Here is a 115,343-nt window from a genome sequence, read left to right as displayed (position 1 = left end):
TCGTGCTCATCTCTCTGTTCTTTTTTAAACGATTTCAGTTTCGAAACACGTTCGACAGCTGGTTGAAGAAAAATCTGTTAGTACTGATTCTTGCGACAGGTGCCGACTACTGGATCATCCATAATGCCATCACCTATGAGGGATTTCAATTCGACTTATCGATTACCTTGATTGTCATCGCCTTCATTTATGGAGGTATTAGTAGCGGCTTCATCACGACCCTCGTCTTCGCTTTCCTTCAAACGTTCGTTTTTGATTCCGCTCATGCCTATTGGCTGATCGGTACGTATCTGATCGTCAGCATCGTTGTCTTGTACTTACAAAATGAAGCACCGGATCGATTCATCTCGTTTCCAATCATCTTCACGATTGCACTCATTCTCTGTTTACCATACGTTCAACATGTTCAACCGAATGATATGACAGCAATGACTGTCTTTCTCATCGGGAATGGTTGCGCCGGTCTCCTCTTGCACAGCATCTTGCATCAAGTCCGCTGGCACTTCACTCAAGTCCGGATGCATCGGCGTCTCGCCTTGACGGATACGTTGACAGGTCTCGATAATCGACGTCGCCTAGAAGAGACCGTCCAACGATACAAATCCCAACAGACAGACTTTTCAATCATGATCATCGATGTCGATCATTTCAAACAGGTCAATGATACTTACGGTCATGACCGCGGTGATCATATCTTACGACAAATCAGCTCTTTGCTTGCATCGTATTGTCCCCCAACTTGTGTGCTCGGACGATTCGGCGGTGAAGAGTTCATGATGCTGTTGCCGGAGCATTCGTTGCCGAAGACGCGTCGACTCGCGGAACAAATCTGTGAAGCCAGTGCTAAGCGGTCGTATGAGTTATCAGCGACGGAACCGCTGCAAGTGACGTTATCGATTGGGGTGTCCCGCCAAACTCATCAACCGTCTGAGACCCATAATTTTCTGCAGACGATCCAGCAGGCAGACGCTGCCCTCTATCAAGCGAAGAAGAGTGGTCGGAATTGTGTCTTTCATCATGACCCGTTACGTTAAAGAAAAAAGTGCCCCCTCGCGTGACGTGGAGGGGGCACTGCTATCTGAAATGGAGGAACGAACGTGGAAATCACGAATGTCTTACGCTTTACCGATCGCGATGGCTTTCGACAGTGGCTGACGAACCACGCAGATCACGCGACCTTCTGTTGGGTGATTCTCAGTCGAAAACAAGGCGGAGATGGGTTACTTTATCTCGATGCCGTCGAAGAGGCACTTTGCTTCGGCTGGATTGATGGAATTGCAAAGAAGACCGATGACGGTGAACTGGCGCAACGATTCACCCCGCGTCGAAAAAACAGTAACTGGACCGAACTGAACAAGGAACGGGTCCGTCGCTTAGAGCGCCTCGGCTTGATGCAATCGTCCGGACGACAGGTTCTACCAGACATGCGTCCTGATGCGTTCGTCATCGATGACACGATCCAAGCGCGTCTTCAAGAAGACCCGATCGTCTATGAACAGTTTAATGACTTCCCGGAACTCTATCGACGCATCCGAATTGATACGATTCAAAGTGTCCGCAAGGATCCTGTTCTCTACGAAAAACGTCTGCAAACGTTGATTGAAAAAACGAAACTGAATCAGATGTACGGTCAGTGGAATGATGGTGGTCGTCTTTTACTCGAAGATGTTCCGGAGACGGAATCAATAGCTGATCGGTCAGACCGCTAAGAAGATCTCTTCTAACGATTGGCGTTCGATCTGTACCTCGTAGACTTTGACGTCTTGTTTTGCAAGCATGACGAGTAACTCTGGAATATCTTCTTCCGTCGTTAGAGTTAGCTGTGTATACTCATCGGTTTGTGACAAAAGTCGAGCGTATGCTGGCAGATGCGATGGCTCTACTCGCGGAACAGTCCGAATACGGATTTGAATCTCCTGCCTCATTGCTTCTTGTAAGGACGCAACGGTTCCGCAGCGGACGATTCGCCGCTCCGCCATGATGGCGACACGGTCACACATCTTTTCGATCTCATTCAAGTTATGTGAGGTCAAGAAAATCGTTTTCCCCTCCGCTTTTAATGCAAGCAACAATCGCTGGATCTCGATCGCCGACTCTGGATCAAGACCGGACGTCGGTTCATCTAAAAAGAGTAATTCCGGATTTCCAGTGAGCGCTTGCGCGATACTGATCTTTTTCTTCATCCCAAACGAGAAGCTCCCGATCTTTTGTCGCTCCGTCCCGCTTAATCCGACCTGTTCGAGCAAACTTCCAACTTCTTGCTTACTGATGCGAACTCCTGATAATCCTGCCATGTATTCGAGGAACGCACGTGCCGTCATATCATGATACAGATTCGATGTATCCGGCATGACCCCGATTCGTTGTTTGACGGCATCCAGTCGATCAACGGGTTCACCGAGGAGCGAGACGGTTCCGCCTGTTGCTTGCGTAATCCCGGTCATGATTTGAATGAATGTTGATTTTCCGGCACCATTACGACCTAAAAACCCAAAGATTTCTCCAGGCTCGACCGTCAAATCCACCTCTCGTAAGACTTCTTTCGCACCGAACGATTTCTTCAACCCTCTTACTTCAATCGCATACATATTACAAATCCTTTCGTTTTAGCTTTAAGTAAGCAATCGTCAAGAACACCCCACTCCACAAAACAGGTAACACTAACAACGTTCCAGACATAATGACGGCATGATACGGCAAGATGTATTGAAACGGTAGCAGATACCATTTTTCTGAGAACGCTGACCAGAGACCGATGATCGGTACGACAATCCCGAGAAAAATACCGAGGAACATCGCCAAACCAGGCTTCGCAATCATCGTAGACAAAAAGATGTTGAAACTGGTGATGTAGATGATGACAATCAGAACCGTCAGATAATCCATCCAGAACCATTGCTGTGCGTAGAGTGAGACAATCAGGAAATTGATCGTAAGCGTCGCGCACCAGAACAACAATGATCCGAGAAACTTCTCCAAAACGATTCGCAGACGCGACGTCTTCGTGACCAGTAAACGAATCGTCCGCGTCTCGATTTCACGATTGATGATGTCGTGTGATAACGCAGCCACGAACAGAAAACCGAAGAACAGGATGAAGAACTTAATGCTTGAAGTATAGGCAGACGGTTGATTAACGCCAGCAAGCAGTTCCGGATGCCTCGTCAAATACGATGCTGTGAAGACGGACGTGATCGTCAGAAAAAGAATCAATAGAATCGCTTTGATGCTTTTGAAGCTGCTCGTGAATTCTTGTTTTAAGATTGGAAACATGACGGACTCCTTTGGACATATTTTTGATTAACGCAAGCGTTCTTTTACTTTCGTGACAAGGACACCGAGTCCATATAAGGTAACGGCTGTTAAGAGCATCGTGATGATGGTTTCCATGTGAATTCTCCTCTATGTAAATGACGTGTTATCTTACTCTACGCTACTCTTTGAAGAAAGTTTCCTTATTTTTCAATTCCCAACATTCTCCTCATGGTACAGTAAAAGAAAAAAGGAGACGGCAAATGAAACGTTATACGATCACCTGTCAGCAACAATCCGTCCACATTACGGAATGGGGAACCAAACAGCTTCCGACGATTGTCTGCTTTCATGGACTCGGCAGTACGAGTCTCAGCTTCATCGAAATCGCCGAAGCGCTCGCGGACGAATTCCGTCTGATTGCGATTGATTTACCCGGTCACGGCAAAACACCAGCTTTCTTAGATCCCCTACACTATCGCATGAAACCCTTTACGGACTGGATCGACGAAGTCTTACACATCCTTGATGTCAAGCGGTTCTATGCCTTGTCGCACTCGTGGGGAAGTGTTCTCTCGCTCTATTATTTGATTGAACATGCGGACCGTGTGCTCGGCACGATTCTGATTGACGGCGGCTATCACAGCAAACGGCTTTACGGTCGTTCCGTAGAGGAAGAAGTCGCCTTTTATGAACAAGATTTCGAGGATTCCGTTTCGACATGGAAAGAATTTTTGGATATTGCCGTTTATGCCCCAAACGCCCGTCGCTCCCCCTCCCTTGATCTAGCCGGAGCCGATCTCCTTCGGATGGAGGAAGGACGATTCCACTGGCATGCGCGAGGAGAGACGGCTGCTGCGATCGTACGCGCGCTTCACCACGAGGATGTTCTTGATTTCCTCCCGGACGTTCCACCAGCGAACATTCAGTTGTACGTCGCAACGTTACCGACAGATCAAGCATCGATCCGTCAGCAGGCAACGAACCTATTACATGAGATGACGCAAGCGACGGTCCATTTCGTCCCGGAGACAGGACATCTATTACACTGGGATCGTCCAGACGTCATCATCGAAGCGATTCGTCACTACTGGACGTCCGGAAAAAGATTGTCTTTCATTTGAAAAATGATTTATCAAAATTAGGCGAGAATACTCCCACTTCTAAACGTTGAGGGCGAAACCCTAGTGAAAGTGGGAGATGAATCGCCAACTATCCTTTAGGGTATGCTCCCTTCAAGGAGGTGAAAAATCATGTTAAAACATAAGGCTTACAAATTCAGAATATATCCGACAAAAGAGTAGGAAATCCTGATCGCCAAGACGATTGGTTGTTCACGATTCATCTTCAACCACTTCTTGGCGAAGTGGGATGAAACCTATAAGGCGACAGGAAAAGGACTATCCTACGGCTCTTGTTCGAAAGAAATCCCTTTGTTGAAGCAGGAGTTCGACTGGTTAAAAGAAGTTGATAGTACGTCTATGCAGACCAGTGTCAAGCATCTAGCCGATGCCTACGACCGCTTTTTCAAAAAGCAGAACGAACGACCTCGCTTCAAATCGAAGCGTAACCCTGTCCAATCCTATAAGACAAACATCCAGGGGAAGTCCCAACTACCTGAAGTCTCGATTGTCGAGAATAACCTCAAACTCCCGAAGCTGAAGTGGGTTCGTTTCGCCAAGTCGAAACAGGTCGAGGGTCGCATCTTGAACGCCACGATCCGACGAAAGGCTTCTGGCAAATACTTCGTCTCCCTGCTCGTCGAGCAGGAGGTCAACGAACTGCCCAAGACCGGCTCATCCATCGGTGTCGACGTCGGGCTGAAGCACTTTGCCATCCTGTCGGACGGCACGGTGTACAAAAACGACCGCTACTTCCGCATGCTAGAGAAGAAGCTAGCGCGAGAACAGCGGAAGCTGTCCCGACGTCAGCTCATCGCCCTGAACAAGAAGATCAAACTCTCCGAGGCGAAGAACTACCAGAAGCAGAAGCGGAAGGTCGCCCACATCCACGAAAAGATCGCCAACAAGCGGACCGACTTCCTTCACAAGGTATCGACCGAGATCGTCAAAAACCACGACGTCATCGGGATCGAGACCTTGCAGGTAAAGAACATGCAGAAGAACCGCAGGTTGAGCAAGTCCATCTCCGAGGTCAGCTGGTCGGAGTTCTTCCGCATGCTCGAGTATAAGGCCGCCTGGTACGGCAAGACCGTCGTGAAGGTCGGGAAGACCTTTGCCTCGAGCCAGCTCTGTTCGAGTTGCGGCCATCAACACAAAGACGTGAAACATCTTGCTCTACGTGAATGGACATGCCCGAGTTGCGGGGTCCATCACGACCGCGATGTGAACGCAGGACTGAACCTCAAACAAGAAGCCGAACGAATCTTGGTCTCTTCAACCGTCGGAACGACGGGGTTAGCCTGATAACGTTTCGACCGTTAGGTCGAATAACTCAGGAATCCTCCACCTCTAAGCAAAGCGTAGGTGGAGGTAGTTCAATATGGAATTAGAGTAAAAAGGAGGGGTTCCTATGCTAAAACGAGTAACGTTCGTTTGTGTAACCTTATGCGTCGCGATCGTCGCCGTGCTCGTCGCAGCACGCCATTCAACAGGCAATACCATCTCGTTAGAGGAGCCGTTATCGGTCTACATGGCGATTGGTCTAATTGTCTTCTTATTCCTACCACCACTCATCCTATCGTTTTTCGAAAACCCTGTACTGAAGATTGTCAATGTCATTTATCAATCACTAATCGTCTTTAGCTTCGTCGGATTAATTCCGGTCGGCTTCTTGATTCCGAATGGTTCTTCGACAATTATCGTCGCCGTCCTCGGAACGGTCGCTAGTCTTGCGAGTGTCATCGTGACAATACGAAGTTACTCGATTTTATCTAACTATTCTTCTGACGTTCGTTAATCCACTTTTTTAGGCTACTTTCGACGCGATAGTCGGAAGTAGTTTTAATTTTCTTCTATAAATTTATTTATCAATAAGCTCATTTTTATTATTTTTTTTGATTCATGCGGGCGTATTCTAATCACGTAGCCAATCGGCAAACGAAAAAGGAGGAACATATCATGAGTAAACACATCTTAATGGTTGTCACGAACGCAAAGGAAATGAAGGAAGGTCACGCAACTGGACTTTGGTTGTCTGAGTTCGCAGAAGCATACATTGAGTTCAAGAACGCAGGATATACAGTCACAGTCGCAAGTCCGAATGGCGGCGAATCACCAATCGACGCACGGAGCCTTGCAGACGAAGTCCCAGCTGAGATCCAAGCGACAGCTCCACTCTTTAAAGAGACACTTGATTTGAAATCAATCCAGGACTTCTCAGCATTCGATGCAATCTTCATGCCAGGCGGACACGGAACGATGTTCGACTTACCACAAAGCGATGCCTTGAACAACGCCCTTCGGACATTGTTTGAAGCGAATAAAACAGTCGCTGCAGTCTGCCACGGACCAGCTGGACTCGTTAGTGCGACACTTTCAGACGGAACACCACTCGTCGCTGGAAAAACGATCGCAACGTTCACGGATGAAGAAGAACGCGCGACAGGTCTTGACGTCTACATGCCATTCTTGCTTGAGACACGTCTTCGTGAACTCGGTGCGAACATCATCACGGCTGACAACTTTACGGAAAACGTCCAAGTCGACGGAAACCTCGTCACGGGTCAAAATCCACAATCAACGATCGCAGTCGCGAAAGCTGTCATTAATACACTCAACTAATCGAAACAAGAGATCCTTTGGATGAAGGGTCTCTTTTCATAGGAGGTTATTCGATGATTCAACTGATTGCCCGGATCGAAGCGCATCCGAATCAAGGCGAACAGCTCGCTTCTATCATCGAAGGTGTGATCGCACCTTCTCGTGCCGAGGCAGGCTGCCTGATGTATCAGGCACACCGCGCTATCGACAAACCGAACGTCTTCTTTTTTTACGAACAATGGCATGATCAAGATGCTTTCGATCAGCATGTCGCCTCACCGCACTATCAAGCCTATCGAGCAGATAGTGCGAGTCTCGTCGCTGATCGTGCGTTGACATTCTTAGATGACGTATCGAAGTAATGTATATTTCATAAAAAAAAGTCCAATCCTCTCAGCATTTTTGCTTGTGGATTGGACTTTTTTCATACGATTCAACCTAACGCTTTAATCACCTGCTGCAAAACCGGATCATGACGAGATTCCGTTCGATAGGCGACGTATAACTGATTCGTCGCGAATCGTTCCGGTGCAATCCGCTGGACCCGTCCAGCACTGACCGCTACCTCGACGAGATAATCGGGGAGGACGCTGATCCCGTGCCCCGCTTCGATGGCTTTTAGAATCGCGTCGACGTTCGGTAAAATCATTTCCGGACGGATCCCAGGTCGTTCCCCGAACTGCGTCTGATAGTACCGACGAATGATCGGCAGCTCGAGTCCGTAACTGATCCAGCGCTGACGGGCCATCCATTCCTTTAGATCCACTTCCGGAACTTCGTAGCCAATCGGGGCGATCAAATGAAAGCGTTCGTCAGCGATCGGGACGTACTGGACGCCTGGCTCATCAATCCGTTTCGTTGCGATGATGAAATCGAGCTCATTCGAGAGCAGCCGTTGCAATAAGGGAACCGTCAAATCAAAGATGGCCGTGAATTGGGCGATGTCGAGCGGCAATTTTGGCACGATCCCATGCGTGACGAATTCTGTCGGTCCACCGAACTTCAAGACTGGACGAGGTTGTTCCCCTGCTTCGTACTTCATCTCGAGCGATAACTCTTCAAGCCGATCAATCAACCCGACGACTTGTGTATAGAGGGCTGTTCCGGCGTCTGTCGGAATCATTTGCCGAGGTGCACGGATGAACAAAGACGTCTCAAGCTCTGCCTCGAGCGCCGCGATATGCTGACTGACCGCTGGCTGCGTCAAAAAACGAATTCGGGCAGCTGCCGAGACGGAACGTTGTTGGTAGACATGGATGAAACTGCGATACCATTCAAAATCAATCATGTAATGTTCTCCTTTAAGTTTACTCTCTCCCTGATTATAGAAAGACTAAATACATAAGACAAACAATGATTTATCTAGAGTATCATAAAAATATTTATGAATGATTTGAATAAGATTTTTTAAATTTTATAATTGAACATTGTATTAAGACTGTATGCCGTTCAACAGATGAGATAGTCTTGATACAACATGATACTATGTACACATACTTACTTGAAAGGTCGATGAACCATGAAAAAATTTCGCGGTAAACGCCGTTATTTTAAAAATCTAGAACTTGAATTCAAAAGTTATTCTTCTCCCTCCTATATTGATTCAGACGACTGGCATGTGCACCCTGACTTTTATGGTCATGGCAATACGAGTCTGCGCCTTCGTAAAGCACATCTTCGGATCGCGTTGAGCGCTTTGCAGGACATGCGCCAAAAACTCGAGGAAAAACAGATCGAGCATCAGATTTATATGACAATCGCCCGCGAGGATGCTTCGCAGGACGCACTACATGTTCACACGCAAAATCCGGTTGGAACACCGTTTCCACTTGAACAGATTCAGTCGCTCTCCCTTTCTGCAGATGTTCCAGAATGGATAACGGATCTCTTTTCGACCCATGCGTATACGATTTATCAATCACAAGAGGAATTCACGGATTTTACGGAAGACGAACCTATCACATCGACCGTCACGCTTTTTTACATCATACCTAGCCCTTAAATCGACACGAAAACGAGCTACCCTTTCTTTAACTGGAAGAGGTTAGCTCGTTTTGTTCGTTTTCTCTTATGGTAGCAAGACGACTTTGCCAAATTTGCCAGCTTGTTTGAAGTACGCTTGGGCTTCTCGCGCTTCAGCGAGCGGGAACATCCGGTCGATGACCGGCTGAATCGTCTGCGTCCGAACTGCCTCAAGCAGCTTCTCGTAATCATGACGATTGCCAAGGACGGATCCTTGCAGACGGATATGCTTTAAGTAAAGCGTTCGAAAATCAAGCGACGTCACCTGTCCCCCGGACGATCCGGAAATGCAGTACGTTCCGCCGCGCTTTAGCAGCTCAAGACCTTTTTTAAACACGGCATCGCCGACGACATCGAGAATCGCATCGACCGGACCGACTTCTTGCATGACTTGTTGATCCCAGTCCGGCTCACGGTAGGAGACGACCAGGTCCGCCCCGAGTTCGTGCAATTGATCCGTTAGCTTCAAGTCACCAACGAGTGCGACGACACGCGCGCCGAAGACACGCTTCGCAATCTGGACGTTAAGTGAACCGACACCGCCACTGGCGCCTGTTACGAGAACGGTCTGCCCTTGTTGTAAGTCGAGTTGCTCGACCATATGCCACGCCGTCAAGCCACTGACCGAGAAGACGGCACTGTCCGTATAGGAGGCAAGCGGCATGTCGTAACAGAGCTTAAGCGGCCAACGAACGTATTCAGCGTACCCGCCGTCATACTCGGAACCGATGAACGATAAGTTCTCGGCACTCTGTTCGTCTTTGATTTCTCCACTTGCTGTGAACGGAAACAAGACAACGTCACGACCGATCTCCGATTCTGCGACACCGTCTCCGACCGCGACGATCCGTCCGCTGATGTCTGAACCGGGGATTCGTGGGAATTGCACACCTTCTGCTTTCCAGCCTGATTCACTCTCCACACCATAGGCGCCTTCCCGCATCCAGATTTCTGTATTGTTCAAGGCACAGGCTTTGATTTCAATCAGCACCTCGCCTTGTTTCGGTTGTGGTGTTTCCATATCAATGTACTTCAGTTGATCGAGTCCACCATGTCCTATGACCGTGACTGCCTTCATGTTTTTGCCTCACTTTCTTTTCGTTTAGATATAGCATCTCTTATCCTTTACCCTTTTGTTTTTACATACACACCACGTCAAATAAATGATCAAACTCACCAAAAATTAAAAACTGAATATCTTTTCATTTAAAAGCTTTTCTATTTGATTTTTTCTTTTGGTAAAATAAAGAAAATACCAAGGAGGTGCCTCATGAAACGTGGTTTAACGTTAGCCGTTCTACTTATTCTAGTCGTGTGCATCATCGTTTTTGAACCGTTCCGGGGTGCACCGCCGAAACCTGAAGTTAAGGCGAACGGAAAGGATGTTCCGACCGTTCAAGGCTCTTATTGTTGGGATAGCTTACTTCGCAGTCAATGTGTCGATAAGATATATCGCAACGGACTTGATATGACAAAAGAGCAAAAACCGGTCAATGTCTCTGCCGGGGCACCTGTCCGTATCGAGTTAACCGGGGACCTCGAAAGCGTGAAACTATCGCAGTGGAATGATCAAAAAGAGGATGCCACTGTCACTTTGAAAAATGATCAGTTCAACGCACCCACAGAACCCGGTGTCTATGCCTATGAATTGAACTCCCGCTGGAAACAAGGCGACGGACAATTTGGATTCTCGTTAAAAGTTCAGTAAACACAATAACCCCTCTGTCGTCTCTAGGCGTCAGAGGGGTTTGCTATCATCCGGTTTGACGGTACAGTTGCAAGATTCCGAAGACGGTCAAGATGAGATAGCCGGTTCCGATGAACAAAAAGACCGGGCGAATCAATTGATCCTTCGGTTGTCGCGTAATGCCTTCGAAGAAACAACTGACAACGAAACCGAGAACGAGGATTCCACCATACATGAAGAGGAAGGTTACGAGAAGACCAACGAGACTCGGATTCGATAACGAAGGTGCTAACCATATGAGACCACTGACTAATGAGCCAAGCACAACTATCCCCATTACGATCCCGATAAGTGGATGGATCTTGTTCAGTCGTCGCATCATATCATGGCGTTTGACGAGACGCTCCACTAAGGTCATCGCTGACAGACAGGTCAGTAAAAATAAGATTAAGAAATAGATCGCTTGCTCGACTGGACGAAACGTCGTGAAAAAGACAGCTCCGGTAAGAACTAGGAGTGGAGATATGAAAAAAATCAAACGCTTCATTTCTTTTCCTCCTTTCGAACGACTTTCTTGATGGTGAACGCGTGACCATGACAATGTATCATACAACCTGTTACATCTTTTACCATTTTGATTATTTTTCCAATTCTGATACCTATGTATCATTTTCAATAATTGTAAAAAAATTGATAAAATTCTTTACTGTTTCATTCTGCATATGCTAGGATGAGACAAATCACATGAATCAAACGCGTCGAAGAGAACAGTACGTCATCTCGGCTTTTCCTAGAGAGCTCCGATTGGTGGGAAGGAGCATCAGCCATTGACCGAACCAAGCCTCTGAGCAGCACGGTGGAACCGAATCGGGGATATCGTGACGGGTGCTCCCGTTATCGAGCTCAGGTATTTGCCGTTTAAAAGCGGTCGTACCGATGAAGGCGGTACCGGTGACGGTCTCGCGAACAGGGGTGGCACCACGACACGCACAGTCTCGTCCCCAAGACCAACGTCTTGGAGGTGGGATTTTTTTATTGGCTTAAAACACAATAAAAAGGAGTGTGTCGGATGTCGAATTGGAAATACCCTGGATTGCTATTACTTGGTGTCGGTGTCTCGAACATCGGCGCTTGGGTCTACTTCATCGCCTTGAATTTAATTGTCCTTGAACGAACGGGATCAGCGTTCGCCGTCTCCGTTCTCTATATTCTGTTGCCGATCTCCGCGCTGTTGACGAGTCTTTGGTCCGGTAGTGTCGTCGATCGGATCAATCAACGTCGCTTGCTCGTGTTGCTTGACGTCGGGCGTGCCGGGCTCGTCTTTTCACTGACACTGATCGATTCACTGTATGTCCTTTATGCGCTCGTCTTTATCCTGAACATCGGCAACACGCTGTTTGAGACATCGTCGTTGATCTACATGACGAAGCTCGTCCCGGAGAACAGCCGCCAACGGTTCAATGCGTTAAAGAACTTTATTCAATCGGCCGGCTTCATTCTCGGACCGTCGATTGCCGGCTTCTTGTTTTTGATCGGTTCCCCGGAGACGGCGATCATAATGAATGCGGGAGCACTAATGTTTTCTGCTATTCTCCTGTCCTTCTTACCGAACGTTCACATTAAATCGAAAGAAAAAACAACATTCTCAATTCGAGTGATTCTCACGGACTGGAAAGAGACCCTTCAGTTTGCACGGACGCGGCGCTACATCACGCTCGTCTACGCCTTCTATGCGTTGATGATTGTCCTTATGAGCGGACTTGATTCACTCGAAGCCTCGTTTGCGACGATTGTCCTGCAGATGGATGAGAGCACGTACGGGTTTCTCGTCAGTATCGCCGGAATCGGTATCATCTGTGGTTCTGCGGTCAATGCGACCTTCACGCATCGCTTGTCGCTCCGCTTCTTGATTCAATTCGGAGCACTGGTGACACCGATCGGTTATTTGATTTTTGCCACAGCGACGTCATTCTTGACGGCAGCGATTGGCTTTTTCTTGCTGACGTTCGCCCTTGCGTTTGCGAACACCGGCTTCATGACGTTTGCTCAAACGCATATTCCGGTCGACTTGATGGGACGATTCCTCAGTAGTATCCATGTCGTCCAGTCAGCTGGTGTCATTCTCTTGACGGCGTTGATAGGTATCTATGCCGAGACCTCGATTCGCTTGGCGTATACCGTCTCTGCAGTCAGCTTCCTGTTCGTCGGTGGATTGATCGTCTTCATCGTCCAAAATCGAACGAAGCGTCATTATTTTACGACGGAAACGGATGAAACAATCAAGCTTTCGTCATGAGAAAGGAAGGTATTCATGGACCTGACCGCAGAACGAATTTTCCTACGCCCGCTTAACGTGACGGATGCACACGTCTTATTCGAACAAATCCAGGATGAGACATTACGTTACCTGACTGGTACGACGGCGACGTTTTCGCTCGAACAGATCGAACGACACATTCTTTCGATCCAAGCTGATCCGACGCGCTTTGACTTCGCTATCTGTTTGAACTCCGGTGAAATAATTGGCGAGTGTTCGATTTTAGACATCGATGTAAAGTTGAAACAAGCGGGCTTTCGCATTTCGATGCGCGCCCTCCCCTGGACCGGTCTAGGATACGGGTCAGAAGCGATCGCGTGTATCATCCGCTTTTGTTTCGAGGAACTCCGGCTCCATCGACTCGAACTTGAAGTGTTTTCCCATAATGAGCGAGCCATCGCTGCGTATAAAAAAGTTGGCTTTCACATCGTAGAATCGATTCCTGACGCTTTACTGTACAATGGCGTTTCGTTTGACGAGATCATCATGCGGAAATGCAATCCATTCCTTACTTTAAAGAATCAATCCTGATGTAGCACCTCCTTCGTGAGGTGCTTTTTCTAATCTAATAAAAACTAACATACCTAATTAACAGCTTTTTTAGTCAATTCACTTTTATTTGTATATAATGGAAAAACAAAAAGAAATATATGGATAAAAGAATATCTTATTGAAAGGAATTTTATGCAATGACCAATTAATCAAATCGAAATGAGGTGGAGAACTTGCTGAGATTCATCTGGAACTCCTGGTGGCGCAATAAGGAGCGGTTCATTCTGCTCCTCGTCGGCGTCCTGATCGTCAGTACCGGACTCAGTTACTTGATCGGTACGACGCAAGCGAACAACGGAACGGTCGTCGATGAACTGCAAAAACGTTGGGGATCGTCTTACGATATCGTCGTTCGACCGGAAGGCAGCCGGAGCGTGACGGAAGATTTGAAGTTGCTTGAACCAAACTATACAAGTGGTCTTGACGGCGGCATCACGCGTAAACAATATGAGACAATCAAAAAAATTACAGACGTCGAAGTCGCTGCCCCGATTGCGATGATCGGAAATAGTTATATCGATGCGAACGTCGGTACCCACACGATCACCGATCCCGGCATCTATAAACTGACGATCACCGATTCCCAAAATACCGGTCTGAAGATGGAAAAAGATACGACGACTTCCTTCCTTGCTGCCGGTTGGGAACCTCCAAGCGGGACACGTGTGAAAGGCGTGTCTTTATTAGAACTCGGAGAACAACCATTATTCGCTTATGGTAGTGCGACGATGCTCGCTGGAATTGATCCGGAAGCCGAGGCGAAAATGGTCGGACTGGATCAATCGACTAAATCCGCTACATACAGCCGCTATTTTAAAACGGATGACAGTCCCGTTGACATGGGGAGTGACGTCTATCAAATTCCGATCTTATTAAATCAGCGCGAGTACGTTGATGCCTTCCGGACATATAAATATGAAAAAGTTGATCTCCCCTTACAGAATAATTCGATCAATACGACGATGGAGCAAGTTATTCAAAAAGGTGGCTACAAGTACCTAAATACGTTACCTTTATCGGATAAAAAAACATATAAAGTCACGACTTCGGATACGCAGAAGACATTAGTGAATGACATTCTAAAAAATACGGTTCCAGAAGAGCCTCCCGGAAGCTTTAATTGGCTAGCACTCAAACCATCACCGATTTCCTATCAGAGTGTCGCTAGCCCCTACCCATCCCGGTGGCCATTCAGCTACCAGGTCAAACCATATGAAGTCACAAACGATAGCCTACTAGCCAAACGAACGATGTACCGTGAAGCACGTCTATTTGGAACAGACATTAATAACATGCCTAAAATGCGTTTTAATTACATTGGCGTCTTTGATCCGAAAAAGCTAGACATTTCAAAAGATCCGTTAACGGAACTACCAATGGAGACCTACTTCCCAGCGAAGGCTCAGTGGGTCATGGATAAGAAGGATCGTCCAGTTAATCCACCACGTGATGTCAAACCGACGAATGATGCCTATGACTTCCTGACAAAACCGCCTTCGATGCTGACAACACTGGATGCTGCCTTCAAGTTACGAGGCAAAAAAGCAATCTCTGTCATTCGCGTCAATGTCAAAGGGGTCGAGACGATGAATGCAGAGAGCGAAAAGAAACTCCACGCGGTCGCGCAAGAAATCGAAGATAAGACAGGACTGATCACAGACGTGACGCTCGGTTCCTCTCCGCAACTCGCTTTAACCTACTTACCTGGTCTAAAAGGAGAATCGGCACTCGGCTGGGTGCAACAGCCGTGGATCAAGCTTGGCTCCTCGATGGCTATTTTCCAAGAAGCCAAGGTCGGGATGAGTGGGGTCATCTTAAGCGTCATCGCGGTTGCTTTAGTGTATGTCTTTAGTTCAAACATCATTTTGCTGTTTGCTCGGAAAAAGGAATTCGCGATTTTACTGTCGCTCGGTTGGCGCCCGCGTCAACTATCGAAGTTATTATTCTTTGAAGCGACCCTCTTAGGAAGCTTCGTCACCTTGATTTCTTGGGCGATTCTCGGCTCATTCTGGTTGACGACGAGCCATGCGACTTCAGTCGGACGTATCATCCTGATTGGTCTCGTGGGTCTTCTCATCTACTGGGGCGGCACACTTGTTCCGATGGCACTCATTCGGAAAATTCGTCCTTATGAGAGCATGAAGTCGGGGGAAGTTTCAAAAGGACGCCGGATTGTCCGTGCTCGGGGTATCGTCGGCATGAGCATCAACCAGCTCGCGACCTATTGGCAACGCACTCTTCTTTCAATCGTTGCGATTGCCTTACCTACAAGCCTGTTCATCTTCTTCCTATTCGTCACGTTCCGCTTAAAAGGTGTCTTATATGCGACGTGGCTCGGTGAATTCGTCGCCCTAGAAGTCGGAACGATGCATTATGTCGCGATGGGCGTCGCACTCATGATTGCCATTCTAACGACGACAGAAATCATGTGGCAGAACGTCAATGAACGAAAAACACAACTTGCCGTCTTAAAAGCCACCGGTTGGCGAGATGGGTACATCCGCTCGCTCGTCCTGATTGAAGGGGTGATGACCGGACTCTTTGCCGGCATACTCGGTCTTCTCGTCGCTCTCGGGATGATTGGCTTTGTCTACAATCAGTTCCCGGTCAGCGAACTCGGCTTCTTAAGTACGATGTTATTGATCCCGATGTTAACTGGTGTCCTCGGTGCATTGCTCCCTGCACAACGCGCCGTACGAATTACACCAAATGCTGCTATTGGGAGTGTGGTCATCAACTCGAAAGCGACAGAGCGTCGCTTTAAAATCGCCCTTGGAACGACGGGTGGCGTCTTACTCGCTGCTGTCGTCACCCTCTTCTTCTTCGCATCGTCTGAGAATACTGATACATCGACGACTCCGGTCACGTCAAAAGTACCGACTGTCCAAACGACGGGAAGTAAGTTACGCGATATGAAAAATGATTCAAAGCCAACTGAAAAAGCACCGTCTAAGTCAACTGCGACGACCATCGACAAGCTGATGGAACAAGGCTTAGTTCAAACCTATCCAGGTGATCCGCTCCATAAACAGAGTACTTTCCATGTGGATCGGTTAATTCAGACACCACCCGCGTCGCTCGATTTACCGACACTCAAGCATGAACGTTATGTGACGGTACCAGTCATCCTACATGAAAAGGGAGAGAGTGACATCGGCTATGCGGTCTACAGACCGAATACTTTCACGCTTCAAGATGCGAAAGGACATTCTTATGAACCCATTGATTACGTCAATCACAATGAAAAAGCATGGGTCAATGCTTTTCAGTATTATCCTCCGTATCGCTCTCAAGTAGATTTGGTCTATCGCGTGCCAGATAAAAAAGCGACCTATGTACTGTTAGCGGACGGGGCTGCAGTCGGTAAAAAAATCACAGTAAAGATCGCTTTATAGAAGCGTACGAATTAAACCTGTTTTCTACGTATGAGCAACATCATCTCGATGTTGCTCTTTTAATTCCTACGAACGCCACTTCAGCAATCCGAATACCACACTTCTCTGATACACTGAGTCATGGAAGTTACATTACGACATATTTAGAACGGAGTCGAACCATGACATATTTCATGTATCTATTTTGTTTGATCGTCTGGGGACTGAACTTCATTGCTGTCAAAATCCAAGGAACACCTTTCGCCTTGGAAGTATCCCTGACCTATCGATTAGCAATGACCGCTGTTCTCTTCATCCTATTCGCGTTATTTGTTAAACGAATGATCAAACCTACCGCGACGGACATGCCTTTCATCGTCGTATTCGGAGTCTGTAACTTCGCTCTGAGTTACTTATGTCTCTATTACGCGACGATGTTAAGCTCTGCCGCCATCGTGACGTTGATTTTCTCACTCAAGGTCATTCTGACACCAATCGCTCTGCGCTTGTTTTTAAAAGAGACCCTCCATGCGCGCGTTTGGATTGGCGGATGTTTTGGTATCATCGGCGTCGGTGTCCTGATTGTTCCGAGTCTAAGCAGCATCCATGGACTGACCGATTTAAAAGGTGTCTTGATTGCCTTGGTCGGCACGCTATTAACAGCAGTGGGTGACGCCAGTTCAGCGCGGAACGCCAAGCAACGAATCAACCCGGTCCACGCCAACGCGATTGGATTCACTGTCGCGAGTCTACTGATGGGCGCAATCGTCATGATTCAAGGAACACCGCTTACGCTCCCGACAACCGTTACCTATCTTTCTGCCTTACTGTATTTAACCGTGATCGCATCGTTTCTTGCCTGGCTGTTTTATTTGAAACTCGTCGAACGGATCGGTGGTGCGAAGAGCGGCTATATGGTAGCACTATTCCCGTTGATCGGCGGTGTTGCTTCAGTATTGATCGGTGAATCGACGCTGTCTCTTCCTTTAATCATCGGGTGTCTATTTAGTTGCATCGGGGCTTCGATTGCTCTAGGGATTCGTCCGTTTCGGCAACGAAATAAAGTATTCAGCTAATGTCAATTCATGAACCGGAGTGATGAACATGTCTTCTCAAATCAGATGTACGTATGATTTTTTAAATTCACCGAACGCTATTTCAAATGCTTCAGCAAGGGACATTCCCACCATTCTGTCGATTGAAGCGAATGTCAAAATCATCATTGATCATGCACTATATCTCGAAACATCGTTATCCATCTTCGAGTTTTATAAATCGTTGTATCGGTGGAAAAGACAGGTGACGCCTTCATTCATTCCTGCCTTTTCTTATTATTCGGTGGAGTTTGACCATGATGAAGAAGAGGCAATCGTATCGATGGTCCCTTCCACGGATCAAGGTCGCATTCAATCGATTTGGGGCGATGAACGGATGAACACTGTTTTTCCTCTCGACACCTTAGTGATGTGCTTATCTGATTTAGAAAGGCAACTTCGATTCGATCTTGAAGCGTACTTCGACATTCAGCTGGATGCCTTCATCCGTCACATTCCCTATTCGTCATCAAAACTTTAATAGAATGAGGAGACTTCTATATGCTTGATTTATCTCGGTTCCAGATCGAGCTTGATATCAGGAAGCCAACACCCTATTTTCAGTCAACACCAGAACGCCGTATCCGCTTTTTAATGGAAGACCTAACTGCCTCGCAGTTGAAAGAAATTCTTCAGACGATTTTTCAAGAAGACAGATCCATCCACCTTCTATTCGTCGCTGCGTACATTCATCGTCATCGGCGTTATTCAGCAAAGGCACGAGTAGGATCATCGATCATGATTCGAAACTGGAAAGAGTATATCGTGGAAGATGAAGGAGCTCATACGGGTGTCGTATATGCACATGTGAAACATATAAAGCTAGATGAAATCATCTCCTACTGCTTAAACGTCTATCGAGGGCACACACCAGCTTACATCGTCTTCTTTGACTCGGATTTCCTTTTGTATGTGTCGACTGATGTAGTGGATGTCATCGGAACAGACGTGAATGCGATTAGGTCACTCAAGGAAACATACGCGCAAATTTACGATAGCTTTCACGACAAGTACGTCAAGTAATATTCATAATAAACCTAGATATGTAAACATAAGTATTAATAATTAATTTTTTTGATTATTAAGGTTCATATATTGAATAAATGGAACACTTAATTATGTTTTTAGCAGTAATTATCATATATCAAGTATTTGAAAGATAATTAGGGTATTATATAACTAATATAAGTATTTTATTTACCACTTTCCAACATCAGTGATGCCTCGTTCATCTAAGAGAGGAAAGGAATTTTCCCATGATTTTCATTACGGACTTTTCTTCACCGATCGGGCAGCTCGTCAGCCAACGTATGCGCACGGAAGAACAGCCTTTTTGCATCGGGGTATCCGATCCACAAGCTGCTTCCGAATTATACGGAGAGCATTTTGACTTTCGTCGATTCGATGTCCAGGATGCCTCGACGTTCGTAGAGGCACTCGCAGGATGCGATCAAATCTTTCTCGAATTTCCTGCAAACGCGGACTTGGAGACATTCGAATATTTTATTCATTATCTCAGACAGACTGCCCTGCAACACATCGTCTACCTCTCAGCCAAAGACGCTCTATCCCTCCCATTCACGCCACATCATCGTATTGAAGTCGTCATTCGCCAAACCGACATTCCCTACACGATCATTCGTCCTAGCTACTACATGCAGCATTTAAACATGTTCATGCGAGATATGTTACGAGATCATGCTCACCTCTTCGCACCGGCAGGAATTGGTAAGACGTGCATGATTGATGCCCGTGACGTAGCGACCGTCGTGATGACGTGTCTTGAAAACCCAGCCACTCACTTCAATAAAATCTATACGATCAGCGGTGAAGCGGCTTACAATTTTTACGAAGTCGCCCGGCTTCTCGGAGAAGAACTTGAAACAGAGATCATGTATACGAACCCGTCGATTGATTTTTTCCGGTCCTTTATGATGCAACATGGATTGTCTTACGAAGAAACCAATGAAATCATCAAACTTCATGTGCCGATCTTATTAGGTCTAGCGGATGAGACGGATAACCACTTTCTAGAACTAATTGGTGAACGACCGATCACCCTTCGGCAATATATAAAAGACCACCTATCCGATTGGGTAAATGAAGAGGAGGGCAAAGCATATGATTACTCATGAACGAGCACTGTTCGTTCGTCAATGCATCGTCGATTATTATCACCGGCTCGGCATTCATTGTCAGGTGACGATATTCACAGAGTACCCATTGCAATTGTTGCTCGACTTCGACTCTCGAAGAGTTGAACTGATTACGCCTCAACGGCGAAGCCTCTCCTGTCGGTACATTCGCGCACACCTCATTTCTGCTTTGATCACATTCGATGATTCCTACACGCATGTTTACATGACGAAAGCGCCCTTTTCCTCCATGACGCGATATTGCCTCTTGATTGTCTGATATCATCGTCAGTCAAAAATGAAAGGAGATGCGGTCGTGCGGTTGAAACGTGCTACGGAACATGGCTTACTGACATTACTTTTTTTGGCACACACCTCAAAATCGATGACACGAAGAGGAGAATACGTAAAGACGAGAGACATTTCGCTTCAATGTAACATCTCGTACGAGCATCTCACGAAGATTATTTCAATTTTAGGAAGAGCAGGTCTTTTACGAACCCATGCTGGACGAGAAGGCGGTGTTCAACTCCTCCCATTGAGTCATACTGTCCGGGTCGGAGATGTCGTCGCGTTATTCGAACGTCCGCTTTTTCCGGGAACGCGCTATCAGGTACGTGCGTTAGATCAACTATTAGATGTTGCACTGATTTCGTTCTTTAATACGCTCAATCAAGTTACGATAAAGCAATTAGCGGACGATTTACCACCTCACTTTTTCTTAGACATATCATGATTTACTTCTCATCAAACAGCAGTTCAGTCAAGTGTACAGGAAGGACGTTACACATGACGATTTTAGTAACAGGATTCACAGGAAACGTTGGACTAGCCGTCGGTCATGCAATGATGAAGCGACATATTCCCTTTCATGCGGCTGTCATCGACCCAGCAGCTGCTTCAGAGAAATTCGGCAATGCTTTTCACTATCGTCACCTGGACTACGCCGATATCTCAACGTTTTCACAAGCGTTAAAAGGCGTCGATCAACTCTTTTTGATGTATCCGTCCCAAGTATCAACACGACAGTTCCATCTCTTTCTGCGCTATTTGCGCTTCACCTCAGTCCGGCACATTGTTTATCTCTCGTTCAAGGATGTTCCAGTCTTTCCGCTGACACCTCACCATGCGATTGAAAAGATCATTCAAGAGACCGGCATCCCGTTTACGATCATCCGTCCCGGATACTACATGCAAAATTTGAATCTCTTCATGCGTGATGACATCCGTTTTCACGAGCAAATCGTTACGCCAGCTGGTCTTGGGAAGACAAGCATGATCGACATCCGGGATATCGCGACGTTCGTCATCCATTGCCTCGAACATCCTGCTCCCCATTTCAATCGTGTCTATACGTTGCATGGCGAGGAAGTTTTCGGTTTCCATGAGATCGCAAGTCTGATGACGCTACTCTTAGGAAAGACGATTCGTTACACGAACCCTTCGATTCCATTCTTCCAAATGAAGATGGTCCAAAAAGGATATCCGAAAAGCTACGTCAATGAAGTCATCATGTTACACCTCCCGATTAGTCTCGGACTCACGAAACGAACGAACCGTCAGTTCCGCGAGGTGACTGGTACCGAGCCGATTCCCCTAAGTCAATATATTCTCGATTATCAAGCCCACTGGGAGAAGCATTGATTCCTCCATTCTTCGTAAAAGGAACATGACTTCTTCAAGAAAAGCTGGATGATTCATCTTGAATCCCACTTAAATAACGAAATCTTTCCTATAGTAAAAAGAGTGTGATATCGCAAAAAAGATATCACTCTTTTTACTGTGCATAATTGAATCTCCTTAAAAAGTTAGAATATTACAAAAAATAGATAGTGGTACATAACCATATGACGTATACTTAATACTTAAAGATATAAGAATGATACATCGATTAGACACCTCTTATCATTTTTACCATTCCACTTCTATCGTCTGAATGAATGGATCTGATACTTACTGATGACTCTCTATCAACGGTTCCTCACGAAAGGATTTTTTCGATGCTTCATGCTATGGATCAATTCATTGTCAGTGTATCGTCACTACTGTTAATCCTGATCTCCAGTGCATTTTTCTTTCAATGGTTCAATCCCGTCAAGCCGAACTCTCAAGTATCATTCATTTGGTTTCACTCATTTTGTTCTCGAATGCTGCAAGTATTTGGATCCTTCTAAAAGCAATTGATCTTCATGGATTTTCCATCGATTTATCCATCCTATTTTTAATGGTCAGCCTCTACTATGGAGGACATCAAGTCGGACTAATCACGCTAGTGTCCTTGCAACTTTGTCAAGGTCTCTTTGTCTATCAGACGACTGACATTTGGCATGCTATGAGTTACGTTGTCACGTATGGAGTAGTCTTCTATGTCATCATACTTCTGAAAAAAAGAATGATCACCCAGTCAATCAGTTTTTTTGTTCTGCTTGCGGCGAGTCTCCTAATTTCCCTTCCTCTCATTTATTTCATAGAATCGACTTCACACATGAAGGAAACGAATACACTACAATTCATATTGATTCACTTCGGAGCGGGTATTTTAATCCATGCCTCTCTCGAAACGATACGTGCTCAATATGCCCGCTATCATCAAGCATGCCAGGAGGCAGGCATTGACGGGTTGACCGGTCTGTATAATCGCCGAAAACTTGAAGAATCTGTTCGACAACTGCTAAAAACAGAAACTCCTTTTTCGATCTTAATGCTTGACGTCGATCATTTTAAGCGTATCAATGATGTATATGGACACGATCAAGGCGATGCGATTCTTCGTCAAATCAGTAGATTATTACAAAACCATTGTCCGGACTCCGTCATTGTCGGTCGTTATGGAGGTGAAGAATTCATCATGGTCTGTCCAAACTTACAGTTATTCCGATCATATGACCTGGCTGAAGTCATTCGAGCAACTAGCTCGATTTATGACTATCAGATTAAGAACGAGCACCCTATTCAGATTACCGTATCGATTGGCTTAGCTTTTCATGAACAGTCTCATAACAAGAAAGAGAACCTGCAGGATATCGTTCAAGATGCTGATCGAGCACTCTATGAGGCGAAACGAAGAGGACGCAATCTTGTATGGTATAAACCTATGACACAGGTTGAGAAAAATGAGGGATAAATCTATATGTGGCGAAAACGTCAATTTCGAAAGAACCTACTCATCATCATTTTTGTTTAGTGATTCCATTCAATAAGAGAAGTGCCCTCTATGTTGATACCAAACCGATTGTTTGTCTCTTTAAAAGGTTTCGATGAATTGCGAACATCTAACCGTCACAAATAGAAACGTATGACTCATTCAAAATCTCTCTATCCATTTGAAGGGATTCAACAGTCTTTTGTGAAAAAAAACCATATAATTACTATTTATAGGTTTTATGATATTGATTTCTTAGAGAAAATACTTCTATTCTGAAATATGTTTTGATTGATTGTTTAGCTATACTGATTGCTACTTTATTTACTTTGAACCATTTTGTACCGAAGCTTACGACCCATAAGTCGAAATAAACATTAAGCCCATTTCGACTGTTCAAGATTCTTCTTGCTGGTTTAGTTTATTCAGTGCTCAATGTGCTGACATGATTTATGTCGATGCGCTACATGACTGAAAAAGTAAACCCGTCATCGTGTCACCAAACGACAAAATCCATCTCTCTTTTGATAGTGAACCATATATACTTCAAGTCGTACGATGGGATTTAAAAACAAAAAGTGAGCAGGTCTCATTAAAAAATGGCGTTTTCACCGCACCGTCTGCTCAAGGAACATACATCTATGGAATTCGTGCACGGTAGAACGAACGCGGTGACGGTCTATCCGCTTTTTTGATTCAAGTCCAATGAAACGCATCCCACTCAAACAGGAGATGAATAATCATGCGAAAAGATTTTCGTTTCTGGCTTCCCTTGCTTTCACTTGCCGTCTGTTTATTTAATGCTTTCGGTTACGATGACAAAAACATCTTGTTGTTTCTCACAAGCCCTGTTTTCTGGCTACTGGAGTCACGTTCCTTCCTCGGAACTTGGCTGGATTCCTTCCATATCCCGCTGTTCCTGATCTACATCCTGACTTTGATCAGTTGGTTCTTGATCGGGTTACTGATCGATGTCATTCTTTCTGTTTTGTTTAGACGATCTTCTAGACGCATCCATGATTAACTGAGGAGGAAAATACATATGGGACCAACCAACGATTTGTGGGTGTGGGTATTGTCCTATGCTTTCTTTTTCATCACGCTTATCAGTGCAATCTTCGTCGCGATCAAGCATCCAGCCTTGAGAAAAGCATCGATTCGAGCGATGTTAGCAATGCTTTTCATGTATGCATTATTCATTTGGAACTCCATGTACCGACTTGACATTACAGAATTCAGACATTTTTACGAAGGATTGACGACACTTCGACCGTGGGCATGGATGTGTGTCTTCTTGTTCGCCTACACATTAAAGTGGTGGTATCTCGTGTTTCTTCACACCCGTCGTCCGACTCCCTCTCCACATGATGTACAGCAATGACTTACGTTTCCGAAAACCTTTGAAGGAGCTATCCAATATGAAATTACATCGATTCGCAACCGTTTTTTGTCTCTCGACCGTCGTTTGGACGATAGCGGGTTGTTCCATAATAGAAGAACAAGCAACACCGCGTGTAGCACAAAAAAATGTCGCGCCATCTGAACAAGTGAACGTTTCATCCAAGAAAGCAACGACCGAAGCTACGAATCAGCATCCGGTCGAACTAGGAAAGCAGACAGAGCGCGTCACGTTAGGTCAAACGAAGACATACGACCTCTCTCCTTTACTAAGTAAACTCCACGTTTCATTCAATCCACAGTATTCTTATCATGACCAAATTTTCTACTTCGATCCACAAAAAAATAAGAGCACCATTTATACATACGATACAAAACGAAAGTATAACAAAATCGTCCTTGCGACGAAGAGTGCAATCCCGATGATGACGGGTACAGGTGAGTTTTTACTATGGGTCGAAACGGAACAGCCGACAAAGACCGGTGTGAAGTGGTCGATTCGCCAACTGAAGATTACGACGAATCAGGTGACGACACTTGATGCTGGCGAAAGTCGTTTCGATACGTCCCCGCCGCATATCGATGTCACGTCAACACGTGCGTCCTGGATCACGCAGGAAGCGACTGAACAAAAAACGATTTCCACGTTAAAGTCTTATTCGTTAAAAACCGGAAAGATCACGCCACTCCAGTCCTTCATTTTAAAAACAGGAAAAACACGAGATGGTCTGTTCACGTACGAGCACCGCGATAGCGATGACGGCGTGACCTTATACACGTCTCACTACAAAAACGGAAAGAACGTCCGAGTTCTCGAGACATTGGATGGTGCGTATAAAAAAGAGTTGTCCGGATTGATTGATTTCAGTCGTAGCGGCACCTATTTCGCTCTTGGAACAGAAGGAGACGCCATTTTCCAGCCCATCGGATTGGACCAAAAGACGCTGAACTATTCCGCTTCAAGTGCCCAGACGACGATTAGTGGCATTCGTTTTCTCTCGAACACACAAGTCATCTTCCGCGAAGGTATCAATCAGTTGATGTACGCGGACCTAAAAGCGAAGACGGTTGCTCCCCTGACGGACTTTGAAGAGTTGGTATCCCTTCCTCTTTACCAGGACGGTGTACTGGCGTATAGCATCACGAATGGAACGAAAACGACGTACCAAGTTGTAAACTTGAAAGTTTCAAATTAATAGACATAACGATAAAAAAGTTTTTTGGTCGTTTACACTAAGAGACTTAAAAAAACAATAAAGAACTAAAAATAAACCTAGATCTACTCAATTGAGAGATCTAGGTTTATTTTTAGTTCGTTACCGTACTAGGAACAATTTTTTAATTCTAAATGACATTAGAACATTATGTTAAATATAAATCTAATATATCCGATACTTATTTGAAAGCTATTTAAACATAAGGGAGGAACAATCTTTGCGTACAACTATAAGTTACCCCTTCCTTCTGTCCATCGGAATTGGTTTATTATTTTGGTATGGGAACCATTTTTTTGAAGGATCTGAACGGATGCGATTGGTTCTATTAAACACGGTCCAGTTGTTCGTAGGTATTTTAAGTACGAGTTGGATTATAAAAAGTTATTTTAAAAATGACTCTTCTAAACGTTTTTGGATGTTTTTAGGTCTTGGAACGAGTTTTTCCGCCCTTGGCACACTTGCTTGGATCATCTTACTTGTTAAGAATCATGTCATGGTTACACCGGACTTATCATCCTTAACTTGGGTCTGCTCCTACTTTTTCTACTTTGCTGCACTGTTAAATCAACTTTTGAATCAAACGAGAAAATTTTCAAATTCGGCATTCTTCTTTAATACAATGATTTATATGATAGCCGCGACTTCAATTAGTTATCATTACCTGCTTTATCCGCTCTATCAGATTAATCAGCAGTCTCTGTGGTACAGCGCCCATATATTTCTTTTCCAAATTGCAGATTTAGGAATTCTTTTTTTTATAATTACGCTATATTATTTAATTCTATTCAACAAACAAAATGTATATTTGACTTATTTGATCATCGGTTTATTTTTACAAGTCATCGGAGATATCACTTTTGCACAATTTACAATTAAGAACAGCTATATATCAGGTGGCAGTGTCGATTTGATTTGGACTATCGCATTACTATTTATCGGTTACACTGCTCGATATCATGAAAAAGAGCCAAGACAAGAAAGTATGATTGATCCATTTGCTCTTGATGTTTCAACAAAAAAAGAATTTATCTTTCCTTATTCGAGCATCTTGATCCTCTCCATCCTAATGATGCAAAGCTATGCTTGGAATTTAAATGCCTTAAGTACAGGATGGATCATGATTTTTCTTCTTATCATTATTAGACAAGCTTTTACTGTCATGAAAAATAGTGAATTATTAGCAGAATTAAACCAAATCGCATATATCGATCCATTAACGAGTCTAGGCAATCGTGCATCTTTTTTACTAGACACTAAAAATAGCCTCAAAGATGAACATGCACCGCTTGCCTTCATATTGCTTCAAGTAGAACGGATTCGAATGTACACAGATATTTTCGGGCATCATGTCGGGGAACAGATCATGAAAGAAGTATCTTTCCGCTTAAAACATGTATTGAAAGAGAATTTTAAAATGTATCGGTACAGTGAAGATGAGTTTATGATTGTGCTTCTAAAAACAGAGAAATCTAGTATCACTGTTGTGAATGAAAAGTTATTCATTCATCTTGCAGCGCCTATCCGTTTAAAGGAGTTAGAATTGAATATTGTAGCGCATAGTGGTGTCAGTGTATTTCCTGACCAAAGTTTGACGATCGAAGAAATACAGGCTCATACAGCTGAAGCTCTTTATCAAGCTAAACAGAATGGAAATTACACATTCGTTTACTATGGAACTGAACTACAATCCAACTTAGTACGAAAGCTTGAAATTGAATCATACTTACGAAATGCAATACGTGAGCAACAATTAAGTGTCTACTATCAACCTAAAGTCAATCTTCGTTCTGGGAGAATCATTGGTATGGAAGCATTGCTCCGTTGGCATCATCCAAAGTTCGGATGGATTTCACCAGCTGAGTTCATTCCAATCGCTGAAGAAGCTGGTCTGATCAATGAAATCGGGGAGTGGGTCCTATTCACTGCGACCTACCAAAGTAAACAACTTCAGCTTTTAGGATTCGAACCTTTGCTTCTATCGGTCAATGTTTCTGTTCTTCAATTCCAAAATCCAAACTTCTGTCAGCGTGTCATCGAGATTCTTGAAGAGACATCTCTTGACCCGCAGTGGCTCGAGCTTGAGATTACAGAGAGCATTGTTCAAAACATCAAAGAGAGCGTTTCGATTTTGCAATGTTTGAAGACCTCGCAGATTAAAACATCCATCGATGACTTCGGAACAGGGTATTCTTCCTTAAATGTACTCGAGCAACTTCCGATTGATACATTGAAAATCGATAAATCGTTCATCGATCGCCTGACTCCTAATCAAAAATCGCCTATGGTCAAGACGATCATCGAGCTTGGCTTGAATCTTAATTTAACCGTCGTAGCGGAAGGAATTGAAACGATTGAACAAAAAGAGGTTCTCACTTCCTATGGATGTACGATCGGTCAAGGCTACCTATTCTCACGCCCAATCGATTTTGCCGCATTTGTTACATTACTTCAAACACAAGATGTTTTGAAGACTACCTCTCTCTAAATTTTTTTAAAGTGCATGATGTAGATGACGTTTGATCGTTTATATCATGCACTTTATGATTGCGACTTATTTTTCTACCTTGTTCTTAAGGCGTTATTAGAAGATGCTTTGTCTGATAAGTCAGTATAGACCTGTTTTATAAACAAGTTCTTTTCAAAAAATAAGCTCATTGTATACTAAGTGAATATGATAAGAAGGAGTATATGAATAGCATGTTTAAACAACCTAAAAGTTTTATCCTAATCATTCTACTTTATGCGTTAGGCTATTATGGATGGATTTTCACTTTTTCTGATTCTCAATTCCTTGAAGCACTAGGGGGAAATATCTTTTCGATTGCAGGGTTGTTGATCGCCCTTCTCTACTTAAAGATTGCTATCAAATGGGCTGATTCAAATGATCGTAAGTTCTGGTTACTTATCGCTTTCGGCACCTTTTGTTATTTAGTCGCCGAATTGATTTGGTTTTTCACAGAAAGTATTTTCCACAAAAACGTGGCGTTTCCAGGATGGCCAGACGTGTTTTACATTCTTCAAGTCCTTTTCCTGCTTTACGCTTTGATATACAAAATTTTGAAGGATGCAGCAATACAGCAACGCATTTCATTCTTATTTGATGTCATGATCATTTTAGTCGTTGCGAGTACCTTTTCTTGGCACTTTTTAATCGAACCTATTCTGGATACGAGTGTGGCAACCATTAATGCTCTCATTGTTTCCTTAATCTATCCTTTAGGAGATTTGGGTATGTTAGTCGCCGCCTCCTTTTTATTTTTTAATCTTACGAGTAAAGATAAGAGTTTATCCATGTATCTCATTATCGCAGCCGTCACGATACAAGCAATCGCTGACTCTGTTTACTTGTATTTGATTGCTCAAGACACATACATCTCAGGTAGTTTAATTGACCCTCTGTTCATCATAGCAATGATCGTTTTAGCTTTTTCAGGTCTTCAACATCAGCCAAATACTATAAGTACAACGTTAACGACTCATCACGAAAAGTTAAATATTTTTCAAATGCTCACGCCTTATGGGGGAGTCTTGATTCTGTTCGTCTTCATGGGATTTCACTCGCGTAGTTTCGATATCGTGACAGTAGGTTCAGGACTTTCCATTTTACTCGTCATTACCCGGCAAGTCTTAATTATTATCGAGAATCATAAATTAGTCCGTCGCTACTACGATCAAGCACAAACGCTTGAATTAAGCGAAGAAAGGTATAAATCCTTGTTCGAATACCATCCAGATCCAGTGTATTCAACGGACCTTAAAGGTCAATTCGATAGTGCGAATACTGCCTGTAGCGATCTTCTCGGTGTCTCTAAAACTGACTTGATGGGTCAAGATAGCCTTCGCTATGTCAAAGATACACACCGGATGACGGTCGCGAAAGAATTAAAGGAAGTATTTAAAGGTATGCCACGAAGTTATGAGACCGTTGTTGAAAATGCATTGGGTTCCAGTATGTATATGAACATCACCAATGTTCCAATCATCGTCCAAAACGAAATTGTTGGAATCTTCGGTATCGGTAAAGATGTGACTGAAATAAAACGAAATGAACAACGTATTCAATACCTTGCCTATCATGATGCGCTGACAGGACTATTCAATCGGCTTGCGTTCGAAGAACGACTGTTAAAGCTCATTAAAAGTAATTCTCTTCATCCTTCATCAAATGTGTCTTTATTTTTCATGGACTTAAATCAATTTAAAGCAGTCAACGATACACTTGGACACGATATCGGTGATCAGTTATTGAAAGCTGTTGCTAGAAGACTACAATCATTCGAAACGGATTTTGACATGATGGCACGACAAGGCGGTGATGAATTTACATTACTTTTAAAGAATGTTAAATCATACGAACAACTTCATCGTATGGCAACTCAGTTGTTGAGCACGTTACAAGCACCTTATGAGATTGCCAATCATATGATTTCTTGTCCGCCAAGCATCGGTATCTCCTGCTATCCGACGGATGCCTCGAGTATGCTCGAGATGCTACAGCACGCTGATCTCGCCATGTATCGCGCAAAAGACATTCCCTCAGGAAGCTACGTTCTTTATAATGAACTTCAACATATGCCGAGTTAAAAAAACTTATTTGTCTTGGGTATTGACTCTTTACAATATGAAACCAGCACCTGATTATTTATCAGATGCTGGTTTTTATTAAATGATAGTACGTTTAAAGGAAATAAAAATAGTGGTTCGCTAATTAATCTTAAAATGTAAGGAGTATACAGTTATGAATGTAGATATTCATCAATTGTCCATCCATGAGACTCCTCCGATGGAGCTCTTGCTAGCGGCGGACCCGTCTCTGAAGTTAGTCGAAAACTATGTAAAAAGAGGTCATTGTTTCGTTGCTGAAAACAATGAACAATGGATCGGTGTATATGTACTTCTCCCGACAAGACCGCAAACAATCGAAATCGTAAATATCGCAGTGGACGAGTTGTACCAAGGAAAAGGTGTCGGGAAGGATCTTTTACGACATGCGATTAACACAGCTAAAACAATGGGATACACCACCATAGAGATCGGAACAGGCAATTCAAGCATTGGACAGTTAGCACTTTACCAAAAATGTGGATTCCGGATCGTCGGAATCGACATGAACTTTTTCTTGAGACACTATGAAGAGGAAATCATCGAAAATGGAATCCGGTGTACCGATATGATTCGATTATCCCAAGATCTATGAGAATATCAGCATCCTTTTATGAAAAGCGTGGTACTATCTCTGACAATGCAACTTGAACGATGATGGACAACACATTCATAAGTCATTGCCGTTATATAAGATTGCAAAAAATGGATCTACACCACATAATATGAACATACGTTCTTATTACAAGGAGGTCCACCATGCAGCACCTTCAAAAAGAAATGACTCATCCTGCACCGTTACACACCATGAACCGGCCGATTTGCCTTTCCATCGATTCATCCATTCATCTTTACCATGATGCTTCTGTTTCTATGACTTACAAAATGGAAGTCATATTATTCATTGCTTTACGGGAACGAACTCCTTTATCCATGCGTCAAACCAGTGATTCTGGTAGTAGCAAAGAACTTGTCTACATAGAAGAAGTGGACTTCGAGAGTCGAAAGCTGACGCTTTTCCATATGAACGATTCGTCATTGTCCTTTCATCGTTATATCCAAGACGATTCGTTACATGAACAGCACCCTCAGCTTTTACTCAGTATGATGTAAGTTAAAACAAACGCATGACGTCAAAAAGGTTGCGTCCATTTCGATGTGTAAATGGATACAACCTTTTTTTCGCTTTGCTCGACAACAACGCTATTCAATTTAACGATACGAACGTTCAATCACGAAATTCGTCTTATCCCCACGGAAGTAGGAACGCGAATACTCGATGATTTGTCCCCCTTGATCCTCTGTTACGGTTTCGATGTAGAAACACGGTGCATTGACTGGACATTTCAGATGACTACTGATTGCTTCATCGGCTAGAACGATTTCAAGTGACTCTGTCGTTTTCGCCACCTGGATATCAAAGACTTTTGCTAACGTATCGAACAACGAATGCTCCGCCTGTTCCTTCGTAATTCCTGGAGCAATCGACCACGGGATGAATGAGATCTCATATTGTGTCGGTTCACCGTCAGCATGACGAATCCGTTCGATTTTCTGGATCGGTGCCTGTTCCTCTACTGCAAAAACCTCTGTCAGGACATCAGTCGCTGAGACGACGGATAATTGGATTAGCGACACCTCGCCTCGCTTCCCTTGCACCGCTAATTGAGCGGCGTAGTTGTTCGGTGTATGCGATAAGGTCTGTCGGACTTTTTTGCCCGCAACGAACGTTCCACGTCCTTGTTGTCGGATCAAGTATCCTTCTAGCGTCAACTGGTTCAATGCCCCTCGAACGGTCGTCCGACTGACATCAAATTCCTCACACAGCACATACTCTGTCGGGAATTTTTTCCCTTCTTCGTAATAGCCTCTCTTGATCCGCGATAGCAATTCTTCTTTGATTGCCGTCTGTAATGTTGATTGCGACATCATGCCACCTCCTCCTCTTATCCTTTGTGCCTTTATTGTGATACAGACATCATACAAATGCAAATACAAATCTTTATTTGTATTATTTGTGTTTTATTATTGTCTTAAGTTGTATTATTTGTTACATTTGTTACAACAAAAAGAAATCGCTTTCATGAGGAGGAATTTACAATATGCCACTCAAGGTCGTCATCATCGGTGGAGGCTCCAGCTATACACCGGAAATCATCGAAGGTTTCATTTTGCGTCACCATTCCTTTCCGGTCGACGAGGTCGTTCTCGTCGATATCGAGGACGGAAAAGAAAAGCTCGAAATTGTTGGTAAACTCGCACAACGGATGATTGACAAGTCTAACGTGAAGATCACGCTTCGTTGGACGCTCAATCGAAGAGAAGCCCTCCGTGGAGCCGACTTCGTCTCGACGCAAATCCGCGTCGGGGGTCTATCGGCACGGGCTCTTGACGAGCGCATTCCACTCAAGCATGGCTTCATCGGTCAAGAGACGAATGGTGCTGGCGGTATGTTCAAGGCGTTCCGGACGATTCCCGTCTTGCTCGAACTCGCGGACGAGATGGCTGAACTCTGTCCCGACGCCTGGTTGATCAACTTCACGAATCCAGCTGGCATCGTGACCGAGGCACTTTTGAAACACTCCAAGCATCAGAGAGTGATCGGTGTCTGCAATATCCCGTTCAATATGCGGAACTCCGTTGCTGAAATCCTGCTTACCCCCGTCGAACACGTCTCAATCGAATTCATCGGGTTGAATCACTTCATCTTTGGTCGACATGTCACGGTGAATGGTGTCGATCGGACAGAAGATGTACTCACTGCGTTGCGTGATGGAAACGACTACTCGCCAGCGAATATCGTTGGACTCGGCTGGTCCGACTCATTCCTGAATTCAATCAAGCTGTTACCGAACCCGTACCATCAATATTATTTCCAAACGCGCGATGTCCTCGCAAAAGATCGACAAGCTTACGAAGAGAACGGGACACGAGCTGAAGTCGTCCAAGAAGTCGAGCGCCGACTATTCGAACAATACCGAGACGAATCGCTCGACGTAAAACCGAAGGAACTTGAGCAACGCGGTGGAGCATACTATTCGGATGCAGCGTGTAACTTGATGGACTCGCTTTATAACGACCGTGGTGATATCCAGACCGTTAATACGCTGAATCAAGGGACGATCCGTGACTTACCGGAAAATGCCGTCATCGAGGTCAACGCTGTCATCGCAAAAGCCGGACCGCGTCCGCTGTCGATCGGTAGCTTACCACTCCCCGTCCGTGGACTGATCACGAACTTGAAGACGTTCGAGGAACTGACGATTCAAGCAGCCGTCTCCGGGAAGTACGAGGACGCTTATGTCGCTGCCCTCATGAATCCCTTGATCCAAGACGAAAAACGGATTGATGCCTTACTTGAAGAACTGTTCCGCGCGCATCAGGCTTACTTACCCCAATTCCAGCTTAAGGAGGTTCTCTCATGAATAAGTTCATTGAAATTGCCGGACGGATCGGTTCCCAGCGCCATCTCGTCGCCATCCGTGACGGCTTTGTCTCCGTCATGCCGCTCATCATCGTCGGCTCACTCGCGATTCTGATCAATAACTTCCCTGCCATCCAGCTCGGTAGCTGGTCGCTCGATTTCGTCGGCTCGATGAATGCCGCTTTTGGTGAAGGAAGTTGGCAACGGCTTGGCGGCAACATTTGGAATGCCTCCTTCGCGATTCTCGGCTTACTGGTCGCCTTCTCGATTGCCTATAACTTGGCACGGTCCTACGATATCGACGGTCTCGCTGCTGGTATTCTGTCGATCGCTTCTTACGTCATGCTCGTTCCGGTCACGAAGGACTGGGGACTCAGCTTCGCTTGGCTCGGCGCCCAAGGGCTATTCGTCGCCATCATCGTCTCGCTTCTCGTAACGGAAGCATTCCGTCTTCTCATCCATACGAAGCTGACGATCCGGATGCCGGAGGGTGTGCCTGGTGGTGTCACCCGATCGTTCCAAGCATTGATTCCTTCAATGATCATCTTGACGGTCGTTGCTGCGATCCAGTTGTTCATTCAAATAAAACTCGAACTCAGCATCTTCGAAGTCATCTTCAAGGCAATCCAGCAACCGCTTCAAGGTTTCGGAGATTCGCTCGCCGCCGGTCTGATCATCGCCCTCTTGAACCATGTCCTCTGGTTCTTCGGTCTACACGGCACGAACATCATCGGGTCGGTCATCGAGCCGATTTACTTACCGCTGATTGAACAGAACTTAGCTGCCTTTCAAGCTGGTGCTTCCGCCTATGACGTCCCGTATACGGTAACGAAACCGTTTCTCGATGCGTTCGTCTTCATGGGTGGCTCTGGTACGACGTTGTCACTTCTACTTGCGATCTTCATTGTCGTAAGGAAACAACGTAATCATCCCTATCATCAAGTCGCTAAGCTATCAGCACCCGCCGGTCTGTTCAACATCAACGAACCGGTCATCTTTGGTATGCCGATCGTGCTCAACCCGGTCATGTTGATTCCATTCATTCTCGCACCGGTCGTCTTGACGGTCGTCTCATATGTCGCACTATCAACCGGAATGGTTCCAAAGACGGTCGCCATCGTTCCATGGACGACACCACCGATCATCAGTGGGTACCTTGTCACCGGTGGTAGCATCCGCGGGGTCCTGCTTCAGGTGTTCAATCTGACGCTCGCGACATTGATCTATATCCCGTTCGTCGTAGCAGGAGCGCGCGCCATGACTGCCGAAATCAATCGAAACAAAGACAGTATACATGAAGGAGAGAAAATCAGTTGAAGACAGAATCGATCCAACAATTATCGTTCATGATCATCCTACATGCCGGAAATGCACGCTCGAGTGCGTTTGAAGCGATCGCTGCTGCTAAACGCAGTGACGAAGCACTTGTTCAAGCGAAACTCGAGGAAGCAGAGACTTCGTTTCTTGAGGCACACAAACTTCAGACAGAACTTTTACAAGAAGAAGCACGAGGAACCAGCAACGAGATGAGCGTCCTACTCGTCCACGCTCAAGATCATCTGATGACGGCGATGACGGTCAAGGAACTGGCGACCGAGATGATCGACATGATCACTAAAATCAATCGACTGGAGGAAGCGAAATGAACATCTTACTCGTCTGCTCAGCAGGCATGTCCACTTCAATCTTAGTAGAAAAAATGCGGACGGAAGCCGTAGCACGAGGGCTTGACGCAACGATCGAAGCAGTACCCGAATCGCGACTAAAGGAACATACGACGATGGACGTCATCTTGATCGGTCCACAAGTCCGCTACCTCGAGAACAAAATCCGTACAGCAGTTAACGTGCCGGTTGCTGTGATTGACAACATGGCATACGGGTTGATGAAGGGCGATCAAGTGCTTGATCAAGCACTCTCGCTGACTGGCACGGCACATGCCTAAGACGCGTGTAATCGTCAATGCTGATGATTTCGGTTTGACGACGGGTATTAACCAAGGCATCATCGAGAGTCATCTTTACGGTCCCGTCAATTCGACGACGCTGATGATGAACGGACATGCGGTCGAAGAAGCTGTTCGACTTTCTCAGCAACACCCGGACCTGCATGTCGGCGTACATCTCGTGCTCTCTTGGGGAAAACCGCTCGCTTCGACAAGTCAGTCGTTAACAAAGGAGGACGGGACGTTTCGTTTCACGAGTCGCTTTTTGAAGGAAGAGCCACCGGATCCTGAAGACGTCTACCTGGAATGGAAAGCCCAGATTGAAGCTTTTCTTGCTACCGGGCTGTCGTTGCACCACTTAGACAGTCACCATCATATCCACGGCTGGTCCGCGATCGACTCTGTCATCGTCGAGCTCGCTAATGAATATCAAACGACGTTCCGTGCTGCGGGGAACGAGAAGCACCGGGATCTCTGGCTGACAAATCGCTTCGATGAGCGGTTTTATGGAGAGGGCGTTTCGTTTGCGACACTTGATTCAATTTCACCCGGTTCATCCGTTGAGGTCATGGTGCACCCTGCCAACATGGATACGCTACTTCCAAGTGTCACGTCTTATGTGAAGCAGCGACTTGTCGAGAAAGATCTTTTAACGAGATATACTCCACCGGATTGGTGGACATGAAAATAACATCCCTACTGCCTTGACGAACCGAGGAGTAGGGATGTTGTCATTTTCTTCATGAAACACTGTGTTAAAAATCGCGTTGAAAATATGGAATTAATTTTACATATATCTCGTTTAATGACATACTAATGGTAATACTTTCATGAGGAGGAGATACCTTTGAAAAAACAACTCGCTTATGCTGGTTCTTTTGCGCTCTCAGCTATCACGATCATCATCATTCTTAAATTAGTTGGAGTCGATATCTAAAGCAATCACTCAAATGATGTAGATTTTCAAATTAATGATTCAATCGCTGTTATGATGCATCGTCTTCCGATCATCTGTAACAGCTTTTCTAGGTTTAATGCTATGGAACGATCGGAAGTGATGAATTGAAAAAAATCGGAATCAACGTTTTGGTTGTCTTTCTCCTACTAGGTGGACTGCTGTTTTACTTAGACGTCCGATACGATGAACGATTCGAGCAGCATGTCAGCACAAAAGTTGAGGCCTATGTCGTGAAAAAGTACGGTCCAGCACATGTCGCCTCACTCCATTCTGCCTATGACGACAAACACCGCGACAAGGAAAAACGCTATCAGATTGCCGTGAAAGTACAGGGTCAAGGGCTTCAACAAGAAGAATATTTCCTGTATCGTCTTCAAGATGATCACGTCGTTGAGATGGGCACAACGACTAGTTTGCCAAAGCGAGACTAAATCACGTGATGATTTCTTATTTCACACTACATATCACGAAAGGTCAGAAGTTTCCTTTTTTACACGGAATCATCTGACCTTTTCTTTTAACACCTTTCACTGCTCAGAAATACCGTAAGCTAGTAATAGCAAATATGACATCATGCAGAACGTAATGAGATGGACACCGCCGAATCCCCACTTGAGTATTCGGTGCTTCGTTTTGTACCCTGTTTATACGCCGACTAACGGAATGATAAACAGAAGTAAGATATAGACAGTTCCAAACCCTTTCAGACTGACTCCGCTCTTCATCAGGAAAAAGAAGAAACAAAAACAGACGAATGCAGATAACGAAAGAATACTGTAACGATTCATAAGCCCTCCTCCACTACAAACACAGCTTAGCGTCTTACCGTCTGAAGATTGAAGTATTCCGATAGCGGCACGATCCGCCCCTGTTCATGCCAGTTCCGATATGCTTCAAAAACGCGTAAGACGTTCCCGTCATACCGTTCCTCGATGAGATGATGGATCGCGAGAAAGCTCCGCCAATAATCAAACATGATACTCGACAGACTACTGGCATAGGAGGCACTCCCAAATTGATCAATCGAACGCGCTCCATACTCTTCCTGAAAGAGCTCGACCAGCTCTGTCTCAATTAAAGTAATTCGCTTGAATGCTTCGTCCGACAACAGGTGCTTCCGGGGGAGGTACTCACACATTCCCTCTTCGAACCAGATTCCGTCTTCTCTCTCATCGTCGAATTCATCAACGAACAAATCCAAATGATGGGTCAGTTCATGACCAGCAATCGTCAAGACGTGATCTTCAGTAAGCGTTTCGTAGAACGCTCGAATATGCGGTACGTCCTTCCCGTCAAGTTGAGACAAAAATAGCATCCGCCACTCTGCAACGTCTGGTGATATGTAGATCAAGTCCTTATTCGTAAACGCTGGAATCGGAATGTCTGAGAAGACCGTCGTCGCGAGTTCCGCTGACGTCCAAACGATTCCTTTCGGTACGTCGATCAGTTGATATTTCTCTTGTAAGATCGTTTGATACTCGTCTAACCGTGTTCGAAAGCGATGCGTGACCGCTTCGTATTTCTCATAGTCCGTTTTTGTCTCAAACGCATGAATCTGTTTCATCATCGCTATATCCCCCCATCCTTAAAATAGCCTATTTTATTTTAACATATATTGGATAACCATAAAAAAACCACCTGAATCAGGTGGTTCGATGAATCATTCGTTTGCTATTAACACGACGACGTTACCGAATTTTTGCCCAGCGTCGACATAACGGTGCGCTTCGACGATCTCATCAAGTGAATAGATATGGTCGATGACGGCTTTGAATCGTCCCGCTTCAAACAGTTCATTTAAATAGTGTAGATCTTCTTTCCGTTCTCTCGCCACACCTTGTCCCGCGACGGATGCAAAGGCGCCGTTTTGTTTGACGTGCCGTTTCGCTTGCGTCTTATTGATCTTTCCGGACGCATCGAAGACGGCATCGTACTTCAGCAACAATCCATCGTAGCCGTCCTTTGTATAATCGATGACGTGATCGGCACCGAGCGCTTTGACCCGCTCCGTGTTTCGTCCACTACAGACAGCCGTCACCTGCAGCCCTTTTGCTTTGGCGATTTGAACGGCCGCTGTTCCGACAGCACCCGACGCACCGTAAATCAAGATCGTCTTCATCTGATCGATTTGGAGTTTCCGGAAGAAATGGAGCGACGTCGTACCACCGAACGGGAGACAGACCGCTTCCGTGTACGATGCGTGTTGCGGCATTTTTGCAATGCAACGTTTCTCAGACACGCATGCATATTCGGCGTATCCACCGAAGCCAAATCCCGTCAAGGCATGGACACGGTCTCCGACTTGGAACTGCTTGACGTCTTGACCGACTTCGACGACTTCTCCGGCAAGAACAACGCCAAGGATCGGTTGTCGCGGTCGCTTGAAGCCGACAGCCAGACGCATCGGAAGTTTCCCTAACAGTGGGACATCGAGCGAACGCATGCGACGATCTCCGGAATGGACGGCAGATGCATGTACTTTAATCAATAGATCGTTTGATTTTGGAACCGGACGAGGTACCTCTGTGATGTGCAAGACGTCCGGGGATCCGTAGCGGGTACAGATGGCTGCCTTCATCGTATTTCCTCCTCTGATCGAGATGATGGTATTTCTTTAATCATACGCCGATTCCTGCCTGAATCCCTTTCATTTCAGAGCAAGAATATTTTTGTGATTCGCATCAATCAGTATCGCAACTGGTAAAATTTATATAATCATACGATCTCATCTAACCCTATTAACTGATGAAAGCAGGTGCCTGGTTCATGCCGACACATCGGTGGCTTTTCGCTTTTATTCTATTCCTTAGTATGCTGCTTGGTGCCTGTACACACGAGAACGATGCACGAATCGTCGAGAAAATTACAGGGGATACGTTATTCGTCGCTCCGAGCGAACAAAAACCGGACGAACAGTATGCTTTAACAAAGATTCGCGTCACAACGGACACGATCGTCTATGGCAAAACGGATAACACAGTTGCCATTCAGACGGGTGACACGATTCAAGTGACGTTTGCAAAGGACTCGATTGTTGCGACCGAGATCCGTCGAACGAAAAAATAAGAAAGAGGGATTATCCATGATTGTTCCAGTACTCCGCCATCTACGCAATATTTTCATGAGCATGAGCCTCATCTTCGGTTCATCCTATTTTTTTCAAAAAAGTTATGGTGATGAAATCACCGGTTTGTTTTTCATCGGAATCATAGGTGCGATTGGTTTTTGCATTACCCTCGGTCTACTCTGGTATCTCAAACGAAAAGAATCGCACGGTTTTTAATAAGTTTGGCAAAGGAGACACAATCATGATGATACGTACGAAAAAATTACACCTTATTCAGTTGAAGGTACTCTTCGCGCTTCTGATCACGCTTTCGATGATTGGTGCTGTTTTCGCACCTCATTCTGTCGACGCGGCGACAAAGGAATATACGTCGTACAAAAAACTAAAACTCGGTATGACCGCGACAGACGTCGCAAAATCGCTCTACGGAAAATCATATAAGAAATACATACAGAAAGAACATGGCGTCACGACACTCAATCATGATGTAATATTGAGTGAAATCAAAGACGACTATGCTTTATACGCTTTCTCATTTTATCCGTACGATGAAAAAATGATCATTGGTCTTTACAGCGCATGCATCTGATCTTCAAAACGAAACAAGAAGGTCACACGTTATATCTTGTGCAAAAGGAATACACCCCTAAAGCGCCTTCGAAAAAACGACTCTTGCCAGGAAAGAAATTTAAACCAGGCATGACGATAGCTGAATTCGATCATATTCTCTCTGGTAAAGGGCTAGGTGTCATGACGGCTCACCGCACAGAAGATTACAGAATGTACGAGCGAGAAAGCCCACTCCTTTAGGGGTGGGATGATAGCGAGTTCGGGGACGTGGTGTCTTCAGACACCGCATGTCCCCGACTGTTCTTCCTGATGAAATGCATTTATAGTAAATCTATAATGGAGTTGATTATTATGATGAAGGAGGTGTCAAAGATGAGTCAAGTCGTCACGGTAGAAGTTCGAATCTATGCCACGCGTCGTCAGGATGCCATCCTAAAAAGGATGGGCAAGACCTATATCCAGACCGCCAACCGAGTCGTGGCGAACATGGTCGCCTCCGAGGACGGGAAGAGGTGGTCGAGCAAGGACATCGACACCCCCCTTCCGAGCGCCGTGAAGAACCAACTCGCAGGAGATGCCGTCGGCATCTACAAGAAGGCGAGGAAAGAGGATTTCAAACGCATCCCTGTCCTCAAAAAGCCGGTCTGCGTCTGGAACAATCAGAACTATTCCTTCGACTTCGAGAGCATCTCCTTCCCCGTTTGGATGGACGGGAAGTCCGTGAAGATGCGATTCCGTGCTGCCATGGTTGACAAGGACAATCGGAATACCCGACTCCTTGCCAACAAACTCGGGACGCTCAGGGTCACGAAGAAGGGAAGGAAGTGGATCGCTCAGATTTCCGTCCATGTCCCGACCGTTCCTCGGACGGGGGTGCGGCTGATGGGGGTTGACCTCGGACTAAAAGTGCCGGCGGTCGCCGTCACCGATGACGACACGACCCGTTTCTTCGGGAACGGTCGTAAGAACAAGTATATGAAACGCAAGTTCCGTGCGGAACGGAAGGCACTCGGCAAAAAGAAGAAGCCGAAGGCTATCAAACGACGCAATCAGAAGGAACAGCGGTGGATGCGGGACAAGGACCACAAGGTCAGCCGAGCCATCGTCGATTTTGCAAGACAGAAGAAAATCTCTGTCATTCGCCTCGAACTCTTGGCGAACATCCGACAGACGGCAAGAACAAGCCGTAAAAACAACCAGAACCTCCACTCATGGTCGTTCTATCGTCTCGCGTCCTTCATCGAATACAAAGCCGCCTTGTCGGGCATCAAGGTTGAGTATGTGAACCCCGCCTACACGAGTCAGACCTGCCCATCCTGTTCCGTCAGGAACAAGGTGAGGGATAGGGTCTACACGTGTGCCTGTGGGTTTAAAGGACATCGGGACACCGTCGGTGCGATGAACATTCGATACGCACCTGTGATGGATGGTAACAGTCCATCAGCCTGAGAACCTATACGGTCTGTCTCAGGAGGGGTGATGGCACACCCCTACCTCAAGGCTCGGACGAAGCAGAAATGGATTGAGTCCGCCAAGCACTTGAGAATCCCACCCTCACCAACGGTGTGGGCTTGCGGCTTTAGCCGTGGGAGTGTCAATCTAAGATCGGAAAAGCCTATAATGACAATACAGTCGAGTATCCAGAAAAACAGACATCGCTCTTTTACTCGTATCGGAATTCAACGGGTGATGAATGGATGATCGTTGAATTTAAATATGATTTCGATCAAAAGAGATACATCGCTCAAAAATAACGAGTATTCATCTTCGGATGAATACTTTTTTTACTTTTAATTGAAATTGATTGAATCTTTTTACAGTAATATTCGTAAAAATCTGTATACACGAAAGGAGCTCGACACACATGTATGATTTGTTATTGGCCGTTGGTATTTGTCTTGTTGGCTATTGGTTCTACTACGTCTTCTTACTCGGATTCAAAAAAGGAAATATCGTCATGACGTTTAACGAGCGGTTCATTCATCATGAAGACCATATTCAAGCTGTTAAGCGAAGATTAAAGGATGACGGTCGCCACTTCGAGTATCTTGGAGATCGAAAATTCATCGTCGATGGAAAACCGTATCTGTTCATGGAACGGACGGTTCCAGGGGACTTTGGTCCTCTGCAGCAGACGATTCTAAAAGGTCAACGTAAAGCGTTCTAACCAAAGCACCGCTCCTTCTGTCGACGACAGAGGGAGCGGTGCTCGTTTCATTCAAATATTATTCAGGTGTATGTGCATACAATTCATCCATGACGCGTCGAATCGCGGGCAACGAATGCTCTAAATCAATCCAGGTTTTAAAATAATACTCGAAAAAGACACCTTGGTTCCGCATTCGCTCTAATGTATTAATCGGATCTCCCTCGGTGACCCAATCTAGGTTCTCAAAATTTGTATAACTATCCGTAAATGATACGTCCTCCTCGAGAATGCCTGACTCTAAATAATCATTCGAACAAGTCTCATTTTGTACATCAACTTGTCGATAAAAATCACGAATTCCTTCCTTTGGACGATTGATATGGTAGGACTCACCCGTTTGATAACTCTCCTGGTAATACCATTCCCACAAGATGACCCATTTCCAGACCAACCCATCGATTAGATAATGGCCGATTGCCCGGTCCATTCGGCAAAAGTTAAACCGAAACGTCCGTTCACCAAAGTTCGTCTTCAGATCAAGGACGACTTTGATATCATTGGTTTCCGGCGGATGACCAAAAAATAAGATGCCATGCTCGAATCCTTGTGCAAACTCCTCGATTGACTGGCAGCTGCCGGCTTTATCCTCAAAACTGACTGTAATCGAATCGAACTGAACGATTGGTTGCTCCATCTTTTTTCCCCACCTTGTATATGTATTCAAAAAAGTGAGCCTCGAGCGAGACTCACTTTTGTTCGTCATGACGAGACGACTTCTCCACCCGTCAAATCAATATGTCCTTCTCCCCATGCGCACATCGCGTCAAGAATCGGCTTCAGCGACCAGCCGTACTCGGATAACGAGTAGACGACTTTCGGTGGGACTTGTTCAAAGACCGTCCGGATGATGACGCCGTCTTCTTCTAACTCCCGCAATTGTTGCGTCAGCATTTTTTGCGTGATCGTCGGCATCAGCTTGCGGAGCTCACTCGTCCGACGCTCGCCTTTGATCAAATGACACATGATGACGACCTTCCACTTTCCACCGATGACTTCAAGTGTTGCTTCGACCGGGATATTGTATGGCATATATGTTCCATCCTTTCGTGATTCTGTTAAGGGCATAGGTACTTTTTAGTGCCTATCGTACTTGAAAGTGCGTACTTCCCAAGCAGATTAGCTGGCTATATGATAGCAATTGTCAACGGAAAGTACAACCTCCTTTTAGACCTTGTATCTAAATAAAGGAGTAGGGTACTTTTTAGTGCCTATCGCACTTTAAAGTACGTACTTCCCGAAATGAAACACCCCCGTTATGCTGGGGTCATGTCAATCGGATCATGTTCGGTCGGGCCCACTGAACACGATCCCTACTGAAATCATTTTTAGGAGGAATCCCCATGAATCAATTAAACTCACGGATCCAGGAGGAACAGGTCCCAAGAAACGGCGGACTTGCCCTACTTGCCTTAGCCATCAGCGCCTTTGGGATCGGTACGACGGAATTCGTTCCCGTCGGACTGCTCGCAGCGATCGCTGGTGACTTAAATATCGGTATCACACTCGCTGGTCTCATCATCTCTGGTTACGCAATCGGTGTCGCCGTCGGTGCACCCATCCTGACGGCACTGACGAACCGAATGAATCGGAAAACGTTACTGATGGCATTAATGGTCGTCTTCATCGCTGGTAACCTCGTCTCAGCGATTTCACCGACGTTTGAATTGTTGATCGTGGCTCGTTTCATCACTGCTTTCTCGCACGGTGTCTTCTTCTCAATCGGTGCGACGATTGCCGTCCAGCTCGTACCGGAGCATAAAAAAGCGAGTGCCATCGCCTTGATGTTCACAGGTCTGACAGTCGCAACGGTCACAGGTGTTCCACTTGGGACATTCATCGGTCAATCATTCGGCTGGCGCGCGACGTTCTTCGCGGTTGCTGCACTCGGAATCATTGCGATCATCGCAAGCTTCTTCTTGATTCCAAAAGACTTGAAACAATCACCACCTGCTAAGTTCTCCGACATGTTCAAACTGTTGACGAACGGACGCTTGATGCTCGGCTTCTTGATCACTGCCCTCGGTTACGGTGGAACGTTCGTCGCCTTTACGTACTTGACACCAATCATGCAGGACGTCACGAAAATCAGTCCCAGCTTGATCAGTATCATTCTGCTCGTCTACGGAATCGCGGTTGCGATCGGAAACACGGTCGGCGGAAAACTCGCGAACGGTAATCCGATTAAAGCGTTGTTCTATATGTTTATTATCCATGCCATCGTCATGATCGCCCTCTCGTTCATGATTCCGTTCAAGGTCGCCGGTATCATCGGTATCATCTTAATGGGACTCCTTGCGTTCATGAACGTCCCTGGACTACAGCTCTATATCGTCCAGTTGGCTGAAAAATATGTCCCAGCAGCAGTCGATGTTGCATCTGCCTTGAATATCGCAGCCTTTAACATCGGCATCGCACTCGGAGCAACGATTGGTGGTCTCGTCACCGATACGATCGGTCTCGTCCACACGCCATGGGTCGGCGGGATCATGGTCATTCTTGCCGTCATCTTGACAGGTGTCTCGCGTCGTCTCGAACATCAATAAGGAGGACTACTATGTTTAACGATCATGCAAGTTATCAGCGGATGTACCGGGAGAGCGAGCTCACGCTCGGTCTCCACGTCCCGCTCGAGAATTTCAAGATGCGAACGCCGACGCTTGCCAATCAAGTCGAGCTCGCACAAAAAGCAGAGAACTATGGTTTTACGACGCTCTGGCTACGCGACGTCTTATTAAAAAATCCTTATTTTCTTGATCCGGCTGTCGGACAGATTCATGACATGCTGATATACGGGACGCATCTCCTCAGCCAAACGAAACAAATCGCCCTCGGAACGTCAGCACTCGTCCTGCCGCTCCGTCATCCGTTACGCTCTGCGAAGGAAGTCGCGACGATTGATGCCTTGTTCCCGGAACGTTTGATTCTCGGTGTCTCGTCCGGTGACCGGCAAGCCGACTTCCATGGACTCGGTGTCGATCATCCGAGCCGTGGTGCTCAGTTCAAGGAAGCACTGCAAGTGATGGAGCAAGCCTTATACGAAGATTATCCGCAAATTGATTCGACGTATGGAGAAGTTCGTGGTGCGACGCTCGTCCCGCGACCTAAAAAGAGAATCCCGACGATGATCACGGGTTTCGCACAGCAGGATATGGACTGGCTCGCAAAAAACGGCGACGGCTGGATGTATTATCCGCAAGGACCGTTCGAACAAGCACGTGCCATCGAACAATGGCGTGCAGCGAGTCAAGCAGCCGGTAACACAACGTTTCGCCCGTTTTCGATGCCGATGCATCTTGACCTGTCTGCGGATCCGAACGAGGAAGCGACACCGATTCGACTCGGTTTCCGGATCGGACGCAATCGACTAATCGAGTTGCTGAAATTGTATCGCTAGCTTGGCGTCAATCATCTGTTCTTCGCCCTATTCGACGGTGAGCGATCAGCGGAAGATGTCATCGATGAACTCGGAACGTACGTCGTGACGCATTTCCCTCCCTTATCATGATGACTTATATAATTAAAAGTAACATGCATGAAACCCAGTCCCTTCTCGGAACTGGGTTTCATGTCGTTTCATTGCACATCATGTCGAATATATTCGTCCACTTTTGGGGATTGTTTTTTAACCAATTGCACATTCCGAACATTTATCTCTTTACTTTTGAGTTCTCATGACCTTATAATAAATTCAAGATAACAATTACCTTAAAGGAGGAAGCGCTGTTGACACTACTCATTGCTTTTCTAGCCATCGTTTTCATCATGCTCGCTCTTGACCTTGGAGTCTTCCATCGTAAGGCACATGAAGTTTCGCTTCGGGAGGCCTGGACGTGGACGTTTGTCTGGATTGCGATTGCCGTCGCTTTCGGTGGCTGGCTCTACTTCGATCAAGGTAGCTCCGCTGCGATCGAATATACGAGCGTTTATTTCATCGAGAAGGCTCTCGCGATTGATAACGTCTTCGTCTTCTCACTCGTCTTCGCGTACTTCGCGATTCCATTGAAGTACCAGCACAAAGTCTTATTCTGGGGTATTCTTGGTGCAATCTTCTTCCGCGTCATCTTCATCGTCGCTGGTGTTTCGTTGCTTGAGAACTTCGCTTGGGTGTACTACATCTTCGGAGCGTTCCTCGTCTACACTGGTTGGATGATGTACAAGAACATCGGTCAAGAGACGTCGCTCGAAGAGAACAAAACGATTCGTTGGTTAGAGAAACGTTTACCGATCACGCAAGACATCTCGTCTGGTAAGTTCGCAAAACGAATTGATGGGAAACTGTTCTTCACACCTCTCTTGATCGCGCTCGTCTTCATCGAGATTTCGGATATCGTCTTCGCCGTCGACTCGGTCGCAGCAAGCTTCGCGTACTCGCGTGATCCGTATATCATCTTCTATGCGAACATCATGGCGATTCTTGGACTCCGTAGTCTCTACTTCGTCCTCGCGAACTTGATTGATCGTTTCTACTACTTGAAACATGGTCTCAGCTTCATGCTTGTCTTCATCGGAGCGAAGATGATCTTCAGTGACGTCTACAAAATGCCAATCTGGATGTCACTCGGTACGATCGTTCTCGTCATTCTAATCAGCGTCTTCTATAGCTTCTACAAGACGAAGCCAGGGAAATAATCAATAGTATAAAAAAGTGGAAGTGATGAAAATTCATCTACTTCCACTTTTTCTTTTCAATTCAGTATTTCTTTTACTTTCAGTTCATCTTCGATAAAAGGCTTCGTAAACACCTTCAGTGCTTTCTCATTATCGTACGCCGTAAAGTCTTTTCCATACCAATCGCGCAGCTGTTGTTTCGTAAAGTGATACGAAGCATCCTCGATCGTCATGTTGACGTGGTCGACATTCGGAATCAATGTGAACAGTGCTGTTGCATTGTAGATTGCCGTACGATTGCTTTTTTGTTCGACCTGTCCTTCTTCATATCCAGCATAACGTAACGTGAGTTGATACGGTTTATCCTTCGTCGACAGTTCCATTTTCTTTAACTGATCGCCATGAGGTAGCTGTTGGACGATGTCTCGTACGTTACTGTTATCCCCTAGATATGTACCTTGTTGATCAAATACATCGGTTTGTGTTGCCGCTGTTCCGCAACCTCCGAGTATCAGCATGCCGCTCACTAGAGCAATTGCGCCGATTCTCTTTCTCATCATACTCTCTCCTTTTAGTAGACCGATTATACCTAATAAACGTAATCAAACAAAGAAAAGTTTCAAAATAAAGGAAATCAACGCTTACGTGAACTCGATGCTCTTTGTTTTGAGGAGAGTAAACTGTACAAAATACTTACACCTGCAACAATTAAAAGCTTTATAACACTAAAACGAGTGAACCCTTCAAAAGCGTACCCTTTTATCTTTTGAGCTAAAGTTACTTCCGGAATCCAATCGATCGTATATCCGATGCTGAAGGATAAAATCAAACTGAGGAATAAATAAGTGATGACAACACTTAAGAATACATCTTTTGATAATCATGATATTTTCCCTCTCAATTATAATGGAATAAAATAACTATTCGTTCATATAATGAGTAACTCATTTAAAAAATATAGAAAACAACAAGTCATTTCCCTATATAATGTTAATTACTATGTTACTCTATTATTATTCGAAAGTTCGAAAATCCAGCTATACATATTCACGGAGGTCTCCGATGCTACAAATGTCTAACTTACTCATTCTGCTCTTTTTATTCATCTTCCTAACATGCGGATTTGTTTTCGCTTTATTCTGGATCATCAAAAAAATCAAGTCGTAATCATAACAACCCGGCCTCTAAGACGAGAGAAGCCGGGTTGTTATTCATTTCATAGAGTTGACGGATGTGACTCACGATGTCGTTCGCTGTTTCCGGTACAGGCGGCATCCAAAGACCCGTCACTGGACCGTAGACGACGGGATTGATTGCCACCTCGTACCCACTATACGGATGTTCTTCCGCTGTCGGCAAATAACCGATGTAACCGTTCGTATAGCCTCCGAAAAAAGCGAGTTCCGTTTGACGCATCCGCTTTATCTGTAGCGCTGTCTCACAGAACGGCTCCATCGGGATGCCTGAGAACGAACCTTCATTTAGTTCAAACAATTGAACTTCGACCGGGATGGTGAGTGTTTCTCCCGATCGTTCCTGAACGTACGCCAACCAGCGCGCTGCGCTGACGCCCCAAGTCAGTTCGGCGTAATCCGCCATGTCTTGTAATTGGTTTATCGTTGGTATTTCTGTTAAGCGCATCGGATTAATCATCGACTGAATCCGGTGGTGCGTTAACGGTTGAAACGATACGTCTGGAATCGTCGTTAAGACGTGTCCACTTAGAGCAAACGCCATCTTCTGCAGGCTTGCTAGGTCACCACGATATTTCGCATTGACGTTTCCCGTCGCCCCCTGGACGATCACGACTGGACAGCCGAGCGCCTGTTCGAGTATCGTTCGAGCGACACCCGGATAATCACCGGATAAGACGACACTGTCTGATTTCAAGACGTTCGGATGCGCTGTACAGAAAACGAAGGCTCCGACGAGACACGCATCATCGGCACGGCGAACCAATAGTGTCCCGATTCGGTCATCCGTCACCCCAAGCGGATCCGACCCCATCACCGCGTGACCATTTATTTTTTCTCGTCGGTTGACGCCGAGTTTCCCTTGCTTCACACCCCAACCCATCTCGACCGGTTGCATCGTTTCACTCGCCTTAACAGCAGATACAATCGCTTGTTGCGTCAAGATCGTTTTGTAGGCAACGGTCAACGGTTCAGTTCCCGCTGTCGCTGGGCCTGAATGTGTATGCGTGTAAACGACCGTGATCTGTTTCTTTGAGACGTCTAGCCGGTCCGCGATGCCTTCACGGATGGTATTGGTATCTGCGACGAGCAAACCGATGTTATCGATGCTGACAAAAATCGATGTCGTCTGCTCGCTCTCAAAGATGCTCGCTGTGACATATAACGGATCGTGTATGCTTGCGACACCAACTTCTCGGTGATAACCGATGAAGGCGGCACCGAGCGGCGGATTGATTTCTTCCCGATGCATTCCAAAACGACTCATGTCTGACGTTCCCCCTTGAGTAACACACTATTTCTTCCATATAATAACATTAACTACAGTAGAGGAGGACATAAGATGTCGATTCGTTGGAAGGAAGAGATGCTTCAGTTCGAGACATTACGTGAAGCAGAAGTCTGGGCGGATTCGATCACGAATGAGATCCATGGTCGGTCAATTACCGGATAGTGCACCCCTGACTTTAAAGTCGCGACAATTCTTGCATTTTATTTAGCGGAAAACCCAGACTATCGCGTACGTTCGGCAACGGTTCACCTCGATGAAGAAATCTATTATCAAGTCTGGGTCGAGATACTCGATTCACTTTGACTTCGTGAATTGGTCGAGGACGATTTCCTGAAACGCGCGTGTCACGGGTGAGCCCCACTTCGACTGTTTCGCAAGCAGATGGGCATACATCGGTTCAAACGTCTCATCATGTTGAATGATTTTCATCGCACCTGCTTCCACTTCATCTGCTACCGTCACATACGGTAACACAGCAAAACCCAGACCGTTCATCACCATCTTCTTGATTGCCCCGATACTCCACAATTCCTGTGTCTGAAACGAGATGTCTTGGTTTCTGACGCACGCCTCAAACATCGTTCGGTAACTGCATCCGTCTTCATTCGTCAGATAGACGTATGTGTCCGCGGAAGATCGAATCGCGTCAAAATGATCCGGCATCGTCGGATGACCAATGATGACGATCTTCTCTTCTGTCAAAACATCATGCGTACAACGATCAGCGGAAAACATTGGATACAACATCAAGGCGACATCGACCCGTCCATGTAAGAGTTCGTCTTGATTTTCCTTACATGTTCCATTCGATAAGACGATGTTGACATTCGGATATGCTGTCATGAACTTCTGTAGGACGGAACCAAGACGAGAGATCGTCAGTGACTCTGGCGCAGCGATTTTCAAGACGCCTTCAAAGGAATCCTGTTGTTGAATCGACTTGATTTTCTCATGTGTCGCTAGTAAGTCTTCAGCCAGAGGGATGATTTCCTGACCTAAAGGTGAGAGCTGAAGCGTCCGATTGGCATAGAAAAACAAGGCACCGCCTACTTCTTGCTCGAGCAGTTGCATATGGGACGTAATCGTCGATTGCGTGTAGCCGAGTTCACTCGCAGCTGCCGTATAACTCCCTGTCTCAATAATCTTCAAGAAGCTGATCAAATGGCGAATTTCCATTCCAAGACTCTCCTTTGATTGTTCCATCGAAAAAAATGATGGTACAATTTTTTATTTCAATTTTATTTATCGATCTTGACATCTTACACTAGAATTCAAGTATTCGATAGAATGAAAAAGGAGTTTTCTTATGAATATTGTTGCTTTTTTATCTTATGTCATCATTACATCCATCACACCAGGACCAAGTAATCTGTTAGTCATGCATGAATCGAGCCACTTCGGTTTTCGTGGTGCTTGGCGATTTAATACCGGAATCTTACTAGGGTTCATGATACTCGGGTTGATCAGCGCATTAGGGACGACAGCATTACAAGCGACCTTACCTATGATCGAACCGATTCTACAGTGGCTCGGTGCCGCATACCTCGGTTACCTTGCCTATAAGATTGGTTTCCCGAAGCAGACAGCAAGTCAGATCGATACCGTGCCAGCGACATTTTTATCCGGTCTGTTGTTCCAACTCATCAACGTCAAGAGTATCCTTTTTTTCTTAACCGCTTTATCGACGTTCATTCTGCCGCACAGCACGTCTACTGTAGAAATCGTTCAATACACGTTGTATGCCATCATTCTCGGGTGGATCGCCTTATTGCTTTGGGCAGGAAGTGGCTCGTTGTTTCGTTCGTTATTTCAAAGATACGACGTCGCGTTTCGCGTCATTATGTGTACCTTACTTCTTTATTCAGCTGTGACGATTTTTCAGTGAAATGCCGAAAAAGGACAGCACACCTCAGTTACGAGGCATATTGTCCCTTGTTAATGCAATCATCGCTTCAACCGCCGCGTCCATCCGGTCTTGTAAACCGATCTTATTCAAAACGACGAGTCCTTCCGTGAAGACAAAGAGCAACGCTGTTTGCTTATCGGCATCTTCCCCCTCTGTTGGTACATAGATCTGTTTAATCCAATCGTCGAACGACTCCCCGATCGTCCGCGTGATTGACGTATACGGTTCTCCCTGACTCGTTGCGAGATGGGTGATCTCGAACCAAAGATTCAAATATGGCTTGATTCGTGGCTCATCGATTGCTTGACGTAGAAAGCGGACGAATGCAGTGAACTCGAGTTTTAGATCCGGTTGCTGCAGTAAATCAATCAGTTCTTGGCTGATCGCAGTCAACACTGCGGTCTCGATATCTTGCTTATCCTTGAAATAATGCATCAGCATCCGGTCACTCGTCCCGGCAGCGGTCGCCATCTTCTTCAGACTCATTTCCTTGATGCTTGATGCTAACGTCGCTTTTGCGATCTGATGCGTATAATCCTGTCGCTTCTGTTCAAACTTATCCATTATTATCGATTCTCCCTTCTCCTTTTTCATCATACAACATCTAAGCAGATTGACGCATGGATGTAGTACGTGCTACATTAATTTGTAGTAATCACTACATTTTAAGGAGGATCCTTCATGAGAGAATCTCAAGCTTCATTTGTAGACACCATCCCGAAACCTTTATTGCTTGTCATTACGATCGCTTTCGCTGTTTTAACTGCGTTTTCGATAATTGATTTTGGTGTACTTGCCATCTTTACGGAAGCGACACAAAACACGGCGACGCTCCAGATTTTCGTCGACCTGATTCTCTGCGCCCTCTTCATCATCGTTTGGCTCCGCCATGATACACGTCGTACCGGACGAAGCTTTCCGCTTTGGGCAATCATCACCCTCGCGATTGGTGCGTTCGGACCCCTACTTTATTTGTTGACTCGAAGATCATGACGTTCTGACACGTGCCGTATCTTCGGTACGTGTTTTTCTTAAGACAAACTTAAGAAAACGACTCCGTCTATCAACAGAATTTGACCTTATCCTAAGAGGTAGATTACAACTTAAAGGAGTTTTTACCTCATGAAGAAAGCCATCCTTGATACGATCGTCCACTTAAATGCTCGACCAATAGTCGCGAACACACTAAACCGGTTTGCGATGAGTCGCTTTAGTAACCCTCTCATCCGACCTTTCATTCGCACCTATCACATTCAGACGGATCAAGCGCTGAAGTCTGTCGATTCGTTTACCTCGCTGCACGATTGTTTCGTACGCGAGTTACGTCCCGGTATGCGACCAATCGCAACCACGACGGATGCCTTCGTCAGTCCAAGTGACGCCGTCCTCTCCATCGTCCCGGCATTATCGCAAGATAGTCGGTTTACAATTAAAGGACAGGACTATACTGTTGCTGAGCTGATTGGCTCAAGCGAACGCGCCGAGGATTACGCGAACGGTGTCGCCTTAATTTTCTATTTGAGTCCGATCGACTATCACCGTGTCCATTCGCCAGTCACGGGCGAAATCACGACGAGTTATACACTGGGGCGAGAATCGGCACCCGTCAATGACATGGGGCTACGATTCAGCAAACGTCCGTTGACACGTAATTATCGCCGCGTCACGCGTCTGCAAGTCGATCACCGCTCGATTGAGCACGTCATGGTCGGTGCGCTGAACGTCAATACGATCGTTCAGACACATCGAGGACGCCTGCTGGAGCGTGGTGCAGAGTTCGGTTACTTTTCGTTCGGTTCAACTGTCATCCTCGTCTTGCCACCGGACACGGTCGAACTCGCTCCAGGCATCGAACGTAGCGTCAAGATGGGTGAGCAGATCGGACGCTGGATATCCTAAAAATGGATTCCCCTTTTTTAAGATTTCTGACTAAGAAAAGCATTTGAATTTGCTAGACTAAAGGAAACCACTGTTCAGAGGTGATCCTCATGTCCGAACGCTTATTTAAGCGAACCTTACTGATTGCATGCTTACTTTTCCTCACGTTTTTCACGCTCTATGGTATTCACCGCGCTTCAGCGACATCTGAACCCGAACACCTCATCTTTCAGGCAAAAGGCGAATCCTGGAACGCCGTGATTCATGTACGGCAAGTCAAAGAACGTCCTTTATCTTACCGGGTAAGCGAAGGCTACGCCCTAATATATATCGGACAGGATCTAAAACGAGTGGAGCACCAACAGAAACCTGTGACCTGGTTTGTCGATAGTCAGTTGTCAGATGGTCGATATGCTAAACACTCTAGCCATTTCCGAAGCTTCATTGGAACCGAAAGAGATGGCGCCACCTTTGATACGAGTGCCGCCTTACAAATCTTTAAAGATACTGACACGTACCATGTCCGAATCAAATGGGATGGCAACCGTGAAGAGCAGTTGACGTTAACGTGTATCGGCATGGAATAACTTACAAAACGAGAAAGAGGTTATATCATGAAAAAAGTCGTTTTATCATTCGCTTTCTCGATTATGACGGTATGGATATTAGTTGGTTGTAATAATGAAGAGATAATGCAAAGTACTAGTGAAAAACCGACGGCATCCGAAGTATTGAGCGAAGATGCTAAAGCAGACATTTTTCAATTCAATGATACGATCTACAAATCAGACGTAGCATGGGCAGAAAAAACCAAAGTCACTCAGAATGAAAAAGTTGGAGAAATTAAAAGAAGAAGTTCGGATAAAGACGCTTTTGATAATGGGACTGCTACGAAACTCTATAAGGGTACCGTCCTATACTCTACTAAAGAAAGAAATGACATTTTGCTAGTGAGTTTCAATGGGAAATTTAAAAAGTACGTTGCTTTAGGAGAAGGTTAATTTGTCTATAAGAAAAGGCATCCTCAGCTAAGGATGCCTTTTCTTATTTAGATCATGCTGATAATAGAGAAGCTAATCAGCCGTTGACGACTTTTTCAGATACATCTTCATTCATCGACTGACGATTGATCGAGAGCGTTTCTCCCTCTTTAAGTCGTTTTCGATATTCTGCTGTCGCCGTGAATAAGACATCTGTTGACGAGTTGAGTGCTGTCTCAAACGAATCTTGTAACACACTGACTAGAACACCCGCTGCTACGACTTGCATCGCAATGTCATTCGGAATCCCGAATAAACTACATGCAAGCGGAATCAAAAGGAGCGAACCACCAGCGACACCGGATGCGCCACATGCACAAACGGCAGCGAGAACACTCAAGATGATAGCTGTCGGAAGGTCGACTGGGATACCGAGCGTATGAACCGCTGCTAACGTTAAGACGGAAATCGTGATGGCCGCTCCCGCCATATTGATCGTGGCACCTAGTGGAATCGAGATCCCGTACGTCTCTTTATCGAGGTCAAGTTTCTTACATAATTCCATGTTGACCGGAATGTTTGCAGCTGAGCTTCGTGTGAAGAAAGCGGTAATCCCACTCTCCCGGATACATTTGAAGACGAGTGGATATGGATTCTGACGAACGTTGATGAACACGATGAGAGGATTAACAATGAGTGCTACGACAAGCATCGTGCCAATCAATACCAATAATAAATTCCCGTAATCGAGCAATGAAGAAAGACCGTTTTCCGTAACAGAGCCAATGACGATTCCCATGATACCAAGAGGAGCAAGTTTGATGACCCATCCGACCATTTTCGCAATGGCGTCAGAAAAATTCGAGATAAATGTCTTCGTCGTATCGGACGCATTTTTTAAAGCGATTCCTAACACGATCGCCCAAGTCAGAATGCCAATGTAGTTCGCTTGTATGAGCGCATTGACTGGATTATCGACCATATTCAAGACGAGTTTTTGAAGAACTTCAACCGTGTTCCCCGGAGCAGCCAATTGTTCCGCACCTTCTGTCAATCGAATGTTCACTGGGAAAAGGAAACTGACGATGACCGCAATGGCTCCCGCTAAGAACGTCCCGAGCAGATACAAGAAAATGATTGATTTCATATTCGTCTGCTGTCCTTTTTTATGCTGCACGATTGATGCCATAACTAAGAAAAAGACCAAGATCGGCGCGACTGCCTTCAGAGAAGAAATAAATAAAGTCCCAAAAATGGTCAAGGATTTCGCCACTTCAGGAATCGTGACGGCTAAAATAATACCCACGATCAAGCCAATCGCGATTTGTTTCACTAAACTGATTTGGTTCCACATCTTCAACAATTTCATACATTCCCCTCCAGGCTTTCAAAAAATAAGATATTAGAATTCGAAAAATGAGGACTTCTCTCTCTCATTCCAAAACGATGAATGATCTGGCCGCTCACTTTTCAAAAAATTCTCTCAGTTTATTGTTTTCTATTTTTACATAAATCCTAAGAAATAAAAACTAGTTTTTTGCAAGAAATATGATTCCTTTTCCTGGATGTTAAATAAGAATACGAATGCAATCGATTGCATAATTACAAAAAAAGTAGGAAACGGATCATACTGTCTCCTACTTCATTATGTTAACTAAATCTTTATGTATGAGTGTTAACTGACCTTCCTTTACTACTTAAGAGACCATTATTTTTTTGCATTTGGCAATCAAAAGAACAACAAGTAATAAAATCTCAAGAATCAAAAATATCTCCACAAAGGATTAAACACCAAATATGTTTCGCGCTTGCGTAATGATGATGACGAGTGCACCAATCGCCCAGACAAGTAAGATCAGTTCTAAAATATATTGATCATTTGGTATGACATCCATATGTTTCTTACAATAGACTGACTAAAATGATTTAAGTGATGCCTATATTTTACAGTATCCTGAAGTGTTCCAGACTTCCGAAAGTTGAGCAAATGAGTTTTTAAAGATCTAAGTCATCCGGATAGTCCTTTATTTTCCTAACCCGAATACTTTCCTCCTGACCGATTTGATCGGTTTCTTTCAATCGGTGCTGTACGACTAGAAGAACCAATACAATTGCTGATATCACACAGATCGTCGCATAATACGGTTGAGCAAATCGTTCCAACTCAATCGCAGATAAAACCTGTAAAATCGTCAATCCCGCGAGCATCCCGTGGAAATATCTCTGATAGTTGCGCGGTATTCCGGCTTGTCCAAACGTCTCATACCAGACGAATAAGCCGAGTCCGAACGCGAGTCCGTTTAGGATCGGTGAAGGCAGGAGAAACAGGAGGATTCCAAGACCAAGCATCCACCAGGCATAACGAATAGCTGGCTTAAAGAAAGCAGGATCGAGCGTCGGTTCTTCTTCCTCGATGACAGGCGTTGCTTTTTCCTCTTCGGTCAACGGTCTAAAACCAAGTGCTTCTTTCTCTTCTGCTAACTCGAGCATCCGCTTTTTCATTCCGAAATAGAACGGAAAACGTTCTTTGACAACCTCCCCTTCATCCGTTTGACCATCCGCTTGTTCTTGCACGGATACCTGATAGAGCGTACGCCCCATCCAGTAACTGACCCAGTAATCGGTCGTTTGACCATTGTCGCGTTTGAGTTCAATCACCTTGGCTTTTTGATTCGTCATGATATATGATTCCTTTCGTCGCAAGTTCCTGTAATTGTTCTGACGCATACAACAGGAGAATGAACCCTGAAACGAGACAGACTGCTCCGTTAATCGAGAGATTGATCGGTGATAAATAGTTTTTCGATGAGCCGGCTAATGCGAACATGAAAAGTGCTCCTGACCATCGATACATGCGAACATGCGCGGATTTCCCTTCGAGATGCATCGGCCAGAAAAGCATCAGAACGACGAGTGTTATGTATCCCGGAATCGGTAAGATATCGGTCAGCGTCAGTAATCCACTCAATAGGACGAGTAAAGCGCTTAAAATGCGCAACTTTATGATCCGTCGATCTGAACGAAAATCCATCACTTCAGACAGAGCAAAAGGTGATCGTATGTATCCATCGTCTAATTTTTCACGTACCCATGCTTTTTTCTGACGATACGCGCGCAAGGGACTTTTGAAGACGATCCGCTTCGTCGCGGACTCCTCATTCGTTTCCATCATGTCCTCGCTATCAATCGCCTGCTCTTTTCGGGCAATTCCTTCCCGGCAGAATAAAGTACGCCCTTCTTGGTGAAAGACGATGTGATACACATGATCGTCGACTTGTTTGACTAATTGAATCATGATTTGAGCTCCCATTAACTTGCTTTCTAACTTTTTCTAGATCTCACCATGTTGTGCTGACCGCGTATAGTATAAACAGACCACTTAAGACACAGACGTAACCATAGTGTCTGACAGTCAATGAACAAAATAGGATGACGCCAATCGACAAAATAATACAGATGCTTAAACAGATCTGTACCTTGATCTTTCTTCAATTTAAAACACTTTTTGTTTTCTTGTAACCGATACGGGCAGCATTTGGATGCATATCCGGTTTTCGCAAACGAGGAGAATGTAAGGAATTATCATGATCATCACCTTCCTAAACATGGTCAAATTGAAGAGGAATGACTATGTTTACTTTAATTTGAATATAATTTCATTCACTTTTTTAGATTCAATCGTACTCATCTAGGATATTTACAAGTCGAATTTTAGCACTTCAAAGAATCTTTATTTAGGATTATCGCCCAATCCTATGTACTAAAACCTTAATATGTATTACAATGTATTACAATGTATTACAAGGGAGCTGATAATCATGAGTACCATTTCCGTACGTCTGGATGATCAGGATACACGACTTATCAAGGAATATGCGAAGGCAAAGAACATCACGATTTCTACACTCGTTCGCGATGCCGTCCTCGACCGTATCGAAGACGAAATCGATTTGCAACTCTATCATGATTCCATGGCAGCACACCGTAAAAAATCAGAAGCGATATCTTTCGACGACATGATGAAGGAACTTGATTTAGAATGACGGCATATTCGGTAGAGTTTGAGCGCGGAGCTCAAAAGTCTCTCAAGAAGATGGACCCACAACAAGCGCGGATCATCATGTCCTGGATCAAGAAGAATCTGGTCGGGACGGATGATCCGCGTCGTCATGGGAAAGGACTGGTCTCGAATCGTTCTGGTGAATGGCGGTATCGCATCGGTGACTATCGTCTGATTGCTGACATCCAGGATGAAAAAGTCGTGATCTTAATTCTTGAAATCGGTCATCGTCGTGACATTTATAAATAAGGCATCTATTGCTCATATACAAGTAAGCATATGAGTTTTTGAATATGTCTGTTTAACGACCGTTTTATATAATGATTGCAATAAAAATTTGTTCTTTATATAAATCATCATCATATATTCTAATAAAATTAAAATCGCGTGTAAAAAGTCTTCGAATACTCATAGACTTTTTACACGCGATTAAATCCAGTGCTTGGCTACTAATAAGTTCTGAAATCACTTCAAATGATTTCATATTTTTAACGTTCTAGCATTTACAGCAACAATGACGGTGCTAAGACTCATTAGTACTGCCCCAATGGCTGGGGATAATATCACACCATAGGGAGCTAGAACGCCGGCTGCTAGTGGTATTGTTATAATATTATAACCAGCTGCCCACCATAGGTTTTGAATCATTTTGTTATAAGTGCTTCGGGAAAGTTCAAGGATAGAGAGAACATCTTTCGGATTACTTCTGACCAGTACGATATCAGCGGTTTCGACTGCCACGTCGGTTCCACTACCAATCGCAATCCCTACGTCAGCTTGTGCCAGTGCGGGTGCATCATTAATGCCATCACCCACCATGGCTACTTTCCTACCTTCCAATTGAATGTTCTTTACTTGTCTTGATTTATCATCAGGTAAAACTTCTGCATGAACTTCGTCAATACCCAACTGTTTGGCAACCCAATGTGCAACCTTTTTATTGTCACCAGTGAGCATGATTGAATTTATGCCTTTATTTTTAAGAGCAGTCACAGTCTCTTTCGCTTCTTCTCTTACTAAATCAGCAAGTGCAATCATTCCTAGTAATTGCTTGTTTTTCAATACAAATATGACAGTCTTTCCTTCTTCAGATAATTTTTCAAAAGCGAGCTCATCAACCGTTATTTTTTCTTGACGAATATATCGAGGACTCACTACACGAATTAACGTACCCTCTACTTTCCCTTCCAATCCGACTCCTGTAATAGACATAAAATCTTCAATCGATGGAAGTGATAGTTGTAGCTCTTCTGCTCTTTTTACTACACCTTTAGCAAGAGGATGTTGTGATGAACGTTCGACTCCCGCTGCTAGACGAAGTAGTTCGTTTGAGGAAATTTCATCAACCGGCATCAAATCCGTCACACCAAAATTACCTTGCGTCAAAGTACCTGTCTTATCAAAAATAATGGCGTCTAATTTCCGTGCCTCTTCAAACTGCGTCCTATTTCGAATCAATAAACCTTTCTTAGCAGACAGCGCCGTCGAGACAGAGACGACCAATGGCGCTGCAAGTCCTAGTGCATGGGGACACGAAATAACCATGACAGTCACCATACGTTCGATAGCAATGCTGAGCGGATATCCTAATGCAAGCCAAATGATAAATGTCAACACACCGGCAAAAACAGCGACATAGAAGAGAATTTTTGCTGCACGATTCGCTAAATTTTGTGTTTTAGATTTAGATGCCTGCGCTTCGCTGACTAATTCGATCACTTTCGATAAATACGTGCCTTCACCTGTATTTTTCGTTTCAACAGTCAAGCTTCCTTCTTGATTAATGGAGCCAGCAATTACGTTGTCGTCCATTTTCTTTTCGATGGGAAGAGATTCACCTGTTAGCATCGATTCATCAACTGTTGTTGCTCCTTTTATTATCTTACCGTCAACTGGAACTTGCTCCCCAGGTTTGATCAGAATCACGTCACCAGTCTGTAATTCCGACACCGCAATATCTTCTATTTTTTCATCATCAATTCGATGCGCAATACTGGGTAACAATTTGACTAATTCTTGTAGCGCGTTAGACGCGCCCATGATTGACTTCATTTCAATCCAATGTCCTAAAAGCATAATATCTATGAGCGTTGCTAACTCCCAGAAAAAGTCATGTCCCTCTCCTAGACCTAAGATGATGCCCACACTATAAAAGTATGCAACACTAATCGCTAAAGCGATCAACATCATCATCCCCGGATTTTTTTGTTTCATTTCGTCTAAGCTACCTTTTAAGAACGGCCATCCACCGTAGAGGTAGACAATTGTGGATAACAAAAGCAAAACAACGTCGTCATATGGAAAGCTAATGTTGATACCCGACCATTCTTGAATCATTTTGGAAAGTAGCAGGATTGGAATGGTCAACATTAACGATACGAGAAATCTTTTCTTGAAGTCTCCGATCATTCCTTCATGTTCATGATGTGAAGCACTCATTTGTTGGTCTTCATGATGAGTATGTTCGTGATGGATATGGTGATCCATAAGAAAACCTCCTTTTACGTACTATATACCTGTATGGTGTATATAGAGAGATCATGACTATATAGAGCTACATCTCGTTTTTACTTCCAGTTAAACTTATATATATAAATATAAAATGTATTTTGACACACTAAAAAATAAAAATTATCATACAAGTATAGGATATATTTTAAAAAATGAGACCATTTGTTTGAATAGGACTATTTAGCGCCAAAATCACAAGTACTGAAACTTTAAAAAGAATTAAAGGACAAGTTCGAGGTAGACATCAAATGATTGATGACAATTCATGAATTAACTGAACTAATGAAGACTATGGTCAAATGAACGAATAGGTACTATCGTGAACAGACAAATGAGCTAATACAAAAAACGCAATTAAAAAGCTTTGTTTTATGCACCTACAAAATTATCTCTAAGGAGAATCCAATCGTGAAACTTAACATACTCTTAAAAAGCGTAAGTCTTATTAGCCTATCCCTGATTGCGGTCGGCTGTGCTCAATCCCCGATGAAGTCTTCTACTCCCAATCATTCAAAGGAGGTAGATCATGCGAAACATATGAGCGGTGACAAGATTGAAGAAACATCATCATCGTTGATACTTCCTACGTTTTTAAAAACTCAACCTGAAGATGTACGAAATGTTTATCAAGCTGTAGGGAAAAATCGTAAACTACTAGAGAAAATACCTTGCTATTGCGGTTGCGGTGAAACAGTCAATCATAAAAATAATTATGATTGCTTTATAGAAGAAAACGCGACGAATGAATCGGTGAAATGGACAAGTCACGGAACGACATGCAGCACCTGTCTCGAGATTGCTGTAAAGTCTATTTTGAAGCAACGGGACGGAGAATCGGTTAAAGATATTCGTTCTGCAATCGATTCTTCATATAAAGATGGATACTCGAAGCCGACACCGACTCCCTTATGATTTTTATGATGACACTTTTGCTCCTATAGCAAGAGTGTCATTTCGTTTCATCCTCACTCCAACGATATCCTCTTCCCCAAATTGTTTTCAGATGCCTATCGATCGGGTAATCTAACTCTCTTAACTTTTCTCTAATCATCTTAATATGAGAATCAACTGTCCTCGGATCCGATTCTGACGTATAAGACCAAACGAATTCATAAAGCTCTAGTCTGTTGAACAGCCTTCCAGGATGTTGAAGGAATAGTCGCAGTAATGCATGTGCTTTTGGTGTAAAGTCAATCGACTTGCCATCTAGTAAAATTAAATTGTTGCTCTCATCGAACGTAAGTCCGTGGTAGATAACGGGTTCTTTTGCTTTCCTTCTCATGACAGACCGAACTCTTGCTAAAAGTACGTCCCCGTTAAACGGCTTTGTGACATAATCTGTAGCTCCAGCATCTAGTCCTTTGACGATGGATTCAGCATCATTTAGAGCCGTTATCATGATGATAGGGACTTCCGGGTGAGAATCCGTTATTTTCTTACATACTTCGAATCCATCGTACATTGGCATCATTACATCCAATAAAATCAAATCGAAGGTTTCTTTTTTCACTTTCTCTAAAGCTTCGATCCCATCATTCGCCATACTACATTCATATCCTATTGGTTCTAGATAGAGTCTTAATAATTGCCTCATTCTTATTTCATCATCAACAATTAATATTTTATCCATCCTAGTCACCACCTCTTACATTAAAATTTTTTAATAATAAATGATTGTTAGTCTATTTCCTCATAAATTTCACGAACTTTCTATATAATCAATTCAACCTATAGAATGGAGTTGATTTTCATGAAAGTGTTTATGAAGAGTTTGATCGTTATCCTCTATGTATCCTTATTTTCTCTCACCATAATACTGGTCTATAAGGGTTATGAACTTTTTCATAACTAAGTATCTTAGTGCTTATAAATGAAAGAGCATCAGCTTTTTAGCTCATACCTTTTTCGGCATGGCGACATAGATGCTCCTTCATTTTTAACACTTCGCTTTAAGCAATTAATTTACGACAGACTTTTGCACATTCATTACAGGCCTCAGCGCACTTTTTACAATGATCATGATCATGTTTCGAACATTCGTCGGCACATCTTTCACAAATTTCAACACAGCTTCTTGCAAGAACATCAATATTGCTGCTGTTTCGAGAAATAGCTTGTACTAAAAGACTACAAATTTCAGAACAATCTCTGTCTAGACGTATACACTCTGCCATCGAAGAAACATGATGTTCACTCAAACACGCATCAAAGCATTCATTACAAGTCACTATACAGTTGTGTAGGGCACCTAAGATTTCTTGTTGTCCAGTATTCATTCTAAAATACCTCCATTTTCCGTCTTTTTTGACTTACACAAAGCCTATTTCCTTAGTTTGTGAAGAAAAGATGAAAATATTCACCTATTTTTTAGTCCACTTTCAACTGACCCATCATTCCGTTCTCTTCATGTTCAAGGATATGGCAATGGTACATGAATACCCCTTTTTCCTTGAAAGTCATCTGAATCTTAACTCGTTCATCTGGTTTTATAGCGATAGTGTCTTTTAGACCTGCTTCTTGATTATCCAGTTTCTGTCCGTTTCGCTCTAATACTTTGAATTGGACTCCATGAATGTGGAAGGGATGAGTCATTCCACCCATCATGTCTTTTTTATTATAGACCTCCCAAATTTCGGTTTCTCCTTGTTTCGCTTTAATATCGATTCTCTTCTCATCAAACTTTTTCCCATTGATTTCAACATTTTTGCCCATCCCGAAAAGAGTTAACTTTTGATTCACTGTAGACAAGGTCTTTAGCGGCTTTTCATATCCACTTTTCGGCGCCAATGCACTTAGGTTCGTCCCTTGTTTATCCTTCAGCTTGAAGTTAACGACCCTTACTCCATTCGTCTCAAATGAAACAGTCTCACCAATTTTTCTTTTTGAAAAGTCTACCAATACCTCTATACGTTCGCCTGGACTTAATTCAATTTTCTTTACGTTTTTCGGTTTTGAGATGTAACCACCATCATCAGCAATTTTTTTAAAGGATGAACCGTCAGATAGCTTCACTACGTAGTTACGTGCATTGGAGCCATTTATCAATCTGACTCTAAGTTGCGAATATTTTACGTTGAAATATGGATTAATCGTACCGTTTACGAGGAGGGTATCGCCTAAAGCCCCATCTGTTTTTTCTACATCAGCATATCCAAGGACATTCCTGTTTTTAACTTTTCGATCTTGAAGAATTAATGGAATATCATTTTCACCATATTTTTGAGGTAGCATCGTCTCTTTAGTTTTTTCATCTTTTACGTACAACAATCCTGCTAACCCCTTGTAAACTTGTTCAGCAGTTTTCCCCATTGGATGTGGATGAAACCACAATGTCGATTCATCTTGCTTCACTTTAAACTTTACTACCTTCGTTTCACCAGCTTTCACGACCTGATGTGGTCCGCCATCTACGGATGATGGTACAACAAGACCGTGCCAATGGAATGTAGTCGCTTCTGATAAGCGATTCACCGTACGGATTGTTACCATTTTTCCTTTTTTCAATTCCACTACAGGACCTAAATAATTTCCGTTATATCCTAGAGTTTCAGTTTTTTTACTATCTCGGAAGAACTGTGTCTCCCCTTGTTTAGCGACAATCGTGTATTGAATGGAATTCTTGGTTTCACGATCGGATTTTAGCATCTTAGGGATGTTCAATCGTCGCTCTTTTTCTTCAGTTGATTTTAAATCGACACTCGCGCCATGTCCCATACCTTCCATCATAGTCTGATTTGTAGTAGTGTTCCCTCCATTCATCATAGATTTCATGTGCTGTTTGTTATTTGGCATAGTACCTCGGATAAAAAGTAAATACGAACCGCCCACTATAATCATGAGAGTAAAGATACCGATAGTTGCGATTAACCATCTTTTCTTCACATGGATCATTCCCTTCAATTAATTATTATCTTTAACTTAAAGAATGATTGTGAAAAAAATATGTCTTTCCACCCATGAATTTTATAGTTTTTTTCCAATGTGCTACTTTTCTACTCTCTGCAAAGTTTCTGCAAATTTGTGTGATAAAGTCTATGGAAAGCATAAAAAAAACAATTGGAGGTAATTTTTTATGAAATTAAAGAAAAAGATTTTTATGACAACCATGGCTGCTTCACTTTCTTTAGGACTCGCTGCGTGCGGAAGCAATGGTGATGATTCTAAATCAACAGGAAGCATGGATAAAAATATGGATGGTATGGATCATTCGACGATGGACATGTCTGGATCGAAAGAGGTCCCGAAAGGGCTCCAAGAGGCTAAAAATCCTAAATTTAAAGTTGGCGACATGGCGATGATCAAAGAAGCACATATGGAAGGCATGAAAGGGGCAGAAGCAAAAGTTGTAGGAGCTTATGATACTACTGCTTATAGCATTTCTTATGACCCTACAAATGGTGGGAAACGTGTCATGGATCATAAGTGGATTATTCAAGAAGAGATTGTAGATCCTAAATCATCTCCTTATGAAGTAGGCGATGAAGTAAAAGTAGACGCGGATCATATGAAAGGAATGAAGGATGCTACGGCCACTATCGATTCAGCTAAGCAAACAACAGTGTATATGATTGATTTTGAATCGACTACAGGTGAAGAAGTTAAAAATCATAAATGGGTGACTGAAGACGAACTATCTGCAGAATAAACGATAAACAAGAGAGGAACGGTTTTTTAACCGTTCCTCTCTTGTCTTCTTTTTCACTTATTTAAGGAACCCACTTGTAACCAATTCCCCATACTGTGCGAAAGTGTTCTTCAATAGGAAACTCGAGTTTCCTAAGCTTTTCTCTTAAGTTTCTTACATGAGAATCGACCGTTCGTTCATCTGTCCACTCATTTGCTAACCATAAACTTGAGAGCAGTTCCTCTCTTGAATAGACACGTTCTGGATTTTTTAATAATTTAGCAAGTAATGAAAATTCTTTTGGCGTGACTTTGACTAAATGATTATCGTAATACAGCTCATGGGCGTCTTCATTTAAGATTAGACCCGACGATTCGATTTTTGATCCTGAAGAAACTGTAGTTCGTCTGAAAATCGATTGAATTCTTGCCTTCAATTCCGCCTCGTCGAACGGTTTCACAATGTAATCATCTGCTCCCAGTTGTAATCCTTTTACGATTTCTTCTTTTCCGTCGAGTGCTGTCAATAAAATGATTGGTACATTCGAAACTTCCCTTATCTTTTGACAGGTCTCAAAACCATCCATTAAAGGCATCATCACATCTAATATGATTAAGTCAGGCTCATCTACATCAATCAAGTTCAATATCTCTCTTCCGCTGTTCAGCTTAATACAGGTATAACTGTCTTGCAGATAAAGTTCGATCAGTTCTAACATTCGATTCTCATCATCTACCAAAGCAATGGTTCTCATCCTGGAATCCCCCTCAAGTCAATGACAACCTTCAGCCCGTTTTCTACATTAACAGCTACGATGGTCCCTTTGTGCGCTTCAACTATTTCTTTCGTGATAGCCAAACCGAGCCCAGTACCTCCTGTTTCACGATTTCGTGAAGAATCCACTCGATAAAAACGATCAAAAAGATACGGGAGTGATTGCTCATCCACACCACCACCTTCATCCATAACTTCAATAAAGTTTTCATCAAGTTTTAAAAATACGCGTTTGTTCACATGTGTATATTTCAGCGCGTTATCGAGTAAATTTAAGAGAACCTGATCGAATCTAGCTTGGTCTATCTCTTTATAAATGGGTGTTTTATTAATTTGAAGGATTAATTTCACTTGTTTCTCCTCAAATTTAAAAATTATTCTTTCACTGATCTGTTTTAAGAAATCATTCATCTCTGTGATCTGAGGATCTATTTGAAAATGTGGCTCTTCCAATCTAGCAAGTTCAAACAAGTCCTCAATCAGTTCTTGAAGTCTTTCGGACTCCTCATAAATAATATCTCCAAATCTTGATTCGTCTTTTTTGAGAAGTCCTGCATATCCCTTAATATAGGTAATCGGCGTACGCAATTCATGTGTGATCGAAGTCAGAAATTGCTTTCTTGTATTTTGAATATGACGTAAATCAACAGATAACTTAGTGATTGCTCGTGCTAAATCTCCCACTTCGTCGCTTCTCTCAGCTTCTCTGATTTTCAGTACCTCGCCTTGACTTAACTTTACCGTCGCCTCTTTCATTGATAGAAGTGGTTTTATAATGATATAACTCAAAAAATAAACACTTACTAATAGAAAAAGTACTAACAAGAATAGAGAGAACACTACTTGTTGTTTCAATTCCCCCATCAAATGCTGTATATACTTCGTCGGCTCTAACATGATTATTTGACCGCCATCTTCAATAGGACTAACCGTCACTAAAAAATTGCCCTCTCTCCAATTTCCTTGTACGATCCCATCCTTTTTTTGAATCCAATCCGAATTCAAAAATCGTTCGGCGTCGTTAGATGAATCGACGACTTGATTATTTTTGTCTAAGATAATCACATCTGTCATCGCCTTTTCCTCCATTAAAACAACGTGTTCAACCGTTTGCTTGTCGAAGTTAGTGGAAAGAACATCTCGATGACTATTTCCTCTCTCTTGAAGGCTCTCTAGTTCACTTTCTACTTGTTGATGTTCAAGAATGTTGTATATGATAGCAGATGAGAGAATGAAAATCATGAGAATCCCGAAAAAATAAAATAGCGTTATTTTGAATGAAAGTTTATTCATAAAGTACCTTTCTCATTTAAGATGATTACATATAGAAACAAACTGTTGAGATTTAGAAAAAAAAATATTCTTCATTTAGGCGATACACAAAAGGACTTTTATCATTTGATTCTTTTAAAAGGACAATTCCTTGAATATTGCTCCACAAATAATTAGCGAAATCATAATCACTTAAAATAGCCTCACGAGTAGAATGCGTCATGAAGCATTCTATTTTTGTAATCGTATACATATCCTCCGAATCACGTTGATAATCGAAAGAAAAAGAACCCTTTATATTAAGCCTTTGAGCAATTATTGCTACGCACTCCTCTAAAATCGAATTAGAAAACACCTCGTATGAAAGAACAGTAGCTTGGTACCGTTCATACTCTTCTCTCATAAAACAGCAAATCACTTCATCAGATCGATAATCGATATATGCATCAATTTTCCCCAGCTTTACACCTTCAGGCGCATTCTTTATTTGGTCAAAAGAGTAAGTAAAGGTATTACCTTGAACCGAAAATGAATCATGAAGTATTGTTTTATCCAAATCAAAGGATGTTATAAACATTACGTTATTTTCTCTCATTTTTAACTTGTGTTTCGATAGCGTAGTTGCTTCTTGTTCGCTTAAAGGAATAATCCAGCCTATTTTTTGAGAAGTACAATATTCAATCAGATTACTAATATACCCTTCTTCTGATTCTTTTTTTGAAAATGAATCAAAATATTTAAAATCAGGAAATAGCTTTCGAACCCATCCTTCTTTTGAAGAAATATGAATATCTATACTTACAGGTTTAAGTTGTTTTATGTTCTCCATCAATTTCCAGTTTTCCTCTACTCCCATTATCAGGACATTTTCACGAGACATTTACGATGCATCTCCTTTCGAAATAGAAAATAGAGCGTCAGAACCCTCTAAACCCTGTAAAATCAATCAATATTGTAGTTAGTTTCGTCAGACCATCGAAATACAATATGATACCTAATAAAATCATAAACCAGCCACCTATTTTCATAACCTTTGAAGAATAATTCATTAAGTATCTGGATTTCCCGACCAAAAACGACATCAAGAAAAATGGAATAGAAAAACCTAGTACATAAAAGAGCATATATAAAAATCCATTACTAGGATTCGTGGCGATCAAAGCAATAACTCCAGCGAGGATTGGTCCTGTACAAGGAGTCCATCCAGCAGCCGATCCGACTCCGACAATAAACGTTCCGATATAACCACGCTTTCTTTTTCCTAAGTTCATTCTTCGCTCTTTAAGTAAAAATATTGGGGTCCACAGACCAGTTAAAATAACACCGAATATGAATAAAATAAGTGCACCGCTCATCCGTAGAACATCTTTATACACTATAAAAAAATCAGCCAAATATGACGTTGAAAAACCCATCACTAAAAATACGCTCGAAAATCCAAGTAAGAAAACGAATGTATGGGGAACACCATTCCAGTTCCACTTTTTATTTTCTTTTAACTCTGTAACTGAAATTCCTGTAATGTAAGATAGAAAAACAGGATACAAAGCTAGGCAACATGGCGAGATAAAAGATAAAAACCCTGCCCCAAAAGCTAACAAAAAAGATAACTCCATCAAATTCCTCCCGAACTCTAAAAAATAAATCTTTTTTTAAGATGTATAAAAAAGAAATGTGTTTAATTTTAATCATAAAATCTGTTTGTGAAAAACCTATGCATTTTTTGATTAAATCTCGTATCAATTTTTGAAATGAATTTGATACACTTTTTTGTAATATAGTGATGCTATACTCCTTTTAACAAATCGTTTGTCACCGTATCTTTATCTTTAAAGGAGTACAACTAATGAAAAACAAGGTAATACTTATCGCTTCTAGCGTCTTACTCACAACAACTTTTTCAATGCATAGCCCAAAAGTTGAAGCAAGTAGTGCATATAAAGTAAAAGTAAAGACAGACGATCTCCGTGTTCGGACTGGTCCTTCTCTCAATTACAATATAGTCGGCGTGACTAACACTGGTCAGACTTTTTCTTATTTAGGAAAAAAAGGAGCTTGGACAAAAGTACTTTACAAAGGGAACACACGGTATATCTATAGTTCTTACCTAAAAAAATATAAGAGCCACGTTGCAAAAAAAATGACGTATAATGAGTCTCTTTTTGCTTCTCCTACTAAAGGGAGGCTGACCCAAGGATACGGAAAATCTAATGGCGCTTACGGTTATACATTCCATAATGGCGTTGATCTAGCTGCAACAAAAGGCACACCTGTCTATGCTTCTGCGAGTGGAAAAGTCACTACCTCTAAAAACAGCGGTGCATATGGTAAACACGTTATGATTTCACATAGTCTAAAGAATCAAAAATACGTAACCGTTTATGCTCATATGAATAGTCTTTCGGTAAAAAGTGGTCAGACAGTCTCTAAAGGTATGAAGATTGGAACAGTTGGGAATACAGGAAACTCGTTCGGAAATCATTTACACTTTGAGATTCATAAAAACAGTTATAAATACAGCAGTTATTCTGCAGCGAATAGTGTCAACCCATTGAACTATTTGTAACCTAAAAAAAGAAGAGAGGATGTCCTAAGACAGCATCTTTTCAGATCATAGAAAAACCCTCATTTCGACGTCGAAATGAGGGTTTTTCTATGATCTGAAGTGACTTCATCAAGTCATTTATTTTGAAGTGGATTGCTGTGATCTAGCGTCTCATAAGACTTGTCTCAAAAGTGAGGTGATATTTTGCGGAAAATTGGTTATGTACGTGTCAGTTCAACTAGTCAAAACCCTTCAAGACAATTTCAGCAGCTAAGCGAATTCGGAATGGATATTATATACGAAGAAAAAGTTTCTGGGGCAACGAAGGAACGTGAGCAACTTCAAAAAATGTTAGAGGTCTTACAAGATGGTGACACCATTTATGTTACAGATTTAACTCGAATTACTCGTAGTACACAAGATTTATTTGAATTGATCGATTACATACGAAGGAAAAAAGCCAGCTTAAAATCACTCAAGGATACATGGCTAGATTTATCAGAGGATAATCCATACAGCCAATTCTTAATTACAGTAATGGCTGGTGTTAACCAGTTAGAGAGAGATCTTATCCGTATGCGTCAACGTGAAGGGATTGAGCTGGCTAAGAAAGAAGGAAAGTTTAAAGGTCGGATAAAGAAATATCATAAAAATCATGCGGGAATGAATTATGCAGTAAAGCTATATAAAGAAGGAAATATGACTGTAAATCAAATTTGTGAAATTACAAATGTGTCTAGGGCTTCATTATATAGAAAGCTATCGGAAGAGAACAAATAGTTCAGTCCTATTCCATTAATTGGCCAGATAATGTTATGTACTTAAAGTCTTATGCAGTTTGGTTATTTTGTTATTAGAATTGGGTACTCCAATTCTTTTTTTATGAATTTTTTACTCATTCAAAAAAACACTTGAATGAATTATTAAAAATGGTTATACTATATTCAAATAAACACTTGAATGATATTGGGGTGAGAATGTGATTAAGAAAGATACTTGTGAAATTTATTGTTATGACGAAGAAAAGGTCAATCGAATACAAGGTAATTTACAGACAGTAGATATTTCTAGTGTTGCCCAAATGTTAAAAGCTATTGCAGATGAAAATAGAGCAAAAATTACCTATGCTTTATGTCAAGATGACGAACTGTGTGTGTGTGATATAGCAAATATTATAGGTGTTACGGTTGCAAATGCCTCTCATCACCTGCGAACGCTCCATAAGCAAGGGATTGTTAAGTTTCGAAAAGAGGGAAAACTTGCATTTTATTCATTAGATGATGAGCATATCAGACAAATTATGATGATTGCATTGGCACATAAGAAAGAGGTGAAGATCAATGTCTAGTGGGAAAGCAAAACTGTCTGAAGAAGAAATGAAAGCCTATCGTGTTCAAGGATTTACTTGTACTAACTGTGCAGCCATTTTTGAAAATAATGTTAAAGAACTTCCCGGTGTTCAGGATGCGAAAGTAAATTTCGGAGCATCTAAAGTTTATATTAAAGGGACGACAACCATTGAAGAATTAGAAAAAGCAGGAGCATTTGAAAATTTAAAAATTCGAGATGAAAAAGAACAAAGGGTAGAACGAGAACCTTTTTGGAAGCAGAAAGAAAACATTAAGGTATATGTATCAGCTCTTTTACTTGTAGTTAGCTGGTTCTTAGGAGAGCAGTATGGTGAAGAGCATGTTCTACCGACAATTGGTTATGCAGCGTCCATTTTAATCGGTGGATATTCGTTATTCATTAAAGGTCTCAAAAATCTAAGCAGATTAAATTTCGATATGAATACGCTTATGACTATTGCAATTATAGGAGCTGCAATCATTGGTGAATGGGGTGAAGGGGCAACCGTTGTTATCCTATTTGCGATTAGTGAAGCATTAGAGCGTTATTCAATGGATAAAGCACGTCAATCTATTGAATCTTTAATGGATATTGCCCCAAAAGAAGCGTTAATTCGACGAGGCAATGAAGAAATGATGATTCATGTTGATGATATTCAAGTTGGAGACATCATGATTGTTAAGCCCGGTCAAAAGTTAGCAATGGATGGAATAGTGGTTAAAGGTACATCGACATTAAATCAGGCTGCGATTACAGGTGAAAGTGTTCCAGTAACGAAAACCACAAATGATGAAGTATTTGCAGGAACCTTGAATGAAGAAGGGTTACTTGAGGTTAAAGTAACAAAACGAGTTGAAGATACTACTCTTTCAAAAATCATTCACTTGGTAGAAGAAGCCCAAGCAGAACGGGCCCCTTCTCAAGCGTTTGTCGATAAATTTGCAAAATACTATACACCAGCTATTGTCATACTAGCTCTTTTAATTGCGGTAGTTCCACCATTATTTGGCGGAGACTGGAGCCAATGGATTTATCAAGGCTTAGCTGTATTAGTGGTTGGTTGTCCTTGTGCCTTAGTAGTCTCAACTCCAGTTGCTGTGGTTACAGCAATAGGAAATGCAGCGAAAAATGGTGTTTTAATTAAAGGTGGTATCCATTTAGAAGAAGCAGGACACTTAAAAGCGATAGCCTTTGATAAAACAGGAACATTAACCAAAGGGATTCCTGCTGTAACAGACATTGTGACATATGGTAGAAATGAAAATGAATTAATGACCATAACAGCAGCCATTGAAAAAGGATCACAGCACCCTCTTGCTTCAGCGATTATGCGAAAAGCAGAAGAAAATGGATTAAAATTCAACGAAGTAACAGTAGAGGATTTTCAATCCATTACAGGTAAAGGCGTTAAAGCCAAAATAAATAATGAAATGTATTATGTGGGAAGTCCAAATCTTTTTGAGGAATTACACGGAAGCATTTCAAGCGATAGGAAAGAAAAAATTGCCGATATGCAAACTCAAGGTAAAACGGTGATGGTGTTAGGAACAGAAAAAGAAATTCTTTCGTTTATTGCCGTAGCCGATGAAATGAGGGAATCGTCTAAAGAAGTTATCGGCAAGTTGAACAATATGGGAATCGAAACAGTGATGCTAACAGGCGATAACCAAAGAACGGCAACAGCCATCGGAAAACAAGTTGGTGTTTCGGATATTAAAGCTGACTTACTTCCAGAAGATAAGCTTAATTTTATTAAAGAACTTCGAGAAAAACATCAAAGTGTGGGGATGGTCGGAGATGGCGTGAATGATGCTCCAGCCCTTGCGGCATCTACCGTTGGTGTAGCAATGGGTGGTGCTGGAACTGATACAGCTTTAGAAACGGCTGACATCGCCTTAATGTCTGATGATTTGAGTAAATTGCCATATACAATAAAATTAAGCCGTAAGGCTTTAGCAATCATCAAGCAAAACATTACCTTCTCTTTGGCGATTAAATTAGTGGCATTACTTTTGGTCATGCCCGGTTGGTTAACACTTTGGATAGCTATATTTGCTGATATGGGAGCAACTTTACTTGTAACATTAAACAGTTTACGCTTATTGAAAATCAAAGAATAGGTTCTAAAATGGGCGTCAACTATCGGGTGCGATCATTGAAAACAATGTTATGCTTCAAAAGGGATATTAACAGGAAATATACAACTAAAGGACGCTTTAACTGAGCAACGGAAAAAGCTAAATTTCTCAATTGATGTTGAGAAATTTGGCTTTTTAGTATGGGAATTTCCTTAGCATTGTAAATCCGCATTTTCCTGACGCTACCCCTTATAGAACCACTCTCCCCAACTACCAAGTTGGAGTAAAGGTGGGACGATCATCAGCAACAATGCACCTAGGAAGACGAACGGTGTATACACTTTCGCGAAACGATCGATGAACGCTTCACTCGGTGCTTTATTATCCTGCGCTTCCTCGACCAGTTCAATGATGTGCGCAAGCGTCGTCTCTTGATACGTCTTCTCGACGATCATGTCGAACGAACGATCCATGTTGAGCGTTCCGGCAAATACGTGATCGCCTTCCTTCTTATCGACAGGAATCGATTCGCCCGTGATCGGTGCTTGATTGATGGTCGTCGTCCCGTTCAGGATCGTGCCGTCCAGTGCAACCTGATCACCTGGTCGAATCCGGAGGATTTCTCCGACTCGCACCGCTTCCACCGGTTTACGTCTAACGTCCCCGTCCGTCAGCACGAAGGCTTCCTTCGGAGACAGTTCGATCAGTTTCTGAATGGAATTGCGCGTCCGCGCAAGGGAGCGATTCTGAAGCAAATTGCCGATGGCAAAGAGGAAGACGACGGTCGCTCCCTCGATCCACTCCCCGATACATGCGGCACCGATGGCTGCTACGCATCAATACGTTCATGTCGAGTGAGCGGGCACGGACGGCATAATAGGCACTCCGGAAAACTCTCCCCCCACTGAGGATCAAGGCGATACCGTACAAAACATTCGGAAGATACGCTACTCCGCTCGTTTGGATGAGCAATCCCAGACCAATCAAAATCCCGGACAGGATCAAGGAGATCCCCTCGAACGACCGGACCGGTGCCTCGGACGTTTTCTTTCCCTTGACGTATCCATCGAAACCGATCTTGTTCAGCTCGCTTTGGACTTGTCGAGCATCCAGCTGATGGTCGATTTCCATCTCCCCACGGGCAAACGAAACTGTGACGGTCTGGACATTTTGCATCTTTTGAAAGTGTTGTTCGATCGTCTTAGCACAGCTACTACAGTCCATCCCGGAAACGGTGAATGTTTGGACGAGCTGATCTGATTTATCGGGAAGGATGAGATGGAATCCTAATTTTCGGACTTCCTCCCCTAAACGACGATCATCTGGTTCTTCTTCACTGTCGATCTTCAGACGAGCAGCACCATATTGAACGGACACGTGCTGGTACTCCGGTATCGTCGCCAACCCCTTCTCTAGCGTCGCGGCGCAAGAGGGACAATCCATCCCTTCTATTCGGTAGGTATACGTCGCACGAGTAGCGAGGTTCGACGCTGATCCAGGGCTACTCGAGGCGCAACATGACGCATCGTCCGGATTCACCTTCTCCAGTGGCACCTTACTACAGCATGTCTCCGTATCGTTAGGCGGAGACTCAGAAGGTTCCGTTTGTAACGACGTACCCGCTAATTCGGAGGTCGTACAACACCTTGTCTGATCCGCCTTTCCACGTTGCGTGTCTGCGCTCGAGGTACAGCACGTCGTTGTCGGTAAAGAAGCGTTCTTCCCTTCTTTTGGAGCGCTCTCCTTCGAAGAGTCATTGTTACAACAGGAACTTGCCATCTTTACGCCTCCTCGATGTGATGTTCACAACAAGCAGATTCCTGACCGATTTCTAACGTCAGTTCTCCAAACAGTCGCAATAATTCTCGTACGGTATCGTTTCGCAACGAGTAGTACCCGAACTTCCCTTGTGTCCGTTTTTGAATCAATCCGCATCCTTTTAGACACGCCAAGTGTTGCGAGACGTTGGACTGATTTCCTTGAATCGCTTCGACGATTTCCGTGACGGTTTTCTCTCCGTCACGGATACATTCTAAGATCTGCAATCGTGTCTTATTAGAAAAACCATGTACGACCCTTACCTTTAAGTCCAATGGTTCCAGTAATTGTTCCAAAATGTTCACTCCTTTTTCATATTCGAATCCGCTAATATGTTATCATCATATTAGCATTTCCTAATGTAAGCGTCAAAAAAATAATGGACTGGATTTTCTTCCTTATCTTTTCGACCATACATACCTACACATGAAGGAGTTGACACGATGTATCAAAAAAGCTTTCTCCTTTTGTTGCTTACGGGCGCATTATGGTGGTTCCCTCCGCACATACCGGGCTGGAATCTTCCACTCCGGGAGCGAATCCGACTGTTCAACCAACTGACAAACTGACCCTCCGTTTTGAATCCGAGATCGAGGCTGGCGGTAGTCTTCAAGTATCCGCCGTGGATGCTTCCGACAACCTTGAGGGGACGTTCACTCAAGAAAGCGAACGGATGATTTTGACACTTGACCGTCCCATGGCGCCAGGGAAATACCAGGTCGATTGGAAAATCATAGGGACAGATGGACATCCGATCAATGGTACATATACATTCACTGTCGTATCAAGTAATACTACGTCCGAACCAGAAGAGGAGACATCATCTGTTCAAAAGGAAACGAAAAAAGTAGCACCTTCTCAGGTCACTACTCGCACGACGGAAGATGGCAGATTTCCATTCTGGATTGCCGGAGGCTTGTTCGTCTTGGCGTTGTATGGTTTCTACCAGATTATCCTGAAGGGGCGGAAGCGATGACCGCGCTCTATCTGATCGGCGATACGCTCCTCTACGGTTGTCTTGCGCTGTTGATCGGTTTCTTTTCCGTCCAGCTCATCCCTCGTTCTTACCGACCTGACGTATCGCTTTCAATCCGCTGGGTTCGTATGCTCATCGTGCTGATGCTGTTATCCTTTTCCCTGTCCGTCTTACGAATCGTACTGTATTTATATGAAGAGATCGGTTTTTGGATAACACTGCGATCCGTGTTACTTACATTCGAGGCAGGGAACGCTTGGATTCTGATGGCTCTCTGGAGTGTACTCCTTCTCATCGTCATCAATCGTGCATCACTCAGTCCTGGACGTATAAAACTAGGGGTATTCCTTGTTATGGCGATGGTCGTTACGTTCGCGTGGTCCGGGCACGCCTCTAGCATCAAAGGGGCAGAAGGCATGCTCGTACATTCTATTCACGCACTCGCCGTCTTCATCTGGACCGGTGGATTGCTCATACTCGGCTTTTAGAGTCCATCAGACCGTAACTGGGGCATCTTCCTCGAATGGTTCAAACCACTCGTGACGCTATGTTTCTTACTGATCGTCGGTTCCGGCATCTATCTGATGTCTGTCGTCGTGCAGGTAGAGGAGTATTCCGATTCCTGGATTTTACCGTATGGACAAGCCTTACTCTGGAAACACGTCCTGATTCTATCCGTGCTGATCATCGGTATCATGAACGGGAAGTGGAGTTACGCGTCTCCTGAACGATCGTTTGAAGTCCGACGGATGCGGATGCGCATGGAAGGCATCTTGATCCTGCTTCTCTTCACAGCGACTGCGTGGCTCGGTCAACAGGAACCCCCTCACTCGATCAAGGATACTCTTCAATCCAGCGGGGCTGGTCCACTGTCAGGGTTTCTTTTCCCTAGCTTGCGTTTCACCTATTCTGATATCCGGTTCGAGCCGACCATGATATCCCTCTTCTTGATGGCAATCAGCCTCCTTTTCGTGGGATTGTTGGTGTACGTCATCCGATCAACCCAAGACTCCATCAAGACCCTCTATCTTGGATTAGGCGTCTCGATCTCATTATTTTTCGCAGCGTTGTATAGTATTTCCGTGTATTTATGATCCTCCACATGAGCATTTCAGCGTGTGCGACGTCTTATACAAAAAGAAAGGCACGCGATACAGCAGCCTTTCTTTTTTCATACTTATTCATCATTTTCATACTAGTTATAACAGGTTCAATCCTATTTTAAATCGGTGCCATTTCTAGACTACTACTGGAATATGTATTACAATGTATTACAAAGGAGCTGATAATCATGAGTACCATTTCCGTACGTCTGGATGACCAGGATACACGACTCATCAAAGAATATGCGAAGGCAAAAAACATCACGATTTCTACACTCGTTCGCGATGCCGTCCTCGACCGCATCGAAGACGAAATCGATTTACAACTCTATCATGATTCGATAGCAGCACACCGTAAAAAATCAGAAGCGATCTCTTTCGACGATATGATGAAGGAACTTGATTTAGAATGACAGCATTTACGGTAGAGTTTGAGCGCGGAGCTCAAAAGTCTCTCAAGAAGATGGATCCTCAACAAGCGCGGATCATCATGTCCTGGATCAAGAAGAATCTGGTCGGGACGGATGATCCGCGTCGTCATGGAAAAGGACTGGTCTCGAATCGCTCGGGTGAATGGCGGTATCGCATCGGTGATTATCGTCTGATTGCTGACATCCAGGATGAGAAAGTCGTGATATTGATTCTTGAGATTGGACATCGTCGGGATATCTATAAATAAAGCATCCAAAACTCATATCTTAGGAAGTACATGATAATCAATCAAAAGCCTTCTCTTTTGACGATATGATGAAAAAGCTAGAATTAGAATGACAACATATACAGTTATTTTTTTAGGTGTGGATTCAAACCTTCCTTCAGAGGGTGGATTACTAAAATAAAGATCATGATGTCCTAGTTAAGGCAAACTCTGACTAGAACTGATGATTCGCGTTTTATGTAAAATAGATAGAACGTGTCATGAATCGTTGGATGAATGACGACACAGCAATAGTGAAGGTTTCCGAATCACTAACATTTAATAAGAATTGGATACACAAAAAAGATTGTATACATTTCGACGTCGAAATGTATACAATCCATTTTCAGCGAGTACTTACTCATTGAGTCCTCTTGTCCGAACCCAAACTCTGATGCTTAATCCATATATTTTTTCAAGACGATGGCGGCGTTATGACCACCGAATCCGAAAGAATTGGATAGTCCGTACTGCATCTCCAGCGAACGAGCCCCTCCTGCTACATAATCCAGGTCACACGTTGGATCATCGACTTCAAGATTAATCGTCGGTGGAATGATTCCTTCCTGTAAACATTTCGCAAGCGCGATCGCTTCCGCTCCACCGGCAGCACCGAGCATGTGACCTAGCATTGATTTGTTCGCCGTCACCGGGAGTGTGTTCGCATGTTCTGCAAACAATTTTTTAATCGCACGTGTCTCGGACTGATCGCCGACGATCGTACTCGTCGCATGGGCACTGATCACATCGATGTCATTCGTCTCAATCCCTGCCTGTTGAACGGCCCGCTTCATAGCGAGGTATGCTCCCTGACCTTCTGGATGAGTCGCTACTATATGATAGGCATCGGAACTTGCTCCGTATCCGACGACTTCCGCATAGATGGACGCACCTCGTTGCTTTGCGTGCGATAACGATTCTAGTATCAAGATACCTGCTCCCTCCGACATCACGAAACCATCGCGTGTCGCGTCAAAAGGACGACTCGCTTTAGCGGGTGATTCGTTTCTTGTAGACAATGCCGTCGCATTACCGAAGCTTGCTATAGACAATTCAGTGATACCCGCTTCTGTTCCACCAGCGAATGCAGCATCAGCCTCTCCCATTCGAATGAGTCGATATGCTTCACCAATAGCCGTGTTTCCAATCGCACACGCGGATACAGGTGACATGGAAGGTCCCATCGCTTGCCACTTGATGCTAATCTGAGCTGCTGCTGCGTTAGACATCATGGAAGGTACGAGACTCGGACTGACCCGTCTCGGACCTTTTTGGTGCAAAGCATGAACACCATCAATCAACGTTTCAATGCCCCCTACACCTGATCCCACATATACAGCAAGTCTTTCCCGACACAAATCAGATTCTCCTAGTTTTGAATCGTTCCAGGCTTGATCAGCAGCCGCTAATGCGAACTGGACGAAGCGGTCCAGGTTACGAGCGGCTTTTTTACCAATCACCTTTTCCGCATCAAAGTTTTTTACACTCTCTGCAATCTTTACTTTGAAATCAGTCGTATCAAACGTATCGATTTCCGTGATGCCTGAATTTCCAGCAATCATATTATTCCAAAAGGACTCCACGTCGTTTCCGATTGGTGAGACGACACCCATTCCTGTGATCACTACGCGCTCCATGTTTCTTCACTCCTCGTAATAGTATGAGATAATCATACGTGTCGTCATATATCCTATTACAAGTGTTCATTTATCCTATTATCAATGATACTTGGATGGAGAGAAGTCAGGAGGAGAACATATGGATGACTCGAATCGATTAGAAGCCCTATCCTATTTTTTGAAGACGAAAAGAGCACAGCTCAAACCGGAGTCGGTGGGGCTGCCGCCCGGATCAAGAAGAAGAACACCTGGCTTGAGAAGAGAGGAAGTCGCTCAATTAGCAGGCGTCAGTACGACATGGTACACCTGGCTAGAACAAGGACGGGATATCAAGGTATCTAGAAGCGTCCTGGACTGTATCGCCGAGGCGTTATGTCTGAAAAGGGATGAACACGAATATTTGTACGATTTAGCATTAGGGACGCAGATCGTCAGTAGGAAAATCCAAGCTTCCCCTGCGACCATCAGTCCGTCACTCGAAAAAATTCTGTCTGCCTTGACGACGTGTCCGACGATCGTCACGGATCGTTACTGCCATATTGTGGGCTGGAATCCGGCAGCGGCCCATGTGTTCGTAGATTTCGCGACCATTCCAGAATCACAGCGTAACCTCATTCGCCTCTTGTTCTCACAGAAAGAATTCAAAGTACTTGCCGGGAACTGGGAACATTTCGCCAAAGGGTTCTTGTCCATTTTCCGTGCATACTACGGTCAATACTCTGGTGATGAATGGTATACGTCCTTCATTCAGGAGATGAGTGATACGTATCCTGAATTCAAATCACTCTGGATGGAGAGTCAGGTCAGTAAGGCTCCGGAAATCCTGATTGAATTCCGACACGGAAAAGTCGGTAAGATGCTATTCGACCTGACCTCTCTTCAAGTGCAGGGAGAAGACGACTTGCGATGTAGCATCTATACACCTGTCGAGGAATCCGGTACAGAAGAAAAACTGAAACGATTGATTTTAGTTCGATGAATTCAAATGAAGTGAAAAACTGCTAAAAATATGGAAGCAATCGATGAGACGCTTTCCATGTCAGGATTGTTCCGTTCAAATCAGTCAGGATTGTCCGACTTTCGGATTGACAAGTAATCATGGTCATAAATAAATAAACATAGTCTAAATATGATAATTTGACTATGTTTATATGTGTTTGAACGACTTTAAATACATTATAATGAGTTTAAAAATAGTCAAATAATATAAAAATGAGTATATTTAATCTAAAGTGATCTATTTTGCGAAGGGAGTTCGACGAATGCGCGACTATACATATACCTATCTCAAAGAGCTCGCCCTGCCGATGGAGACCGTCCGCTTGATTGGACGGATCAATGAGTATAAAGGCAAACAGGATCTCTATAAACAGCAAGCGCCTCAAATCCTTAACACCTTACGCGATGTCGCCTTCATCCAGTCGACGAAAGCCTCGAATGCGATCGAAGGAATCATCGTCACGTAAAGTCGTCTTCAGACCATCATGTCAAAGTCAGCCGACCCTGCCGACCGTTCAGAAGCAGAGATTGCTGGTTACCGCGACGTACTTAACCTGATCAACGCTTCAGCCGAGGACATCCCGGTCAATGCGAATATTCTGTTGCAACTCCACAAGGAACTCTATAAGTTCGTCCCCGTCGAAGGTGGGCGGTGGAAGAACGTCGACAACGAGATTAGTGAGACGTTCCCGGATGGCACGCGCCGGACTCGCTTCATCCCCGTCCCTGCGTTCGAGACACCGGCAGCGATGCAGGCGTTATGCGACAGCCTGCGAGAGCGTCGGCAACAAGAGGACGTCGACCCGCTCATCCTGACGAGCTTGTTCGTCCTCGATTTCCTATCCATTCATCCGTTCAATGACGGGAATGGTCGAATGGCACGATTGTTGACCCTCTTGCTGCTCTATCAGTATGGCTTCGAGGTCGGACGCTACATCAGTCTTGAGAAGATCGTCGAATCGCGGAAGGAAGATTATTATGAGTCACTCCGTCTCTCTTCCGTGCGTTGGCACCAAAACCAACAAGATCCGTTTCCATGGATCAACTACTTGCTGAGCACGATTCTTGCTGCTTATAAGGAGCTTGAAGATCGCGTCGGATTGGTCACGACGGGTAGTCAGAACAAGAACAATCGGATTCGTCGTTTCGTTGAAGGACGAATCACACCGTTCACGAAAGCAGACGTAAGGAAGGCTTGTCCCGACATCAGTGAGGCGACAATCAATCGCGTATTGCGTGACTTACGTGACGAGGGGATCATTGCCCCATCCGGTCTTGGTCGGAGTGCGAAATGGACGAAACAATAACACTACATGGTATCAAGAACATCCGTGAAGAATAAATAACTTATCATGCGAGAAGATTCCAATACCAATTCACTTACACGTATGTAACCGCTAGAATTTAGTTGACGGTTTTTGCTCGATGACGCTTTACACTTTTGCTCAATTTATTTAGAACTCTAGTAAAAGTCCGGATCAATGGGGCGAACTAATTGGTGATCAAGGAATCACAACTGCAATATTAGACCGTCTCTTACATCGTGTCGAAGTGATTCATAGCGATGACGACAGTCATCGCATGAGAAATCGTAAGAATTTATTTTCAACAGAAGTGTAAATATCAATCGAGCAGAAAACGTCAATTTCTACTTGACGTCGACAACTCATTGTCGCGAAATGTTGAAATCATCTCATTCATGCTGATTTAAGATATTTTAGATAGCATTTATCTGATATTAATTATCTATAGTAATTATTATTTTCGTGAAATCATTCTAAAGCCTAAATTAATATTTTATTTGTAATCGTACACTTTGTATTATCAACCTGATTGTCAAGTGGGAGAATACAGTCTAAATAATTGCAGATATAAACAAGCTCCAATGATAGCAAAAAGGAGAATGATAGTGAAGATACCAAGCGGGGCGATCCATCCTGATGCGTAGATAGCAAGAGGTGCTAGCGTCTTACCAAGTGTGTTTTGAAGACTATCAGCAGCTAGATACTGACCTCTTGCCTCCTCTGGAGCATAATGACCGATGAAACTCTGCGTGACTGGTGTACGCATGATCTCACCTAACGTGAAGATGAGCGTACAACCAAACAAAAACCAGATGTTGTTATTCCATCCGACTAAAAATGTACCTCCTCCTGCAAGTAAGGTCGAAACGACGAAGAGACGTCTTTCTGACCAATTTTTAAGTCGATTCGTTACGGGAAGGATCAAGATGACAAACAAAAGACCATTAAAGCTTACCAGATAGCCAAAAATGGATTGGCTCGTGAGCTGAAAAGAATCCAGCAAGTGCGGTACGAGAGGTTGTTTAGGCACATTGTCTATCACGTAAACTGGTAAGTAGAGATCGAGTTGCATCACTGGGAAGAGTGAACAGGTTCCCGCAATTACGTATAGCAGAAAAATACGATCTTTGAGAATAAGTCGATAGCCAGACCACTTAGACTGAAACGCATTTTTAAGTGGGGTCGTTACATCTTTTTGCTTGGATCGGACAGGTAAGGTTTCACTAACAATAAAATAGATCGTTATGAAGTAAAGAAAGAGAACTATTGCACAGGTCCACAATAACAGTTGACGATGTTGAAAAAAGAAGACTGCTCCAATGATTGGTCCTAAAACGGCACCAATATTGTTCACGGTCATAAATGTCGCATACACTTGTCGCAATTCATCTTTTGGAACTGTGTCCGCTATCATCGCTGAACTAGCAGGACGATAAAATGCTGCGCCTATATTAATTCCGATAAAGGCAACATAATTAATCCAAGGAGAAGAAGAGACAGCAAATAGAATAAACATGGTCATTTGCAAAAATGTTCCGATCAGCATCACAGGACGTCTCCCTAACGTATCCGCAAAGCTTCCTCCGGTTAAACTTCCGACAATACTTATTAAGGGGGGCAGTGCCATTATTAATCCAGCAGTCTGTAACCCTAGTCCTTTACCAAAATAGACCGTTAGAAAAGGAAAGTACATCCAAAATAGCAGATTGAAAAGGCCTTCTCCTATCAGTCTGACTTTCACATTAGGATTCCATGTAGTTTTGTTCATAATAACTCCTCTCATAGTTAACGAATAGCGTCTTCTTTTCGTAGCTTTACTATAGAGAAGATAGTTATCAAGATATAGACTTATATTTTGATATGGATTATACTAATATTATGAAAATTAAGTAAGGACACTTTTATTTAAATTGTCACGTAAAACGAACGTATGTTTGTTTTGAAACGAAGTGACATATCTTTCTGTCTTACTTTTTTCTATTTCTTAAGAATTTTAGAATTACCGACGATATAATTGTTCGATAAGAAGCAGTTCCTGTCTTTACATGACAGGAACTGCTTCTTATCATTTAAGTTCATAGACTTTTACTTTATCGAGAAGGAGTAATAACGGACCAACTAAAAAATAAAAATTTCTTATTTTTAACAGAATTATTTACTACAAGAAGAAATTGCGATTTATTGATGTCGTTTGTAATAAATTTAAGTCTGTAAATTAGATTTCACGGATACTTTACTTTCATTCTTCTTTTGGGATTCGTTCATCAACGATCATTTAATGTGGTGGACTGAAGGGAGTCGATGAATAAGGAATAGGCATGGTCGATTACATGAGAAATAGCATATCCACCCATATAACTATGTGATGCATACGTTGAATGCGTCATTTTATCAAATTGTAAATGACTTTCCTCACTCTAATCTGAGTGGTTGATTTCTATAATTTGAAAATTCATTTGTCAGTCTTTTGATTTGCTACTGTGCTTTTGCAAGTGCAATTGAGAGGATAAAAAAAACAAGCTACCTCTATAGATAGCTTGTTTTATCATCATGATTTGCGAAATACCCAATAAGACTGACCTAGATAATTTAACCCCGTATAGATAATCATACCGATCAGAATTGCTCCAGTCTCTTGTAGATTTGGCAATACGTAATGCACTCCCCATAAACTAAGACGATAAGCGATGAGATAGCTAATCGAAACGACGATCAAAAAACGTATCCAATAGGGCCATCCTCCAGCCTCTTGACGAAAGGTGAAGCGACGATTTAGCATATAGCTGACCCAAACACCACATGCATTCCCGATCGCTGTCGCTCCCCAATAACCAGTATGCAAGACATGAAAACAAATCAGTGTCAGCGTCAGACCAACCAGCGTATTAAGAACTCCTACTAATAAGAAACGAAGAAAGGTCATCATTCTCGTTTTTTCTCGACGACATAACGAGGACGTCGTTTGACTTCCTGATAGATTTTACCGATGTATTCTCCTATCAGTCCAATACCTAGTAATTGAAGTCCGCCGATGAACCAGATCGACATCATTAAAGACGTCCACCCATCCATCGCTTCTCCTTCATATCTACGATAAAGAGCATATCCGACAAAACCGATCGAGACGATGAGCATGAATAGTGAGACTAAAAATAACAACTTAATCGGACGAACACTAAACGAGGTCACCCCATCCCATGCGAGTGCCATCATCTTTCGTAATGGATATTTTGATTCGCCTGCTGGACGTGATTGACGTGTATAGGTCACTTCTGCTGTTTGAAAACCAAGCGAAGGTACCATCCCCCGCAAAAAGAGATTGCGTTCCGGATGTGCACAAAGTGTTTCGACAGCTCGTTTGCTCATGAGACGATAGTCTGCATGATTGAAGATGGTCTCTACACCCAACCAGTCGATGAAGCGATAAAAGCCTTGAGCAGTCGACCGTTTAAACCAGCTATCGGTCTGACGATTTTCTCTTACCCCATAGACGATATCATTCCCTTTCGCAAATTCACTTAAAAACTGTTCAATCACTTTTACGTCATCCTGAAGGTCCGCATCCATTGACACAACACAATCCGCATCGGTGTGTCCTTCGACAAGACCTGCGAACAAAGCATTTTGATGTCCTACGTTATGTGCTAATTTTAATCCTCTAAACCGACCATCTTGTGCGTGTACATCTTCAATTTGGGCCCAGGTATCATCCTGACTTCCATCATCTACGAACAAGACAAAGGAGTCCTCAGAAATGAGGTGTCGTTCTCGCCACTCTGTTAAGAAACGGTGCATCGTATGGACCGTCAAGCGTAATACTTCCGTCTCGTTATAACACGGTATAATTATGCCTAGCGTAGGGATTGTCGTCATCGTCATACCATTACTCCTCCTTAAATGAACTTACTTCGTATTCTCTGTAGTAGCTTGGATACGGTATAACCTAATCTTCCAAGCAGAATGTTGATCTTCAAATGTTTTTTCGTACTGCAATCCAATGGCTGCAGCATTTTTGATTGGTACAGCAGACAAAAGATATGTCGCACCGATTTGCTTCAACTGTGCTGTATTGATAGATAAATGTCGAACCGGTACTTGATGCTCCTTTGTGTACTCGTATTCCTTACCGAGTTCAGATGAAAACACATAGACTCGATTTCCCCACGAATCAAAATAACGTTGTAATAGCTTACTTTTATCCAATTCTCCAGCAATCACCTTTCGGAAAGATGCTTTATAGCGTAATGGATAAAAGTTCACATAACCATCCACGGTTTGCATACCATTGTATTGTGCGATCGCAGGGTGCAATCCGAGAGAAGCGACCTGATAGTCTTTCGTTGGTTGGTTGATGAAGCGTTTAATGTCAGAAAACTGAGAAGTCGCATAAAACGCTTGATAGGATGGATGATGACGATAAAGGAACTCGGGATTCCATGCAAGCAAGACAAGGGTTTGGGCTACGAGCAAACAAGTCACCCATTTTCGTTTGGCAGTTCGCCATAGCCAGTCGAGCATCAAGTAAAACAATGCATACCACAACATCGGTTGAAGGAAGTGGAATCGTGAGAAATTGAAAGTTCTAATGAGAGAGACATGTTGCTTTAACGGATTCCACCCCTCATAAAACCAAAACGCATACCACAGCGATAGTCCAAATAGAAACCACATCAAAGTTCGAATTCGTCTTGCTGCATGATCTTTTTGACGAAATACTAGAAATCCAACAATCAGAAGTGTTAGGAGGATGATGGGCGATTGTACTGCGCGATCATGTGTATGACCAAACACCAAATTCTTAAAAAATAAACGAATACTTGCCCAAAATCCGTTATTCCCTGTTTCGAAGTCATTTCGACTCGTAGGCTCTTCTTCCCACAGCATCGAGAAGACCAGTCGATATTCAATTAATAAGTATAAAAGAACCTGAAGGCCATAGGCGATCCAAAAACGGCTATGAAAACTACGTGCGCGTATCTCCTTCACCATATGGTAAATGGCAAGCGTTGCTAAAAAGAAAACGATTCCTAGCACGAAGCTCGAATAGAACGGAACCACTAACAATACGAATGCACTCGATTTTATTTTCCGTCCATGCCAGATATTCCAATAAGCCCACAATAAGAGTGGCATCCCAAGCGTGCTGAGCATGCCCGATGGCCAGAATGGTGTCCAAGAAAATAGAACTGCTACCCACAGCGCATATGATTTAGGAATAACCCCTTTCGCATAATCACGTAGTAATAAGTACATTCCTAAGAAAGCAAAGATTCGGACCAACGTTTGACTGATCACGTATGCCGTAAATGGTGGGAACCATTGATATAGCCACACGATACCTGTAAACTCACTGACGAAAGCATTTCTCGAGACGACCCCATTCAATAAGTCAGGAACATTTGCATGAAGGCTTGCGTAAATACTATTGGTATCGACCAATGTTTTATACCACGTGATGTTTGAGTCTAGATTATCATGAATACGGACATGTGCATGTTCCCCCAGTAAGACCATCGGTAAAATATAGAGGCAAGCTAGTAGCAGCCCTATTAATATGCGAGTTTTTTCTCTCATCATACCTCTCCTTCATCTACTTTAAGATTTAATTCTTTTGTTAGTAGTTTCAAGAAATCAATTGCCTGTTCTTTCCCTCTTATAACTTTCTTTATGGTATATACTCCCTAAGAAACTATTTCCAATGATACCTTATATCACAATAGGATAGGTGACATTTATTAAATTTACTTTTCAGAATTAAAGTTAATTCAATTAAAAAATTAGTTAAATGGAGATTAGAAGAATTAATCAATCTTGACCAGACCTCTTCTTCTTTTTCTACTTTTCCCTTTTATGAATGACTAACTATAGATTTTTTTAATTCTATCGAGGAACTACAAAGAAGCATCGTACCATTTCTGTTAAGAAAAGATACGATGCTTTTGGGTTCTTAAATTTACTTCATCAGCCTTCGAAAAGGAGAACAAGATTTGGAGACTTTGTTTTTTATATGACGAAGTTCCATAGGTACGTGTAAATTTAAAAATGATTTTAATATCGAACTAGAAAGTAACCTGGATTACGCTATTCTCCTAAAAAGCACAAAATAATTAATTACTCAAATGGAGTGCGTTAAAATGCATATTCAAACTATAGATGCTTCAAAAAAGATTTATTATGATGAACTTGGCTGGTTAAGTGCATCTGACTGGTTGCATTGGTTAGATATGCATTTACAGTGCCATTTAAGAAAAAGATAGGCACTACATTACTCCTTATTTACAAAACTAATTATTTTTCATGATCGACTACATTTTTTCTCTATAAAAAAGCATCCATATCGGACGCTCTTTTTGTAGATTGAATATTTACTCTTTATTTTGAAAGATTTCTGTGTTCTCAATACGAATCGCATCTACGATACCGCAATCCATACAAAACGAAAATACTTTTTGAGCACTATGAAATGACCCTTTAGATGGCTTTAGTGGAATATAATCTGTTGCCTCTTGAAAATTAGTACTTCCGCATGATGAGCAAATTTTATTTTCCATTTAAAGTACCCCCAATAAATATTGTCTATAAAGTAATTTACATCTAATTCAATCTTATTTTATCATTCATGATATTCTGAACAAACCAATCTACCTGCCTTGAATGTAGCGATCGAACCAGCACGAGCTGCTGAGCAAGAAAAAGGATTTTCCATTGTCGCCTCTGATGTCAAGAATCCCTCTATGCATGTCGCTGAAAACGAAGGTGAAAATCCAGATTGAAGAGTAACGTCTTTTTGCGATAAAGCATCTTTTCTGTAGAGTAAATCTACATAAGAGATGCTTTTTGTGACCTCAAGTTTATTAAACAAAAAATTATCAACTGTACAAGATTAATTACGTTTTCTTATAAAAAAAGTTGATTCTGTTCGCAATCAGATTGGCTTATCAAAGTTTGGTTTTTTATCCATGCCCCACGTAAAGATCTGTGCCCGTGTATGGCGATTCGGATCGTACAGAGGATCACCCTCGATTTCAGTGTAGGTCCGTGCATGATATACAATGACATCTTGTCCCTGTTCATCTACTGTAAAGCTATTGTGCCCTGGTCCATATTGACCAACCTCTTCATTCGTCGCAAATACGGGTGACGATGATTTTTCCCAAGCATCCGGATTCAATAGGTCTGCGTCTTCTGAGGCACTCAACATACCCATGCAATAATTCTCATCCGTTGCACTAGCGGAATACGTAATGAAGATTTGTCCATGACGCTTCAGGACTGCCGGTCCTTCGTTCACCAGAAAACCCTTTGTCTCCCAATCAAGCTCTGGCTTTGTCAACATGACTTGTGGCTTTTGAATGGTCCATGGATTCTTTAAAGTTGCAATATATAAGTTCGAGTTTCCTTCAATGGAAGGATCTTTTTGTGCCCACACTAAGTAATGAACGTCTTGATGTTCAAAGACGGTCGCGTCAAGAGCAAATGAATCCCACTGTGTTTTTATTTGTCCGCGTTCTAACCATTCGCCTTCTAGAGGATTATCCGAACTATTCTCTAAAACGAACATCCGATGATCAAAGAGTCCGTTTACAATCTCGCGTGACTTCGCAGCCGCAAAATAAAGATACCATTTCCCATGAATACGATGTAATTCGGGTGCCCAAATCAGATCACTCATAGGGCCAGTTTCTGGTTTAATCCATGATGTCACCGCTTCTGCATCCCTTAGTTCATGGAGAGATCTAGCACGACGCAATTCGATTCGATCGTATTCAGGAACAGACGCTGTAAAATAATAATAACCGTCAGAATGCAGATACACCCATGGATCTGCCCGTTGCTCTAAAACAAGATTTCGATCCTCTGTCTTGTTCATCGTGTGACCTCCTCGTTGACCATCCTGTTTTCAAAAACAGGCACATCTCCCTGCCAAGAAAATGGTCGTACATACGTATGACGATTCGGATCCCATAATGGATCCCCTTCGATTTCTCTATAGTTCCGTGCATGATAAACAATCATATCGGTCCCATCTGCGAGTGTCGTGAAACTGTTATGACCTGGTCCGTATTCACGGATTGACTCATTCGTCGTAAGAACGGGTTGCGGGTATTTTTCCCAATGAGTAGCATCTAACACATCCTCTTTTTCATTGATACGAAGAAAACCTACACAATAATTATGATCCGTCGCGCTTGCTGAAAACGTGACATATATATAGCCATTTCGCTTTAAGACAGCAGGTCCTTCGTTTACAAGAAAGCCGACTTTTTCCCAAGCATATTCCGGTGTCGCAATCATCGTTTGCGGTCCTGTCAATGTCCAAGGATTCTCCATTTCAGAAATATAGAGATTCGAGTTTCCTTCAATTTTTGGATCTTTCTGAGCCCAGATGTAATATAACCGGTTTTCATGCTCGAACGTTGTCGCATCGAGGGCGAATGATTCTTGCCATGTCTTGATTTGTCCTTTTTCCGTCCATTGACCTTCCAGCGGATTGGCTGAACTATTTTCGAGAACGTACATGCGATGATCAAAAATAGCATCTTCACGTGCCGCCGCGAAATAAAGGTACCATTTCCCTTGAATGTGATGTAATTCTGGTGCCCAAATGTTAGCGCTCATGATTCCGGTCGAACGCTTCTGCCATACGACTTTCTCTTCTGCTTTAGTCAACTCCCCGATCGTCTGAGCACGACGCAGCGGAATACCGCTAAAGTCAGGTAAGGACGCCGTAAAGTAGTAATAGCCATCTGTATGCCGCATGATCCATGGATCCGCGCGTTGTTCTACGATTGGATTTACGATTGTCTCTGTCATAATGAACGCTCCTCTGTTTCAAAGTGGCTCGTCTGTAAGCTCATCTGTTTTAACAGCGTGTGTCTCTCTCGAAGACGATATGCTTCTCTCTTGCTACTCGCTAGGAGAAGAGACGAAATACCGATTTCCTCTGGCTGAAGAGGTGCTTGTAACGAATTAAAAATGGACTCCAACTTCTGTCTTGTTGGCATTTGAGTGACCCAATCACCTAGCTCCTTTGGTACATCAGATTGTTCTTGGATCATCGCTCTATAAGTATCGATAAGTTCCATCGTCGCAATCGCTACTTTTGTACCGTGTAAGACGGCTGGACGGTCATGCGTTAAGAAATCCATCTCCCAATAATGAGAGAGGTGGTGTTCTCCACCAGATGCAGGATGTGAATGCCCAAAAATCAACATCGCAATTCCTGATAAGATCAGTGAATCCATCAGTTGATCCAAACCTTCCGCTCTTTCTGCATAGATATCTGGTAGAGCTTTTACACAATCGGATAAAGCAATTTCTGTCAATCGAGCAACTACAGGACAAAAGGGTTCTTGTCCATCAAAGGCACCAAAACGCCAATCCAGTAAGGAAGTGTACTTCCCAAGCATATCCCCGACACCTGCTGCTATTAACGCCCGAGGTGCATCACGGATAATGTCACTTGGGATGAATACGGCAATTGGTGAGACGAGCTGATAGGTGATTTTTTTCCCTCTTATAATTAAGGGAGCTCCTTTCGAAGTAAACCCGTCCACCGAAGGAGCGGTCGGAACAGACAGAAATGGGATTTTTGCTTTCGCAGCACAAAACCGCGTCACATCATGAATCGTCCCTGCTCCGAGTGCAATCAACGCATCCACACTATCGTCCAACTCGAGCATTACTTGTACAACTGATAGTTCATCAGCTAAGACATCCCCTTGCTTGTTCGGCGAGAGCGTGACTATTGATACGTCAATTCCTACTGTCATTAATGCTTTCTTCAGTGGAGAATAACCGACCATCTGCGTATTGACATCACCAATGACGAGGAGGTGCCGCCACTCTTTTTGCTGCACAAACTCGACCACTGATTGCCATACTTTTTCAGAGGCACTGATTTGTTCAATCGTAATGGGGTAATGTAGATTTCCACACGAACAAGTAGCAACCTGCTTTTGTATCTGTTCGAGGTTCATCGACTGACTCCTTTCCCAACGCGATATTCCGTTTCCCAATGATACGTCTCTCCTGCTAATAATCGAATGGATGAAAAATTACTGTGATGAACGGCGTCCGGAAGATGTTGCGGCTCGAGACAAACACCATAATATTTTCGAGAGCTTCCCTCACGTAAGATCGTTTCTTCATTCATCTGGTTTCCTGAATAGAGCACAAGAGCTGGTGCAGTCGTAGACAACATCAAGGAACGCTTACTTTCAGGATCGTACAGCGTCGCTTTTCGTTGGTCGTCGAATAAAAATGGATGATCATAACCATTGACGAGTTGATTTTGTGGATGGCTTGAAGCTGGACCATCTCCTAGCATTCGTCCTGATTGGAAGTCAAAAGGGGTCTGATCGACATCCAATAGGCGTCCTGTAGGAATCAAATCATCTCGCAGCTCAGCAAATTGATTAGCCGGTAACGTCAATTCATGTCCTAAAATATCACGACTTCCACCACTTAGATTAAAGTACGTATGATTTGTCATATCGCATACCGTATCAGTGTCACTGATTGCTTCATACGTAATTTTGACACCGTCAGCTAACAATTCAAACGATGCTCTGACATCGAGTGTACCCTTATAGCCATTCTCACCATCAGGACTTACATACCGAAGAACGAGATGAGTATTGGATACGTCTTCCATTTTCCAGAATTGACAGTGGAGACCGTCTCCCCCGTGAAGATGATGCTTCCCTTCGTTTTGAGGCAGATGGTACGTTGCACCGTCCATATCGAATGTCCCGTCCTCGATTCGACCAGCGACACGTCCGACAGTCGCTCCCAAGTAATACGTGTCTGTCTTGTATTCTTCAACCGTATCGTATGACAAAATGAGATTTTTCCATCCCTCATCTTGAATCGAAAACTCTTGCAGGGTTGCTCCATATGTCAAAATGCGTAAACGACACATATCGTTCTCGAGCGTAAACGCCGTCTGATCTACTACTTCTTGTCGCTCCATCTCAAGTCGCTCCTTTTTCACCAAACCTTCACCGGGCAATGCTTTGTTGCAAGGCGTGCCCGGTAAGAGACATAGCACCCGCACTTCAAACAGGTATCGTCCTGATAAAACGGACAGACTGCACATTGACGAAGACGTTCCTGATACTCAGCGTCCGTGACTTGCGGCATGACTTCCGCGTCGATGGTTAATAACCAATCAGTGTCTACTTTTGTCGGTGGACAAGTACGACACCGTCTTGTCTCGACGACTTTCATCTTAGCGAACCGCCACTGTGATGACGCTCATCGCCGGAACATCCATGATGAGCTTTCCGTCTTCTGTCACCTGGACCTCATGATCACGCGGCGCAACCACATCTGGTTGTTCAAACGTGTTATGGGCATTGAGATGATCTGCTGTTAAAATACGTGCAGATACGTTAGAAATCGTCCCCATTCCCCGCAAATCAATTTCTACTTTATCGCTATTTTGATGATCAAGCTGGCAGAGGCTAATGTGCAATACACCATCAGCATCGCGAGAAGCTGTCGCGTTTACAGAAGGAATCGATTCTTCTTTAGCTACATAGTCACGCGTGATGGCTGCTAGCTCGACTCGTTCAGCATCTTGGTGAACGCGATACATCTCAAAGACATGGTACGTTGGCGTAAGAATGAACTGGTCACCCTCCGTTAAGATCATTGCTTGAAGCACATTGACCATTTGTGCGATGTTCGCCATGTGAACGCGGTCATTATGCTTATGGAAGATATTGAAGTGAATCGCTGCGACAAGTGCATCTCGGATTGAGTTTTGTTGATACAAGAAGCCTGGGTTTGTTCCTGGTTCAACGTCGAACCACGTTCCCCATTCATCAACAATGAGACCGACGCGCTTTTCTGGATCATACTGGTCCATGATTTGCCCATGCTTTGTGATCAGTTCATCCATGTAATAAGCACGTTTTAGGGTGATGAACCATTCATCTTCCGTAAAATCTAACGCTGATCCCTTACCTAACCAAAAATCGCCCGGAATCGTATAATAGTGCAGACTAAGACCATCCATCATCGTACCCGCTTCACGCATGAGAACTTCAGTCCATTTGTAATCATCAATGTTTGCACCACCAGCAATCTTATAGAGTTGATTGCCATCATAATTGCGGACATATGTCTGATAGCGACGATATAGATCGGCGTAATACTCCGGACGCATATTCCCACCGCAACCCCAGTTCTCGTTACCAACACCGAAATACGTAAGCGACCACGGCTCTGTACGGCCATTCTCCTGACGCCAGTTCGCCATCGGTGATTCTCCATTGAACGTCATATATTCGACCCATTCAGACATTTCTTGGACGGTCCCACTTCCAACGTTTCCACAAATATAAGGCTCACACTCTAGTAATTCACAAAGGCGCATAAATTCATGGGTTCCGAAATGATTGTTTTCGACGACGCCACCCCAATGTGTATTGACCATCCGCTTTCGGTTTTCATTTGGTCCAATACCATCTTTCCAATGATACTCGTCTGCAAAGCATCCACCCGGCCATCGTAAAACCGGAATGTTCAATTTCTTCAATGCTGTCAATACATCGTTCCGAATGCCATCTGTATTCGGTATGGATGATTCTGGACCAACCCAAAGTCCTTCATAAATACAACGTCCAAGGTGTTCCGCAAAGTGCCCATAGATATGCTTACTGATTTTACCTTTTGGTAAATCTACATTGACGATTAGTTGTGTTGCAGCTTCTTTTGTATTTAGTGTTGATGTGACGAGTTGGTTATTCATAGTATCTCCTCCAAGAAAAGGGACCTAGGAAGGCCCCTATAAATTATGGTCGATAGTACAGTTCATTCCAACGTAACTCATTATTAAATCGAACCGTCTCCGTTTCTTTATCGATGACAGCAATTTCAATGTTCAGAAGTTCTGCGAAGTCGCGTAGTTGTTCAGTCGTCACTTCATAGGAGTAACAAGTATGGTGCGCTCCCCCGGCTTGGATCCAGTTTTCGACAGCTTGAGCCATCGATGGTTCTGTTTTCCATAGAACACGTGCCACAGGAAGATTCGGCATTGCTTCATCCGGTTGGATACCCTCGACTGTGTTTACCAAGAGTCGGAAGCGATGTCCTAAATCAATCAAACTAGCGTTCAATGCCTTGCCATTCTGTCCTTCGAATACCATCCGCGCTGGCGCTTCACGATCTCCGATTCCGAGAGGATGTACCTCGATTCTAGGCTTATCGACCGCAATGGTCGGACAGATTTCGAGCATATGCGCCCCTAAGACCATTTCGTTGCCTGGTTCAAAGTGATAAGTATAATCTTCCATGAAAGATGTCCGTTCGTTGCTCGCCATGATTTTCATAAGACGAACAAGCGCTGCGGTTTTCCAGTCTCCTTCTCCAGCAAACCCGTACCCTTGCTCCATCAATCGTTGAACGGCTAGCCCAGGTAGTTGCTTGATGCCATGTAGGTCTTCGAAGGTTGTCGTGAAGGCAGTGTATCCACCAGCTTCAAGAAAAGCCTTCATGCCGAGTTCGATGCGACCTTGATAGCGAACCGATTCCTGGAATGCTTCTTCTTCCATTCCAGTATTCGTCACTTCATACCGCGTGCGATATTCTTCCATCAAGTCATCTAAATCTGACTCCGATACCGCATTCATGTAGGTGACGAGATCGCCGACACCATACCCATCAACCGTCCAGCCCAGTTGAATCTGCGCTTCGACTTTGTCACCTTCTGTCACTGCTACATTCCGCATGTTGTCACCGAATCGCGCGACTTTTAAGTTCTTACTTTCCGCTAACGCATGCGCTACATTCATCCAAGATGACATCTTTTGACGTGTGAGTTCATCTTCCCAATGACCGACGAGCACTTTTCGCTTCACGTTCATTCGACTTGTGATAAAACCATGTTCACGATCACCATGCGCCGACTGATTGAGGTTCATGAAATCCATATCGATCGCATCCCACGGGATGTCACGATTGAACTGTGTCCCAAAATGGAGCAATGGTTTTTGTAAGACACGCATCCCACTAATCCACATTTTCGATGGTGAGAAGGTATGCATCCATGTGATCACACCGGCACAGGCATCATCAGCATTCGCCTGCAACATCATCTGCCGAATTTCTTCTGCATTTTTGACCACTCCTTTGTAAACAATTCGATCCCGGAAGACGTCCGCTGCATCTAATCCTGAGACCATCTCTTTTGAATGTGTTTCGACTTGACGAATTACCTCCTCACCGTAGAGCATCTGGCTTCCTGTCACGAACCAAAATTCGTGTGTGTTTGCTGTCAACATTTAAAATCCCCCTCATCTAGCTATGTGCACCTATCATTTCTGACCGTAGTAGGCGTTTGCTCCGTGTTTGCGCAAGTAGTGTTTATCTAAGATGCTTTGTTTGATGGGTGCTAATCCTGGATTCAGATTCAAGGCATGAATACCCATCTTGGCTACTTCCTCAAGTACGACTGCATTGTGCACGGCTTCATCCGCATGCTTCCCCCAACAAAAAGGTGCATGATTTGCGACCAGCACACCTGGTACAGCAACAGCTTCCAAGTGTAGTTCGTTCAACGTCTCAATGATGACGTTTCCGGTTTCTAACTCGTACGCCGTCTCGATCTCTTCATCAGAGAGTTCACGTGTACACGGAATTTCTCCATAAAAGTAGTCGGCATGTGTCGTTCCGAATGCAGGAATTGCTCGTTTTGCTTGCGCCCAGCTTGTCGCCCAAGGGGAATGCGTATGGACAATGCCTCCAATCTCAGGCAGAGCACGATACAAAGCCAAATGTGTTGGCGTATCAGAAGATGGACGTAGATCACCCTCGACAACATTGCCTTCTAAATCGACTACGACTAAATCATCTATCGTCAAAGCGTCATAGGGGACACCACTCGGTTTGATAACGACTAAACCCGCATTTCGATCAATCCCACTGACGTTTCCCCACGTAAAGGTGACTAAGTCATGCTTTGGCAATGCTAGGTTCGCTTCAAGCACTTCTTCTTTTAATTGACGACTCACCATACAGGTTCTCCCTTCTGACGCGACGCTTCAGCTTTGATTTTCTTTAATCGCTTCATCACATCGTTTTCTCCACGACCGAAATAATCGTATAGTTTCGTATACTCAGCGAACAACGCCTCATACACTTCAACGTTTTCTGGAATCGGAAGATATGTTTTTTCTTTTACACGTCCCATCTTCGTCGCTGCTTCCGTGATGGTGGCATAACCGCCTCGTTCTGCTCCTGCGGCTACGGCACCGAACATGGCAGATCCTAAAGCGGGGGTTTGAGAAGAGGCTGAAATCTTGATTTCCATGTTTAGAACGTCAGCATAAATCTGCATCATCAAGGCATTCTTCTCCGCAATTCCTCCTGCAGCGTATACTTCGTGGACGGGAACACCGCTTGTGCGGAACGCTTCGACAATCGTTCGCGTGCCATAGGCCGTCGCTTCAATCAATGCGCGGTAGATATCTTCTGGTTTTGTCAGTAATGTTGAACCTAGAAGTACACCCGTCAGATTTGTATCCACTAGTGTAGAACGATTTCCGTTCCACCAATCAAGGGCGATCAATCCATGTTCACCGACGCGTTGCATCGTTGCCTTATCGGTTAATAATTGATGCGTACTAACTCCTTGAAGAGTTGCTTCTTGCAAATAGTCACTTGGTACACAGTTTTCGATGAACCATTCAAAATGATCTCCGACACAGGACTGACCAGCTTCGTACCCCATATACCCTGGTAAGACTCCGTCTTCGACGATCCCGCACATACCGGGTACGACCTGCTCCTCTTCACCAAGCAGGATATGACAAGTAGAGGTTCCCATCACCATCAACAACTTACCGGGTTCCGTGATTCCAACGGCAGGTACTGCAACATGCGCATCAACATTTCCTACTGCAACGGCAGTTCCCGGAAGGAGACCGATTCGTTCTGCAAAGGATATCGTTAATTCTCCTGCTTTGGCCCCGATTGGTGCAATGTCATTGGAAAGCTTCTCTTCAACTACGTTCTCAAGTCGTGGATCTAACGCTTTAAAAAACTCATTTGAAGGATAGCCTTCCTGTTTGTGCCAGATCGCTTTATAGCCAGCCGTACAACTATTGCGTACCACTTTTCCAGTCAATTGAGAAACGACCCAATCCGTCGCCTCTAAAATTTCGTGAGCAGCCTCGTAAATGGAGGGTGCTTCGTTTAGAATTTGCCAGACTTTTGGAATCATCCATTCGGATGAGATTTTCCCGCCGTAACGCTTTAAAAAAGGTTCTTCGCGTTCAGTCGCAATACGGTTCAAAGCGTCTGCCTCGTCTTGAGCTGCATGATGCTTCCACAACTTCACATAGCTATGCGGATTATGTTGATACTCTTCATGGAAGCACAACGGATTTAAATCGGCATCGATCGGTAGAATCGTACAAGCTGTAAAATCGATGCCGAGCCCGATGACTTGTTCTTTCGTGATACCTGCCTCTTTGACAACTGCCGGGATCGTCATTTCCAGGACCTCTAAATAATCACGCGGATGTTGGAGTGCCCAGTCATGTTCAAGCCGTGTTTTTCCATCAGGCAAAAATTGATCCATCACTCCATGTGTGTATGGTTTGACTGCAGTCGCCACTTCGTGACCTGTTTCGACGTCAATCAAGACGGCTCTACCTGATTGCGTGCCATAATCAATTCCGATTGTATATTTCGACATTTCATCACCCTACTCCCAAAAAGAATACGCTTACATTTCAGAAGAAAAAATAAAGTGTGTGGGCACTCTCTTGTTTTCATCCGGACAAATAATCAAAATCCATGCAGAAAATTTAAATAAACAATAAATTTGTACGTATAACTTACACTATGATTGTATCAATTATTTAGGAATATGCAATCATTTTTCAGAAAAATACGCATTTTTTGACGTTTTTTTCTATCTATCAGATGATCAACCTTCTTTAATACATTCATTTGTCCGTACAAATGATGGGTTCAACGTCTTTTTGCCCAAACTGCTGTTCCATCCTTACTAAGACCTGTCATGATGATCGTTGATTTCCAATTTTCCCAATCCCATGCTGCACCAACCTGTAACTCGTATGTCTCCTGTCCTATGCGTAATTCAAGGATGCTTCCCTTTAGTTGCCATGAACCCTTCTTACCCAAAAGACTGCCATCCATTTGCAACTTTAGCTTTCTTGATTGTTGCTGACCGTCATCAAAGCGCGGGAAAGCAATGATCTCCCATTCTCCAACGATCTGCTCTTTTTGAACATTGATTTTCTTTTCACCTGCGTATCGTTCGGGCGAAACCACTGGCCATCCATCTTTTGTCCAATACACTTTCCTCACCTGCAATTGCGACCAGTAGATATCTTCACTTGGTCGAGCTTGATGAATAATAAAGGTATCTTTTCCATCCTGTAAAAATGCAGAGTGACCGGTCCCTACATAACCGTCGTCTTCTTCAAAACGGTAGGAGCCTACAATTTTTACACCAGTATCAAAAGATTCATTTGAAGTATCACGTAGATCACGACCACGTGAATCAACGTAAGGTCCATTGATTGATTTCGAGCGCCCAATCCTTACATTATACGAATCTTCTAGCCAACCGTATGAAACCATCAAGTAGTAGTAACCTGTCTTTGCGTTGAAAAGAATTTCTGGGCCTTCAATTCCCATCGTCATATCTTTTCGCTTAGCCAGCAACTCCCCTTCTGATGACTTTTTCATCAGCTTTCCTGTATTCGGATTGATTTCCGTCAAGAAGATACCGCCAAAATAGGAACCATACGTCATCCACCATTTCCCCGTTTTATCTTGGAGCACATGAGGATCAATCGCATTGACTGATTTTCCATCTCCTTCTTTTGAGGCGATGACGACTCCCTGATCGTGCCATGGACCCTCAATATTTGAAGCGCTCGCCATTCCAATATACGAGGTACGACTCCCGACTTTTGAGACAGAATAGTAAAGGTAGAATGTATCCTTGATCTTCGTAATAGAAGGGGCCCAAAACGTATTTCCTCCTGTCCATTTGAATGCTTCTTGAGAGACTTCGTCAAATACACGTCCTGTAAATTGCCAGTTAATGAGATCTTTTGATTTTCGAATCTGGATGCCCGGTGTCGGTGGACCTCCTACCATATAATCTGTCGAAAACACATAATAGGTATCACCTTCTTTTATGATCGCTCCGTCATGCGCAAAGTTTGTAGTCCATTTCTTTTCCTGATTCAAAATATCAGGTTGTACGTCTGCTACTTCCTTATCGAATGGCGCTTTCGGTAATTCCAAATCTTCGAGAGACGCATTCGTAGACCACCAAAAAAAAGAGCACCCTGCAATGAATAAGACAATGATCCCCATCATCATTTTTTTCATATTGTTTTTTTTCCTCCTTTAATCACAAACACCCGCCTTTACTTAAGACGGGTGTTTCATCTTTTCGTTACAGCTCAACCTTTAACGCCAGAAATGGCAATCGATTCGATGATTTGTTTTTGAAAGATCATGAAGACGATCAGCATTGGTAATAAGGCGACAACAGACGCGGCCATGATTAACGGATAATCACTTTGAATAGCATAGGATGCATTAAAGTTGGCGATGACCAATTGCAGGGTTTGTTTTTCGGGAGAATTGAGATAAAGAATCGGACCGAGATAATCGTTCCAAATCGCCATGAACCATAAAATCAATTGTGCAGCTACAGCGGGCTTGATCAATGGAAAGACGATTTTATAAAAGATTTGAAAATAGGAACAACCGTCAATTTTAGCCGCTTCGATGATAGAATTCGGAATACTGTTCAAGAATTGGCGTAAGAAGAAAATCATGAAGATATTCCCGAACAAACCAGGTACGATCAACGGAAGAAGGGTATCGACCCACCCGATTTCCGAGAACATCATAAACTGCGGAATCATCAGGACAGGATACGGAATCATGACAGATGCGAACAAAAGAAGAAAGATTTTATTTTTTCCTCTGAAATTCAACTTAGCGAACGCGAATGCCGCAAGACTCGAGGTGAACGTTCCAACGATCGTGACAGATAACGCGACGATCAGACTGTTCGATATACCAGACAACAGCGGACCCATATTCCAAATCTCCATATACTTATTGAACGATATGTCTGTGGGAATCCAAACCGGTGGAAGGGAAAACACTTCATCTTTTGACTTCAGAGAGGTCGATACCATCCACAATAATGGTGCGATCATGACGATTGCACCCATCGTCAGAAAGATGAAGACGAATATATCAGTAATTCGATCTTTTTTCTTTACGGACATCGTCTCTACTTTTTCTTTTTTACGGGTAAGGGCTAACTGCATGGTCATTCTCCTTTCTAAGGTATGAATGTCTCAATCCAAGTCAAATGATGATTTTTCGTTCATACGGAATTGGAACAAGGTAACGATGAAAATGAAAAGACCGAGAACGAGTGCCATCGCTGAAGCATAGCCCAACTGGAAGTTTCCGAAGGACTTTTGCCAAATGTAGAAGACGGCAGAAGCAGAGGAATACTCCGGTCCCCCTGTCGGCGTCATGACGTTGATTTCCGTAAAGATTTGCGCCCCACCAATAATATTTGTCACGATGATGAAGAAGGTGACCGGTTTAACCATTGGGAGCGTAATATACCAAAAGCAGTGCCAGGCATTCGCACCATCTAATTTTGCTGCTTCATAATACGAACGCGGTACACTCTGCAAGGCTGCCAAATACAAGAGCATCGTATAGCCAAGACCTTTCCAAATCGCCATAACGATCAATGCCGGCTTAACGGTATTGGCATTTTGAAGCCAGTTCGGACCATCAATACCAATCAAGTCCAAGAACTGATTCACCAAACCATAATCACCGTTATATGCCCACTGCCACAAAATCGAGACAGCCGCGATGGAAGAGATAACGGGAATGTAATAGATGACGCGGAACGTATTAGTACCAAAAATCCCTCGATTCAACGCGAGGGCAAGGAGAAGTGCTAATACGATGCCAATTGGAATCCCGATCATCATGAACAGCGTGTTGTACATGGCTTTATAAAAATACTCATCTTGAAACACATTAATAAAATTTTCTAGTCCGATGAACTTCATTTGTCCGAGTCCGTTCCAGTTCGTGAATGCACCATAGAAGGAATACATTAACGGAATTAACGCAAATAGAAAGAACCCAATCACCGGAGCCGCAACGAATAGATAGGCATACCGTTGCTCCGTACGATATAACTTGGGAATCGGTTTTGTCTTCATTGTCTTCCATCCTTTCTACGCTAGAGATTTAGGTGGCGACTTACGCCACCTAAATCATCATCTCTAGTTAGTTCGCCTGTTTCTCTTGTGCGATGGCATCATCTAGCAACTTTTGCATTTTCGGTTGCTCTTTTTTTACATAGTCTTCAACTGATGTTTTTCCATCGAGTACAGGCTGGATGTTTTTGAAGAACTCGTCATACCATTCAGCAGTATACGTTTTTTCTGCCGGGAGACCACGTCCATAATCATTAATCAAATCAAGGAATTCCTGTTTGTTGGCAGGCTTGATTGATGTGTCCTCCACCCAAGTTTTTGCGATTTCCATGCTGTTTGGTAACTGAACTTGCGCATCCACTAAAGCTTGTTGTCCTTCTTGGTTAGCAGATAAGTACATGGCTAGTTCTGTTGCTTCTTTTTGATGTTGCGTCGTTGATCCTACACCAATCCCGAGTGAGCCGACCCACCCTGCTGGTTTACCTGTTGATCCCGCTGGCCACGGAAGAAGGTCATACTCAAACTTCAATTGATCTTTAAAAGCTGCCATATCCCAAGGACCAACAGGGAAAAACGCAAGTTGTCCTTTCATCCAGCGTTGATAGGTATCGAGTGTTTGTGATTCTCCGATTGATGGAGTGATTTTATGCTTTAGTTGCTGGTCTACGAAAAATTGGAGAGCTTCGATGAATTTTGGATCGTCAATCGTTACTTTCGTTCCCTCTTCGTTGATCCAATCTGCTCCGTTGCTCCAAACGAACGGTTGCAATGCCCAGTTCACATTAAATCCTGTACCGTACTGATCCATTTTTCCATCGCCATTCGTATCTTTCGTTAACTTTTTAGCTACTTGAATGAATTCGTCCCATGTGTACGGTTTGTCCTTATCCGGAAGCGGTACCTCCGCTTTCTCGAACATCGTTTTATTATAGCCAAGCGCAAATGGTCCTAAATCTTTGGGTAGACCATATATAGCCCCTTTGCCAAGTACCTTTCCATCATAGCGGTACTTATCGACCCCTTTTTTCCAGATGTCTTCTAACTGGATGTCTTTCGATCCTTCGACGTTCTTTGTAATATCTAGTAGTACACCTGAGTTCACGTAAGCTTTGACTTGAGCCGGATTGTAAAAGAAGACATCTGGCACTTTCCGTCCTGCAATTGCAGATTTTAATTTCGTATCATATTGATCTGGAGCTGTTTGTACCATTGTCACTTTAACGTCTTTATTGGCTTCTTCAAATCGTTTTACTGTTGCTTTGTACGCTTTTAATTCTTCAGGATTCCCGCGAAACATGAATGTGAGTTCGACTTTCCCGTCAGCACTTTTGCCATCTCCCGAACAACCAGCTAATGCTATCGATGTAGTCATCAAGGCAGTCATGGTTAGCGCAAACATTTTCTTTGATTTAATGTTCATTGTGAATTCCTCCATTGATTTAGTTTTCAGTGTCAAAGCGGAATTAAGATGTACGTACATATTTATTTAAGTAAAAACAATGTTTTTTATAGCGATGCCCACACAACGCTATAAGAAAGACAATTAAAACGATTTAAATGAACAATGAAAGCGTTTTCTGCACAATTTGAGTCTATTACACACATTCGGACATGTCAATTCGATTTTTTGTCATTTATTTCTTTTTTGTACGTACATTTAATTAGTATATCTATTGATTTTCTCTTAAATCCATAGCAAACCGGACAAATATTTGCTAATATGTAAGTACTATCACATCTTGTACGGATAAGTTTGCTGTTACAAGAAAGAAAGCAGGGACGCCTCATGGCACAACGGACAAAATATAGTATCGTTAAAGATCATATTCTCGATTGGATTAAAGATGGCACAGTACGTCCGGGCGAAAAAATTCCTCCTGAAAGTGAGCTTGTACAATCCTTTAAAGTTAGTCGCCACACGATTCGTCAAGCAGTTGGAGAACTTGTAAATGAAGGATACCTGTACCGCGAACAAGGATCAGGAACTTACTGCTCCCAAGTACTTCCTACACTAGAAGCTGAGATAACTGAACGTGCTAATAATGGAAAAAATATCGGTGTCATTACAACGTATATGTCTGATTACATCTTTCCATCTATCATTCGAGGAATTGAATCGCATTTAGCTTCAAAAGGGTATACGCTGACACTTTCGTGCACAAACAATGATGTAGACAAAGAACGTCAATGCCTCGAAATGATGTTAGATCGTCAAATTGATGGATTAATTGTTGAACCTACGAAAAGTAGTAACTATAATCCGAACATCAAATACTATCTAGAACTTGAGCAGCAAAACATTCCCTATTTGATGATCAACCAATATTACTCTCAACTAATGCCTCCTCATCTTATGATGGATGACGAAAGAGGTGGATTTTTAGCAGCGGAACATCTAATCAACCTTGGTCATGAACGGATCATAGGCTTGTTTAAGACGGATGATTTACAGGGTGTTTATCGAATGCGTGGATTCCTTCGTGCGTTTCGTGAATACAACATTCCTTTAGAGCCAGAATTAATCATTACCTATACAACGGAAGAGTTAATTCCAAGTTTTTATGATTCGATTGGACGTCTCTTTGAAAATGGAAAGCATCGACCAAGTGCTGTGGTTTGTTACAATGATCAATTGGCATTAAGTGTCTTGGATCAGTTACGGAAGCTACATCTATCTGTTCCTCGAGATGTCTCTCTCGTGGGTTATGATGATTCCGTACTTGCAGTGGCAACGGAAGTGAAATTGACTTCGATCATTCACCCGAAACAAGAACTTGGACGCGCTGCAGCAGAACGGATTATTGCAGCGGTGGAAAAAAAAGAAGCCCCTCCATCTCACATTTATGAACCGGAATTAATTATTCGTAACTCAACAGCACCATTTAATCGTCTCGAATCTAAATCTAGTTAATTTTTGAGCAGAACTTCGGGGGAGGTACTTATGAACTTAAGACATGAACAAAACAAACTATTCCAGCTACTTGAATTCACTACTGGACTCGTACAGTTGAACTTCATTTTTTTTATCACCCTTTTACCAGTCATCACGATTTTCCCAGCTCTTTATGCACTAACTGCCGTCACAAGACAGTGGTCAGTTCATCAAGATTACAGTGTTTTTCGAGCCTACATTCGTTTTTTTAAAGAAGCGATGCAATCCCATTTTAAATTCGGCATTTTGTGGACCTTCATCTTACTGTTTTTACTTTTTGATTTTTTAATCATTCGTCACTTAGAGACAGGACAGACCTTCTTATTTACGAGTCTTTCAATCGTCAGTCTGTTCTTCTTGGCTATTTCCGTTTTCTTATTTCCGATTCTCTCGCATTATGAGCTAAAAAAAAAGGATGCCCTTAAGCTAGCCCTTTTTAGTCTAGTACGCTATGGATACATTTTATTGTTTTCATTTCTTCTACTAGCAACATTGAGTGTCTTAACATATCAATCACCACTTTATTTGCTGTTCGGCTTTTCATTTGTTATTTTTCTTACTACCAAACTGTATTTGCATCAATTGGATCGCGTGATGCTTGAATCTTAATCGTTGTTGGATCAGAGCTCTCACAATTACAACATATCTGTTTTCTTAGTATGAATTTTAATTTTAAAACATCAAGATAAAGAGAGCTCTCGATCATCGAGAGCTCTCTTTAATTACTCATCAACTATTTTTACATACTTGTATGGGTGATTTTTATAATTTGCTATAAAGTCAAAACCATCTCCATCGTGACCTAATGTTAGAAAGTATGTTTCTGTAGTAGAACTAAGAAATTCATATATCTTTATTTGTTGAAATAACCATACTGTATCCATTAAATGAGTCTAGATAAATCAAGCTTATATACTCGTACAACTCATTTTTATTACTAATCTTAAGTTTGTATAGATAGCAACCTAGAACAATTTCATCCACATTTGATATAGAAGAAATAAAAGTATTTTTTTCATGGCTTAGTACATAAATATATTCCCATAAGACAGTAGTAACGACTGGGAGAATGACTCCTTCAACATCATCTAATAGATATTGAAAAGTATCATCTGCAGCAAGTCTTTCTGCTTTTCTGGAGCTACGATTAGTAAATTGTTCGCTTCTGTAGTCTCTTTAAAAAATTCTTCGTTTCGAAAGCCCGCTAAAAAAATTGTTCGTCCAAATGTTACTGTTCCTCTACAGCCTTGACCATCATTCTTACTGTAATGATCACCATCACACGAATGCTCATAAGCAAAATCAGGGTTATTCGCGACAAAGATAGCATGGGCGATAGAGGCGAGAATACATCCCTGCCATACGTTTTGACGATTTCAAGCACATAATTCATTAATGAAAAATCAGAAGAGTCAACACAAAAATCTTCAGTTTCTTCCCCCTTACGTGACAACCGATAAATTAGCTTTCTTTTGCAAAGAAACTAGATCGTTTACTGTAATTGCGCGATATAATCAAAATTTTAGTTGAAGTTTTTTCTACACTTCTGATGATAACGGTTTTCGATATTTTGGAGTTCCTTTACCCAGTCGCGTATATCTTCCTCACAATGAAGATATTCGGTAGGACTATTGAGCATGTCCATGCCATACACCTTAGTTAAGCCTTGGAAAACTAAAATATCGTAATCTGTAGTCTCCAAACCCTCTTCATTTTCTGATATCATCATCCATTTGTAAGCCCATTCTGAAGCTTCTTCCCTTGGTAGTTGATTTTCTAAAACCGATTCTAATTTCGATATGATGTCATGTATACGAGGCGTCTTCATTTGATTCTCCTTTATTCTCTAAACCTCTAAGATCTTCAATCAGATCATGTATGATTGATGTTTTGTCTTTCAAATAACTATCAGTAACCATTTATACGAGTGGTTTACGGTTAAAATCTACTAACTCCTCTGTCTCAAACAAAAGATCTTCGAATCGATCTGCTCCATACTTTTCAATATATTTCTCCTCGGATTCAAAAATCGGTACGAACCAGACTGGCAATACGGTGTCAGGCTCGTTCCCAACATTAGAATCTGTTTCAAATAGGCAGAAGGATTCATCAAAGTACACAGGACTTGTGACATAAACAGAGGAGAACTGATACTTTTCAAATATTCCTTCAGGGAGTGGATAGTATTCTGCTGCATCAAATGCGTGTCCTGTTCTCATAGCGTATTCAGCCAATTGCCAGAGTAGAAAAATGATCTCATCCTGAACGTCTGGTTGTTCCGCTAACATCATTATTTCTTGATGCATCAGTGAACCGTCTTCCATTCGAAGTGGATGAAAAAGTAATCCAAGGGATGCAATCGTATAGGTCTCCTTGAACGGTGCATCTTTGAATTTCAAGATTTGGACGTTCTTTTGTTCAAGTTCCTCAATTGGGAATGCTTCCGTGAATTCTCCACAATGCTTTTCTAAATGATCAAGATAATTCATTAAATCAACCTCCGTTTGGGTATCATTTTAATACTTCTAAATCAATCTGTGATTCCAACATAAATAGTCATTTCAAATTGTCATTGATTTCTTTTAATCGTTCTTCGTATTTGTAAACAGCAGCTATATCCCCACTTGAACCATATGGATTTACGACTGCTTTAGCCTCTTTTTCATCCACAAAAATTTTCTCTCCCCATAAGCCTTTTGTGATGAAATACTCTTCATCATTCGATTCTAAAGTGTCAAATAACAACGGAGTTGAAAATGTTCCTTCTTCTCGATGGTGTCTTCCAAGTACAATCCATTCCCCATTTTTTATACCATAGTAACCCGTTCTAATGACTATACAAGGTTCAGGATTTTTTTTATCTAACTCATGGAGTGAAAGAATTCTTTCTGTTCTAAGATTATAGTATTGGATGTAATCCATAGACTCTAGTTTTCCAGTCTCATGGTTCTCATCTTTAGAGATTCTCATTTCTGCATATCCATACCCTCCAAGTCGAGGTAAAGGAATCGCATAGACAACTCCTGATGATAAATTCCATCGCGAAGGTTTCTTTTTCATACGAATCGAGACGCTTGAAATCACTTCTTGTTCATCTTCTCGTGTACTCAAAAGGCTATCCAATGCATGCTCCAGCAAGTATCGCCATTCCTCAATCAAAAATTCGTGATCCACTCTCTTTTCGAATTCTTGAATTGTACTTCTCAATTGATTTACATACAGTTCTAATTGCTCTTTATTTTTCAATGTTTTGTATCCCCGTTAACTTATTATGAATTCTTAAAATCATTCATTATTTTTAATCGTTCTTCATATTTATATACAGCAGATAAATCACCGCAGGTTGCAGAAGGATTTATCACCGCTCGTGCCTTTTCTTCTTCCACAAACATTCTTTCTCCATTGATACCTCGAGTAACATAGTAGTTTTCCTCATCAGAATTTAAACTAGGTACACTACCAAATAGTAATGGTGTCTCAAACGTTTCTTTTTCTCGATGCCGTTTTCCAAGTACGATCCATTCTCCTTCTGTAATCCCGTAATACCCCGTATCTATGATGATACAAGCCTCAGGATTCTTTTGGTCTAACTCCTGGAGTGAAAGAATTCTTTCTGTTCTAAGATTATAGTATTGGATATAACCCATAGGCTCTATCTTTCCAGTCTCATGATTCTCATCTTGCGAAATTTTCATCTCTGCATATCCGTATCCTCCAAGTCGAGGTAACGGAATGGCATAGACAACTCCAGATGATAGTCTCCAACGAGTAGCCCTTTTTTTCGTTCGAATGGAGAGCTTTGAAATCATTTGCTGTGCGTCTTCACGTGTGCTCAAAAGACTATTTAATCCGTTCTCCAGAAGGTACCGCCATTCCTCAATCGAAAATTTACGTTCCATCTTCTTTTCGAATTCATAAAGTGTATTTCTTAATTGATTTACATGCTGTTCTAATTGTTCGGTCGATTCCATTGTTTTTTATCCTCCTGATCCATTACGCTAAAGATTGTTACTTGATTAGCAGCATCTTTACTTCTAATTACTGCGTTCATATTCAAAAATCACCCACGGAAACCATAAGACTGCTTCTGTCGCCTCGCCTAATTCATTACAATAATCTGAGTAACGATCCGCTTCTTCTATCGTCCGAATCAAACCATGGCTATTTAATGAGAAGTTAAAATGGTGACTGAAATCGCGTTCCAGTCCGTTACACAAATACGAATGAAATGATCCCGAATCAAATCCTAACACTTCGTACCCGATTTTTTTGGCACCGTCCGTGTCAGGACTGAGATGTTGTGATACCATTTTTCTACTCCATAAGGCTCAGGATTTTTACTACTAAAAGCCGCTATATCTTCCAGAAAATCCACTTTATACTGTTCAGGTAAACCGAGGCTGATGATGCGTATGTCAGGAAGATGATTCAAAAAACGATCTACGAACGTTTGCGCAGCATTTAAGTTAGAGAACACTTGAGGAAACAACATATCTCCTGTCTTCCGATGTTCTTCTATCCATTGTTCGAGTAACTGAAAGATGGTAAGTGAGAGACCGAGTTGATCCATATAACGGTCTTTCTTTAATTCCGAGTTTCCCCATAAGATACTGATGTCAGGATAGTGTGTACAGATGCATTCACTTACGGACAGAACGGATTCAGGAACAATCGCCTTGTCCATGTACTCTTTTCGAAGGGTTGGTAGGATGAGATAATATCCCGCAGATAGGTAGTGCATGATTCGGCTCCTTGTTATGTAAAATGAATTCAATGAGTGTATGTGATGAATTTCATTCGCTAGATTGAATAGAAAGGAAATGAAAACATGGATAAAGAACAAGAAAGAGTGCTCGTCCAATCGTTTTTCGTCAAGCGCGTTCAAGAGCGCGTTCTGCATGAACTGTTCACGCCCAAAAAACGAGATATGGCGCTTCAGCGGTTAGACCACCGGTATTTAAGCATGCTGAAGAATGATTATTTGATTGAAATCAAACCACCTAATTCATGGCCTGAGGATACGTATGATTTATTGAAGCAGCATGGTGCACCGGATACGTGCTATTGTCTATCAGAAAACGAGCTGATCAGTGGGAAAACGTTACCTCTCCGTGAGGCACTCGAACACGCCATCGGCTTTGGATTCGCCTCAATCATTTCCTGTATTCCAGGCGAATTGGCGTATTTCGAAGCGGAGCAATCTTTCGGTCCACCGCCTCGTTATTTGTTGAAGAAACCAAGCAGTCGGTAATCATCATCCTTGCATGCTTGGTTTCTGACAACTACGTCATGATCGCACGCCAAGATTTGCTGAATGCATACCAACATCCTCATGTTCCTCTTAATTTGCTTCGTATATGCCCTCTCTGAAGTCATACACTTGACTCCATATCTTGATCTTAGTGCCATTGATCGTCACCGTATCCTTCGTCCACTTCACTTCTTTTATTTCGCGACAAGGATACTCCCAGTACATTCTGCGCTTTTCTCCGTCCTTGTTCTCCATAATGCCAAGCATCGCATAATCCACCGTCGCGCCACCATTCGCGCGGTAAAAGCGAACCGTGTACGCCTGATCGGGCGAGATACTTTTGGAGATATACTCTTCTTTTGGTACAACATTGATATCAACCAAGAAAAATAGTCGATAGATTGTCCACACGACATATATCGAAAGACTTACACCTGCTATGATTCCCGTTATCTTCAGCTTTTTTCTCACTTTTCAAAACTCCAATTTTTATATATTCTTCAACATTCAATCAATCAGTCTCCCCAAAAGCAAATCAACGTATTTTGATAGACGGACGCGATGCACATCCGCTTCAACACTTCTAAAAATTGATGTAGTTCCATCATTCGATTGTCTGACTGATGCATCATCCACGGCTCATTCGCATAATGATTCGCCTGATTCATCATCCATGCTTCCTTCGGTGTGCAATAGCGTTGAATAAGCAGCTCGCAAATTCCAATTAACTCGTTCACTTCTCTCGCTAAAAACAACTTATCGGTGTAAGGATCGAGATTAATTAAGAGATCGCAACGATTGGACTCACTTGCGAAGTCTTCTTTCAAAAAGCGTTGGACATGACTCGGAAATTGGAGAATCTCTTTTTCGTTTTCTGGCAATTCTTTTAGACTCATACTGATCCCAAACATGATCGTCCTCCTTTACATCATCCGTGTGATTATCAATCATAGTAGTCAATGCCATCTCCTTTAGGAAGAAACGATTTTACCTTCTCTTTACTATCAAAACAGGCTTCATTTGAAAACAGATAATAGCCCATGAAATCATGCTCCATCGTGATGAATGACATCTCTTTCGTCGCACGAATGACGGGAACAATCAGTTCTCTTTTAAAGAACCACCCTTTGACCATTTTTCGTTCAAACGTCAGGAGATTCGTAAAGGATAGGAAATAAAAATCGTTTACTGCCGCATACCAATACGTTTCGTCCAGCAGACGCTCAAGTTCGCTCGCATCGTTCACTTGAACGCTATAAAAAGGACTGCTCTTATCTGGTTGAATCTTTGTGTAGAACAGATTTTCCTTCTGAAAAAACGGTTCCACTTCTTCATTGGTAAAACCACCGCCGAACGTGACGAATAGCGGAAATCGATTCAGACGCGTCAAAAAATACTTCAGTACATCGTTCGAGTCACGTTGATAGTCGCGTTTCTCATCATTCGGAATACATCCCATCGAATAAATCGACTTAATAGCACCTGGATGATCAATATCGAGATAACGGTCTTTGATCACTTTTGCATGATTCGTATGTTCTTCGAGATCGATGTATAACATGGAAATCCCTCCACGTATTCTGCTTGATCCATCTACATCATCCAACTGCTTGTTTCATCAATAGAATTCAATGGTACCGTCGTCAGGAAAGATGGCTTTCACCTTGTCCTCGGTATTAAAACAGGGTTCATTCGAAAACAGATAATAGCCCATGAAATCATGTTCCATCGTGATGAACGACATCTCTTTCGTCACATGAATGACGGGCACGGTACGTTCTTTTTTGAAAAACCATCCTTTGACCATTCTCCGCTCAAACGTCAGGAGATTCGTAAACGATATAAAAAAGTCTTCGTTCACAGCCCCATACCAATAGGTCTCATCTAGCAACAACTCCAGTTCGGTCGCGTCATTCACTTGAACGTGATAGTATAGGTTCTTGTTTGGTCGAACCTTTGTATACGATAGATTGTGCTTTTGAAAGTACGGCTCGACCTCCTCGTCCGTAAATCCTCCACCGAACGTGATGAAAATCGGGAACCGATTGAGACGCGTCAAAAATTGTTTCAAGACTCGATTTGAATCGCCTTGATAGTCGCTTTTAGTTTCCATATCTGGTAGACAACCCATCGAATAGATGAAGTCGATACGTTCTGGTCGATCAATGTACAAGTATCTGTCCTTAAACACTTGTGCGTGATCCATATGCCTCTCAAAATAGACATCCAACACGTTCCCTCTCCCCTCATAACCTCTCAATTACCGCTCGATTTCATCTTCTGGAAACAGTGCTTCTATTTTTTCTAATGCATCGAAATCTGTTTCATTTGAAAAGATCAGCACATTCTCGAAATCAAAGCCGGTTTTGAAAAATGTCGTCGGTTTTGTCATATCGATTACTGGCACTACTCTCTCTTTTTTGATCAGCCACCGTCTTACTCTCCTCGTTTCAAACTTCAATACATCGGTGAAAGCAATCAAATAGTAACCGTTGTTCCTAGCCAATGAAATGGTCTTCGCTAGTATTTGCAATAAGTCAGTCGGTTGATTCACTTCGACGGTCATATATCTTTCACGCTTAGTGATTAGGATCTCTGTATACGGTAATTGTTTGTGCTTAACCGTAGACAGCAAATCTTCTTTTTCTAAATCCGTCAGTTTATGGAATCCAAAAGTGAGATAGATTGGAAAACGATTTAACCGCGAGAATAACTGGGTTAACACTATTTCGTAAGAGATGACTTCATCTTCTTTTGAATCATCGTCATAATACTCGAAAGAAAAAATGGATGTGATTTGGTCTTGTCCTTTCACTGTCAGATGATATTCTTTAATCGTCTTCGCATGATTTTGTTGTTCTTCGATGTAAATGTGCACCTAATCCCCTCACTTTCGCTGGATTGTCACGGTCTTCTTCAGGATTCTCTACCAATGGGTGTTACACTACAAGTATGCTTTCTCCTAACGTTCGACAACGAGACATACATAACTCAACTTAGAGGTGATTCCAATGAAAAAACCAATGCCTTGCGCCATCTGTGGCGAACGCCACGACGAACTCCCGACTGAATATGAAACACTCGGACCGGTCTACTACGAACAAATGTCTGAGAAAGAGCAAGAAACGAAAAGCGAGATGCATGATACGTGGTGTGTCTTAGAACTGGACGGTCCACATTATTTCGTGAAGGGCATTCTTGAACTTCCGATCGCTGGACAAGACGAACCCTTCTGGTGGATTACATGGGTGAGTTTGAGTCCTGACAACTTCGCTCGCTTCATCGAGAAAAAACGTTCTCGGATCGAGGAGCCGATGTTCGGCTGGTTTTCAAGCGATCTACCCGCTTACCCGGATACCGTCAACTTAAAAGTGATGGTCCATGATGAAGGAACCGGTCAACTTCCTTTCTTTGAACTCGAGCCGACGGATCATCCTTTGTCGATCGAATTCTATTCCGAAATGACGCTTGCTCAGGTCCATGCCATCGCAGACATCGTCTATGCACAAGAGTGAACCAAATAAACTGAAGCCGCTGTGGATCAGCGGCTTTTTTAGTTTTTACTCTGTTTCGTGATCAAAATATGCGTTCTTTCAGGAATCTCAATGTCTTCTAACTGATCAAGTTCCAAAGATAGTGCCATACTCTTTACTTTTGGATAGTACTCTTCCCCAATCCAACAGGTATACAATTCGAACGATTCACCCTCGTCTAAGAACTCGTTCATGAGCGTAAACAGATGACGTAGCTTTTCCTTTGACTCCGTTGAAACTAAGGAATCAAAAGGTTCAACGATCTCGATTCCCCAATGACTTGAAATTTCATACACATACCATTTATGGAAATGCCTCGTTTTTACTTCATACAGACAGTCTTCATCCGCAAAACACGGTCCTATATAGAAGGAAAGTGCTTCATCTTCATCGTCCAAATCGAGGTACTGATCAGGAATTTGTCTCTCCATACAGATATATGACGCTAAGCTCATTGTGCTTCCTCCTTATATTTGATGGTTCGATCGTTACTTAAAAGACTTCTCTCCATCGGCTATTTTTCCAAAATGCGCGATCTTTCCATTCGTACAAAAGTGATCGAGCATGCCAAATCGATTTGTTGCATCGCGGGTCACGATGAAGTTATAGGGCATCAATAACGAGAACTCAGACATGAAGTCCTCAAGCGTTTGCTGCGCGGAACGTGCATCTTTCGAAAATAATCCTGTCGTTATTTCTCCTCGATTCAGTAAATGCAATAATTGCTCTTCAAAGACTGCTTGCCAATTAGAGTCGTGCAACGTCATCACGTGAATCGAATCATCATTTTCTAAAACATCCCGACCACAAAAAACGACCTCGACCGGAAACGTGGCATGCGATAAGACCGCATCAAAAAAGTTCTCATACTCTGTTCCAACGTCATCAAGCTCCTCATACGCGACTCCATACATCGAGACACAATCGTTCGTGACTCGGACGATTCCTTGTCCTTGTTTTTGGATGATGAGCGTCACTTCTGCTTCAGTCGCCATTTCTTGCTGTTCGATGACAAGATGTTCGAGAAATCTTTCAAGCTGTGAGTCGCCGGTCATAATCATGTGAGATCGGACCGTCCAATCCGAAA

At 43.2% G+C, this 115,343-nt stretch carries 124 protein-coding genes and 4 pseudogenes (2 of these 128 running past the window's edge); 68 read left to right on the top strand and 60 right to left on the bottom strand.

Translation table 11 applies throughout. The annotated features are described in order from the left end of the window. Both L985_RS07960 and L985_RS07955 read left to right on the top strand, forming a co-directional pair. A protein-coding gene (locus tag L985_RS07960; RefSeq protein ID WP_052169369.1) for a GGDEF domain-containing protein crosses the window boundary here: on the top strand, positions 1 to 1,034 show its 3' portion. It extends 52 nt beyond the left edge of the window; only the last 1,034 of its 1,086 coding nucleotides appear in the window; its start codon lies beyond the left edge, outside the window; its stop codon occupies positions 1,032 to 1,034. Between the two features lie 63 nt (positions 1,035 to 1,097). Further along, positions 1,098 to 1,709, top strand: a complete 612-nt coding sequence (locus tag L985_RS07955; protein WP_034785982.1) for a YdeI/OmpD-associated family protein — start codon at positions 1,098 to 1,100, stop codon at positions 1,707 to 1,709. Here the strand turns inward: L985_RS07955 and L985_RS07950 are convergent. Together L985_RS07950 and L985_RS07945 are read right to left on the bottom strand one after the other, a co-directional pair. Further along, positions 1,698 to 2,588 (bottom strand): ABC transporter ATP-binding protein, encoded by an 891-nt coding sequence (locus L985_RS07950; protein WP_029341570.1) that lies wholly within the window; start codon positions 2,586 to 2,588, stop codon positions 1,698 to 1,700. The genes L985_RS07955 and L985_RS07950 overlap by 12 nt on opposite strands. A 1-nt stretch (position 2,589) precedes the next feature. After that, positions 2,590 to 3,273 (bottom strand): ABC transporter permease, encoded by a 684-nt coding sequence (locus L985_RS07945; protein WP_047390491.1) that lies wholly within the window; start codon positions 3,271 to 3,273, stop codon positions 2,590 to 2,592. Between the two features lie 242 nt (positions 3,274 to 3,515). Here L985_RS07945 and L985_RS07940 point away from each other — a divergent pair, with 242 nt between their 5' ends. The 5 genes and pseudogenes from L985_RS07940 to L985_RS07920 all read left to right on the top strand — a co-directional run bounded on the left by L985_RS07940 (position 3,516) and on the right by L985_RS07920 (position 7,336). Further along, positions 3,516 to 4,376: an alpha/beta fold hydrolase gene (locus L985_RS07940; RefSeq protein WP_047390493.1), complete on the top strand. Its 861-nt coding sequence runs from the start codon at positions 3,516 to 3,518 to the stop codon at positions 4,374 to 4,376. 129 nt (positions 4,377 to 4,505) lie between these two features. Continuing rightward, positions 4,506 to 5,678 (top strand): annotated as a pseudogene (gene tnpB, locus L985_RS07935) (IS200/IS605 family element RNA-guided endonuclease TnpB). Between the two features lie 106 nt (positions 5,679 to 5,784). Continuing rightward, complete coding sequence (locus L985_RS07930) at positions 5,785 to 6,171, top strand: hypothetical protein (protein WP_047390495.1); 387 nt, start codon at positions 5,785 to 5,787, stop codon at positions 6,169 to 6,171. A 161-nt stretch (positions 6,172 to 6,332) separates the two neighbouring features. Beyond that, on the top strand, positions 6,333 to 6,995 hold the full coding sequence (locus L985_RS07925) for a type 1 glutamine amidotransferase domain-containing protein (RefSeq protein WP_029341566.1): 663 nt from the start codon (positions 6,333 to 6,335) through the stop codon (positions 6,993 to 6,995). A 53-nt stretch (positions 6,996 to 7,048) separates the two neighbouring features. Then, entirely contained in the window at positions 7,049 to 7,336 is a 288-nt protein-coding gene (locus tag L985_RS07920; RefSeq protein ID WP_029341565.1) for a putative quinol monooxygenase, read from the top strand. Between the two features lie 71 nt (positions 7,337 to 7,407). On the opposite strand, the gene L985_RS07915 is transcribed toward L985_RS07920, so the two are convergent. Beyond that, positions 7,408 to 8,262, bottom strand: coding sequence for a LysR family transcriptional regulator (locus tag L985_RS07915; RefSeq protein WP_047390499.1), 855 nt, complete (start codon positions 8,260 to 8,262; stop codon positions 7,408 to 7,410). A 231-nt stretch (positions 8,263 to 8,493) separates the two neighbouring features. Here L985_RS07915 and L985_RS07910 point away from each other — a divergent pair, with 231 nt between their 5' ends. Next, positions 8,494 to 8,976, top strand: coding sequence for a hypothetical protein (locus L985_RS07910; RefSeq protein ID WP_051656255.1), 483 nt, complete (start codon positions 8,494 to 8,496; stop codon positions 8,974 to 8,976). Positions 8,977 to 9,042: 66 nt separating this feature from the next. Here the strand turns inward: L985_RS07910 and L985_RS07905 are convergent, their stop codons facing one another. Continuing rightward, positions 9,043 to 10,074 carry a zinc-binding dehydrogenase gene (locus L985_RS07905; RefSeq protein WP_047390502.1) on the bottom strand — a complete coding sequence of 344 codons (1,032 nt, stop codon included), beginning with the start codon at positions 10,072 to 10,074 and terminating at the stop codon, positions 9,043 to 9,045. 192 nt (positions 10,075 to 10,266) lie between these two features. On the opposite strand from L985_RS07905, the gene L985_RS07900 reads away from it, so the two are divergent. Then, the gene (locus L985_RS07900) at positions 10,267 to 10,704 is read left to right on the top strand and encodes a hypothetical protein (RefSeq protein WP_029341561.1); all 438 of its coding nucleotides are present in this window, start codon (positions 10,267 to 10,269) and stop codon (positions 10,702 to 10,704) included. A gap of 46 nt (positions 10,705 to 10,750) precedes the next feature. On the opposite strand, the gene L985_RS07895 is transcribed toward L985_RS07900, so the two are convergent. Next, positions 10,751 to 11,230, bottom strand: a complete 480-nt coding sequence (locus L985_RS07895) for a hypothetical protein (protein WP_029341560.1) — start codon at positions 11,228 to 11,230, stop codon at positions 10,751 to 10,753. A gap of 522 nt (positions 11,231 to 11,752) precedes the next feature. Here L985_RS07895 and L985_RS07890 point away from each other — a divergent pair. From L985_RS07890 to L985_RS07800, 18 genes are all read left to right on the top strand, one after another. Continuing rightward, positions 11,753 to 12,979: an MFS transporter gene (locus L985_RS07890; RefSeq protein WP_029341559.1), complete on the top strand. Its 1,227-nt coding sequence runs from the start codon at positions 11,753 to 11,755 to the stop codon at positions 12,977 to 12,979. A gap of 15 nt (positions 12,980 to 12,994) precedes the next feature. Continuing rightward, positions 12,995 to 13,531 carry a GNAT family N-acetyltransferase gene (locus tag L985_RS07885; protein ID WP_051656254.1) on the top strand — a complete coding sequence of 179 codons (537 nt, stop codon included), beginning with the start codon at positions 12,995 to 12,997 and terminating at the stop codon, positions 13,529 to 13,531. Between the two features lie 185 nt (positions 13,532 to 13,716). Next, complete coding sequence (locus L985_RS07880) at positions 13,717 to 16,947, top strand: ABC transporter permease (RefSeq protein ID WP_235609885.1); 3,231 nt, start codon at positions 13,717 to 13,719, stop codon at positions 16,945 to 16,947. 161 nt (positions 16,948 to 17,108) lie between these two features. Then, a complete protein-coding gene (locus tag L985_RS07875; RefSeq protein ID WP_047390507.1) occupies positions 17,109 to 18,002 on the top strand; it encodes a DMT family transporter in 894 nt (297 codons plus the stop codon). 28 nt (positions 18,003 to 18,030) lie between these two features. Continuing rightward, positions 18,031 to 18,501, top strand: coding sequence for a DUF7878 domain-containing protein (locus tag L985_RS07870; protein ID WP_047390510.1), 471 nt, complete (start codon positions 18,031 to 18,033; stop codon positions 18,499 to 18,501). Positions 18,502 to 18,521: 20 nt separating this feature from the next. After that, positions 18,522 to 19,043 carry a hypothetical protein gene (locus L985_RS07865; RefSeq protein ID WP_047390513.1) on the top strand — a complete coding sequence of 174 codons (522 nt, stop codon included), beginning with the start codon at positions 18,522 to 18,524 and terminating at the stop codon, positions 19,041 to 19,043. Positions 19,044 to 19,276: 233 nt separating this feature from the next. Then, positions 19,277 to 20,155 (top strand): NmrA family NAD(P)-binding protein, encoded by an 879-nt coding sequence (locus L985_RS07860; RefSeq protein WP_023468122.1) that lies wholly within the window; start codon positions 19,277 to 19,279, stop codon positions 20,153 to 20,155. Continuing rightward, a complete protein-coding gene (locus tag L985_RS07855; RefSeq protein ID WP_047390517.1) occupies positions 20,142 to 20,435 on the top strand; it encodes a hypothetical protein in 294 nt (97 codons plus the stop codon). Before L985_RS07860 ends, L985_RS07855 begins: the two co-directional genes overlap by 14 nt. Before the next feature lie 36 nt (positions 20,436 to 20,471). Next, positions 20,472 to 20,891, top strand: a complete 420-nt coding sequence (locus tag L985_RS07850) for an RrF2 family transcriptional regulator (protein ID WP_029341552.1) — start codon at positions 20,472 to 20,474, stop codon at positions 20,889 to 20,891. A gap of 53 nt (positions 20,892 to 20,944) precedes the next feature. Beyond that, a complete protein-coding gene (locus L985_RS07845; protein ID WP_029341551.1) occupies positions 20,945 to 21,799 on the top strand; it encodes an NmrA family NAD(P)-binding protein in 855 nt (284 codons plus the stop codon). A gap of 841 nt (positions 21,800 to 22,640) precedes the next feature. Continuing rightward, the gene (locus tag L985_RS16945) at positions 22,641 to 23,279 is read left to right on the top strand and encodes a GGDEF domain-containing protein (protein WP_158513339.1); all 639 of its coding nucleotides are present in this window, start codon (positions 22,641 to 22,643) and stop codon (positions 23,277 to 23,279) included. Between the two features lie 760 nt (positions 23,280 to 24,039). Continuing rightward, positions 24,040 to 24,321 carry a hypothetical protein gene (locus L985_RS07830; RefSeq protein ID WP_029341549.1) on the top strand — a complete coding sequence of 94 codons (282 nt, stop codon included), beginning with the start codon at positions 24,040 to 24,042 and terminating at the stop codon, positions 24,319 to 24,321. A gap of 18 nt (positions 24,322 to 24,339) precedes the next feature. Further along, positions 24,340 to 24,678, top strand: a complete 339-nt coding sequence (locus L985_RS07825; protein WP_047390522.1) for a hypothetical protein — start codon at positions 24,340 to 24,342, stop codon at positions 24,676 to 24,678. A 37-nt stretch (positions 24,679 to 24,715) separates the two neighbouring features. Further along, complete coding sequence (locus tag L985_RS07820) at positions 24,716 to 25,891, top strand: hypothetical protein (protein ID WP_047390526.1); 1,176 nt, start codon at positions 24,716 to 24,718, stop codon at positions 25,889 to 25,891. Positions 25,892 to 26,252: 361 nt separating this feature from the next. Next, on the top strand, positions 26,253 to 28,397 hold the full coding sequence (locus L985_RS07815; protein WP_158513338.1) for a putative bifunctional diguanylate cyclase/phosphodiesterase: 2,145 nt from the start codon (positions 26,253 to 26,255) through the stop codon (positions 28,395 to 28,397). Between the two features lie 212 nt (positions 28,398 to 28,609). Further along, a complete protein-coding gene (locus L985_RS07810; protein ID WP_052169371.1) occupies positions 28,610 to 30,496 on the top strand; it encodes a DUF4084 domain-containing protein in 1,887 nt (628 codons plus the stop codon). Between the two features lie 154 nt (positions 30,497 to 30,650). After that, a complete protein-coding gene (locus tag L985_RS07805) occupies positions 30,651 to 31,109 on the top strand; it encodes a GNAT family N-acetyltransferase (RefSeq protein WP_047390532.1) in 459 nt (152 codons plus the stop codon). Positions 31,110 to 31,273: 164 nt separating this feature from the next. Then, positions 31,274 to 31,627, top strand: a complete 354-nt coding sequence (locus L985_RS07800; RefSeq protein ID WP_047390536.1) for a hypothetical protein — start codon at positions 31,274 to 31,276, stop codon at positions 31,625 to 31,627. Positions 31,628 to 31,726: 99 nt separating this feature from the next. On the opposite strand, the gene L985_RS07795 is transcribed toward L985_RS07800, so the two are convergent. After that, the gene (locus tag L985_RS07795) at positions 31,727 to 32,443 is read right to left on the bottom strand and encodes a GntR family transcriptional regulator (RefSeq protein ID WP_050677777.1); all 717 of its coding nucleotides are present in this window, start codon (positions 32,441 to 32,443) and stop codon (positions 31,727 to 31,729) included. A gap of 173 nt (positions 32,444 to 32,616) precedes the next feature. On the opposite strand from L985_RS07795, the gene L985_RS07790 reads away from it, so the two are divergent. The 6 genes from L985_RS07790 to L985_RS07765 all read left to right on the top strand — a co-directional run bounded on the left by L985_RS07790 (position 32,617) and on the right by L985_RS07765 (position 37,272). Beyond that, positions 32,617 to 33,939 carry a 6-phospho-beta-glucosidase gene (locus L985_RS07790; RefSeq protein WP_047390538.1) on the top strand — a complete coding sequence of 441 codons (1,323 nt, stop codon included), beginning with the start codon at positions 32,617 to 32,619 and terminating at the stop codon, positions 33,937 to 33,939. After that, positions 33,936 to 35,255 carry a PTS cellobiose transporter subunit IIC gene (gene celB / locus L985_RS07785; RefSeq protein ID WP_047390541.1) on the top strand — a complete coding sequence of 440 codons (1,320 nt, stop codon included), beginning with the start codon at positions 33,936 to 33,938 and terminating at the stop codon, positions 35,253 to 35,255. Before L985_RS07790 ends, celB begins: the two co-directional genes overlap by 4 nt. After that, a complete protein-coding gene (locus tag L985_RS07780) occupies positions 35,252 to 35,584 on the top strand; it encodes a PTS lactose/cellobiose transporter subunit IIA (RefSeq protein WP_419718319.1) in 333 nt (110 codons plus the stop codon). Before celB ends, L985_RS07780 begins: the two co-directional genes overlap by 4 nt. Further along, positions 35,581 to 35,883, top strand: coding sequence for a PTS sugar transporter subunit IIB (locus L985_RS07775; RefSeq protein ID WP_047390543.1), 303 nt, complete (start codon positions 35,581 to 35,583; stop codon positions 35,881 to 35,883). Before L985_RS07780 ends, L985_RS07775 begins: the two co-directional genes overlap by 4 nt. After that, positions 35,876 to 36,568 (top strand): chitin disaccharide deacetylase, encoded by a 693-nt coding sequence (chbG, locus tag L985_RS07770; protein ID WP_029341534.1) that lies wholly within the window; start codon positions 35,876 to 35,878, stop codon positions 36,566 to 36,568. Before L985_RS07775 ends, chbG begins: the two co-directional genes overlap by 8 nt. Positions 36,569 to 36,945: 377 nt before the next feature. Further along, positions 36,946 to 37,272, top strand: coding sequence for a hypothetical protein (locus L985_RS07765; protein WP_029341533.1), 327 nt, complete (start codon positions 36,946 to 36,948; stop codon positions 37,270 to 37,272). 213 nt (positions 37,273 to 37,485) lie between these two features. Here the strand turns inward: L985_RS07765 and L985_RS16940 are convergent, their stop codons facing one another. From L985_RS16940 to L985_RS07750, 3 genes are all read right to left on the bottom strand, one after another. Beyond that, complete coding sequence (locus L985_RS16940) at positions 37,486 to 37,629, bottom strand: hypothetical protein (RefSeq protein ID WP_158513337.1); 144 nt, start codon at positions 37,627 to 37,629, stop codon at positions 37,486 to 37,488. Positions 37,630 to 37,655: 26 nt separating this feature from the next. Continuing rightward, positions 37,656 to 38,408 (bottom strand): hypothetical protein, encoded by a 753-nt coding sequence (locus L985_RS07755; RefSeq protein WP_047390546.1) that lies wholly within the window; start codon positions 38,406 to 38,408, stop codon positions 37,656 to 37,658. A 93-nt stretch (positions 38,409 to 38,501) separates the two neighbouring features. Continuing rightward, positions 38,502 to 39,419, bottom strand: coding sequence for an NAD(P)-dependent alcohol dehydrogenase (locus tag L985_RS07750; RefSeq protein ID WP_047390549.1), 918 nt, complete (start codon positions 39,417 to 39,419; stop codon positions 38,502 to 38,504). A gap of 188 nt (positions 39,420 to 39,607) precedes the next feature. Between L985_RS07750 and L985_RS07745 the strand changes: the two genes are divergently transcribed. From L985_RS07745 to L985_RS07715, 5 genes are all read left to right on the top strand, one after another. Continuing rightward, on the top strand, positions 39,608 to 39,907 hold the full coding sequence (locus tag L985_RS07745) for a hypothetical protein (protein WP_029341530.1): 300 nt from the start codon (positions 39,608 to 39,610) through the stop codon (positions 39,905 to 39,907). Positions 39,908 to 39,923: 16 nt separating this feature from the next. After that, positions 39,924 to 40,124, top strand: a complete 201-nt coding sequence (locus L985_RS07740) for a hypothetical protein (protein ID WP_029341529.1) — start codon at positions 39,924 to 39,926, stop codon at positions 40,122 to 40,124. Between the two features lie 25 nt (positions 40,125 to 40,149). Beyond that, on the top strand, positions 40,150 to 40,497 hold the full coding sequence (locus L985_RS07735) for a hypothetical protein (protein ID WP_029341528.1): 348 nt from the start codon (positions 40,150 to 40,152) through the stop codon (positions 40,495 to 40,497). 353 nt (positions 40,498 to 40,850) lie between these two features. Further along, positions 40,851 to 41,927, top strand: a complete 1,077-nt coding sequence (locus L985_RS07725; RefSeq protein ID WP_071908780.1) for an RNA-guided endonuclease InsQ/TnpB family protein — start codon at positions 40,851 to 40,853, stop codon at positions 41,925 to 41,927. 415 nt (positions 41,928 to 42,342) lie between these two features. Next, complete coding sequence (locus tag L985_RS07715) at positions 42,343 to 42,645, top strand: hypothetical protein (RefSeq protein ID WP_023468098.1); 303 nt, start codon at positions 42,343 to 42,345, stop codon at positions 42,643 to 42,645. Between the two features lie 58 nt (positions 42,646 to 42,703). Here the strand turns inward: L985_RS07715 and L985_RS07710 are convergent, their stop codons facing one another. Both L985_RS07710 and L985_RS07705 read right to left on the bottom strand, forming a co-directional pair. Continuing rightward, positions 42,704 to 43,321 carry a hypothetical protein gene (locus tag L985_RS07710; protein WP_047394220.1) on the bottom strand — a complete coding sequence of 206 codons (618 nt, stop codon included), beginning with the start codon at positions 43,319 to 43,321 and terminating at the stop codon, positions 42,704 to 42,706. Positions 43,322 to 43,386: 65 nt separating this feature from the next. After that, a complete protein-coding gene (locus tag L985_RS07705; protein ID WP_023468096.1) occupies positions 43,387 to 43,716 on the bottom strand; it encodes a winged helix-turn-helix transcriptional regulator in 330 nt (109 codons plus the stop codon). A gap of 311 nt (positions 43,717 to 44,027) precedes the next feature. Between L985_RS07705 and L985_RS07700 the strand changes: the two genes are divergently transcribed. The 3 genes and pseudogenes from L985_RS07700 (at position 44,028) to L985_RS07690 (ending at position 47,316) form a co-directional block, all read left to right on the top strand. Then, positions 44,028 to 45,230: an MFS transporter gene (locus L985_RS07700; RefSeq protein ID WP_052169465.1), complete on the top strand. Its 1,203-nt coding sequence runs from the start codon at positions 44,028 to 44,030 to the stop codon at positions 45,228 to 45,230. A gap of 11 nt (positions 45,231 to 45,241) precedes the next feature. After that, positions 45,242 to 46,192: pseudogene (locus L985_RS07695) on the top strand (TIGR03571 family LLM class oxidoreductase). Between the two features lie 218 nt (positions 46,193 to 46,410). Then, positions 46,411 to 47,316 (top strand): TerC family protein, encoded by a 906-nt coding sequence (locus L985_RS07690; protein WP_047394224.1) that lies wholly within the window; start codon positions 46,411 to 46,413, stop codon positions 47,314 to 47,316. 56 nt (positions 47,317 to 47,372) lie between these two features. Here the strand turns inward: L985_RS07690 and L985_RS07685 are convergent, their stop codons facing one another. The 3 genes from L985_RS07685 to L985_RS07670 all read right to left on the bottom strand — a co-directional run bounded on the left by L985_RS07685 (position 47,373) and on the right by L985_RS07670 (position 50,955). Next, on the bottom strand, positions 47,373 to 47,852 hold the full coding sequence (locus L985_RS07685) for a DUF4825 domain-containing protein (RefSeq protein WP_052169466.1): 480 nt from the start codon (positions 47,850 to 47,852) through the stop codon (positions 47,373 to 47,375). 610 nt (positions 47,853 to 48,462) lie between these two features. Further along, positions 48,463 to 49,755, bottom strand: coding sequence for an alkaline ceramidase (locus L985_RS07675; RefSeq protein ID WP_052169467.1), 1,293 nt, complete (start codon positions 49,753 to 49,755; stop codon positions 48,463 to 48,465). Between the two features lie 318 nt (positions 49,756 to 50,073). Continuing rightward, positions 50,074 to 50,955 (bottom strand): LysR family transcriptional regulator, encoded by an 882-nt coding sequence (locus L985_RS07670; RefSeq protein WP_047394228.1) that lies wholly within the window; start codon positions 50,953 to 50,955, stop codon positions 50,074 to 50,076. 130 nt (positions 50,956 to 51,085) lie between these two features. Here L985_RS07670 and L985_RS07665 point away from each other — a divergent pair, with 130 nt between their 5' ends. Beyond that, positions 51,086 to 51,664: a LysE family transporter gene (locus L985_RS07665; RefSeq protein WP_047394232.1), complete on the top strand. Its 579-nt coding sequence runs from the start codon at positions 51,086 to 51,088 to the stop codon at positions 51,662 to 51,664. A 24-nt stretch (positions 51,665 to 51,688) separates the two neighbouring features. Here L985_RS07665 and L985_RS07660 read toward each other — a convergent pair whose 3' ends face one another. Continuing rightward, entirely contained in the window at positions 51,689 to 52,249 is a 561-nt protein-coding gene (locus L985_RS07660; RefSeq protein WP_047394236.1) for a TetR/AcrR family transcriptional regulator, read from the bottom strand. A 117-nt stretch (positions 52,250 to 52,366) separates the two neighbouring features. Between L985_RS07660 and L985_RS07655 the strand changes: the two genes are divergently transcribed. The 4 genes from L985_RS07655 (at position 52,367) to L985_RS07640 (ending at position 54,564) form a co-directional block, all read left to right on the top strand. Further along, a complete protein-coding gene (locus L985_RS07655; RefSeq protein WP_052169468.1) occupies positions 52,367 to 52,678 on the top strand; it encodes a DUF2834 domain-containing protein in 312 nt (103 codons plus the stop codon). Between the two features lie 129 nt (positions 52,679 to 52,807). Beyond that, on the top strand, positions 52,808 to 53,584 hold the full coding sequence (locus L985_RS07650; RefSeq protein WP_047394240.1) for a phosphatidylserine decarboxylase: 777 nt from the start codon (positions 52,808 to 52,810) through the stop codon (positions 53,582 to 53,584). 89 nt (positions 53,585 to 53,673) lie between these two features. Next, on the top strand, positions 53,674 to 54,150 hold the full coding sequence (locus L985_RS07645; protein ID WP_047394244.1) for a hypothetical protein: 477 nt from the start codon (positions 53,674 to 53,676) through the stop codon (positions 54,148 to 54,150). 27 nt (positions 54,151 to 54,177) lie between these two features. Continuing rightward, positions 54,178 to 54,564, top strand: coding sequence for a hypothetical protein (locus tag L985_RS07640; RefSeq protein WP_047394249.1), 387 nt, complete (start codon positions 54,178 to 54,180; stop codon positions 54,562 to 54,564). 76 nt (positions 54,565 to 54,640) lie between these two features. On the opposite strand, the gene sstT is transcribed toward L985_RS07640, so the two are convergent. The 3 genes from sstT to L985_RS07625 all read right to left on the bottom strand — a co-directional run bounded on the left by sstT (position 54,641) and on the right by L985_RS07625 (position 57,838). Further along, a complete protein-coding gene (gene sstT / locus L985_RS07635; RefSeq protein WP_047394253.1) occupies positions 54,641 to 55,912 on the bottom strand; it encodes a serine/threonine transporter SstT in 1,272 nt (423 codons plus the stop codon). A 626-nt stretch (positions 55,913 to 56,538) separates the two neighbouring features. Then, positions 56,539 to 57,222, bottom strand: coding sequence for a hypothetical protein (locus L985_RS07630; RefSeq protein ID WP_047394256.1), 684 nt, complete (start codon positions 57,220 to 57,222; stop codon positions 56,539 to 56,541). Beyond that, positions 57,194 to 57,838: a hypothetical protein gene (locus tag L985_RS07625; RefSeq protein ID WP_047394298.1), complete on the bottom strand. Its 645-nt coding sequence runs from the start codon at positions 57,836 to 57,838 to the stop codon at positions 57,194 to 57,196. The genes L985_RS07630 and L985_RS07625 overlap by 29 nt, the downstream gene beginning before the upstream one ends. A 523-nt stretch (positions 57,839 to 58,361) precedes the next feature. On the opposite strand from L985_RS07625, the gene relB (L985_RS07620) reads away from it, so the two are divergent. Together relB (L985_RS07620) and L985_RS07615 are read left to right on the top strand one after the other, a co-directional pair. Continuing rightward, on the top strand, positions 58,362 to 58,586 hold the full coding sequence (gene relB, locus L985_RS07620; RefSeq protein ID WP_026829710.1) for a type II toxin-antitoxin system RelB family antitoxin: 225 nt from the start codon (positions 58,362 to 58,364) through the stop codon (positions 58,584 to 58,586). Continuing rightward, positions 58,583 to 58,852 carry a type II toxin-antitoxin system RelE family toxin gene (locus L985_RS07615; protein ID WP_047394265.1) on the top strand — a complete coding sequence of 90 codons (270 nt, stop codon included), beginning with the start codon at positions 58,583 to 58,585 and terminating at the stop codon, positions 58,850 to 58,852. Before relB (L985_RS07620) ends, L985_RS07615 begins: the two co-directional genes overlap by 4 nt. A 231-nt stretch (positions 58,853 to 59,083) precedes the next feature. Here the strand turns inward: L985_RS07615 and L985_RS07610 are convergent, their stop codons facing one another. Beyond that, positions 59,084 to 61,090: a heavy metal translocating P-type ATPase gene (locus L985_RS07610; protein WP_047394268.1), complete on the bottom strand. Its 2,007-nt coding sequence runs from the start codon at positions 61,088 to 61,090 to the stop codon at positions 59,084 to 59,086. Positions 61,091 to 61,522: 432 nt separating this feature from the next. On the opposite strand from L985_RS07610, the gene L985_RS07605 reads away from it, so the two are divergent. Beyond that, positions 61,523 to 62,026 (top strand): PCYCGC motif-containing (lipo)protein, encoded by a 504-nt coding sequence (locus tag L985_RS07605; RefSeq protein WP_047394273.1) that lies wholly within the window; start codon positions 61,523 to 61,525, stop codon positions 62,024 to 62,026. Positions 62,027 to 62,063: 37 nt separating this feature from the next. Here L985_RS07605 and L985_RS07600 read toward each other — a convergent pair whose 3' ends face one another. From L985_RS07600 to L985_RS07590, 3 genes are all read right to left on the bottom strand, one after another. Continuing rightward, positions 62,064 to 62,744, bottom strand: coding sequence for a response regulator transcription factor (locus L985_RS07600; RefSeq protein ID WP_047394277.1), 681 nt, complete (start codon positions 62,742 to 62,744; stop codon positions 62,064 to 62,066). A gap of 319 nt (positions 62,745 to 63,063) precedes the next feature. Further along, a complete protein-coding gene (locus tag L985_RS07595; RefSeq protein ID WP_313533290.1) occupies positions 63,064 to 63,288 on the bottom strand; it encodes a four-helix bundle copper-binding protein in 225 nt (74 codons plus the stop codon). Between the two features lie 193 nt (positions 63,289 to 63,481). Further along, positions 63,482 to 64,996: a multicopper oxidase family protein gene (locus tag L985_RS07590; RefSeq protein ID WP_082202603.1), complete on the bottom strand. Its 1,515-nt coding sequence runs from the start codon at positions 64,994 to 64,996 to the stop codon at positions 63,482 to 63,484. A gap of 190 nt (positions 64,997 to 65,186) precedes the next feature. Between L985_RS07590 and L985_RS07585 the strand changes: the two genes are divergently transcribed. Next, a complete protein-coding gene (locus L985_RS07585; protein ID WP_047394599.1) occupies positions 65,187 to 65,759 on the top strand; it encodes a YdhK family protein in 573 nt (190 codons plus the stop codon). Between the two features lie 61 nt (positions 65,760 to 65,820). Here L985_RS07585 and L985_RS07580 read toward each other — a convergent pair whose 3' ends face one another. From L985_RS07580 to L985_RS07565, 4 genes are read right to left on the bottom strand one after another with little or no spacing between them, the layout of a single operon-like run. Beyond that, positions 65,821 to 66,492 (bottom strand): response regulator transcription factor, encoded by a 672-nt coding sequence (locus tag L985_RS07580; protein WP_047394595.1) that lies wholly within the window; start codon positions 66,490 to 66,492, stop codon positions 65,821 to 65,823. Continuing rightward, positions 66,489 to 67,805, bottom strand: coding sequence for a sensor histidine kinase (locus L985_RS07575; protein WP_047394592.1), 1,317 nt, complete (start codon positions 67,803 to 67,805; stop codon positions 66,489 to 66,491). Before L985_RS07575 ends, L985_RS07580 begins: the two co-directional genes overlap by 4 nt. A 52-nt stretch (positions 67,806 to 67,857) precedes the next feature. Further along, the gene (locus tag L985_RS07570; RefSeq protein WP_071908769.1) at positions 67,858 to 68,664 is read right to left on the bottom strand and encodes a hypothetical protein; all 807 of its coding nucleotides are present in this window, start codon (positions 68,662 to 68,664) and stop codon (positions 67,858 to 67,860) included. 37 nt (positions 68,665 to 68,701) lie between these two features. Next, the gene (locus L985_RS07565; RefSeq protein WP_034786404.1) at positions 68,702 to 69,400 is read right to left on the bottom strand and encodes a cytochrome c biogenesis CcdA family protein; all 699 of its coding nucleotides are present in this window, start codon (positions 69,398 to 69,400) and stop codon (positions 68,702 to 68,704) included. Positions 69,401 to 69,630: 230 nt separating this feature from the next. Between L985_RS07565 and L985_RS07560 the strand changes: the two genes are divergently transcribed. The 4 genes from L985_RS07560 (at position 69,631) to L985_RS07545 (ending at position 73,799) form a co-directional block, all read left to right on the top strand. Next, entirely contained in the window at positions 69,631 to 70,350 is a 720-nt protein-coding gene (locus tag L985_RS07560; RefSeq protein ID WP_047395615.1) for a peptidoglycan DD-metalloendopeptidase family protein, read from the top strand. Positions 70,351 to 70,533: 183 nt separating this feature from the next. Continuing rightward, a complete protein-coding gene (locus L985_RS07555) occupies positions 70,534 to 71,109 on the top strand; it encodes a recombinase family protein (protein ID WP_047395619.1) in 576 nt (191 codons plus the stop codon). 199 nt (positions 71,110 to 71,308) lie between these two features. Beyond that, positions 71,309 to 71,677, top strand: coding sequence for an ArsR/SmtB family transcription factor (locus tag L985_RS07550; RefSeq protein ID WP_017474136.1), 369 nt, complete (start codon positions 71,309 to 71,311; stop codon positions 71,675 to 71,677). Then, a complete protein-coding gene (locus L985_RS07545) occupies positions 71,670 to 73,799 on the top strand; it encodes a heavy metal translocating P-type ATPase (protein WP_047395622.1) in 2,130 nt (709 codons plus the stop codon). The genes L985_RS07550 and L985_RS07545 overlap by 8 nt, the downstream gene beginning before the upstream one ends. 200 nt (positions 73,800 to 73,999) lie before the next feature. Here the strand turns inward: L985_RS07545 and L985_RS07540 are convergent, their stop codons facing one another. From L985_RS07540 to L985_RS07525, 3 genes are read right to left on the bottom strand one after another with little or no spacing between them, the layout of a single operon-like run. Further along, complete coding sequence (locus tag L985_RS07540; protein WP_071908767.1) at positions 74,000 to 74,512, bottom strand: P-type ATPase actuator domain-containing protein; 513 nt, start codon at positions 74,510 to 74,512, stop codon at positions 74,000 to 74,002. Beyond that, positions 74,412 to 75,536, bottom strand: a complete 1,125-nt coding sequence (locus tag L985_RS16870; RefSeq protein ID WP_148662018.1) for a cation transporter — start codon at positions 75,534 to 75,536, stop codon at positions 74,412 to 74,414. The genes L985_RS07540 and L985_RS16870 overlap by 101 nt, the downstream gene beginning before the upstream one ends. A 2-nt stretch (positions 75,537 to 75,538) precedes the next feature. Next, positions 75,539 to 75,871 carry an ArsR/SmtB family transcription factor gene (locus L985_RS07525; protein ID WP_081780456.1) on the bottom strand — a complete coding sequence of 111 codons (333 nt, stop codon included), beginning with the start codon at positions 75,869 to 75,871 and terminating at the stop codon, positions 75,539 to 75,541. Positions 75,872 to 76,062: 191 nt separating this feature from the next. Here L985_RS07525 and L985_RS07520 point away from each other — a divergent pair, with 191 nt between their 5' ends. The 5 genes from L985_RS07520 (at position 76,063) to L985_RS07500 (ending at position 78,333) form a co-directional block, all read left to right on the top strand. Further along, positions 76,063 to 76,551 carry a copper resistance CopC family protein gene (locus L985_RS07520; protein WP_047395625.1) on the top strand — a complete coding sequence of 163 codons (489 nt, stop codon included), beginning with the start codon at positions 76,063 to 76,065 and terminating at the stop codon, positions 76,549 to 76,551. Then, complete coding sequence (locus tag L985_RS07515) at positions 76,548 to 77,039, top strand: hypothetical protein (RefSeq protein ID WP_047395628.1); 492 nt, start codon at positions 76,548 to 76,550, stop codon at positions 77,037 to 77,039. Before L985_RS07520 ends, L985_RS07515 begins: the two co-directional genes overlap by 4 nt. 24 nt (positions 77,040 to 77,063) lie before the next feature. Further along, positions 77,064 to 77,645 (top strand): CopD family protein, encoded by a 582-nt coding sequence (locus L985_RS07510; RefSeq protein ID WP_335583434.1) that lies wholly within the window; start codon positions 77,064 to 77,066, stop codon positions 77,643 to 77,645. Positions 77,646 to 77,842: 197 nt separating this feature from the next. Beyond that, positions 77,843 to 78,067 carry a type II toxin-antitoxin system RelB family antitoxin gene (gene relB / locus L985_RS07505; protein ID WP_047395634.1) on the top strand — a complete coding sequence of 75 codons (225 nt, stop codon included), beginning with the start codon at positions 77,843 to 77,845 and terminating at the stop codon, positions 78,065 to 78,067. Next, on the top strand, positions 78,064 to 78,333 hold the full coding sequence (locus L985_RS07500) for a type II toxin-antitoxin system RelE family toxin (protein WP_047395636.1): 270 nt from the start codon (positions 78,064 to 78,066) through the stop codon (positions 78,331 to 78,333). Before relB (L985_RS07505) ends, L985_RS07500 begins: the two co-directional genes overlap by 4 nt. Before the next feature lie 416 nt (positions 78,334 to 78,749). On the opposite strand, the gene fabF is transcribed toward L985_RS07500, so the two are convergent. Next, positions 78,750 to 79,988, bottom strand: coding sequence for a beta-ketoacyl-ACP synthase II (gene fabF / locus L985_RS07495; protein ID WP_047395639.1), 1,239 nt, complete (start codon positions 79,986 to 79,988; stop codon positions 78,750 to 78,752). A 121-nt stretch (positions 79,989 to 80,109) separates the two neighbouring features. On the opposite strand from fabF, the gene L985_RS07490 reads away from it, so the two are divergent. From L985_RS07490 to L985_RS16865, 4 genes and pseudogenes are all read left to right on the top strand, one after another. Beyond that, the gene (locus L985_RS07490; protein WP_047395643.1) at positions 80,110 to 80,949 is read left to right on the top strand and encodes a helix-turn-helix transcriptional regulator; all 840 of its coding nucleotides are present in this window, start codon (positions 80,110 to 80,112) and stop codon (positions 80,947 to 80,949) included. A gap of 283 nt (positions 80,950 to 81,232) precedes the next feature. Further along, positions 81,233 to 81,436 carry a hypothetical protein gene (locus L985_RS17135; protein ID WP_235609884.1) on the top strand — a complete coding sequence of 68 codons (204 nt, stop codon included), beginning with the start codon at positions 81,233 to 81,235 and terminating at the stop codon, positions 81,434 to 81,436. Positions 81,437 to 81,454: 18 nt separating this feature from the next. Then, positions 81,455 to 82,276, top strand: a complete 822-nt coding sequence (locus L985_RS07485; protein WP_235609883.1) for a Fic family protein — start codon at positions 81,455 to 81,457, stop codon at positions 82,274 to 82,276. 154 nt (positions 82,277 to 82,430) lie between these two features. Then, positions 82,431 to 82,589: pseudogene (locus tag L985_RS16865) on the top strand (ATP-binding protein); the annotation flags it as partial. 216 nt (positions 82,590 to 82,805) lie between these two features. Here L985_RS16865 and L985_RS07475 read toward each other — a convergent pair. From L985_RS07475 to L985_RS07455, 5 genes are all read right to left on the bottom strand, one after another. After that, entirely contained in the window at positions 82,806 to 84,041 is a 1,236-nt protein-coding gene (locus L985_RS07475) for an MDR family MFS transporter (protein ID WP_047395646.1), read from the bottom strand. Positions 84,042 to 84,821: 780 nt separating this feature from the next. Beyond that, the gene (locus L985_RS07470; protein ID WP_052169496.1) at positions 84,822 to 85,199 is read right to left on the bottom strand and encodes a GtrA family protein; all 378 of its coding nucleotides are present in this window, start codon (positions 85,197 to 85,199) and stop codon (positions 84,822 to 84,824) included. After that, positions 85,196 to 86,152, bottom strand: a complete 957-nt coding sequence (locus L985_RS07465) for a glycosyltransferase family 2 protein (RefSeq protein ID WP_235609881.1) — start codon at positions 86,150 to 86,152, stop codon at positions 85,196 to 85,198. The genes L985_RS07470 and L985_RS07465 overlap by 4 nt, the downstream gene beginning before the upstream one ends. Before the next feature lie 24 nt (positions 86,153 to 86,176). After that, positions 86,177 to 87,847, bottom strand: a complete 1,671-nt coding sequence (locus L985_RS07460) for a DUF6044 family protein (RefSeq protein ID WP_052169497.1) — start codon at positions 87,845 to 87,847, stop codon at positions 86,177 to 86,179. A gap of 791 nt (positions 87,848 to 88,638) precedes the next feature. Then, complete coding sequence (locus tag L985_RS07455; protein WP_035408297.1) at positions 88,639 to 88,824, bottom strand: hypothetical protein; 186 nt, start codon at positions 88,822 to 88,824, stop codon at positions 88,639 to 88,641. Between the two features lie 87 nt (positions 88,825 to 88,911). Here L985_RS07455 and L985_RS17230 point away from each other — a divergent pair. Continuing rightward, positions 88,912 to 89,046, top strand: a pseudogene (locus tag L985_RS17230) (methyl-accepting chemotaxis protein); the annotation flags it as partial. 152 nt (positions 89,047 to 89,198) lie between these two features. Here L985_RS17230 and L985_RS07445 read toward each other — a convergent pair. The 13 genes from L985_RS07445 to L985_RS07390 all read right to left on the bottom strand — a co-directional run bounded on the left by L985_RS07445 (position 89,199) and on the right by L985_RS07390 (position 103,954). Continuing rightward, a complete protein-coding gene (locus tag L985_RS07445) occupies positions 89,199 to 90,143 on the bottom strand; it encodes a glycoside hydrolase family 43 protein (RefSeq protein WP_047395653.1) in 945 nt (314 codons plus the stop codon). Continuing rightward, positions 90,140 to 91,087, bottom strand: coding sequence for a glycoside hydrolase family 43 protein (locus L985_RS07440; protein WP_047395656.1), 948 nt, complete (start codon positions 91,085 to 91,087; stop codon positions 90,140 to 90,142). The genes L985_RS07445 and L985_RS07440 overlap by 4 nt, the downstream gene beginning before the upstream one ends. After that, on the bottom strand, positions 91,084 to 92,253 hold the full coding sequence (locus L985_RS07435) for a sn-glycerol-1-phosphate dehydrogenase (protein WP_052169498.1): 1,170 nt from the start codon (positions 92,251 to 92,253) through the stop codon (positions 91,084 to 91,086). The genes L985_RS07440 and L985_RS07435 overlap by 4 nt, the downstream gene beginning before the upstream one ends. Continuing rightward, complete coding sequence (locus L985_RS07430; protein WP_047395659.1) at positions 92,250 to 93,248, bottom strand: aldose epimerase family protein; 999 nt, start codon at positions 93,246 to 93,248, stop codon at positions 92,250 to 92,252. Before L985_RS07430 ends, L985_RS07435 begins: the two co-directional genes overlap by 4 nt. Positions 93,249 to 93,265: 17 nt before the next feature. Continuing rightward, positions 93,266 to 93,505, bottom strand: coding sequence for a DUF6171 family protein (locus tag L985_RS16935; RefSeq protein ID WP_158513336.1), 240 nt, complete (start codon positions 93,503 to 93,505; stop codon positions 93,266 to 93,268). Position 93,506: 1 nt separating this feature from the next. After that, the gene (locus L985_RS07425; protein WP_052019041.1) at positions 93,507 to 95,033 is read right to left on the bottom strand and encodes an alpha-N-arabinofuranosidase; all 1,527 of its coding nucleotides are present in this window, start codon (positions 95,031 to 95,033) and stop codon (positions 93,507 to 93,509) included. Between the two features lie 43 nt (positions 95,034 to 95,076). After that, positions 95,077 to 96,564: an L-arabinose isomerase gene (araA, locus tag L985_RS07420; protein WP_047395662.1), complete on the bottom strand. Its 1,488-nt coding sequence runs from the start codon at positions 96,562 to 96,564 to the stop codon at positions 95,077 to 95,079. Between the two features lie 33 nt (positions 96,565 to 96,597). Next, positions 96,598 to 97,296 (bottom strand): L-ribulose-5-phosphate 4-epimerase, encoded by a 699-nt coding sequence (gene araD / locus L985_RS07415; protein ID WP_047395665.1) that lies wholly within the window; start codon positions 97,294 to 97,296, stop codon positions 96,598 to 96,600. Then, positions 97,290 to 98,981: a ribulokinase gene (araB, locus tag L985_RS07410; protein ID WP_047395668.1), complete on the bottom strand. Its 1,692-nt coding sequence runs from the start codon at positions 98,979 to 98,981 to the stop codon at positions 97,290 to 97,292. The genes araD and araB overlap by 7 nt, the downstream gene beginning before the upstream one ends. A 278-nt stretch (positions 98,982 to 99,259) precedes the next feature. After that, on the bottom strand, positions 99,260 to 100,657 hold the full coding sequence (locus L985_RS07405; protein ID WP_047395672.1) for an arabinan endo-1,5-alpha-L-arabinosidase: 1,398 nt from the start codon (positions 100,655 to 100,657) through the stop codon (positions 99,260 to 99,262). A 74-nt stretch (positions 100,658 to 100,731) separates the two neighbouring features. Beyond that, positions 100,732 to 101,574: a carbohydrate ABC transporter permease gene (locus tag L985_RS07400; protein WP_082478680.1), complete on the bottom strand. Its 843-nt coding sequence runs from the start codon at positions 101,572 to 101,574 to the stop codon at positions 100,732 to 100,734. Between the two features lie 72 nt (positions 101,575 to 101,646). After that, entirely contained in the window at positions 101,647 to 102,543 is an 897-nt protein-coding gene (locus L985_RS07395; protein ID WP_035408306.1) for a carbohydrate ABC transporter permease, read from the bottom strand. A gap of 67 nt (positions 102,544 to 102,610) precedes the next feature. Beyond that, positions 102,611 to 103,954 carry an ABC transporter substrate-binding protein gene (locus tag L985_RS07390; protein ID WP_148662056.1) on the bottom strand — a complete coding sequence of 448 codons (1,344 nt, stop codon included), beginning with the start codon at positions 103,952 to 103,954 and terminating at the stop codon, positions 102,611 to 102,613. 372 nt (positions 103,955 to 104,326) lie between these two features. Between L985_RS07390 and L985_RS07385 the strand changes: the two genes are divergently transcribed. Beyond that, on the top strand, positions 104,327 to 105,451 hold the full coding sequence (locus L985_RS07385) for a GntR family transcriptional regulator (RefSeq protein ID WP_047395681.1): 1,125 nt from the start codon (positions 104,327 to 104,329) through the stop codon (positions 105,449 to 105,451). 30 nt (positions 105,452 to 105,481) lie between these two features. Further along, positions 105,482 to 106,081 (top strand): DUF624 domain-containing protein, encoded by a 600-nt coding sequence (locus tag L985_RS07380; RefSeq protein ID WP_047395684.1) that lies wholly within the window; start codon positions 105,482 to 105,484, stop codon positions 106,079 to 106,081. A gap of 913 nt (positions 106,082 to 106,994) precedes the next feature. On the opposite strand, the gene L985_RS07375 is transcribed toward L985_RS07380, so the two are convergent. The 5 genes from L985_RS07375 to L985_RS07355 all read right to left on the bottom strand — a co-directional run bounded on the left by L985_RS07375 (position 106,995) and on the right by L985_RS07355 (position 110,213). Continuing rightward, on the bottom strand, positions 106,995 to 107,300 hold the full coding sequence (locus tag L985_RS07375) for a hypothetical protein (protein WP_052169499.1): 306 nt from the start codon (positions 107,298 to 107,300) through the stop codon (positions 106,995 to 106,997). Positions 107,301 to 107,391: 91 nt separating this feature from the next. After that, positions 107,392 to 107,961: a suppressor of fused domain protein gene (locus tag L985_RS07370; protein ID WP_047395687.1), complete on the bottom strand. Its 570-nt coding sequence runs from the start codon at positions 107,959 to 107,961 to the stop codon at positions 107,392 to 107,394. A gap of 67 nt (positions 107,962 to 108,028) precedes the next feature. Further along, the gene (locus tag L985_RS07365; protein WP_047395690.1) at positions 108,029 to 108,718 is read right to left on the bottom strand and encodes a hypothetical protein; all 690 of its coding nucleotides are present in this window, start codon (positions 108,716 to 108,718) and stop codon (positions 108,029 to 108,031) included. A gap of 23 nt (positions 108,719 to 108,741) precedes the next feature. Beyond that, positions 108,742 to 109,443, bottom strand: a complete 702-nt coding sequence (locus L985_RS07360; protein ID WP_047395692.1) for a hypothetical protein — start codon at positions 109,441 to 109,443, stop codon at positions 108,742 to 108,744. 275 nt (positions 109,444 to 109,718) lie between these two features. Beyond that, positions 109,719 to 110,213: a hypothetical protein gene (locus tag L985_RS07355; protein WP_235609880.1), complete on the bottom strand. Its 495-nt coding sequence runs from the start codon at positions 110,211 to 110,213 to the stop codon at positions 109,719 to 109,721. An 87-nt stretch (positions 110,214 to 110,300) separates the two neighbouring features. On the opposite strand from L985_RS07355, the gene L985_RS07350 reads away from it, so the two are divergent. Further along, entirely contained in the window at positions 110,301 to 110,723 is a 423-nt protein-coding gene (locus tag L985_RS07350; protein ID WP_047395694.1) for a hypothetical protein, read from the top strand. 90 nt (positions 110,724 to 110,813) lie between these two features. Here L985_RS07350 and L985_RS07345 read toward each other — a convergent pair whose 3' ends face one another. The 5 genes from L985_RS07345 to L985_RS07325 are packed head-to-tail and all read right to left on the bottom strand — an operon-like array spanning position 110,814 to position 113,601. After that, positions 110,814 to 111,194: a DUF5412 family protein gene (locus L985_RS07345; RefSeq protein ID WP_047395697.1), complete on the bottom strand. Its 381-nt coding sequence runs from the start codon at positions 111,192 to 111,194 to the stop codon at positions 110,814 to 110,816. A gap of 44 nt (positions 111,195 to 111,238) precedes the next feature. Further along, the gene (locus tag L985_RS07340; RefSeq protein ID WP_047395701.1) at positions 111,239 to 111,634 is read right to left on the bottom strand and encodes a hypothetical protein; all 396 of its coding nucleotides are present in this window, start codon (positions 111,632 to 111,634) and stop codon (positions 111,239 to 111,241) included. Between the two features lie 32 nt (positions 111,635 to 111,666). Continuing rightward, positions 111,667 to 112,284 (bottom strand): hypothetical protein, encoded by a 618-nt coding sequence (locus L985_RS07335; protein ID WP_047395704.1) that lies wholly within the window; start codon positions 112,282 to 112,284, stop codon positions 111,667 to 111,669. 57 nt (positions 112,285 to 112,341) lie between these two features. Continuing rightward, positions 112,342 to 112,929, bottom strand: a complete 588-nt coding sequence (locus L985_RS07330; RefSeq protein WP_148662017.1) for a hypothetical protein — start codon at positions 112,927 to 112,929, stop codon at positions 112,342 to 112,344. 54 nt (positions 112,930 to 112,983) lie between these two features. Then, a complete protein-coding gene (locus L985_RS07325; RefSeq protein ID WP_047395710.1) occupies positions 112,984 to 113,601 on the bottom strand; it encodes a hypothetical protein in 618 nt (205 codons plus the stop codon). Positions 113,602 to 113,734: 133 nt separating this feature from the next. On the opposite strand from L985_RS07325, the gene L985_RS07320 reads away from it, so the two are divergent. Continuing rightward, complete coding sequence (locus tag L985_RS07320; protein ID WP_047395714.1) at positions 113,735 to 114,238, top strand: DUF2199 domain-containing protein; 504 nt, start codon at positions 113,735 to 113,737, stop codon at positions 114,236 to 114,238. 38 nt (positions 114,239 to 114,276) lie between these two features. Here the strand turns inward: L985_RS07320 and L985_RS07315 are convergent, their stop codons facing one another. Continuing rightward, the gene (locus tag L985_RS07315; protein ID WP_047395717.1) at positions 114,277 to 114,711 is read right to left on the bottom strand and encodes a hypothetical protein; all 435 of its coding nucleotides are present in this window, start codon (positions 114,709 to 114,711) and stop codon (positions 114,277 to 114,279) included. A 33-nt stretch (positions 114,712 to 114,744) separates the two neighbouring features. Beyond that, positions 114,745 to 115,343, bottom strand: partial view of a hypothetical protein gene (locus L985_RS07310; protein WP_235609877.1) — the 3' portion only. 178 nt of this gene lie beyond the right edge of the window; 599 of the gene's 777 nt are visible here — the last part of the coding sequence; the start codon falls outside the window, past its right edge — the gene reads right to left on this strand; the stop codon is at positions 114,745 to 114,747.

This window comes from Exiguobacterium sp. ZWU0009, from assembly GCF_000798935.2.
GTDB classification, from domain to species: domain Bacteria; phylum Bacillota; class Bacilli; order Exiguobacteriales; family Exiguobacteriaceae; genus Exiguobacterium_A; species Exiguobacterium_A acetylicum.
Note: the sequence above shows the minus strand (reverse complement) of the source record. Positions and strands in the feature narration are given on the sequence as shown.

Bases quoted from the DNA above. Each gene is read 5' to 3' on its own strand.
- L985_RS07475 (WP_047395646.1), bottom strand. From the start codon at position 84,041: ATGAACAAAACTACATGGAATCCTAATGTGAAAGTCAGACTGATAGGA.
- L985_RS07500 (WP_047395636.1), top strand. From the start codon at position 78,064: ATGACAGCATTTACGGTAGAGTTTGAGCGCGGAGCTCAAAAGTCTCTC.
- L985_RS07465 (WP_235609881.1), bottom strand. From the start codon at position 86,152: ATGACGATGACGACAATCCCTACGCTAGGCATAATTATACCGTGTTAT.
- L985_RS07580 (WP_047394595.1), bottom strand. From the start codon at position 66,492: ATGAGAACCATTGCTTTGGTAGATGATGAGAATCGAATGTTAGAACTG.
- L985_RS07885 (WP_051656254.1), top strand. From the start codon at position 12,995: ATGGACCTGACCGCAGAACGAATTTTCCTACGCCCGCTTAACGTGACG.
- L985_RS07560 (WP_047395615.1), top strand. From the start codon at position 69,631: ATGAAAAACAAGGTAATACTTATCGCTTCTAGCGTCTTACTCACAACA.
- fabF (WP_047395639.1), bottom strand. From the start codon at position 79,988: ATGGAGCGCGTAGTGATCACAGGAATGGGTGTCGTCTCACCAATCGGA.
- L985_RS07830 (WP_029341549.1), top strand. From the start codon at position 24,040: ATGCGAAAAGATTTTCGTTTCTGGCTTCCCTTGCTTTCACTTGCCGTC.
- L985_RS07895 (WP_029341560.1), bottom strand. From the start codon at position 11,230: ATGAAGCGTTTGATTTTTTTCATATCTCCACTCCTAGTTCTTACCGGA.
- L985_RS07545 (WP_047395622.1), top strand. From the start codon at position 71,670: ATGTCTAGTGGGAAAGCAAAACTGTCTGAAGAAGAAATGAAAGCCTAT.
- L985_RS07485 (WP_235609883.1), top strand. From the start codon at position 81,455: ATGTCAAAGTCAGCCGACCCTGCCGACCGTTCAGAAGCAGAGATTGCT.
- L985_RS07320 (WP_047395714.1), top strand. From the start codon at position 113,735: ATGAAAAAACCAATGCCTTGCGCCATCTGTGGCGAACGCCACGACGAA.
- araD (WP_047395665.1), bottom strand. From the start codon at position 97,296: ATGGTGAGTCGTCAATTAAAAGAAGAAGTGCTTGAAGCGAACCTAGCA.
- L985_RS07520 (WP_047395625.1), top strand. From the start codon at position 76,063: ATGGTGGTTCCCTCCGCACATACCGGGCTGGAATCTTCCACTCCGGGA.
- L985_RS07360 (WP_047395692.1), bottom strand. From the start codon at position 109,443: ATGGAATCGACCGAACAATTAGAACAGCATGTAAATCAATTAAGAAAT.
- L985_RS16935 (WP_158513336.1), bottom strand. From the start codon at position 93,505: ATGAAAGTCGTCGAGACAAGACGGTGTCGTACTTGTCCACCGACAAAA.
- L985_RS07870 (WP_047390510.1), top strand. From the start codon at position 18,031: ATGTCTTCTCAAATCAGATGTACGTATGATTTTTTAAATTCACCGAAC.
- L985_RS07875 (WP_047390507.1), top strand. From the start codon at position 17,109: ATGACATATTTCATGTATCTATTTTGTTTGATCGTCTGGGGACTGAAC.
- L985_RS07395 (WP_035408306.1), bottom strand. From the start codon at position 102,543: ATGAAGACAAAACCGATTCCCAAGTTATATCGTACGGAGCAACGGTAT.
- L985_RS07820 (WP_047390526.1), top strand. From the start codon at position 24,716: ATGAAATTACATCGATTCGCAACCGTTTTTTGTCTCTCGACCGTCGTT.
- L985_RS07790 (WP_047390538.1), top strand. From the start codon at position 32,617: ATGCCACTCAAGGTCGTCATCATCGGTGGAGGCTCCAGCTATACACCG.
- L985_RS07750 (WP_047390549.1), bottom strand. From the start codon at position 39,419: ATGAAGGCAGCCATCTGTACCCGCTACGGATCCCCGGACGTCTTGCAC.
- L985_RS07755 (WP_047390546.1), bottom strand. From the start codon at position 38,408: ATGATGAAACAGATTCATGCGTTTGAGACAAAAACGGACTATGAGAAA.
- L985_RS07565 (WP_034786404.1), bottom strand. From the start codon at position 69,400: ATGGAGTTATCTTTTTTGTTAGCTTTTGGGGCAGGGTTTTTATCTTTT.
- celB (WP_047390541.1), top strand. From the start codon at position 33,936: ATGAATAAGTTCATTGAAATTGCCGGACGGATCGGTTCCCAGCGCCAT.
- L985_RS07595 (WP_313533290.1), bottom strand. From the start codon at position 63,288: ATGGCAGAGTGTATACGTCTAGACAGAGATTGTTCTGAAATTTGTAGT.
- L985_RS17135 (WP_235609884.1), top strand. From the start codon at position 81,233: ATGCGCGACTATACATATACCTATCTCAAAGAGCTCGCCCTGCCGATG.
- L985_RS07350 (WP_047395694.1), top strand. From the start codon at position 110,301: ATGGATAAAGAACAAGAAAGAGTGCTCGTCCAATCGTTTTTCGTCAAG.
- L985_RS07315 (WP_047395717.1), bottom strand. From the start codon at position 114,711: ATGAGCTTAGCGTCATATATCTGTATGGAGAGACAAATTCCTGATCAG.
- L985_RS07430 (WP_047395659.1), bottom strand. From the start codon at position 93,248: ATGGAGCGACAAGAAGTAGTAGATCAGACGGCGTTTACGCTCGAGAAC.
- L985_RS07900 (WP_029341561.1), top strand. From the start codon at position 10,267: ATGAAACGTGGTTTAACGTTAGCCGTTCTACTTATTCTAGTCGTGTGC.
- L985_RS07490 (WP_047395643.1), top strand. From the start codon at position 80,110: ATGGATGACTCGAATCGATTAGAAGCCCTATCCTATTTTTTGAAGACG.
- L985_RS07930 (WP_047390495.1), top strand. From the start codon at position 5,785: ATGCTAAAACGAGTAACGTTCGTTTGTGTAACCTTATGCGTCGCGATC.
- L985_RS07915 (WP_047390499.1), bottom strand. From the start codon at position 8,262: ATGATTGATTTTGAATGGTATCGCAGTTTCATCCATGTCTACCAACAA.
- L985_RS07775 (WP_047390543.1), top strand. From the start codon at position 35,581: ATGAACATCTTACTCGTCTGCTCAGCAGGCATGTCCACTTCAATCTTA.
- relB (WP_026829710.1), top strand. From the start codon at position 58,362: ATGAGTACCATTTCCGTACGTCTGGATGATCAGGATACACGACTTATC.
- L985_RS07715 (WP_023468098.1), top strand. From the start codon at position 42,343: ATGTATGATTTGTTATTGGCCGTTGGTATTTGTCTTGTTGGCTATTGG.
- L985_RS16945 (WP_158513339.1), top strand. From the start codon at position 22,641: ATGAAGGAAACGAATACACTACAATTCATATTGATTCACTTCGGAGCG.
- sstT (WP_047394253.1), bottom strand. From the start codon at position 55,912: ATGAAATTGTTGAAGATGTGGAACCAAATCAGTTTAGTGAAACAAATC.
- araA (WP_047395662.1), bottom strand. From the start codon at position 96,564: ATGTTGACAGCAAACACACACGAATTTTGGTTCGTGACAGGAAGCCAG.
- L985_RS07800 (WP_047390536.1), top strand. From the start codon at position 31,274: ATGCAGCACCTTCAAAAAGAAATGACTCATCCTGCACCGTTACACACC.
- L985_RS07340 (WP_047395701.1), bottom strand. From the start codon at position 111,634: ATGTTTGGGATCAGTATGAGTCTAAAAGAATTGCCAGAAAACGAAAAA.
- L985_RS16940 (WP_158513337.1), bottom strand. From the start codon at position 37,629: ATGAATCGTTACAGTATTCTTTCGTTATCTGCATTCGTCTGTTTTTGT.
- L985_RS07470 (WP_052169496.1), bottom strand. From the start codon at position 85,199: ATGATGACCTTTCTTCGTTTCTTATTAGTAGGAGTTCTTAATACGCTG.
- L985_RS07575 (WP_047394592.1), bottom strand. From the start codon at position 67,805: ATGAATAAACTTTCATTCAAAATAACGCTATTTTATTTTTTCGGGATT.
- L985_RS07630 (WP_047394256.1), bottom strand. From the start codon at position 57,222: ATGACGAATCAAAAAGCCAAGGTGATTGAACTCAAACGCGACAATGGT.
- L985_RS07905 (WP_047390502.1), bottom strand. From the start codon at position 10,074: ATGAAGGCAGTCACGGTCATAGGACATGGTGGACTCGATCAACTGAAG.
- araB (WP_047395668.1), bottom strand. From the start codon at position 98,981: ATGTCGAAATATACAATCGGAATTGATTATGGCACGCAATCAGGTAGA.
- L985_RS07375 (WP_052169499.1), bottom strand. From the start codon at position 107,300: ATGAAGACGCCTCGTATACATGACATCATATCGAAATTAGAATCGGTT.
- L985_RS07380 (WP_047395684.1), top strand. From the start codon at position 105,482: ATGAACTTAAGACATGAACAAAACAAACTATTCCAGCTACTTGAATTC.
- L985_RS07655 (WP_052169468.1), top strand. From the start codon at position 52,367: ATGAGAGAATCTCAAGCTTCATTTGTAGACACCATCCCGAAACCTTTA.
- L985_RS07745 (WP_029341530.1), top strand. From the start codon at position 39,608: ATGCCGACACATCGGTGGCTTTTCGCTTTTATTCTATTCCTTAGTATG.
- L985_RS07670 (WP_047394228.1), bottom strand. From the start codon at position 50,955: ATGGAAATTCGCCATTTGATCAGCTTCTTGAAGATTATTGAGACAGGG.
- L985_RS07660 (WP_047394236.1), bottom strand. From the start codon at position 52,249: ATGGATAAGTTTGAACAGAAGCGACAGGATTATACGCATCAGATCGCA.
- L985_RS07920 (WP_029341565.1), top strand. From the start codon at position 7,049: ATGATTCAACTGATTGCCCGGATCGAAGCGCATCCGAATCAAGGCGAA.
- L985_RS07945 (WP_047390491.1), bottom strand. From the start codon at position 3,273: ATGTTTCCAATCTTAAAACAAGAATTCACGAGCAGCTTCAAAAGCATC.
- L985_RS07650 (WP_047394240.1), top strand. From the start codon at position 52,808: ATGAAGAAAGCCATCCTTGATACGATCGTCCACTTAAATGCTCGACCA.
- L985_RS07615 (WP_047394265.1), top strand. From the start codon at position 58,583: ATGACGGCATATTCGGTAGAGTTTGAGCGCGGAGCTCAAAAGTCTCTC.
- L985_RS07890 (WP_029341559.1), top strand. From the start codon at position 11,753: ATGTCGAATTGGAAATACCCTGGATTGCTATTACTTGGTGTCGGTGTC.
- chbG (WP_029341534.1), top strand. From the start codon at position 35,876: ATGCCTAAGACGCGTGTAATCGTCAATGCTGATGATTTCGGTTTGACG.
- L985_RS07735 (WP_029341528.1), top strand. From the start codon at position 40,150: ATGATGATACGTACGAAAAAATTACACCTTATTCAGTTGAAGGTACTC.
- L985_RS07405 (WP_047395672.1), bottom strand. From the start codon at position 100,657: ATGAAAAAAATGATGATGGGGATCATTGTCTTATTCATTGCAGGGTGC.
- L985_RS07675 (WP_052169467.1), bottom strand. From the start codon at position 49,755: ATGAGTCGTTTTGGAATGCATCGGGAAGAAATCAATCCGCCGCTCGGT.
- L985_RS07585 (WP_047394599.1), top strand. From the start codon at position 65,187: ATGAAATTAAAGAAAAAGATTTTTATGACAACCATGGCTGCTTCACTT.
- L985_RS07940 (WP_047390493.1), top strand. From the start codon at position 3,516: ATGAAACGTTATACGATCACCTGTCAGCAACAATCCGTCCACATTACG.
- L985_RS07370 (WP_047395687.1), bottom strand. From the start codon at position 107,961: ATGAATTATCTTGATCATTTAGAAAAGCATTGTGGAGAATTCACGGAA.
- L985_RS07950 (WP_029341570.1), bottom strand. From the start codon at position 2,588: ATGTATGCGATTGAAGTAAGAGGGTTGAAGAAATCGTTCGGTGCGAAA.
- L985_RS07335 (WP_047395704.1), bottom strand. From the start codon at position 112,284: ATGTTATACATCGATCTCGAAGAACATACGAATCATGCAAAAGTGATC.
- L985_RS07845 (WP_029341551.1), top strand. From the start codon at position 20,945: ATGACGATTTTAGTAACAGGATTCACAGGAAACGTTGGACTAGCCGTC.
- L985_RS07705 (WP_023468096.1), bottom strand. From the start codon at position 43,716: ATGCCATACAATATCCCGGTCGAAGCAACACTTGAAGTCATCGGTGGA.
- relB (WP_047395634.1), top strand. From the start codon at position 77,843: ATGAGTACCATTTCCGTACGTCTGGATGACCAGGATACACGACTCATC.
- L985_RS07435 (WP_052169498.1), bottom strand. From the start codon at position 92,253: ATGAACCTCGAACAGATACAAAAGCAGGTTGCTACTTGTTCGTGTGGA.
- L985_RS07610 (WP_047394268.1), bottom strand. From the start codon at position 61,090: ATGGATCACCATATCCATCACGAACATACTCATCATGAAGACCAACAA.
- L985_RS07640 (WP_047394249.1), top strand. From the start codon at position 54,178: ATGAAAAAAGTCGTTTTATCATTCGCTTTCTCGATTATGACGGTATGG.
- L985_RS07625 (WP_047394298.1), bottom strand. From the start codon at position 57,838: ATGATTCAATTAGTCAAACAAGTCGACGATCATGTGTATCACATCGTC.
- L985_RS07665 (WP_047394232.1), top strand. From the start codon at position 51,086: ATGAATATTGTTGCTTTTTTATCTTATGTCATCATTACATCCATCACA.
- L985_RS07425 (WP_052019041.1), bottom strand. From the start codon at position 95,033: ATGAATAACCAACTCGTCACATCAACACTAAATACAAAAGAAGCTGCA.
- L985_RS07700 (WP_052169465.1), top strand. From the start codon at position 44,028: ATGAATCAATTAAACTCACGGATCCAGGAGGAACAGGTCCCAAGAAAC.
- L985_RS07645 (WP_047394244.1), top strand. From the start codon at position 53,674: ATGTCCGAACGCTTATTTAAGCGAACCTTACTGATTGCATGCTTACTT.
- L985_RS07355 (WP_235609880.1), bottom strand. From the start codon at position 110,213: ATGCACTACCTATCTGCGGGATATTATCTCATCCTACCAACCCTTCGA.
- L985_RS07855 (WP_047390517.1), top strand. From the start codon at position 20,142: ATGATTACTCATGAACGAGCACTGTTCGTTCGTCAATGCATCGTCGAT.
- L985_RS07925 (WP_029341566.1), top strand. From the start codon at position 6,333: ATGAGTAAACACATCTTAATGGTTGTCACGAACGCAAAGGAAATGAAG.
- L985_RS07740 (WP_029341529.1), top strand. From the start codon at position 39,924: ATGATTGTTCCAGTACTCCGCCATCTACGCAATATTTTCATGAGCATG.
- L985_RS07330 (WP_148662017.1), bottom strand. From the start codon at position 112,929: ATGGATCACGCACAAGTGTTTAAGGACAGATACTTGTACATTGATCGA.
- L985_RS07810 (WP_052169371.1), top strand. From the start codon at position 28,610: ATGTTTAAACAACCTAAAAGTTTTATCCTAATCATTCTACTTTATGCG.
- L985_RS07385 (WP_047395681.1), top strand. From the start codon at position 104,327: ATGGCACAACGGACAAAATATAGTATCGTTAAAGATCATATTCTCGAT.
- L985_RS07515 (WP_047395628.1), top strand. From the start codon at position 76,548: ATGACCGCGCTCTATCTGATCGGCGATACGCTCCTCTACGGTTGTCTT.
- L985_RS07440 (WP_047395656.1), bottom strand. From the start codon at position 91,087: ATGACAGAGACAATCGTAAATCCAATCGTAGAACAACGCGCGGATCCA.
- L985_RS07805 (WP_047390532.1), top strand. From the start codon at position 30,651: ATGAATGTAGATATTCATCAATTGTCCATCCATGAGACTCCTCCGATG.
- L985_RS07460 (WP_052169497.1), bottom strand. From the start codon at position 87,847: ATGAGAGAAAAAACTCGCATATTAATAGGGCTGCTACTAGCTTGCCTC.
- L985_RS07825 (WP_047390522.1), top strand. From the start codon at position 24,340: ATGGGACCAACCAACGATTTGTGGGTGTGGGTATTGTCCTATGCTTTC.
- L985_RS07570 (WP_071908769.1), bottom strand. From the start codon at position 68,664: ATGTCTCGTGAAAATGTCCTGATAATGGGAGTAGAGGAAAACTGGAAA.
- L985_RS07910 (WP_051656255.1), top strand. From the start codon at position 8,494: ATGAAAAAATTTCGCGGTAAACGCCGTTATTTTAAAAATCTAGAACTT.
- L985_RS07685 (WP_052169466.1), bottom strand. From the start codon at position 47,852: ATGAGAAAGAGAATCGGCGCAATTGCTCTAGTGAGCGGCATGCTGATA.
- L985_RS07860 (WP_023468122.1), top strand. From the start codon at position 19,277: ATGATTTTCATTACGGACTTTTCTTCACCGATCGGGCAGCTCGTCAGC.
- L985_RS07865 (WP_047390513.1), top strand. From the start codon at position 18,522: ATGCTTGATTTATCTCGGTTCCAGATCGAGCTTGATATCAGGAAGCCA.
- L985_RS07725 (WP_071908780.1), top strand. From the start codon at position 40,851: ATGAGTCAAGTCGTCACGGTAGAAGTTCGAATCTATGCCACGCGTCGT.
- L985_RS07455 (WP_035408297.1), bottom strand. From the start codon at position 88,824: ATGGAAAATAAAATTTGCTCATCATGCGGAAGTACTAATTTTCAAGAG.
- L985_RS07710 (WP_047394220.1), bottom strand. From the start codon at position 43,321: ATGGAGCAACCAATCGTTCAGTTCGATTCGATTACAGTCAGTTTTGAG.
- L985_RS07445 (WP_047395653.1), bottom strand. From the start codon at position 90,143: ATGAACAAGACAGAGGATCGAAATCTTGTTTTAGAGCAACGGGCAGAT.
- L985_RS07600 (WP_047394277.1), bottom strand. From the start codon at position 62,744: ATGGATAAAATATTAATTGTTGATGATGAAATAAGAATGAGGCAATTA.
- L985_RS07400 (WP_082478680.1), bottom strand. From the start codon at position 101,574: ATGTCCGTAAAGAAAAAAGATCGAATTACTGATATATTCGTCTTCATC.
- L985_RS16870 (WP_148662018.1), bottom strand. From the start codon at position 75,536: ATGGCAAGTTCCTGTTGTAACAATGACTCTTCGAAGGAGAGCGCTCCA.
- L985_RS07795 (WP_050677777.1), bottom strand. From the start codon at position 32,443: ATGTCGCAATCAACATTACAGACGGCAATCAAAGAAGAATTGCTATCG.